The organism is Streptomyces sp. CB02923 (assembly GCF_001905005.1).
Taxonomy (GTDB): domain Bacteria; phylum Actinomycetota; class Actinomycetes; order Streptomycetales; family Streptomycetaceae; genus Streptomyces.
This window is the reverse complement of the sequence record NZ_LWKZ01000023.1, coordinates 1,032,373-1,146,555: the sequence shown is the minus strand read 5'-3', so window position 1 is coordinate 1,146,555 and position 114,183 is coordinate 1,032,373. Positions and strand designations below refer to the sequence as shown.

The following is a 114,183-nucleotide window of genomic DNA, read 5'->3' as shown; positions in this document are numbered from 1 at the left end:
CTTCGGCCCGTACGAGGCTGAGCGCATCGAGCAGGTGGGTGCCGTCGAAGGCGTTGTACCAGCGGGCCTCGGTCAGGTTCCGTGCGCGTGCCTGCCGGACCAGTTCCTGCGGGAGGTAGGGGTAGGCGGTCAGTGGCCGGTGCACGCCGGGCGCCCGGAACCCGCGCTCCACCTGTAGCGCGCCGGTCACCGCCCCGGCCCGCCACTCCGCCAGCGGCGTGCCGTACTCCCGTTCCAGGCTGAGCAGGTAGTCGGCGGCGCCGGTGCGGGTGAACGTTTCCAGGCCCGCGTACCCGCCGTGGAAGCGGTCGGCGACGGCCAGGCCGTGCGCCAGCAGTCCCGGCAGCATTCCGGACAGGCCCGGGGTGAGCCCGGCGGACAGCACGGCGGTGCGCCGCGCGTGCGTGCCGGTGTCCGCAGCGGCCGACATGACGTCCGCGTAGTCGGCGCCCGCGGCGAAGGCCGCCCGCCGTGCCCGGTCCAGCAGCAGGTAGGCGGGGCCCGCACAGTTCAGTACGAGGTCGCAGCCGTGACTGAACCGGGCGAGGCTGCCGTCGTCGGTCGCGTCCACGGCCATGGCCTCCGCCGCCACCGGCAACGCGGCCGCGAACTCTCTGCCCGCCGCTGCCCGGCGGCCGCCGATGCGCAGGCGGTACCCGCCCTCGGCGGCGAGGCACCGTACGGCGGCGGCTCCGACCGCTCCGTACCCTCCGAGGACGCCGACCAGAGGCGCGCCGGGTACCGTCACGACTGTCCCCGCGTACGGTCGGCACCGGCTGCCCAGGATGTGGCCAGCAGGTCCGCCATCGCGCGGACGTGCGGCGGCTGCACACAGCTGAAGTGGTCTCCGGGCACGTCGACGGTGGTCAGTTCCCCGGTGCACACCTGACGCCAGTAGGCGGCCATGTCGTGGTGCATCCCGGGGAAGACCTCCGCCTCGCCGACCTGCCGTACGAGGGTGGCCGGGCCCTCGTACGGTGCGGGCTGGTGGGCGGCCACCGCCGCCAGGCTGTGCTTGACGACCCGGTACTGGCGCAGCAGCCGGTCCGGGGAGTTCAGTTCGGTGTCCTGGTGGGGCAGGTGTCCGCCCATGGTGCGCAGCCGGTCCTCCTGCGACCGGCCGGCGAGCGCTTCGAAGGACCGGCGCGCCGCCTCCTCGGCCGGGCCGAGGTCCGCGGCGGGCCGGCCGGCGAGACCGCCCCGGGGCACCGTGTCGCCATGGCTGCGGGCGACCGCCGCCACCAGGTTGCGGAACGCCGTGGTGTCCTGCGGGTACCCCAGCGCGGCGGTGTCGGCCCGCATCAGCCGGGCGAAGACGTACTCCGCCAGCAGGTCGTCCTCGACCCGGTAGGGCACGCGGTAGCTGCTGATGACCGTCAGTCCGGTGACTTCGGTGCCGGTCCGGGCCAGCCGGCCGGCGAGTTCGGTGGCGACGAGGCCGCCCAGGCAGTAGCCGACCAGGTGCACCCGTTTGTGCCCGGCGGCGGTCAGGGCGTGGGCGTGCCGTTCGGCGAGGTCGCCGATCAGCCGCGGTGGGTCGGTCTCCAGGTACGTGCCGATACGGTCGAGGACCAGGGCGGCCAGCGGGAGCCGGCCGGAGAGTTCGGCGATCAGGGCGCGGTAGGGCACCACCGTGCCGGTGCCGTCGTGCACCAGGACCATGGTGGGGGCGTCCTGCTGACCGGCCGGGCGGTCGCCGACCGGCACCAGGGGCGACCGGGTGCCGTGCCCGGTGGCGGCGCCGGCAGACGCGGAGATGCCTGCCGCCAGGCCCGCGACGGTGGGCTGGTTGAGCACCAGGCGCAGCAGGTCGTCCCACTCCATGCTCCGCGCCTGCGGCAGTTGTTCGCGCATCCGCCCGACGAGCTGCGCCACCAGCAGCGAGTCACCGCCGAGGCCGTAGAAGTCCTCCTCCCTGCCGACGGCCGGGACGTTCAGCACCTGCGACCACATCGCGGCCAGCGTGTGCTCCAGTTCGCCGGCCGGAGGGGCGCCGCGGTCCGTCCTGGCGGCGGGTGCCGCGGCGTGCGTCCACGCGGTGAGCTGCGCGTGGTCCAGCTTGCCGTTGGCGGTCAGCGGGAGGTGGTCGACCACCTGGAGGTCTGCCGGGATCATGTACGCGGGGAGGCGGTCACGGAGGTGTTCGTGGAGCTCTGCCGGGGTGACGGCGTGCCGGTCGGCCTTGAAGCGGGCCGCGAAGACGTGCTGTCCGACGTGGGACAGCGCGCTGTCCTGCGCGGGCAGGCTCCACACGGTGTCCGCACCGGCCTCGTCGAGCAGGCCGGTCCACTGCCGGTGCGTGAGGAAGGTGGTTCCGGTCTCCTGCCGGACGTCGCGGAAGCCGCTCAGTCCGGCGTTGAACTCCATGGACACCATGCCGCGGTACGTGTCCCGGGTGGCGTCGACGAAGACCAGCCAGCCGCCCGGTGCGATCAGTTCCCGGAGCCGCTCCAGCATCTCCGGGACGTGGACGGCGTTGTGCAGCACGTTGGCGGCGACGACGACGTCGGCGGAGTTCGGCGCGAAGCCCTGGGACCGCGGGTCCCGGCCGAGGTCGAACAGGCCGTACCGGAGCCACGGGCGGTCCGCGAAGGTCTCCTGTGCCCGGTTGAGGAAGAAGTGCGACACGTCGGTGAAGTGGTAGTCGACGGGCAGGCCGTCCAGCGCCGGGACGAGCACGGTGGAGGTGCCGCCCACCCCGGCTCCGATCTCCAGTACGCGGACCGGCCCGGGTCCCCGGTGCTCGCGCACGAACCGGCGGACCGCGGCGGCGACCGCCGCGTTGTTGTGGCGGCTGATCAGGTTGTCGCGGTAGGCCGCCGCCGCGGTGTCCGTCCGGCCCTGGGGGAACAGCAGGGTCCGCAGTTCCGTCGTGCCGGACAGCAGGCCGGGCAGCGCCTCCTCGCAGTCGGCGTGGAAGCGGACGAGGTCCGCGCCCCAGGACACACGGGGTTCCAGCTCGGCGATGCGCTGCCGGACGGCGGCGCGCTCCCGCGGTGTGACGGGGCGCAGCCCGCGGTAGGCGTCCGGGCCGGGCGCGCGCTCGATCCGGCCCGCCTCCTCCAGGGCTCCGAGCCAGCGGCGTACGAGGTGGCGGTGGGCGGGGGCGGCGCCGGTGGCCCGGACGATCTCCTCGGTGGTGTGCGGGTGTCCGGGCGTCGCGAACAGGCCGTACCGGCCGAGCAGCAGGGTGACGGCCTGGAGGGCGGAGGTGTCGAGGGCCTGGCACATCTGCACGATCTCGGGGCCGTGGTCGCGGTCGGCGGAGCGGACCGCCTTCCGGGCCTCGTCGGCGGCGTCCGCGTACAGTCCGGACGGCGGCCGGGGTGCGGTGCGGCCCGGTTCGGCGAACGCCGTCAGCCGCCGGGCCGCCCCGTCCCCGTGCACGACGGCCGCGGCGCGGTGGACCGCCGGGTGTTCCTGGAGCGCCACCTCCACCTCGGCGAGTTCCACGCGGTGGCCGTTGAGTTTCACCTGCCGGTCCACCCGGCCGAGGAATTCGATGTCGCCGTCGGGCAGCCGTCTTCCCATGTCCCCCGTTCTGTAGAGGCGTTCGCCGGTGCGCGGGTGGATGGGGAAGCGTTCGGCGGTCCGCTCCTCGTCGCCGAGGTAGCCGATGGCGAGGCCCGCTCCGCCGATGTGCAGTTCGCCGGGTACGTGCTCGGGGCAGTCGCGCAGATCCGGGTCGAGGACGCGGAAGGTCTGGTTGGCCAGTGGCGTGCCGTAAGGGATGCTGCTGCGGGTGCGGTCGCTGTCCCGGACGCGGTGGTGGATGGACCAGATGGCCGCCTCGGTGGCGCCGCCCAGGCTGATCACGTCCAGGCCGGGCACGCTCCGGCGGATGTCGCCGGGGAGGGTGACGGGGATCCAGTCGCCCGACAGCAGGGCCAGCCGGAGCCGTCCGAGGTCCGCTTCGGGCGCGGTGCGCGCGTACTCCTCCAGCATCTGCATCTGTGCCGGGACGGAGTTCCACACCGTGACGCCGTGCCGCGCGACGAGGGTGCCCCAGTGGGCGGGGTCGCCGCGTCGTCCGGCGGACGGCAGGACCAGCGCGCCGCCGGCCGACAGCGGGCCGAAGATGTCGTACACGGAGAGGTCGAAGCCCAGTTGCGCCAGGCCCAGGACCCGGTCGCCGGGGCCGATGCCGAAACGCGTGGTGATGTCGTCGACGGTGTTGCGGGCGGCGCCGTGGCTGATGACGACGCCCTTCGGGGTGCCGGTGGAGCCGGAGGTGTAGATGACGTACGCGGGCGCGTCGGGGTCGGCCGCCGTCTCGTGGGGCAGGGGCCCGGCGGCCCGGCCCGCCTGGTCCACTTCGATTGTGCGCACGCCCGCGGGCAGGGTGAGGGACGGGCCGAGCCACGACTGGGTGAGCACCACGTCCGCCCCGGCATCGCGCAGGACGGCGGCGCGCCGCAGCGTCGGCTGGGTGGTGTCTACGGGGAGGTAGACCAGGCCCGCGAGCAGGGTGCCGAGCACGCCCGCCACCTGTTCCCAGCCCTTCTCCATGACGATGCCCACCCGCGCACCCGGTGGCGCGCCGGTATCCGCGAGGGCGGCGGCCACCGCGCGGGAGCGGTCGAGCAATTCGGCGTAGTCCAGTGAGCGGTGCGGTGTGATGACCGCGGTGCTGCCGGGCGTGCGCAGGGCCTGGGCCACGACTTTCTCGTGCAGCGCGCCCGCGGCGCGCGGGGCGGCGGTGGCGTTGGCGCGTTCGAGGCGTTCGAGCTGCCGCGCGGGGAGGGCCACGGGGTCGGCCGCGTCCCATACGGAGTCGTCGTCCGTCAGGCGGCCGACCAGTGTCTCGAAGGCGGAGAACATGTCCTCCACGACGCCGTCGGGGAAGACGCCGTCCCGGACGTCCCAGTGGACGGCTGTCGCCGGTCCGTCCGCCATGACCTGGCAGTCGATCCACACCTGCGGGGTCTGGGTGATGCCGTACCGCAGCCGCCCGCCGGTCTCCGGCGCGCCGGGATTTTCGTCCCCCGCGCCGCCGACCGTGCTGGTGAAGGTCACCGGGAGCAGGGCCTGTCCGGGGCCCCGGCGCCGGGCCAGTTCGCGCAGTACCTCCACTCCGGAGCACAGCCGGTGGTCCAGGTCCTCCCACAGGCGTGCCTGCACGGTGCGGGCGCGCTCCAGGAAAGTCGTTCCTTCGGCGAGGTCCACGGACAGCAGGGTGGTGGAGCTGAAGTCGCCGACGATCCGGTCCACGTCGGGGTGGAGCGGCAGGCGGTTGTTCATGGGGAGGCTGAGGGTGAACCGCCGGGTGCGGCTCCATCGGCCGAGCGTTTCGGCGAACGCCTGGAGCAGTACGCCCGCGGGCGTCAGCCCCGCTGCCACGGCCCGTGCCGTGAGCGTCCGCCACGCGCCGGGCGCCAGCCGCGTCCGGTGGCGGCGGAACACCGGCGGCGCCTGGCGGGAGCCGGTGGCCCGCGGGAGTTCGGGGGCGGGCGGCAGGGTGTCGAGGCGGGCCCACCAGTAGGCGTGGTCGTGCTGGTGGCGGGTGCCCTCCCGGGCGCGCCGGGCGGCGATCACGTAGTCGCGGAACGTCAGGTCCGGGGCGGCCTCGTCGGGCTCTTTGGCGCAGGTGCGGGCCAGTTGTGCCAGGAGGGTCTGCACACCACTGTAGTCGCAGATCAGCAGGTCCATGGCGAGGTGCAGCAGTACGGTGTCGCGGGTGCGGCTGACGCGCAGCTCGAAGAGCGGCCACCGGTCGGTCCGCCGTACCTGGTGCGACATCTCCCCGCGGATCTCCTCCAGGGCCCGCGCGATGCCGTCCGCGTCGGCGGCGGTGAGGTCGTGACGCCGGATGCGGTAGTGGGGCACCTGCGGGAGGATCCGCTGGTACCCGTCCGGGAGGATCACCGCCCGCAGCATGCCGTGGCGCCGCACCAGGTCGTTCCAGGCCGTCTCGACGGTGTCGGCGTCCTGGTGGGGAAGGTCCAGTTCGAGGTAGCCGTGGCAGGCGACACCCCCGTAGTCGAACGCCTCGCTGCGGCCGAGCAGGTAGGCGGACTGGACGTCGGTGAGCGGGAACGGCTCGTGGCGGGACGCGGGGTCGGGCTCGGCCCGCGGCCCGTACTCCCGCTCCCTGAGGTGGCCGAGGACTTCCTCCTTGTGCTCGCGCAGCAGCGCCAGCCGCTCCGGGGTGAGCACGCCTTTCGGAGCGCGGTAACGCAGTCGTCCGTCCTCCTCGAAGAGCACCACTCCGGCCGCGTCGAGCTCCGCCACGTACTGTCCGGCATCCATGCGATGTTGCATTCAGTCCGTCCTGAACCAGTTCGAGTAGAGGGTGGAGCGGTAGAACAGCAGCGGCGCCGTCTCCTCCGCCGAGGTGTGCGCCGCGCGGACGCGGCCCACGACGATGAGGTGGTCACCGCCCGGATGCACCGCTTCCAGCTCGGCGTCGACCCAGGCCAGGCAGCCCGCGATGCGCGGCGATCCGGTCGCCGGGGCCGGGCTCCAGCGCACACCGGCGAAGCGGTCCGCGGCGGTACCGGTCGCGAAACCGCGGCAGAGGTCGTGCTGTCCGGCGTCGAGGACGTTGACGCAGAACCCTCCGGACGCGGCGATGTGCGGCCAGGTCCGGGAGTTTTGCGAGACGGCCAGGGAGACCAGCGGCGGATCGAGGGAGAGGGAGGCGAAGGACTGGCAGGTGAAGCCCACCGGAGCGCCGTCCGCCGGTTTTTCTCCGTCCGGTTCCGCGGGCTGTGTTTCGCGCGACATCGCCGTGACGACGGTGACGCCGGTGCAGAACGTGCTCACCGCTTTCCGGAATACCGGGCTCTCGACCTCCGGGGCCCGCCAGGCCACCGGGGAGTTCCGCGACACTGCGCCTCATCTCACTTGCCGAAATAGGGGATGACCTGTTCACCGAAGGTGCGGATGGACTCCAGGACGACGTCGTTCGGCACGGTGCCCATCTGCATCACGAGGATGAGTTCGTCGACACCGGCCTCGCGGAACCGGGTGATCTGCTCACGGCACACCTTCGGGCTGCCGATGACCCCGGTCAGCGGCGCGTCCGGGGCCAGCCGCTCGTCCATGAGGCGGCGCAGTTCGTCCTCCGCCGGGGGGCCGGAGTCCGCGTGCAGCGGGCCGAGCGGGCGGTCCTCGCTGCCGTAGTACTTCAGCTGGGACTGCCAGAAGAAGCGCCCGCCGCGGAAGCCGTACTCGCACGCCCTGCGGTCGTCGTCGAGCACGATGCTCATCGGGGTGCAGGCGTACTGGTCGGTGACGGCGGCGCCGACGGGCCGGGCGCCGGCCACCGCGGCCCGGTAGTTCTGGACCCGCTGGGTCAGTTTCTTCTGGGTGCCCGCGGAGAAGTTCAGGGTGCCGAGCCCCAGCGCGCCAGCCTCCCGGGAGCCGGCCGGGGTGCTGCAGGCGGCGTACAGGGGCGGGTGGGGGTCCTGGACGGGCTTCGGGACGATCTGCGTCGGCGGGATGTCGTAGAACTTTCCGCGCCACTCGAAGACGTCGTCCTGCCACATGCGCGGAATCATCTGCTGGGCTTCCAGCCACTGCTCCGACAGTGCCGGGATGTCGGTCTCGAAGGCCAGTTGCTCGGTACGCGTACCGCTTTTCCCCGAGCCCCAGTTGACCCGGCCGCCGGAGAGGATGTCCAGCGTCGCGATGCGCTCGGCTATCCGGATCGGATGGTTGTAGCGGTGCGCCGTCAGGGTCACCCCGTGGCCGAGGCGGATTCTCTTCGTGCGGGCCGCGACATAGGCGAGGAAGATTTCCGGGGCGGAGCTGTGCGCGTATTCGCGCAAGCCGTGGTGTTCGACCGCCCACACCGCGTGGTAGCCCAGCTCGTCCGCGAGGACGGCCTGTTCGACGCAGTCGCGGAAGAGCCGCCGTTCGGACTGCGGGGTGGGGGACGACATCTGCATCTCGAAGAACAGTGAGAATTTCATGACGCGTGAACTCCTGGGAGGGCGGGAAGCGGTGGCGGTCAGCCGGTGACGAGGCCCCACTGTTCGGGTATCCGGGAGGCCAGCCGCGGTTTGCGGTCGGCCCACCAGCGGATCGACCGGGCGAGGGTCTCCTGGATCTCCTCCACCTGCCGGGTGTGTTCCAGGGGCCGCTTCAGGCTCGTGTAGCTCTCGAACATGCCGAGCAGCTGTACGGCCTGGAGCTGGACCGGCGAGAGGTGTTCCTTGGCCAGCGGCAGGAAGAAGCGGTGCCAGCGCCGGGTCGCGATGAACGGCGGCTGCTCGATCGGGGTGATCCCGCGCTCGGCCCGCCACTGGTTCAGCGTCCCGCAGACGGTGTCCAGCAGTTCGCCCAGCCGCAGGCACTTGGCGCCGCCGGCGATCACCTCGGTGCGGGGGGCCGACGGGGGCTCGCCGAGCGCCGCGGCCACCACCACGTCCGCGACCTGGTCCACCGGCGCCAGTTCGGCGTACCCCTGCGGGTCGCCGACCAGCGCGGCGGCCAGTCCGGACACCAGGGTCTGCACCAAGGTGTAGGGGCCGGTGAATTTGCCGATCGCGCCGTCCTCGCGGCGGCCGATGATGAGCGGCGGCCGGACGAGGGTGAGCGGGCCGTGGTGCCGGGTGCGGGCCAGTGTCTCGCACTCGGCCTTGGACCACTCGTAGCCGTTGCGGTGCCGGCCGTACGCCGAGGGCACCGCGTGTTCCGCGGGGTCGGCGCCGTCGGCGTACGCGGTGGACAGGTGCACGAGGTGGGTCCGCTCGTCGACGAGGTCGAGCACCGCCTCCATGGGCCGGACGTTCGCCTCCTGTGCCTCGTGCCGCCGCATGCTCCAGCGGGTCGAGGCGGCGGTGTGCACCACCACGTCCCAGGGGCCGCGGAGCCCGTCCGGCGGCGGCTGCTGTCCGATGTTCCAGACCACCTGGTCCGGCCGGGCCCGCCGGCGGGAGACGGCGGTCAGTTCGAGGCCGTCGCGCACCCCTGCCAGGGCCCGCAGCACCTCCTGCCCCACCACTCCGGCGGAGCCGGTGATCAAGACGCGCACTGTCGTGTCTCCTTCACGTCAGACGGGCCGTCCGTACGGCGCGAGCACCAGGGACACGTTGTGTCCGCCGAAGCCGAACGAGTTGCTCACGGCGGGCATGAACCCGATGTGGCGCGGAGCCGCCGTGACGACGTCGAGGGCCTCCGTACCCGGGCCGGGACGGTGGTGGTTGGCCACCGGCGGCACCTGTTCGCGGGCCGCCGACAGCAGGGTGACCGCCGCTTCCATCGCTCCGGCGGCGCCCAGCGAGTGGCCCAGGACCCCCTTGGACGCGGTGACGGGCGGGCCGTCGCCGCCGAAGCAGTCGGTGATCGCGCGGGCTTCCGCCAGGTCGTTGCGCCCGGTGGAGGTGCCGTGGGCGTTGATGTGGCCGATCTCGTCCGGGGCCAGACCGGCGTCGGCCAGCGCCAGCCGCATGCAGTCGGCCGCCACCCGGCCGTCCTCGCGCGGCGCGACGATGTGGTGGGCGTCGGAGTTCGACCCGTAGCCGAGCAGTTCGCCGAGGATGTCCGCTCCCCTGGCCACGGCGTGCTCCCAGCGCTCCAGTACCAGGAACGCCGCGCCCTCGCCCATGACGAAGCCGTCGCGGTCGGCGTCGAAGGGACGGCTCGCGGCGGCCGGGTCGTCGTTGCGGTGGGACATCGCCCGCATCCGGGCGAAGGACGCCATGACCACCGGGGAGACGGCGGCCTCCACCCCGCCGGCCACCACGACGTCCAGCTCACCGGACCGGATCTTGAGCGCCGCCTCGCCGATGGCCGTGGCGCCGCTGGCGCAGGCGGTGGCGTAGGTGAGGGCGGAGCCCTCGGCGCCCAGCCGGAGGCTGATCCGCGCCGCGGCGCCGCTGGCCATGACGCGCGGCACGGTGAACGCCGGGACCATCGCGGGGCGGTCGCCGTACTCGGACATGACGTACTCCGTCGGCGTCAGGCCACCCGCGCCGATGCCGACCGCCACACCGGTCCTGGCCGGTTCCGACGCGCCGTGCAGCCGCGCGGCGTCGACCGCGTCGGCCGCCGCCGTGACGGCGAGCACGGCGGCCCGCTCCATCTGCCGCAGCTCGCGCACGGAGCAGTACGGCTCGGTGTCGAACTCGGGTACGCGGCAGGCGAAGGTCACCGGCAGCCCCCGTTCGACGAACGCGTCGACGGTGGCGGCGGTGGGGTGGGCCTGGAGCAGGGTGTCCATCACCTGTTTGACGTGGGTGCCCGCGGGCGTCTTCATGCCGATCCCGCAGACCGCCACGCGGTGCCGGTTCACTGCCGCTCCTGCATCCGCTTGTACAGCACGTCGACGGCGTCGCCGACGTTCTGCATCCCCATCAGGTCCTCGACGTCGATGCGGTTGCCCAGCACGTTCTCCAGCCGGGTGCCGATCTCCATCAGCTCCAGGCTGTCGACCTCGTACTCCTCGCGCAGGTCGGTCGCCTCGGTGATCCCGTCCTCCTCGCACCCGACGACCTTGGCGATCTGGGCGGATACCACCAGGGCCAGTTCAGCTCGCTCCATTGCCGGTTCCTTTCTGTTCTGCGTCGGCCTGGCCGCGCAGTCCGGGAGCCGCCTCGTCCAGGTCGAGCGTGGCGGGCAGCCCCAGTGCGCGGCGCCCCAGGTACTGCCTGGTCGCGACGGGGGTCGGTGGGTGGAAACGGATGGCCTGCGCGTCGCGCCACAGCCTCTCCAGGGGCAGTGCCCTGGAGTACGAGGCGCCGCCGCACGCCTCGGCCAGGGCGCCGACGGCCTCCGGCACGACCCGTACGGCCTGCTGCTTGACGCCCAGCGCGGCAGCGACCAGGTGTTCCGGGGAGGCGCCCGCCTCCATGCGCCGCGCCACGTCGAAGCAGGCCGCCTCCAGCGTGAGCAGATCGGCCACGCGGTCCCCGATCGCCGCCTGGTAGCTGGGCAGTGCCGCCCGGACGCTGTCGAGGTGTCCCACCCGTATCCGGCCCATCAGTGCGGCGGCGTGCCGCAGCGCCGTCTGGGCCACGCCCAGGTAGCACGCGGTCGCGGTGAGCGCGAACCAGATGGTGCCGGCGGCGAACACGTCGTCGTCCTCGGAGCCGGCCGGGGCCTGGTAGAAGACCAGTTCCTTGGGGATGAAGCAGTCCTCCAGCACCAGGGTGTTGGAGGCCGAGCCGCGCATGCCGAGGGTGTCCCAGTCCTCGACCACCCGCAGGCCGGGCGCGTGCGTCGGCAGCAGCGCGACCAGCACCGCGGCCGGTGCGGACGGTTCCGGGACGGCCTGTACCTGGAGGCAGACCAGGTCCGCCTCGGCCGCCAGGGAGCACGGGCGCTTCGTGCCGGACACCTGCCAGCCGCCGGGTACGGGCTGCGCCGTCAGGGTCGAACGCGTCGTGGAGCCGCCGAGGTGGGGTTCGGCGAAGGCCGAGGCCAGCAGCCGGTTCTGGGTGGCGATGGCCTCCATGAGCAGCCACGAGGTGTCCGTACGGCGCTGCCAGTGCTCGACCATCAGCCCGACCGAGAACAGGTGCATGTTCACCGCGACCGCGAGCGCCGGGTCGGCGGCGCCCAGGGCCCGCTGCATCGCGCAGCATCGTACGAGTCCGGCGCCGCCGCCGCGGAACTTCTCCGGCACCGGGCGTCCCGGCCAGTCCGCTTCCCGCAGGAGCCGCAGGCTCCCGGTGGACGGCCTGCCCTCCCGGTCGGACTGCGCGGCGCGGTCCGCGATCTCGGTGAGCAGGTGGTCCGGCAGCTCCGCCGTCACCTCCGGCCACAGGCCGTCGAACGGGTTCACGAGGCCCATCACGCCACCTCGCCCGGACGCCGCCCGCCGATGGTGCGCCGTGCCGCTTCGACGGTGTCCGCCAGCAGCAGCACCGCCCGCCGGACGTCGGCCTCGGTCGCGATCAGGGGTGGCAGCAGGCGCAGTGTTCCGGGGCGGCTCAGGCACGGGGAGACGAGCAGTCCGCGCTGGGCCAGTCCGACCACGGTCTCTCCGGCGTATTCGGGGGTGGCGAAGTCGACGCCCCAGATGAGGCCGCGTCCGCGCACCGCCGTCAGCACGTCGGGGAAGCGTGCTCGCAGGTCCTTGAGCAGGGTTTCGAGCGCCTTGGAGACCCGGGCCCCGTTGTCGGCGTGCGCTTCGACGGCGCGCAGCGCGGCCGGTACCGCGGCCATGCACAGCGGCTGGCCGCCGAAGGTGGCGGTGTGGCGGAACGGGTCCTCGATCAGGGGCTGGTACAGCTCCTGGGTGCAGACCGCGGCGGAGACCGGGACGACGCCGCCGCCCAGCGGTTTGCCGAGCAGCACCGCGTCGACCGGCAGTCCGGCCGCCAGGGACAGCGAGCGTTCGCCGGCCCTGCGCAGTCCGACCTGGATCTCGTCGGCGATCACGAAGGCGCCGGCCCGCTTGGCGTCGTCGCTCCACCGGCGCAGGACCTCCGTGTCCAGGGGGACGACGCCGTTCTCGCCCTGGACCGGTTCGAAGACGACGGCCGCCAGGTCACCGGCCGCGGCGGCCCGGCGCACCGCGTCGCCGTCCGCGGGGTCGACGTGCTGCACGCCGCCGAGCAGCGGCTCCAGCCCGGTGCGGAACCGTTCGTGCGAGGTGAGGGCGAGCGCGCCCATGGTCTTGCCGTGGTAGGCGCCGCGTACCGCCACCACCGTGGACCGGCCGGTGACCAGGCGGGCCAGTTTCACGGCGACTTCGACGGCGTCCGCTCCGTTGGTGCCGAAGTACACCCGGCGCAGCGGAGAGTCCAGATAGGTCACCACTTCCTCGGCCGCGGCGGCGGCGAGCGGGCTGCTCAGGGTGCGGGTGGACACCGGCATGGCTTCCAGCTGGCCGCGTACCGCGTCGACGACCGCCGGGTAGCGGTGGCCGAGCAGTGTGACGGCGTACGAGCCGAAGTCCAGGGCGCGCCGCCCGTCGGACAGCACCACCTCGCATCCCTCACCGGACACCTCGACCTCGCCCTGTCCGGCGAACTTCCCGGACAGGGCGAGCGCGGGCGACATGTGGCGGCGCAGCCGTCCGAAGGTCTCCTTCGGGAGGGTGTCATCGTGCCGGGTCATCGCCGCTCCCCGGGCCGGAGTCCGAGTTCGGTGAACAACGCGTGCGTGGCCGTCCGCAGGTGCCGCATGTTCTGCCGCAGGCGGTAGCACGGCACTTCGCGTATCAGCCGGTCGATCAGCTCGGTGCGCCGTTCACGGTGGGTGGTGGGGAACCACTGGGCGAGGAACGGGTCGTACTTCAGGGCCCGGTCCTCGACGTTCTCCAGCAGGGCCGCGCGTGCTTCCCCGGCTTCCAGGCGCTGCGGCACCGGGTCGACGGCCGCGTCGTCGAAGGCCGGGAAGACCACCGCGGTCAGCTCGCCGGCGGGCCGCAGTGCGCAGCCGGTGACGGCGGCCAGCTCGGCGCAGCGCACCCATACCGAGCCGGGCAGCACCTCTCCCTGTTCGGTGGTGAGGGCCTCGGTGGTGAAGTGGCGGCCCCGGAAGCCGTTGGTCGGGTGCGAGGTGCCGGTGAGCAGGGACGTCAGGCCGGGGTGTGCGGCCGCCAGTGCCAGCAGCGCGTCGGTCCGCAGGTTGACCGACCGGGGGAAGCCGTGGCCGGTCAGTCCGGTGTCGTCGCCGGTGAACACCACGTCGTCGTTGGACACGAAGTCCGCGCGCCCGTTGAGCAGGGCGCTGAGGATGCTGGAGGTCTTGCCGGAGCGCTTGCCGCCGAGGAAGGCGATGCCCTTTCCGCCCACGCCGACCAGTCCGCCGTGGACGAAGAGGTCACCGCGCGCGTAGCTCTGCCAGCGCAGCAGGTTGCGTACCGAACGCAGTACCTGCTGGTCCCGCCAGGACGACGGCGGTCCCACCACGGCCACGCGGAGGCGCTCGCGGTCCATCCACAGCACCCGGTCGGGTTCGTACTCCGAGGAGTAGCTGACCCGCTGCCACGCCCCGCCCCGCGGCGGTGCCTCGCGCACCAGCACGCTCGGGAGGCCGCCGGGTGCCGCCTGCTCCGGCCACGGGGCGGGGGTGAGGAAGGGGGCCGAGAGCGTGCCCAGCTCGGCGAGCGTGGCCGCGTCGGCGCTGACGCCGACCTCGCCGTGCACGGCCCGCAGGACGGCACGGGTCCCGGACCGCTCGGCCGTGTGGCCCGGAGGGACGCTCACCGGCTCCACGCTCCTTCTGTCTCGGCTGCGGCACGGGCCTGCTGCGCGTGGGTGTCGAAGAGGTCCAGCAAGGGGGTGTTCGCGCCCCAGGGAGTGGCTTCCGTCAGCGGTACGGGGGCGAAGCGCTCGACGTAGGCGAGGATCACGTACGCGTGGTAGGCGGCGTAGAAGTGCAGCCGCCAGGCGGGCGCGCCGCTGCGCTCGGCCAGTACGCGGGTGCCCGCGCTGCCCGCCCAGTGGATCAGCGCCTGGCCGAAGGCGGCGGCGGGGTCGCCGGCCCACAGCACGGGGAGGTTGACGCACACCGGCCCGGTGTCGCTCACGACGAAGTTGCGGTTGTTGATGTCCGCGGCGACGAGGCCCGGCTCGGGGGTCTCCTCGTCGAGCCGCGTGGTGAGGCCGGTCAGCAGCTCCCGGAGGGCGTCGTGCCGCATCCGGGCCAGTGCGGGCGCCTTGCCGCGCTGTTCGTCGAGGTAGGTGTGGAGGAAGGCGGACCAGCTCGGCTGGTCCGCCGTCATGTCCGCGTCGAGCTTGCCGAATCCGGCGACCTTGACGGCGGCCAGTTCGTCGAGGAGGTCGGCGAGCCGGCCGGCCCACTCCCCCGCGCTGTGACCGGCCGTGGGCAGGACGCTGTCCAGCGTCGGGCCGGGCACGTAGTCGGCGAGGAGGTAGGCGGAGCCGTCCGGGTGGGTGAGCACGGACCGCAGTCCGCACAGGCGCGGGCTGCCGGCCAGTTCGGTCCGTACGGCGTGCTCGGCCGCGGGCATGCTGGACGCGTCGAGCAGGTGTTTGAGGGCGTACCGGCGGCCGTGCTCGTCCCGTACCCGCCAGACCCGACTGTTCGAGGTGGACAGCAGGGCCGGGTCGGCGATCGGGCCGAGGTGGCCGGTGGCCCACGCGATCAGGTGGGCGGGCGGATCCACGGCCGTGGCCGGGTGGCCGCCCGGGGCGGGGGCGTTCACCGGGCGGCTCCCGTGTCCGCCGACCGCGACCGGTGGCCCAGCTGCTCCAGCATGGCGCGTGCGTTGTCCTCCAGGGCGCGTGCGGCGACCGGGTTGAGCAGTTCGCTCATCATCGGGATGCCGATGTCGAAGTCCACGTGGAGTTCGGTGGTGGTGCCCTGCTCCCCGGCGGTGACCTGCCAGTAGCCGGTGAAGCGTGCCAGGTCGCCGTCGGTCTGCCGGAAGTCGATCCGGCGGCGTGCGTGGTCGATGAACTCCTCTTCCTCCCATTCGAGTTCGGAGCCCTTGAGCAGGACCGACCAGGTGCTGACCCGGCGGTCGCCCTCCCATTCGACGACGCTGATGTCCTGGACCTCGGTCATGTAGCTCGGGTACGCCTCGTTGTCCAGCAGCGTCGCCCACACCTCGGCGGGGTCGTCCTGGGTGGTGTGGCTGGTTGTCACGGTAGGCATGTGCCCATCCCCTTCTCGGTTCTCAGATTCCCCACTGGTCCCAGTCGACGGGCCCCAGGCCATGGGTGGCACGCAGTTCCTCCAGCGAGGCGGCGATGCGTACGGTCGGGAAGTAGCCCTTGGCGGTGCGGATGACGGGAATGGTCAGCGGTATGGCGTTGCGCAGCTGTTCGTCGTGCTCGTGCACCACGGCCATGGCGGCCTCGGCCGTCTCGCGGGTCGCGGTGGGCGGAGCGGGCAGGTCACGCAGCGCGCGGGCGGCCGGTGACTCCTCGACGGCCAGGTGCAGATGGTGTTCGAGGTGTCCGGGCGGGCGTACGTAGCCGTCGCCCACCTGTCGGCAGTAGACGATCGCGCGCAGCGCCACCGCGCACGACTCCACGCACGCCGGGTGGTTGCCGTCCTCGTAGGCCGCCTGCATGTCGGTGAGGGACGTCTGTACGGCCATCGCGTACTGCCAGGCCATGCCCGCTCCGTGGGTCAGCAGCCACGTCAGGTCGGTGCCGTCGGTACGGGTCTCAGGCATCGGTGGCCTCCGTCAGCGCGTCGTCGGACGTCTCCAGCACCAGTTCGGCGTTGCGCAGCGCGTCCAGCAGGCGCCGCGGCCCCACCGAGTCCGCTGCCCGGTGCACGCTGCCTTCGGCGGAGACGGCGTCGCCGATCAGCCGGCCGTGCCGGGTCAGGGCGAATTTCTCCCGCCCCAGCCGGACGGTCTGCCGGTCGGCGTCGGTGCGTACGGTGACGTAGCTCCACGGGTCCCGGTCGCCGAGCCCGGTGCCGTCCAGCAGTTCCGTGAGTCCGGCCTGGTCGCTCACCTCGTAGTGGCGGCGGACGGCTGTCGCGCCGAGGCCGAGTCTGGCGGCCCGGTCGGGGAGCCACTTCTCGCTGGTCAGTACGTCACCTGCGGCCCGGCAGCGCAGTTCCAGCAGTTCCCGGCCGGCCCGGCGGTACAGGTAGCGTGCGGCGTCCGCGTCCTCGGCCCGTTCGGCCAGCCGGGCCACGGCCCAGATGCCCATCAGCTGGTCCAGTCCGGCCCGCACGACGGTGGGCAGGACGGCGGCCGCCTCCGACGCGTCGAACACGGGCGGCTGGTCCGGGTGCAGGGGCAGGGAGTTGAGCCAGCGCGCGGCGGTACGGCGGGTGCGTCGGCCGGGGGCGGGGCCGGTGCTCACCGTTCCGAAGGGCAGCTCCAGCACCGGGAAGGCCCGTGCCGCGTCGACGAGCCGGCCCGGCATCGTATCGGGGTAGTGCTCGACGTCGACGGGTGTGTTCCCGGCGAAGAAGAGGTAGGCGGGGGTCGGCTTGGTGATGCCGGGCACCAGCATGTGCACGTCGATGTCGCTGCCGCGGTTGCCGAGCCCGCCCGCCAGCGATCCGACGAGGTGGGCGGAGCCCGTGGTCAGCACACTGCCGCCGAGTGAGAGCAGTTCCTCCCGGGTGAGCCCGACGACCTTGAGGGCTTGCTCCACGCTGACGTGTGGTCGTTCCATCACGCCCACGACACCTTCCTGTGGTCCGGTTTCAACATGAGTGCGGCCAGCAGTCCGAGGCCGGCCGCGAACAGCAGCAGTACGCCCAGTTCGGTCAGCACTCCCCCGGTTCCGGACCCGCCCGAGATGACGCTCTGCATGCCGCGCACCGCCCAGTACGAGGGCATCGCCGGCGCCAGCGGCTCGGCCCAGCCCGGCAACAGGGCCCGGGGCACCAGTGCGCCGCCGAGCCCGGCCATGACCAGCGCCAGCACGTTGGCGAGCGCCGTCATCTGCACCACGGTGCGGCACAGGGCGAAGCCGAGCACCCCCAGCGCCACCAGGCACAGGGCGAACGCGAGGACCAGCAGCGCCAGCGCGAACAGGGAGCCGTGCACCCGCAGGCCGAACAGCGACCAGCCGGCGACCAGCAGGACGGTCATCTGCGCCACCAGGACGCCGAGCGGCACCACGACCTTGCTCAGGACGAGCACCGGCATCCGTACGGCGGTGGCGCGGTAGCGGTTCCAGGTGTTCCAGCCGTGGTCCCGGAAGAAGGCCATGCCCACGTGGGACACCAGGAACATCGAGAACATCACCGACATCCCGGGGACCGCCTGTTCGGCCCCGTTCACCGGCTCCGCCCCGGGCAGGGTTCCGGCGGAGACCAACGCGCTGCGGTAGGTGGGGATCAGGAAGGCCATCAGCGCCAGCGGCATGACGGTCAGGATGATCTGCGGCACGAGATCGCGCCGCTGCAACCGCCACTCGTGGCCGACCAGCAGGCCCGCCGTACGCACGTCAAGAAGCATCGGCACGTGTCTTCCCGCCCTCCTCGACGATCCGGTCGAAGACTTCGTCGAGGCTGGGCCGCCGGACCTCCAGCCCGGCGAGCCGGTCCAGGTCCGGGCCGAGACCGCGCAGCACCTTCGGCAGGTCGCCGGGGCCGTCCGCGACCACCGAGACACTCCCGGCCGTCCCCGTGCCGTCGTCGTCCTCCTTGAAGTGCATCTCGATGACGGTCTGTCCGAAGCGGCCCAGCAGGTCGTCCACCCGGCCGCGTGCCGCGGTCCGGCCGTCCTTGAGCAGCACGACCTCGGCGTCCAGCGCCTCCACCTCGGGCAGGTAGTGGGTCGAGTAGCAGATGGCGGTCCCCTCGGCGGCCAGCTCCCGTACGTGCTGGAGCAGCGCACGGCGGGTGGCGGGGTCCACGCCGACCGTGGGCTCGTCCAGGAGCAGCAGCGGCGGGCGCGCCGCCGTAGCCATGGCGCAGTGCACGCGCCGCTGCTGCCCGCCGGAGAGGGTGCGCACCTGGCGGTCCGCCACGTCTTCGAGGAGCATCGCCGACAGCGCCACGTCCACGGCGCGGTCGCGGCCGGAGCGGCCGACGCCGGATATGCCCGCCCAGTTCCGCACGTTCTCCCGCGCCGTCAGGGTCGGGAAGACGGCCAGGTCCTGTGCCGCGTAGCCGATCCGCTCCCGGCAGGCCCGCGCCTGGCGCGCGACGTCCATCCCGCACACCGAGACCGAGCCGGAGGTCGGCCGGGTCTTGCCGACGACGACGTCCATGAGGGTGGTCTTGCCGGCGCCGTTGGGCCCCAGCAGCCCGACGATCCGGCCGGGTTCGATGGTCAGTGACACGTCCCGCAGCGCGGTGTGTTTCCCGTACGCGGCGCAGACCCCGCGGACTTCGAGTATCGCCATGGCCGTCAACCAGCCTCCGGGGCGGCGGCTTCCCGCACGGTCAGCCGGGGTGCGCCGCCCTCGGTGCCCACCTCGGCGTACGCCCCGATGGGCAGGGTCAGGACGGGGTCGGTGTGCCCGAACTCGGCCTCGGCGACCACCGGGCCCGCGGTCTGCCGGACGAGCGGTGCCAGTGCCCGGCGGACCTGCCGTGCGGACCACTGCTCCCGGTGCACCTGGCCGAACCGGCCGAAGACCAGGGCCGCAGCGCCGCGCACGACGTCGTGCGCGCGCAGCACCTCGACCGACTGCTCGAACTCCTCCCAGGTGGCGGTGTCCGACTCCTCCAGGAAGATCACCCGGCCGGGCCAGCGGTGCTCCGGCAGGGCCCGGCAGAGCACGTCCTCCGCCAGCGTCGCGATGTTGGCCGCCACCAGGGGGCCGCTGCCGGTGCCCTCCTGCCACACCTGACGTGGCGGAGCCGGCCGGCCGACGCGCCGCCGGTCGTCCGCGCTGTCCCAGAACAGCGTCTCGACGGTGACCGTGTCAGCCGTGGGCAGGTGCGCCGTCGGCCCGCCGGACAGCTGTGCCCAGACGCTGTCCCATGTGTAGTCGGCGCTCCCGCCGAACTCGCCGAACTGGGGCAGCGCGGCCGGACCGTAGTACGTGACCCAGCCGAGCGTCTGGTGCAGCCACAGGAGCAGCGAGGACATGTCGCTGTACCCGACGACCGCGGTGGGGGAAGCGGCCAGCACCCGCGGGTCGAGGTGCGGCAGCATGTCGCGGCAGCCGAGCCCGCCCACCGTCGAGAACACCGCGCGTACGCCCGGGTCGAGGACGGCCGCGGTGAACCGCTCGGCGCGGGTACGCCCGTCGCCGGCCCGCTCCTCCTCGTCGAGCCGGACGGTGACGTCGGCTTCGGGGCACAGCCCGCGCCGCCGCAGGTCCGCCACCGAACGGGCGAGCCGGCGCGGGCACCGGGCCGCCAGCGGCCCGGAGAGGGACAGCAGGGCGACCCGGTCCCCGCGCCGTACGGCGGGCGGCCGCACCGGGGCGCCGGCCGGCCCGTGTGCCGTGGTGGTGCCTACATCCACGTGGGCACGCCCTTCAGACGGGGCATCACGTGCAGGTCGCGTACGTCGTCGTGCTGGAGCACCCACGCCAGGAAGCGCTCCAGGCCGAGGCCGAATCCGGCCGTGCGCATCGGTGCGGCGTCCTTCATGTGCAGATACCAGTCGTACTTGTCCGGCGCGACGTGGTGCTCGTCCAGTGCCCGCAGGGTGGCTTCCTTGGTGGCGTGCCGCTCGCCGCAGCCCACCACCTCGCCCAGTCCGAAGAGCAGGTCGGCGCAGCGGGCGGTCCCGTCGTCGTCCCCCGCCTGGTAGAAGGGCACGGCGAGGGCCGGCATGTGGGTGACCCAGACCGCGCCGCCGAAGCGCTCGATGAGCTGGTGTTCGCCGCCGCGGGCCAGCGTGCGCACTCCGGGCTCGGGTTCGCTCACGTACTCCGGGTCCACCACCTCGCACGCCTCGGCGAAGGTGATCCGCGGGAAGCTGTCGCGCGCCGCCATGTCCCGCAGGTGGGAGAGGTCGCCGGTGAGGGCGGAGAGCCGGGCCGCGACGGATGCGGTGAGCAGCGCGCCGCACAGCGCCCTGATGTACGCCTCGACCAGCTCGATGACGTCGTCGAGTCCGCCGGGGATCTCCGCCTCGGAGTGGAAGAACTGGTTCAGGTGGGTGGCGTCGGGGTCCTCGCCGCGGAAGGTGGGCATGACGTAGTACGCCCCCGGGAGCCCGTGCCGCAGCATGAACTCCAGCTGGAACTGCATGGAGTCCGCCAGGTACGTGGGCTCTCCCATGAGGTCGACCTTGACCGGGAGGCTGTCGCTGCCCAGGCCCATCGGGCTGGAGACCGAGTTCACCGTGATCGGCATCAGCACCGGCGCTATGCCGCGTCCGCGGTAGAAGTCGTAGGTGGCGTGCAGTATCTCGGCGTTGAGGCGGGTGATCGTGTGGTACCACTGGCTCTCCAACGCCATGGTCAGGTGCTTGACCGGGTCGTCGAAGGTGCTGGTGACCTGCAAGCCGCTAGGCATAAAAGCTCTCCCTTAACTCGTCGCTGTCTTGTCCGGGTACACCGGCGCTCCCTCATGGGCGGTCCGCTGCTGCGAGGTATGTGCACGCGCGGTGGGCCGGGCCGCCGGGGCCCCGGTCACACCGCGCGCCGGATCGCGTCCGCGGTCGTCAGGTCCTCCACCACGGCCTCGAACACCGCGGTGACTCCGGTGCTGCGGCCCTCGTCGGTGAGTGCGATGGGGGTTCCGCCGTCCCCGCTGGCCGCGATGGCGGCGATCATGGGCAGTTCGTGGCGGGGCAGCTGGTCCCTGCCTTCCGGCCGCGGGAACAGCTGGTGCCGCGCGTCGCAGTCCGGGCAGCGGAAGTACGCCATGTTCTCCACGACGCCCTGCACCGGGACGCCGAGCTGGTCGAGCATCGACACGCAGCGCCTGGTGTCGGTGAGGGCGACGTCCTGCGGTGTGGTGACGACCACCGCGCTGCGGATGTCCACCAGCGAGGCCAGTGCCATGTGCACGTCGCCGGTGCCCGGCGGGGTGTCGATCACCAGTACGTCGGGGTCCTGCCAGTCGACGTCCCGCAGCATCTGCTTGAGGGCGCCGCGCAGCAGGGGCCCCTTCCACGCGAGCGCCTGTGCGGGCGGCGCGAGCAGTCCGGTGGACATCAGGGATATCCCGTGGCGGGTGGGCGGCTGGATGAGTCCGTTGCGTACCGCCGGGCGTTCGTCCAGCCCGAACATGACGGGCAGGCTGGGTCCGTGCAGGTCGGCGTCGAGGAGTCCGGTGCGTACGCCCCGGCCGGCGAGCACGGCCGCGACGTTCGCCGCGACGGTGGACTTGCCCACCCCGCCCTTCCCGCCGCACACGAGGACCATCGTGGTCTTGGGCAGGATCTCGCTCACCGCGCCGCCTCCTCGTCGGGCACCGCAGCCACCAGCCGGTCGAGCAGCCGGACGAGTGCGGGAAGGTGGTCCGGGCCGAAGTCGTCCCGGATGAAGCCGAGGCAGGTGAGTTCGACGAACACCGCGCCCAGCGCCCACGGGAGGCACTTCTTCTCGGTGCCGGTCAGCGGGGAGACCGCCTGGTAGGCGCTCAGGAACGCGCTGATCGCGGCGGCGTCGGGCGCGTCCGGCTGCGTCCGCGCGAAGTTGGTGGAGTCCTCCCGGTACGCCAGGACGCAGAAGGTCAGCACCGCTTCGGCGACATCGTGCAGCCGTGCGGCGACATCGCAGTTGTCGAAGTCCAGTACGGTCTGCACCTGGTCGTCGTCCGCGAACAGGAGGTTCCACGGGTTGTAGTCGCCGTGCACCGCGACGGCGGGCAGCCCGCCGAACCCGGCGGCCCCGGCACGGCCCTCGGCCCGCCGGAGGAACGCCCGGTAGGCCCCGGCCACCGGGGCGGCGTCCCGGTCCTGCTTGCCCCAGACGGTTTCGAGCAGCTGGATGTGGTCGTACGCGATGGAGAAGACATCCTCGCCCGGGGCGCCGGGCACCACCACTTCCGCCGCGTGCAGACGGGCGAGCGTTCCGGCCGCCGCCCGCGTCTGCTGCGGTCTGCCCTCGTAGCGACGTCCGTTGGAGAACTCGAAGAGGACGAAGCGCTCGTCGTGGATGGATGTCCACAGGCGGCCGTCGCCGGTCGCGACCAGCCGGGCGACGGGGACGCCGGCCCTGCCCAGTTCCTGCTGCAACGCGGTGGACATGGCCACCTGTTCGTCCGTGTCGCAGTACCAGGGGATCTGTTTGAAGAAGTAGCGGGCGTCGCCGCACTCGACGATCACTTTCTTGCTGGTCTCGGAGCGCACCTCCAGCAGGGTGCAGCGGTTTCCGTCGACCAGAATGGGAAGGAAACAATCCACGTCCGCCAGGCGATAACGATCAGAGATGATCCCCATCGCCCGTTCGTCGAGATTGAAGAAGTCCTTCCGTATCGGTTTTTCACGGACCGGCATAGTTCTCCTGTGCTTCCCGTAGCGCGCTTCCGATCAGCGCGGCGGCAGTTTAGTGGGCCAACCGATCGTGGACGTCTTCCGCCAGCGCGAGGTATTCCCGGGTCCATTTCGGTGCGCCGGAATCCTCCAGCTCCCGGCGGGACAGCCACACCACGGCGGCCACCTCCTGCGGGTTCTGCGGCACCGGTTCGCCACCGGGGAAGTCCGCGCAGAAGACGACGTTCACCACGTTGCCGCCGTCCGGAAGGGCGAAGTGGGCGCTGGTCACGTAGTGCAGGGGTCCGGTGAGGTGCAGGCCGATCTCCTCGGCCACCTCGCGCCGCACGGCCGATTCGAGTACCGGGCCGCCGTCCCCGTCGCGCACTTCGACCTTGCCGCCCACCAGCGCGAGGGTTCCGGCGGCGTGCGCCTCCCGCGCGCCCCGGCGGATCAGCAGCCAGCGGTCCCCTTTGCGGAGGGCGACCTCGGCGTTGCAGATGAAACGTGCCGCCTCCCCCACCGGCGTCAGCCCTTCTTCCCGACGATGAAGATATTGTTGCCGCGGGCGGCGACGTCGGGCATGGCCGTGATGGTCTTCTCCATGTCGAGGACGTCGGCGAAGACCTGCGGGTCCTCCAGGAGATCGACGATGTGCTTGCTGGAGCCCTCGATCTGGGTTTCCTGGAAGGAGGGGTAGAGGGTGGCCGGGAACCCGGTGACGACCTCGACCGAGCAGCCGGCCCGTTCGTACATGTCCGCCAATTCACGGGGGGTGAACAGGCGCAGCGGCGGCATGTCGTCGGTGAAAGTGGCGCTGCCCTTGTCCACCGCGTTGCGCGCCTCGGCGAGACGTCCGTTGGCCAGGTTGAAATAGGCGGAGTGGTAGCGGTTGGGCGCAAGCGTGACGATGCGTCCGCCGGGCTTGAGCCGGCCGCTCAGGGTGGCGATCACCTTGGCCGGATCGGTGAGGAATCCGATCACGTTGTGGAAGTTCCAGATGACGTCGAACGACCTGGTGGTCACTTCCTCCGGGAGCGCTTCCAGATTGCCCTGGACGATCTCCATACGGTGCGCCCGGTCCCCGCTGCGCTTGGCGGCGGCGACGGCGAGCATGTCCTCGGAGAGGTCCACGAGCAGTCCGCCGGACCGCGGGTAGGCGTCCAGCACCTTGGCCGTCCAGCGGCCCGTGCCGCCACCCGCGTCCAGGAACGCGAAGTCTTCCGGCAGGCCCTCCAGGACGTGCCGATTCAGGGCGTCCCACAGCAGTTCGTCCGACAGGCGCCAGTAGACCTGCTGGTCGACCTCGTCGTAGCGGTCGGCCTTGTCCCGGAAATAGGAAATGATGTCAGCGGTCATGGGAGCCCCGATCAATCGTCGTTGGCGAAAATACCGCGGAACACCCCGACGGGCGCGGCAGGTTTTTCGCAGATCCATGGCGACAGCCTCGGTCGGTCTTTCTCCGAACCCCGAAACCGGCAGGACAGTAACACGCCATCCCGGCCCTTCAACATGATCTGCATGAAACACACTTGGCTTCGCGATACACGTTGAAGCGGCAGAGCCCGGCGGCCGTCATTCACCGCCGACGGAACATCGAACGGTCCGTTCGATATCCATGTTGATCGGAAACGGAATACGAGGAACGGCCCACCGCGGCGCGCTCGCGAACCGCGTACCGCAGACACGTCGGCGGCCGTCGGCAACCACTGCCGGCGGCCGCGGCAACGCAGACACGGCTGATTCCGTGTATCACCGGATCCTGCCCGGTGGTCCACGGAATCAGCCGTGCGTCTCATCTCCGGTCAGTGCGTGCCGGATTCGATGTCCTCGGCGAACTTGAGCCAGTGGTCGGCGCATGCGCGGGCAGCCTGGGCCACCGCTTCCCTGCAGTGTTCCGGCACCCTTTCGGCGAGCCAGCGGCGCCGTTCCTCATTGCAGATGGCATGGGATCTCAGGAGTTGCAGCAGGGCCCGCCCGGCTTCCGTGCGCATGGACGGATCCTTGCCCAGCCGCGGCAGAGTCGTTTCGGCAAGAGCGGCGACCGCCCCGGCCGAAGAACCCGCCGGCGCGTTCCGGGGCGGTTCGGCAGCCCGGGGACGGTCGCGTCGCGGCAGCGTGGCACGGAGTTTGGGTGGCAGCGGATCCCGGCCCTGGCGCAATCGGTCGCGTACGTCCTTGGCCGTGGCGATGCTCACCCCGGCGTCGGTGGCGACCTGCCGGAGCGTACGGTCGGGCTCGGCCTTGAGCAGCTGGTACGCGCGCAGCCGCCCCTCGGCCGGGTTGAGCGGGCGGTACCGCCCGTCGCGCCCCACCCTGATTTTCAACTGTTCGACATGTTCAGTTGAACGCTCACGGATAGCCGCCACGGTACCGGCCACGAGACCGGTGACCGCCGCGATACGCCGGTCCGACCACTGCGGGTGCGACACGAGGATGCGGGCTGCCGCGCCGACCCGGTCGGCCTGGCTGAGCGGCCGCCCGTTGGCCGAGTTCAGCCGGACGGCCAGGACGAACGCGTCCTCCCCGCGCCCCGCCAGGAGATGGACCTCGATACGGTCCTCACCCCGGAGCTCGGCGGCGCGCACGCGGTGCATTCCGTCTATCACCCGCATGGTGTCGCGGTGCACGACGATGGGCGGGAGCGCGACATCCAGACCGGCGAGCCGGCGGACGTACTCCATGTCCTCACCGTCGAGCCGCGGGGAATCGGACGGGAGCAGCGAGGAAAGGGGCACCGTGAGAGTTTTCCGTCCGTCCCACGCCCCCACACCCGGCCCGCGCCATAAGCGCGCATCGGCCGAATGCACGGGCACGGCATCCAGAGCGGTGTCCGCGGGATCGTGCGCCACGACGTCAATCACCCCGGCACAGGACGAATTCTGCCAGGTCTACGCGCACCCCGGCCCTTTCCCGGTGCGGAAGGCCGGGACCGGAGGAATCCGCTCCCCCCGGGCCTCTCGGTAATACGGCGCCGCGGACATTGATCCTGTTCATGACACGTCCCCCCTGCGGAAGCCAATCGCGACGAGACCCCTCGGCGATCTCTCGCCCCACGAGTGCGGGCGCCTGGTCAACGGCTACCGCGCGGCTCTCCGCGTCACGGGAACAGGAGCATTCCCTTCCTTCAGCACGCCGGCACGGAAGGGAAGTCCTGTGTGGTGAGGTTTGCGATCTTCGTCGCGGATGACATTGAGCCAGACCATAGCTGGCGATTTGCGGCCGTACAACAGCCGCGAACAAGTTTTTTCAGCATCTGACCACCGGCGGGAGATCTGCGCGCCACTTGCCGGACACCCGGTTTTCACTCGGCGCCGCAGGCCCGCCTCCTTGCCGCCGCGGCCATCCGGCGAAGCGGCGACAGGTCCGGCGCATCACCGTCGGCAGCACACGGAGCGAGATTCTTGACGACCCGTCAGAAATGCGGAGGTGACCGGAAGTTGTATCGGCCACGTGGGAGTGGGGTACGGCGGTGTCACCGCGGCCGGACCGGCGGACGCAGCCGCGACCGGTCCCCGTGGACGAGGATTGCGTCGCGCCCGCCGCCGCCCCTGCCCCGGCGCGCATCAGGGGCGGCGGCCCCGCTCCGTACCCCACCTGACGGCAGCTGCACGACGGCCGGAAATGCAGGAACATTCCTTGCCGCCCCCTCCCCGCAGTTTCCGCGGAAAGCCCCGCGGAGGGGGCGAAAGGCAGCTGCCACGGCCAATTCCCCATTCGACGCTGCCTTCCGCACCGTTTTCCGGAGCATTCAGCCCTGGACCGAGGCACAGAACCTCCCCGGAACGCCGGCCTCTGACTCCCCCGCCCCGACGGCCGCAACACCGCCCCCGATGATCGGCTTCAGCGGCTACGCGGCCCCCACGGGCGCACCGACGGTTCGTGACCTGGCCCGGACGCGCCGGCACCGGGGCGGGGGCACGGTCCGCGTCCGGCTGCCCCTACCCCAGGGAAAACCAGGGTGACCGAGACGGCGCGCCACCCCGGAAATCGAGCCGGGCATCATTTCACGCAGCAGCCCACGACGTACCCGACGGCATAGGATGCACCACCGCACATTCACGGCTCACGAGGCGTCCCGCGCATGTTCCGGAGCCGTGGCCGACGGCTCGGCCGGGAGGAGGCCCTGTTCCCGGGCCATCTCCTTGGCCACTCGCGGAGCGGTCCAGAGAGTCGGGAGCATGATGAAGCCGACGGGCACCGCCGTGACGACGATGAAGGACTGCAGCGCGGTGATGCCGCCGTCACCGACGAGGATGAGCACGGCAGCCGCGGCGCCCATGAGCAGGGCCCAGAAGGCGCGTACCGCACGGGTGGGTTCGCCGGTCTTCGTCCCGGCGGCGGCGATGCTGTACGACATCGAGTCGGTGGTGGTCACCACGAACGTGATGGTCAGCAGGAGCAGCGCGACCGCGACCACGGCCCCCATCGGGAGCTGTTCGGCCATGGAGATGACGGCGGCGTCCATGCCGACGGCCTTCAGCGGGCCCGAGACGGCGCCGGGGTGCTGCTGTTCGAGGAAGATGCCGGTGCCCCCGAACACGGTGAACCAGAACATGGTGGCCAGCGGAGGAATGATCGCGGTGGAGACCACGAGGTCACGCACCGTACGGCCCTTGGAGATACGCGCCACGAAGATCGACATCAGCGGTCCGTAGCCGAGGAACCAGCCGAAGAAGAAGACCGTCCAGGAACCGAGCCACGCGTGATCGCCCCGGTTCAGGGCCAGCGGCACGAAGTCCTTCGCGTACTGTCCGAGTCCGCCGAGGAAGGAGTCGAGCACGAAACCGAGGGAGCCGAGCACGAGGAAGACGGCCATCAGGGCGACGGCGAGCCAAATGTTGGCCCTGCTGAAGAACTGGATGCCGCGGTCGATGCCACTGGCGACGGACAGGACGGCGACGACGGTCAGCAGCACGATGACGCCGAGCTGTACGGGGTATCCGCCGGAGATGCCGAACACCTTGGACAGGCCGTAGGAGACCTGGAGCCCGAGGAAGCCGATCGGCCCGACGGTGCCCGCCACCACGGCGATGACGCAGACGATGTCGACGGCGGCCCCCAGCCGGGAATGCCGGATGCGCTCACCGAGCAGCGGGTACAGCAGCGTCCGCGGGCGCAGCGGCATGCCGCGCTCCTGGCCCCGGATCATGACGATCGAGGCGAGGGTTCCGAGGACGGCCCAGGCGAGGAAGCCCCAGTGCGCGAAGCTCTGGGAGAGCGCCGCCTCGGTCGCCTGCCGGGTGCCGCTCTCTACGCCCTCGTAGTACGGCGGTGTCTCGACGTAGTGCTGTACGGGCTCGCCCGCCGCGAAGAAGACGCCGCCGCCCGCCAGCAGCGTCGACATGATCATCGCGACCCACTGGAACCTGCCGTACTCCGGGCGCGCCCCGGAGCCGCCCAGCCGCACCTTGCCGTACCGGGAGAAGCCCAGCCACAGCGCGACGCCGAACGTCGCGAGCAGCAGTACCTGCCACAGCGGACCGAACCAGCGCGCGACGAAGGTGAAAATGGTGTTCACGACGTCGCCGGTGGCCGTGGGCGCGATCAGCGCGGCCAGGACGAACGCGGTGAGCAGCCCGCCACTGACGGCGAGCACCGGTATGTCGGTGCGTCTACGGTCTCCGGATGGCGACGCGGCCACCGTATGGCACGCGTCATCACCGTCCGTGGTCGGCTCGGCCCCGGTGGGGACGTCCGCGTCGGGGACGGTTCGGGCAGGGGGAGTCGGCATGAGGTTCCTTGCTGACGGGGTCGTTCGCACACGAGGGCACGACGCACCGCAAGGACGCACGCGCTCACGAGACGCAGGACCGCTCGGTGCGCGGGTCGAAGGGAAAGGCTGCTATCCGAGAGGCGATATGGTCAAATTCAGGACAGTCGCCCGCACCCCGTCGACGCCGCTCTGACGTGCGGTTTCGTCGCCCGGTAGGGGTTCCGTGGTTGACGAGGGTCACGCCTGGGCCCCCATGTGTCCCCGGTCGGCGCCCTCGCCGAGCGCCGGCCCGGCCGCCCCCTCCGAAGGGCCGCCCGTCAGCTGACCGTCAGCCGGCCGCCCCGGAGGCGGTGACCACCTGGGTCCGCATCCACGGTCCGCCCCACCACATCCGCCAGCCCACCGAGCGCACAGCGATCCCGCTGACCGGCAGCGTCCCCAGGGTCTCCCCGTAGCGGGCCACGGAGCGGCCGATGTCGACGATCACCAGTCGCCCCCCGGGGCGCAGTACACGCGCCGCCTCGGCCACGGCCTTGCGTCGCCCTTCGGCCTCCTTGATGTTGTGGATGGCCAGGCTGGAGAGCACGACGTCGAATGCGCCGTCCTCGAACGGCAGGTCCCGCAGGTCACCGGTGCGGAGATCCACCCGGGCGTCGACCCCCTCGGCCTGCGCGTTGCGTGACGTGGCGCTCTCGGCGTTGCCCAGCTGGTCGGCGGCACGCCACAGATCCACGCCCACCGCGTGGCCCTCCGGCAGCCGCCGGGCACCGGCCAGCAGCACGGCACCACGCCCGCAGCCGAGATCCAGGATCCGCTCGTCGCCCCGCAGCTCCAGAGCGTCCAGCAGCTCCTCCCACACCGCGAACTTGCCGCGGCGCGTGGCATGCACGTACAGCACGAAGCCGACGGCCATCACGAGCGCACACAGAAACGGCAACCAGGCCACTCCCATCCCGGGCCCCGACAGCGTGGCGAACCCCGCCACCGTGGCCCCCACGGCTCCACAGCCGAGGCCGAACAACGCGTACGGGGCATCGATGCCATACGCCCCCCGCCGCCGCTCCCGCTTCCCACCGGCTTCGTTCAGCACCACGCGTCCCCCCTCAGGCCCACCGTCACATACGGGAACGATCTTACGAGCCACGTCCCCGCACGACCTGAGAGGGTCTTCCCCGAACCGGCCCACGGCGCCTGAGGGCTGCCCCCGCCGGGCGCCCCTCGTCCGCTACCCCGCGGACCTCGGAGCCCGGAGTTGGGCCCAGACCGTCTTGCCCTTGTGGTCCGGGTGGGTCCAGCCCCAGGATTCGCTGAGCCGGTCGACGATCCACAGGCCCCGGCCCTCCTCCGCGAGTGGCTCGGGGGTCACGAGGACGGGGACGGCCCGGCTGGGGTCGGAGACGGCGCACAGGACACCGGAGTCCTGGTACGCCAATGCCAGCCAGGCCGCGCACACCGCGTCCGGCCGGGGCTCTTCGGTGTCGGTGCCTCTGGGGGTGGCGTGGCGCAGGGCGTTACTGGTGAGTTCGGAGACCACCAGGACGGCGTCCGAGACGACCGAGGCGTGGATGCCCCACCCTTCGAGGGTGGCGGCGGTGAAGCGGCGGGCTTGCGCGACGGCGCTGTAGGCGCCGCTGAGGGCGCACACGGCGAAGTCGTTGAGGCCGACCGCCGGCCGGTCCTCACCCGCTTCCTCGTGGAGGACGTCGTGCACGGTCGGTGCCGGATGTGTAGTCATCGCGATCTCCGCCATGGGGTATTTCGAGGGCTGGGCCGTGCAGTTCGGGAGAGCTAATATCCTCGTCGGCTGCCTTCCGCTGCAAGTACATCTGCAATTGCAGCGGGAAGAACGGCCGCGCGGGGCACGTTTCAGGCCACCGTGCGCACGGTCCGTACCGGTCGGAGGCAGATCCTCCAGTAGGGAGAAACGTGATGGAGTCACTGCCCAACGGCATATGCGCAAGCACCATCGAAGACGCGGTATGGCGCAAGAGCGCCCGCAGCAACCCCAATGGAAACTGTGTTGAGCTGGCGGTTCTCACCGACGGCGGGGTGGCGGTGCGCAATTCGCGGCACACCGGAGGGCCGGCGCTGATCTACACCCGCGACGAGATCGCGGCCTTCGTACAGGGGGCCAAGGACGGGGACTTCGACGACCTGGCCGGGCTCGGCTGACGCATATGTCGACCGGATAGTCACCGCGGCTGTACGAAGAGTTCCCACGATGGGACACTGAGCGTTCATCCGACCAACAGGGGAGTAACCATGGTCGCCGCGCAGCCGGGTCGCGTGCCGCCCCCGCGCCGTCACATCGAACACCCCCGGGGCGGCCCGACGGTCCTGCGGATCGTTCTGGGCACGCAGTTGCGCCGGCTGCGCGAGGCGGCCGGCGTCACCCGTGAGGCGGCCGGGGACGCCATCCGCGGCTCGCACGCCAAGATAAGCCGGCTGGAACTGGGGCGCGTCGGCTGCAAGGAACGTGACGTGGCCGACCTGCTGTCGCTCTATCAGGTCACGGACGAGGCCCTGCGCGCGGAATTCCTGGCGATGGCCCGCGGGACCAGCACCCCCGGGTGGTGGCACCAGTACAACGACGTACTGCCCGGATGGTTCGAGACGCTCATCGGCCTGGAGGAGGCCGCCTCCGTCATCCGGACGTACGAAGTGCAGTTCGTCCCGGGGCTGTTGCAGACCGCGGAGTACGCACGCGGGGTGTGCCGGCTCGGGAACCCGCAAGCCTCCGGCAAGGAGATCGAACGCCGCGTCGAACTGCGTCTGCAGCGACAGGCGTTGCTCACCGCGCCCGGCGCGCCCCGGCTGTGGGCGGTGCTCGACGAGGCGTCCCTGCGGCGCCCGCTCGGCGGCCCCGCCGTCATGGCGGCCCAGCTGCGGCACCTGCTGGACATGGCACGGCTGCCCAACGTCACCGTACAGATCGCCCCGTTCCTCCTCGGCGGACACGCGGCGGCGGGCGGCCCGATCACGATCCTGCGCTTCCTGGAGCCGGACCTGCCCGACATCGTCTATCTGGAACAACTGACCAGCGCGCTCTACCTGGACAAGCGCGACGACGTGGACCGCTACCTCGCCGTGATGGACCGGCTCAGCGCGCAGGCCGAGTCGCCTCGCAACACCCAGGCCATCCTGGAGGAACTGGTCCGGGCCGCGGAAGAGGGCTGACCGCCGGACGCTCCCCGCCCGGACGGTCCGGACGCCCCTCCGGCCCGTACGGTCCTTCCGACCCGGCCCGCCCCTCCCCCGTCTACTGCTTGCGCGCGACCCCGCCGTACTCGATCCACTCCATGGTGCGCTGCTTGGGCCCGATGTCCGCGTCCGGCTTCCAGGTCGACACCTCCACCAGGCCCGGTTCGAGGATCTCCAGGCCGTCCAGAAAGGAACCGAGTTCGGCGGCCGTGCGCACCCGGCCCCACTGGCCCTGGGTGCTGACCCGCATGAACTCGGTGACGAAGTCACGGGTGTCCCGGTCCTCGCTGACGAGCTGGCACACGACCAGGAAGCTGCCGGGAGCCAGGCGTTCCGCGACCCGCCTGATCAGGGCGGCGGGGTCGTCGGCGTCCGGGATGCAGTGCAGAACGGACACGAACAGCGCGGCCACCGGCTGCCCGAAGTCGATCAGCCGTGTCACCTCGGGGTGCCCCAGGATGCCTTCGGTGTCGCGCATGTCGGCCTGGATGACCGCGGTGTTGCGGTTCTCCTCCAGGAGCGCGCGGCCGTGTGCCAGCACGATGGGGTCGTTGTCGACGTAGACCACCCGCGCGTCGGGGGCGACCCGCTGGGCGACCTGATGGACGTTGTCCTGGGTCGGCAGGCCGGATCCGTGGTCGATGAACTGCCGCACGCCCTGCTCCTGCGCCAGCCAGTGGACCACCCGGCGCAGGAACCGGCGGTTGTTGACCGCCAGGACCTGCGTGCTCGGCACGACCTTGCTCAGTTCCTCGCACGCCGCACGGTCCACGGCGTAGTTGTCCTTGCCGCCGAGGTAGTAGTCGTACATCCGCGCCACGCTCGGGATGCTGACATCAACGGTGCTGGACTGCGGCCGCACGTCCTGGCTCATTCCCTGCTCTCCCGTCGCTCGGGCACCTCGCAAAGGCACCACGGCCCGGCCGGCCCACGGGGAGTGACCGCGCCGGTACGGCGACCAACATACCCAGCTAAGGGCGGGTGTTGCAGGTCCACGACCGCAGTCCGTCGCATATCGGGGTGGAAATACCGGAGAGACGGCCGGGCCGGTGTCAAGGGCCGAGTGGTACCCACAACGCCTTCCGGGGAGTTCGCGGAGCGTATGGATCCGGCCGGTCGGGACCTCGACCGGCAGCGGGCCGTCACGGAGGGCCGTCCTCCGTGGCGGCCCGCTCGGACGGGTCCGTCGGTCAGTGGCCGGTGAGTTCGCCGGAGAGCTTGCCGTGGAGGTCGGCGCTCGGATCGTTCAGGCCGATGATCTCGACGGTCTTGCCGCGCTTCCGGTACCTGGTCTCGATGGCGTCGAGGGCGGCGACGGAGGAGGCGTCCCAGATGTGGGCGGCGGACAGGTCGATGACGACGCGGCCGGGGTCGGTGCCGTAGTGGAAGCGGCCGACGAGGTCGTTGGAGGAGGCGAAGAAGAGGGCGCCGGTGACGGAGTAGACGACCGTGCCGTCGTCGGGGCCGGTGACGGAGGTGACGTCGGCGAGGTGGGCGACGCGCTTGGCGAAGACGACCATGGCGGTGACGGAGCCGACGACCACGCCGATGGCGAGGTTGTGGGTCGTTACCACGACCGCGACAGTGATCACCATGACGGCGGTCTCCCCGACGGGCAGCCGCCTGAGGGTCCCGGGCGCGATGGAGTGCCAGTCGAACGTCGCGAACGACACCATCACCATGACGGCGACGAGGGCGGCCATCGGGATGTCGGAGACGATGGGGCCGAAGACGATGCACAGCACCATGAGGAACGATCCGGCCAGGAACGTGGACAGCCGGGTGCGGGCACCGGAGACCTTCACGTTGATCATCGTCTGGCCGATCATGGCGCAGCCGCCCATGCCGCCGAAGAGGCCGGTGACGATGTTGGCGATGCCCTGGCCGATCGATTCGCGGGTCTTGGAGGAGTGGGTGTCGGTGATCTCGTCGACGAGCTTCGCGGTCATCAGCGACTCCATCAGGCCGACCAGCGCCATGGCGAGCGCGTAGGGGGCGACGGTGGTCAGGGTGTCCAGGGTGAAGGGCACGTCCGGCAGGCCCGGCACCGGGAGGGAGGACGGCAGCTCGCCCTTGTCGCCCACGGTCGGGACGGCGATCCCGGCGGCCACGGTGACGGCGGTGAGGACGACGATGGAGACCAGCGGGGCCGGGACCACCTTGGTGACCTTGGGGAAGAGCACCATGAGCGCGAGCCCGCCGATGAGCAGCGGGTAGACGGCCCAGGGCACGTCGTGCATCTCGGGTACCTGGGCGATGAAGATGAGGACGGCGAGGGCGTTGACGAAGCCGACCATCACCGAGCGCGGTACGAACCGCATCAGCCTGGCCACTCCGAGTGCGCCCAGGACCACCTGGAAGACACCGGCCAGGATCACCGCCGCGACCAGGTAGCCCAGACCGTGTTCGCGGTTGAGCGGGGCGATGACGAGCGCGACGGCACCGGTGGCCGCCGAGATCATCGCGCGGCGGCCACCGACGACCGAGAGGGTCACGGCCATGGTGAAGGAGGCGAACAGGCCGATCGCGGGGTCGACCCCGGCGATGATCGAGAAGGAGATCGCCTCGGGGATCAGGGCCAGGGCCACGACGAGGCCGGCCAGGACCTCGGTGCGCCAGACCTTCGGGTCGGACAGCCAGTTCGGGCGCAGGCCGCGCAGGCGCGCGGCGGGGGACGGTGCGGACGAAGACAAGATCGGGTACCTGTCGTGTTCGGGCACGCCGGCGTCGTCCCGGGCGTGCGGGAAGGGGCGGGAGGGCCGGGGCGGCCCTCCGCGTGGCCCGCGTCTGGCGGGCTGAAGTCCGGAGGCGGCAGCGGGCGCGCTCGGAGAGACGCGCGGCTGCTCGGGGGAAGGCTCAGGGGCGGAGCGTCACGGCGGGCAGGCGGCGGCGCCGGGCATCATGGGCATGCGCACGCTCTCTCCTGCACAGACGTCGGTCGTCGGATCGTCGGGCAGTCGGCCTTCGCCGACGGCATGGAGCCGACCCGGTCCACCCCGACGACCCGCTACTCTACCCTAACGTTAGGGTAGAGATCGTCGTCGTCGGCCGCCGCCGTGGCCCCGGGCGACAGAGAGGACGGCCGCCCACATGAGCAGCGAACGCACGGGCAGCACACACATGCAGATCGGCGAGGTCGCCGCCCGCACCGGGCTGTCCCTGCGCACCATCCGGCACTACGAGGAGACCGGCCTGGTCACCCCCTCGGCCCGGTCCCAGGGCGGCTTCCGCCTGTACACCGGGACCGACGTCGCCCGCCTCATGGTCATCCGCCGGATGAAACCGCTCGGCTTCACCCTCGACCAGATGCGCGACCTGCTGGACGCCACCGACCGCCTCGACACCGGCGAGAAGCTGACGGCCGCCGAGCGGGAGGCCGTACTGGAGCGCGTACGCGGGTACGAGCAGGACGCGGCCGAGCAGGTGGAGAAGCTCCGTACCCAACTGGCGCGGGCCGAGGAGTTCGCTGCCACACTGCGCGAACGCCTCAAGCCCGGTCCTGCCTCGTAGCCCCTTCCCCGGCTCCTCGACCGCCGGTTCCGCGGACCGCGGCGGGCTGCGGGCGGCGGGCGGCGTCCAGCCTTCAGCTTCGCGGCAGGCACTCCGCGAAATACACGGCGTGCTGGCTGCGCATCTCCACCCGGGCCCAGGAGTCGTCCGTGAAGCCGATCTCGTAGGTGTCGGCGTCGATGTCCGTACGGTGCCGGATCCACGCCACCTGTTCCGCGGGCACGCTCCAGCCCGCCTCGACGGCGCCGAGTTCGCCCCGGCGGCGGCCGCGCTGGACGTAAGTGACGTGCAGGCGGCGGTCGGTGAGCTGGAGTACGGGAAGCGCGTCGGTCGTCGGCACGCGCGGCCACAGCGCGGTGGCCAGGTGGCCCGCCAGACTCCCCCAACCGCCCTTGAGGGGACTGCCCTTCTTGCGCCGGGCGCCGAAGAGGTCGGGGATCGGCTGGACGATGGCGTCGAACAGCCAGAAGACACGCTTGGCGCCTTCCCAGCGGTCACCCGGGAGGCGACGGCCCGCCAGGACGCGGGGCCGGTTCCACCGGCGCGGCTTGGGCAGCCGGTGCCCGGGGAAGGCGACTTCGTTCTGTACGAGCCGCTCGTCACGCGGCAATGCTTCGCCGGCGCGCTCCCTGGCTTCCTTGTACGGAATTCTGCCCAGCGCGACGCGCAGACTCATCCGAACACCTCGCGTACGGGTTTGGCCGCTCGCGGGGCCGCCTCGGCCAGCCGCTCGTCGAAGCTCCGGGGGTCGGGCCGGTCGGCGTACTGTTTCTGCTGCTCGGTGGGCGGGGGCTTGCTTGAGTCCTGGTGTTCCAGGTCCCACCGCTTGTCGCCGACGTAGACCTCCTTGAGGCCGGTGGCGTCGTGGATCGCGGCCTCCCCCTTGTCGGCCCACTGTCCGGCCTTCTCGCCGACGTCCACTCCGGTGTGGTGCTCAAGGACGCTGTTGGCGAGCGGCGCCGCGTCGATGACGGCTCCCGCGGCCTTGGCCCCCGCGGCCCGCTTGAGGACCTGCTTGACCCCCCTGTTGATCTGCTTGCGGGCGTTCTTGTTCCGCCACAGCGCCTTGGCCTTGATGCGCGCCCGCCGCAGCTTCCGGAGTGCGCGCATCCGGTCGGCGAGGTCCTTGAGCTTGTCCGCCAGCTTGGCGGTGATCCGTACGGCCTTCATGGCCCGGTGTGTGGCCCCCGCGGCGCCGATGAGCGGGCCGATGGCCGCGCCGACACCGGCCGTGAGGATCGCGACGATCGCCGCCGTCGCGGCGGCGACCAGCAGCGCCTCGACGATCTCGGTGATCAGTTCGATCATCGTCTCCTCGGCCTCGGCGCAGGACTCCGCCGCCGTCTCCAGGAGTTCGGCGACCGTGATCATGTCCTCGGCCTCGCCCTGCAGGGCCTTTTCGAACTCCGTCATGGTCGTGCCGAAGGCGGTGGACGCCTCCCCGGTCCAGGACGTCTGCAGGGTCCGGCGCTCGGCCTGGAGGTCGTCGACGACGCCCTGCATCTCGGTGGCGGCGGTCCGCCACTCCCGGGCGGTGGCCGCCAGCTTCTCGTTGTCGCCGCTGACCTTCTCCAGGTACTCGTCGAGCCCGAGGCTCTTGACGGCACCGCGGATGACCGAGTCGAGCGCGCCCGCCAGCGGGTTGCTCCAGTCGACGTCGAACCCGATGCGCTCCAGTGCCTGGCTCATGCCCGGCCACCGCCCATGAGCCGCACCTGGTCGTCCTCGTTGGTGTCGTAGCCGTCGGCCGCCAGCCGCATTCCGTCGGCGATGGCGCCCAGCGACTCCTTCACGTCGTGGAGATCGCTGACGGCCTCCTCGGACTGCTTGTCGTAGTCCGCCTTGAGGCTGTCGGACTCCGCGAGCATCCCGAACACCCCGCTGGACAGTTCCAGGCCGCGGGTCCGGTTGCGGATCCGCTCGACCCGGTCCGCCGCCTCGTCCACCGCGTTGGCGTACCGGCGCAGAGCGGTGCTCTCGACGTCGTAGCCGTTACCCATTGGCCCTCCCGTGACCCCGTTGTCCGTATAGGAGCGCACTGTGGTTGCTTGGTGCGCCATATACGATTTGCTGCCGGTATCCATTCCAAGTCTTTGCGGAAAAGGGATGGTTGACCGCACGAGTGCACTGTAGTCACAGTCGGGAGCAGGCGTCACAGGGGTGGTGGGTAGCGGCGGGCGTGGGGTGATCCCGGTTCAGGGCATGAGGGGGAGCTTGCCGACGATCTTGTCGACCGGGTTGCGGGGGCCGACGACACTGACCGCGCAGTAGTCGATGTCCTCGGTCCGGCTTTTGCCCACGGCCGCGATGAAGTCGCTGTAGACGCGGGTGCTCTGGGCGGCGGCGGGCACGTCGGCCACGAAGATGTCGGTACGGGAGGCCGCCTTGGCGCGGATGGTGCGCAGCGTGGCGGAGTCGGCGACGAGCACCGAGCAGCCCGTCCAGGGCAGGCCCGGGTGCATGGTGTCTTCCGCGTCGGCGGCGTCGGCGCCCAGCAGTCCGGGGACCGCGGTCACCGTGGGGGCGGCGGCGCAGATGGCGGCGTTGGCGGCCCGGCCGGGAGGCAGGTCGGCGTTGACGACCACGACCCACTTCAGCCGGGCCTGGCGGGTGGACAGACCGAAGTCCACCTCTTCCGGCGCGAAACCCACCGTCGCCGCGCTCGACGCGTTCATCACAGACATGGCAATCCTCTTCACTCGCGTGTACTCATGCGGACAGATCCGGGAATGCTATGCAGACATGCTGGATCGCGGCGCTGTCTCCGCATTTCGTTCGCCGCAGGAGAGACTCGCAGGGGCTGCGGCGAACGTGATGCGGCGATCGGACGGAAAGTCCGTCGCTCGTGTGGAGGAGCGGCCGCGAGGCATCGGGGGCAGGCACGTGCTGATCATTCCGGCGAGGATCAGTGCGCAGCCGCCGTACGCCGAGGGCGGGAGGTGCTCGTGGAGGCCGGAGGCCGGGCTGTTCTTTCGTGTACGCATGGCCGCGAGGCCAAGCAGGAATCCGGCGTGAGGCTCCGCTTGCCGAACTTTGTCTGGCATACGGTGGACCCCATGGAACTTGACGCACTGGACCGGGCTCTGCTGCGGGAACTGCAGAACGACGCACGGCAGACCAACCGCGACCTGGCGGCCAAGACCGGCGTCTCCCCCTCGACCTCGCTGGAACGCGTCAGGCTGCTCCGCGAGCGCGGCGTCATCACCGGCTATCACGCGGCCCTGGACCTCGACGCCGCCGGCCGGCCCGTCCAGGCGCTCATCTCGGTGCGCATCCGGCCTCCGGCCCGCCCGGTCATCGAAGGGTTCCGCGAGTGGGCCGCGCGACTGCCCGAGGTGATCGGCCTGTTCGTCACCTCCGGCGCTCACGACTTCCTCATCCACATCGCCGTCCCGGATGTCGACAGCGTGTACGCCTTCGTCATCGACCGCCTCACCGAACGCCGCGAAGTCGCCGACGTACAGACCACGATGGCCTACGAGCACGTCCAGTCCCGCTGCATCGAGCCGACCGGTCCCGACCGGCCCCGCTCCGCGCACAGAGCCCGCTGACCGTCGGCCTCGCCGCAGATCACACCCTTCACAGGCAACCCATCGACCCGACAGACGGTCCTACGAACGTCAGTTGGCGCCGTCGCGCACCCTTGTCGCCTTATCGGAAGAGGAACCTGATGACATCTCGCCGAACAGCAGCCACGGTCGTCGCCGTCGCCACGCTGGTGCCGGCCGCCCTGTTGGCGGCCCCCGCCGCGTACGCCGCCGAGGGCCCCGGGGAGAAGCTGCCGAGCTGTACCGACGTCTCCACCGGGTCCGGCGACTACGAGCAGAAGTCCATCGATCTCGCGCAGACCGACGCCGACGGTCCGCTCGTACGGGGCGGGGGCTGGCGGTCGTTCCGGGCGACGGTGACGAATATCGGCAAGAAGGACGTGTCGACGCTCAACGCCTCCGTCTCTGCCTGGCGGCAGGTGGACGACGAGGACCCGGTGGTCGGGAAGTTCGTGAAGTTCGAGTACAAGGACGTCCGGACCGGCAAGTGGACCCCGGTGGACCGGAGCGCGTCCGGCCGCTTCGTGACCAACGGCGTACTGAAGGCCGGGAAGTCGGTGGCCTACACCCTGCGTCTGCGGGCCACGGCCGACCTCCCGGCGCACATGACGTGGAGTGATATCAGCGTCAACGCCTCTTTCGTGGACCACTACCGCTTCCCCAGCGGCGAGGTCGTGCCGTGCACGGCCGGCCCCACGGGACAGAACATGATCCGCATCGTGGACCCGAAGGCCTAGGCCGAGCCCGCCCCGGCGCGACGCAGCCCGGGACGGCGCCGGGCGGGCACACGAAGCCCGCGCCCGCGGCACCGGAGCCCGCCCCGGCCACCTCCCGGCCCATCGGCTCCGAACGGGACCGGACGGCCTGAACAAGGGGTGCCTCGGCAGGCGCAGCCGCCCCGGATTCATCGTCGACCGGGTGCACGATGGAACCCGTACAGAAGAGCGGAGTGGAACGTGAATCGCACACTGGTCATCGGGGGCGGAATCGCCGGCACGGCGACCGCGCTGGCGCTGCACAAGGCAGGGTTCGACGTCACCGTGCACGAGGCGCACCCCGACACGGCCGAGGACATCGGAGCGTTCCTGACCCTGGCGAGCAACGGTATGCGCGCCTTGGCGCAGCTCGGTGCCTCGGAAGCGGTCACGTCGATCGGGTTCCCGCTGCGGTCGATGCGTCTTCTCGACGACCGGGGCGGCGAGGTGGCCCACGCGCCCATGGGAGAGGCCGACGACGCCCTCCTGCGCTACCGGTGCCTGCGCCGCGGCGAATTGAACGCCGCGCTGCAGGCCGAGGCGGTCCGCCGGGGCATCAGGATTGCGCACGGAGCGCGACTGGTCTCCTTCGAGGACGGCCCGGAGCAGGTGACCGCGCGTTTCACGGACGGCAGTGTCGCCGCCGGTGATCTGCTCGTCGGCGCGGACGGCTTGAGTTCGGCCATCCGGCGGTCGGTCGCCCCCGGCGCGGAGCCCGTCTACGCGGGGCAGCGTGTCTTCTACGGCTATACCCGCAGCGCCCCGGACGCGGAGGGCACCGGCCACATCACCATGGTGCGGGGCAGCAACGCCTCCTTCGGCTACGCGGTCTCGCCGGACAGGGAAACGTACTGGTTCGCCCGTGTCGCCGCGCAGGCCATTCCCGCCGAGGAACTCGCGGAACCCACGACCGCCCGTCGGCGTGAGCAGCTCGTCGCGCTGCTGCGCGAGGACGCGACACCCGCCGCGGACCTCGTCGCGGCCTCCACCGGCGGGATCATGGCCACCAACGCGACCGAGATTCCGCCCGGCACCCCCTGGCGCTCCGGGCGGACTCTGCTCGTCGGTGACGCCGCGCACGCGGCGTCACCTGCGACGGGCCAGGGAGCTTCGATGGCGTTGGAGGACGCCGTCATCCTCGCCAAATCCCTGCGGGACGCGCCCGACCGGGAGAGCGCGCTCTCTTTGTACGAGGCGTGCCGCCGCCCGCGCGTGGAGCACAACATCACCGTCAGCGGACAGATCTCGCGCGGCACCCGCACCCCGGCGCGCACTGGCCCGGCCCCCGCCCCTGGTCCGCAGCGTCCCGGCGACGACACCCTGGTCTCCCAGCTGGACTGGGACACCGACCTGCGCACCGTCTGAGGAAGCGCTTCGCCGCGCGTACGCCGGCGTCCATCGGCATTCACCGGCCCACCGGTCCACCGGCTCTGAAAGGTCTCCCTTCGGCTGACGGTCGCGGTGTCATCCGCGCTCGCGGAGGTACGCCTCCAACTCGGCTGCCCCGGCCAGCATCGCGCGTCCGCGGGTGGACAGCCGGCCGTGCCAGCCGCGCAGGGCGGCTTCCAGCGGTTCCAGTCCCCCGGCCGCGCGCACGTGGGCGATGAGCGGGGCGATCTGCTCCAGCAGGTAGCCGCCCCGCCGGAGCTGGTGGGCCAGCCGGGCATCGCGTACGTCGGCCTCGTCGTAGACGCGGTATCCCGTTTGCCGGTCGCGGCGGGGCCGGACCAGTCCGGCGCGCTCCCATTTGCGCAGCGTCGCAGGCCGGATCCCCAGCTTGTCCGCCAGCGGTCCGATGAACGAACCGCCTGATCCGGACACCACTCCGGGTCCGGACACCGGATCGGGTCCGGACGCCGGATCGGATTCGGGCCCTGGGGTGGACGCCAGGTCGCGGATGGCGGTCTCCACGGCGTGGAGGGTCCGCCGGTCTTCGAGGAGCTGGGCGTGGCTCTCGTCGATGAGCCGGAACGCCTCGTCGTCCGCGCCCTCGTTCACCGCCCGCATGACCGATGCCGCCGTCCGGTGGCCGTGGCCGGGCACCAGGGCGAGAAACGCGCGCAGGGCCCGCGCGTGCTGCGAGGTGTAGGTGCGGTAGCCGTGGGGCGTACGACCGGCGGCCGGGAGGATGCCGGCCTCCTCGTAGTTCCTGACGGCCTGGGTGGACAGACCGTTCCGGCGCGCCAGATCGATCGGCCTGAGACGATCGCCGCTTTGAAGGTTTTCCCCCATGTCCGTGCCCATCTCGCGTAAAAGTTTCAACCGAAGGTTCAACGATAGCGTTGAAGGCATGGCTACAGACATCAAGGACATCGCCCATGCCGTCGAAGCCGACGCCGTCATGGATCTGCTGTCGGCCCGACCGCGCCTGCTCGCCCTGGGCGAGCCCACCCACGGCGAGGACACCCTGCTCGAAGTGCGCAACGCTCTCTTCCGGCAGCTGGTCGAGCAGGAGGGCTACCGGACGATCGCGATCGAGAGCGACTGCATGACGGGCCTGGCCGTGGACGACTACGTCGTCTCCGGCACCGGCACACTCGACGAGGTCATGGCGCACGGGTTCAGCCACGGTTTCGGCGCGTCCGCGGCCAACCGCGAACTCGTGCGCTGGATACGGGCGTACAACGACGGCCGGCCCGCGTCCGAGCGGCTCCGCTTCGCCGGTTTCGACGGCCCGCTGGAGATCACCGGCGCCGCCAGCCCCCGGCAGGCCCTCATCGCGCTCCACGGCTACCTCGCGGCCCGGGTGGACGCGGGCCTGCTCCCCTGCACCGCGGAGACACTCGACCGTCTGCTCGGCAGCGACGACCGGTGGACCGAGCCCGCCGCGATGATGGACCCCACCCGCTCCGTGGGACGGTCGGCCGAGGCCAGGGAACTGCGGCTGCTCGCCGACGATCTGGTGACACTGCTGGGCATGCAGGCGCCGCACCTGGTCGCGTCGGCCTCGCGGGAGGACCGGGACCGGGCGCGCCTGTACGGGCGCACCGCGACCGGCCTGCTGCGCTACCACTTCTGGATGGCCGACACCTCACCGAGCCGGATGACACGGCTGGTGAGCCTGCGGGACCAGATGATGGCCGACAACCTCCTCGCGCTGGCCGAACGGGGCCCGACGCTGGTCCACGCCCACAACGGCCATCTCCAGCGGCACAAGAGCTCGATGCGGATGGGGAGCCTGCCGCTGGAGTGGTGGAGTGCCGGTGCGATCGTGAGCACCCGCCTGGGCGGGGAGTACGCCTTCCTGGCCACGGCCCTCGGCACGATCCGGCACCGGGGAGTGGGCACCCCGCCACCGGACACCGTCGAAGGGCTCCTGTACGCGCTCCCGGAGGGCCCCTTCGTCTTCGACGCCCCGCGGCTGGCCACCGCCCTCGGCGACACGCGGCCGGCCCCCCGCGTGTCGCCCTGGTTCGGGTACGCCCCGCTCGACCCGGCCCACTTGGCGGAGAGCGACGGGCTCGTGTTCGTCAAGGACCTCCCGCAGCAGGGTTAGGACGTCCCGCAGAGGCAGGAAGCGACCGGTCTCCCGTCGTCAGCCGTCAGTGCTCGGCGGGCGCCTGCGGATTGCGCCGGACACCGGCTGCCGCGAGCACCGCGCCGATCACGCACAGCACGCCCGTGACGAGGGCCGCGGTGTGCACACCGTTGATGAACGCATGGCCGCTGCCCTCGGCGACCGCGGACTTCAGCTGTTCCGGCATGCCGCCGCCGACCGGTGACACTCCCATCGCGACCGCGTCCTTGGCCTCGTGCAGGTGCGCGGCCATCGGGGCGGGCACTCCGGCCGAGGTCAGTTCGTTCGTCAGGGTGGCACCGACCCTGCCGCTGATCAGGGACATCAGGACGGAGGTACCCAGAGCGCCGCCGATCTGCAGCGCGGTGGCCTGCAGGCCACCGGCCACCCCCGCGTCGCTGACGGGCGCGTTGCCGACGATCGCGTCGGAGGAGGCGGCCATCACCATGCCCACGCCGAGGCCGAGCGCGATGAACGGCGGCCACATCGCCGCGTACGAGGAGTGCACGCCCCAGCCGAGTATGCCGAAGGAGGCACCCGCTTGCAGCACCATGCCCAGCGGCATGGTCAGCCGGGCCCCGAACCGCTCGGTGAGCTTCGCCCCCAGCGGCGAGGCGACCACGGACGCCAGGCTCAGCGGCAAGGTGCGTACGCCCGCCTCGACGGGCGTGAAGCCGCGCACGTTCTGCAGGTAGAGCATGACGAAGAAGATCACGCCGAGCAGGACGAAGAAGTTGACGGCGGTGATGACCGTACCGATGGAGAGTGCGGGGCTGCGGAACAGCCGCATCGGCAGGATGGGCTGCCCCCGGTCCGCGCCGGTCCGCGAGCCCGGCGAAGGGCGGCCGAGGCGCGTCTCGTACCAGGCGAAGCCCAGCAGGACGACGATGCCCGACACCAGCACTCCGAGGGTCGAACCCGCGCTCCACCCCCACGACTCGCCCTTGACCACGCCGAAGACGACGAGGAGCAGGCCGAGCGCGAGGAGGACCACACCGGGGATGTCGAAGCGGTGCCGGGCGGCCGTGCTCTTGCTCTGCGGCAGGACGAACGCGCTGAACACCAGGGCCACGACGCCGATGGGCGCGTTGATGTAGAAGACGGACTCCCAGTTGACGTGCTCGACGAGCAGCCCGCCGACGATCGGGCCGAGCGCCGTGGACACGGACGACACCATGGCCCAGATCCCCACCGCCATACCGAACTTCTTCGGCGGGAAGGCCGCACGCAGCAGACCGAGGGTGTTGGGCATGAGCATCGCGCCGAAGAAGCCCTGGACCGCGCGGAAGGCGATGACGCCCTCGATCGAGCCGGACAGGCCGATGGCGACGGAGGCCAGGGCGAAGCCCGCGACACCGATCAGGTAGTAGGTGCGCCGCCCGAACCGGTCGCCCAGCTTCCCGCCGAGGATCAGCGTGGCGGCCAGGGCCAGCAGATAGGAGTTGGTGACCCACTGCAGATCGGCGGTGGAGGCGTTCAGGTCCCGGCCGATCTCCGGGTTGGCGATCGAGACGACCGAGCCGTCGAGGCCGACCATGAACAGGCCGAAGGCGACGGCGATGAGCGTCAGCCAGGGGTGGCCACGCCGGCCGCGGTCCGCTTCCGGCGCGGGCGGGGCGTGTGTGGGCATGGGTGAGCTGCCCATGACGGAGGAGGACATGGAGGTGCCTTGCTTCTTCGAGGGTGGTGTACGAGATGGGTATATGGAGAGGGGAGAGACGGGGTGCCAGGCGGGGGCGCTGATGAAATGCGGTGCCGCATGCAACGCAGTGCCGCATGCAACGCAGTGCCGCTGCCGTCCTCTGGCGGGTCGTCAGTCCGTGGCGGGGTGAATCCGCTGTGCCAACCCCTGGAGGGCACCGAGGGCGGACCCGATGGCGTCGAGGTCGCCGTCCGTGAGGGCGTGCAGTGCCTCGACGAAGTAACCGTCGATGAGATTGCCGACCTCGGCGACCTGGCGCCGGGCCTTCGCCGTCAGATGCAGGTGCGCCACGCGCTTGTCGGCGGTGTCCTGCCTGCGCTCCAACAGCCCCTGGGCAACCATCTGGGTGACCAGGGCGCTCACATTGTTGGGCTTGACGAGCAGCGCGTCGGCCGCCGCGCGCACGGTGGCGCCGTCGTGTTCGTCGACGAACCGCAGCAGCGCGATCTGACCGTCGGGGAGCCTCGGGAACGGGATGTCCTGGACGATCCGCCGGTCGAGAGCCCGGTGCAGTGCGGGCAGGACAGCCGCGAGCCCGGAGGCGATACGGCGGGTGTCCTGGTCGGACGCACGGGAGGCGGGCATACGGGCACTTTAGGTATGTGGTCATACCTAAGTCAAGCCGGGTCCCGCCGGGGTATCGGGGTCCGGGGTCGAGTCACCGGCAGGACGGCGCCTGGGCGGCGGGAGGCCACCGCCCAGGTGTACGGGAAGGCCGCCGCCCAGGCGTAGAAGTCGTAGTACGGCCCGGACTCCGGAAGTCGAATCAGCTATCCGCGCAGGCCGCGCGAGACCAGCACCCCGCACATGACAGGATCGGCTTGGCAGCCTGCCGTACCCGCGGCGAACACACCGCTGGTGCCGGGGACGCCGCCGATGCCCAGCACGGTGGACATCTCACTGTGCGCGGTGACACCCGTGGGCAGTTGCTCGGTCGCCCAGCCCGTACCGGTCCAGCGCGACAGCACGGAGTGGCGGCCGCCGGACCAGCCGGCGATCCACAGCCGTCCGGCGCCGTCCGTGTTCGCGGCGTTCACCTCGTCGACGGGCAGTGCGGGCAGCGACTGCCAGCCGCTGCCGTTCCAGCGGGCGGCCATCGTGGCCTCGGGCGCCTGCGCGTCGTTGGTCTTGCCGAGGACGTAGACCGCATTCCGTCCGGTGGCGACGGCGTGGTTGGCGACCCAGCCGGTCGGGTGACCACTGGGTACGGGCACCTCACGGACCGTCCAGCCGTTGCCGTTCCAGTGGTACAGCAGCGGTACGGACACCTCGCCGGTCATGGCCTGGGCCGTGACCCAGACGTCGTCCGGGCCGGTGCCGGTGATGCCCCAGGGCTGCACCTGCCCGCCGTCCGGGGCGGCGGGCAGGGTCACCCTGTCCCACGCGGAGCCGGTCCAGCGCTCCAGGCGGAACGTGTATGCGTCGCTCGCCTGGTTCCAGTCGAAGCTGGTCAGCCAGGCGGAGTTCGCCCCGAAGGCGGCGAGGTCGCCGACGAAGCTCATCGATCCCTTCGGAGGAGCCGCGTGGTCGGCCTTGGCCCATTTCCTGCCGTTCCAGTGCTGCAGTACGAGCGGTCCGGAGGCGCCGTCGGAGCGGGTGCCGGCCGCCCAGACGTCGTCGGGTGCCGCGGCGGCGGCCTTCTCGAACTGCGCGGGGGCGTTCTCCGTGGCGGCAGCGACATCCGTCCACCTCGTACCGTTCCAGTGCTTCACCGCCGGGACCGGCCCGCCGGTGCCGTCCGTCCTGCGGCCCACCGCCCACACGTCGTGGGCACCGGTCGAGGCGACGTCCCAGAACTCGGTCGAGGCGGTCTCGCTCAGGGGCAGGCGCAGCTTCCACGGGGTGGCGGCGCGGGCTGACGGGGTGGCGGTGCGGTGGGACAGGGCGGTTGCGCGGTGGGACGGGGTGAGGGTGCGGTCCAACGAGGTGGTTGCGCGGGCCTCCGGGCCGGATTCGGCGCCAGTCGTGGCGTTCGCCTGGGCGCTGAACGAGCCGAGTGCGAGCGCGCACACCGTGACCGCCGTGCTCAGCCACATCGTGCGTGCCCTGGGGCGTCTTGCGTCCGTGGTCATGCCGCTCCTTCTGCCGGGATGGTGATCTCAGCCGGGATGGTGATCTCAGAAGGAAATGGCCGCCGCTCGCTGCTTCTTACAGGCCGACCGGGTCGTTGTGACCGGTTCACCGGGGCGTCTTCAGCTGCCGGTCCGTCCACCGGGACCGGACGGTGGCGGTGTAGTGGACCGGCGTGCCCGCCGTGAGGCCCGCCTCGGCGGCCTTCGCGGACGGTCTCGTGAGCACCTCCTGGTCGGCGAGCAGGGCGCCGGTCGCCGCGTCCACGATCAGCTCCGGCCGTACGGCCCCGTAGCCGGGCCTGACCGTCGGGGGCAGGGCGAAGCCGGCCCCCTTGCGGCCCAGCGGGTCGGTCACCTCGCCGAGCGACCGGATGCCCGGCAGGCCGGCGATGACGCGGTACGCGGCGGCCCGGACGTCCGCCGCGACCGGCAGGTTGATCAGGTTGGAGGCCTGCCGCCACATCCACTCCGTACGGCCGGAGATCTCACTCCCCTTGTCCTCCTCGTACAGCCGCGCCAGCACCTCCCTGAGCTTGGCGGTGTCGCCGGGGAGTTTTCGCAGGTCGGCGTAGGTGACGTTGCGCGCGCCGATGGCCGCGATCCGGTCTCCGAGGTCGGTCCGGTCGACCGTCGGCCGCCTCTCGGACGCCGTCTCCATGCGCAGCCCCAGGGTGCCGCCCGCACCGGAGTCGGCGAGGGTCAGCTCCTTCGGCGAACCGGCGGCCTTCCAGCGTGCCGTGTCGCGTCTGGTACGCGGCGCGGTGGTGGCGTCCAGTCCCGTGATCACCAGGCTCTGGGTGCCGGGCCGTACGCCGATGGACTGCCGCTGCGTGGAGGAGGAGACGACCGCGAAGCCCGGCCCGGACACGGCGGCCATACCGATCCAGGCCGACCGTGTGGTCACCTGCCAGTACGTGCCCGCTCCCGCCGCGCTGTCCAGCCGGGCCGCTACGTTCAGCAGCGCCAGGCGGCCGTTCTCCGGGGTGTGCCGGGGACTGTCCGGGCCGGGTCCGGCGGTGGCCGGAGCCGCTTCGGGGACCGAGGTGCCCTGCGACAGGACGCCGACGAGAACTCCGGCCGTGACTGCCGTCGCGGCGACCGGCAGCGCCCAACGCCACATGAGCCTCCGGACGGGCCCGGCCCCGGAGGGCACCGGCCCTTCCGGCGCGTCGGCCAGAAGGGAGACGAGATCGTCGCGGGCGCGAACGGAACCGGCGAGGTGCTCCGGATCGAGTTCCGGGGGCCTCGCGTCCGCCAGGCTCTTCATGACGTCGGGCCGTCTGTCGGCCATGTCAGTGCTCCTTCGCTGTCGCGCTCGGCTGCGGGTCGTGAGAGGGCCTGACCGCATCGACGGCCTGCTCCAGCCGCCGCCTGGCCCGGTGCAGCCGCACCGAGAACGTCGCGGTGGAGCAGCCGAGGACGCGTGCGGCCTGCCCCGGGCCGAGTCCGTGCCAGGCGACCAGCGTCAGCAGTTCCTGGTCGGCGGCGGACAGCCGGGCCAGCGCCTGCAGCGCCGCCGCGCGCTCGGTCACCCCGGCGGCCACGTCGTCGACCTGGGCGCCCGAGGTGATGATGCGCTGCGCCTCCTCGGCGGCCAGGGCGTACTGCCTGCTGTTGCGGCGCCGCAGTTCCCGGGTCAGGTTGCGGGCCACCGCGAGCAGCCACGGCAGCGGCGGCGTGGGCGTCCCGCATCCGCCGCCAGGCGACGGTGAAGGCCTCGCTGGTGATGTCCTCACCGACCTGACGGCCCACCAGGCTGGTGGCATAGGCCAGTACGCGCGGATGGCACTCCTCGTACAGGTCCCGGAAGCGTTGGGCGTCGCTCACGCACCGTCTCCTCATCTTGGCTCTCTCACCGGGCAGTGGTCGCGAACCGCGATTTCTTACACCGGAGGAGAAAGGATTCTGTGCGTATGCGGGGACCCTCCGGGACCGCGGAGCAGGAGCCCGGCAGCGCCTCAGCGAGTCAGCGGTACCGTGATCTCCTTCAGCCAGGCCCGGCGGGCGAAGTCACGGGCCTTGATGACGACCGCGTCGCGGCCCACCTCGACCTGGAGTCCCTGGTTGAAGGTTCCGCCGACGGCGACTTCGCCGCCCTTGCCGTCGTCCCGGTAACCGGTCTGGACGGCCCCGGTGTTGACCACCGTGAACCCGCTCAGGTTCGCGGTACCGGGCACGACGCGGCGCACCACCCAGTCGGAGAGGCCCAGGTCCCAGTGGGTGTGGCCGCTGAAGAGGAAGACGTCGGGGTGGCGGCCGAGCAGGCCCAGGAGACGGTCGGCCTGGAGGTAGTCGCTCGCGTAGAGCTTGTTGCGGGTGCCGGAGACCGTGTTGGGCAGGGGGTGGTGGGTGATCACCATGACCGGCCTGCGGCGGCGCGACCAGTGCCACAGGCGGTCCTCCAGCCACGTGAACTGTGCGTCGCTGAGCCAGACCTCGTCCCAGAGCTTGGGGTCGTGGTAGTGCGCGTACCTCTCGGTGCCGAGGGTCAGGACGGGGATGCCGCCGAAGGAGGTCTCCGCGTGGACCGTGCCGCGCCGGGCGAAGCGGTGGAAGCTGCGGAAGAGGGAGTCCTCGGTGGTGTGGTTGGGCCAGGTGTCCTGCGACAGGGTGCCGGGGTCGCGCCACTTCGGTACGTAGAACTCGTGGTTGCCGATCGCCCAGGCCACGTCGCGGGGGTGGGAGTGGCGTGCCATTTCAGCGCTGACCTGTGCGTACTCGGCGTCGTAGCCGCGTGGGGTGATGTCGCCCGCGACGGCGAGGCCCGCGCTGCGCGGATTGACGGCCGCCATGTCGTCCAGGGCCTGCCCGAAGTCGCGCAGGTCCCCTTGGATGTCGCTGATGACGTTGAACCGTACGGTGCCTCGGCCGTGTCCCCCACCGAGGGTCGTGTGCGGGGCGGCGTGGGCTTGCGAGGCGCCGGCGGCGGCTGCCAGGGCGCCTCCGCCCGCGGCGAGGAGGGATCTGCGGTCCATGTGCGGCTCCGTGTGTGGGATGTCCGGGGTGTCGCCTTACCGTTGGTGAAGATCACTGCGCGGGGTGCACTCCGTGCTACGTACAGCGGGCCGGTACGTGTGCGGCGCATGAACATGCGCGTGCCGCCCGCCGGAGCGAGCCGGTAGCGGAGCAGCGGGGACCGGGTAGCGGATCAGCGGCTGGGCGCACCTGAACGGAAGCGGCTCGGGCCCGCTCAGACAGGGAGAACGAGTTCCCAGGTGTCGACGGCGAAGTCGAGGGTCATGCCGTGCCGTTCGTAGAGGGCGAGCGCGCCGCTGCTGTTGTCGGTGTCGACGCCGAGGCCGATGAGGTCCCGGCCCAGCGCCGCGTAGTGCCCGAAGGCGTGGCGCAGCAGGTAACTGCCGAGGCCCCGGCCGCGGGCCCTGTCCAGGACGCCGAGGTGCCCGATCCAGGCCATCGCGTCACGGGCGTTGTGGGTACGCAGCACGGCGGCGTCGCCGAGGCCGTCGACGCGCGCGATCCATATCAGCGACCAGTCCGCGCGCTCGGCGTCGATGTCGTCCAGCCACTGCTCGTACGACCGGTGCTGGAAGTCGAAGTGACCGGCGAATGTTTCCTGGAGCAGTGTGTGTGCGCGTCGGCGGTCGGTCTCGGTACGGCAGGGGCGCAGGGCCACACCGGGCGGCGGGACCGGCAGCCGGTCGGCGGTGGACAGGGTCCGGTTCAGCACGTTGTAGCGGCGTACCGTACGCCAGCCCCGCCTCCGGAGCGCGGTCAGGTCCATGGTGGGCGCGATGTTGAGGTGCATGTGTATCACCGCTCGTGCCACGCCGTTGGCGGTTGCCCGTTCCTTGGCCCGCGTCTCCATCAGGTCGTACAGGTGCAGGGCGCCTTGCAGCCTGCCGGGCAGGACGTAGTGGTCCATGTCGATGCGCTCGTCACCGGACTCGTCCCACAGCAGGCCGTACGCGATCAGCCGCTCGGCATCGAACATCAGCCAGGAGTCGCGCTCCAGGTCCGCCTCGGGGTGCTTGAGATCCGCCTGCATCTCGCTCAGGTCCGTGTCGGCACGACCGACCTCCAGCACATCGATCTCGTTGAGCAGCGCACACACCGCCGCCGCGTCGTCGAGCGTGGCCGGTCGTACGGTCAGACCGGGCGGCGGGGTACGAGGCGAGGCCATCCGCCAATTCTCCGGCGGATGGGGGACGATCGCCATGGATTAATACGGCGAAGCCGGGGAGGTTCGGGGCCGGCCGAGTTGGACCGGCACCGGAATGCGCGGTGGCCGCCCTCGGCCGGCTAGGAGCGGAAGTGGGTGGTCTCGTGCAGTTCGGCGCGTGGGACGGTGATGCTGTTGATGGGTGCGGAAGTGTCCGCGTAGCCGAAGGATATGCCGAACAGGATCTTGTTGTTGCTGGTGCCGCTGATGCCCAGCGAGTCGCGGATGGTGTCGGCGTAGAAGCTCAGGAGGCCTTGCGGGCAGCTGGCGATGCCGTACGCCGTCATGGCCAGCAGGAGCGTCTGTCCGTACATGCCGAGGTCGGCGGCCATGCGCTCTTCGGCGTTGGGCGGAAGGAACAGCAACGCGACATGCGGAGCACCGTAGAAATTCAGGCTTTCGGCGTTGAACGCCTCGCGCTCTTCGTGGTCGTCCCGGCCGATGCCCAGCGCTCCGTACATCGCCGCACCCGCCTCGTGGCGCCGCTGCGCGTACGCGCCGGTGTACAGGTCGTCCCGGTAAGGGAAATCCAGTGACATGCGCTTTCCGGCGTGCGCGGCGACCAGGTCGGCACTCAGCCGGTCCCTGGCCGCTCCACTGACCACTTCGACGTGCCAGGGCTGCGTGTTGGAATGGGAAGGAGCCGCGCCGGCCAGGGAGAACACGGCGCGCAGGGTGTCTTCCGGAACCGGGTCCGGGCCGAAGGCACGGGTCGCGCGCCGGGCGCGGATGAGCTTTTCGGCATGGTCGGGCGCATATGCGGTGGCAGTCATGGCTTCTCGTTTCGCGGGTGTGCGTGGCGCGTTCGGCGTGCGAGGGGGCGGGCCGACGGCTGGTGTCTACTGATCGAGGAAGGAGTCGATGAGGCGGTCGGCCGCTTCTGTCAGCGCGGCGGCGGACTTTTCGGCCTCGTAGATCTGGGTGGTGACGCTGGCGCCTTCCACCAGCATCTGGAGCATGTAGCCCAGGGTCCGGTGATCGCGTACGGGCAGCTGTGCGACGAGGTCCGTCAGCAGTTCCAGGTATGCGGCCTTCAGGTCGTCGACGGCCACGCGTACCGGATGGGCACGGTCGGGGAACTCGACGGACGCGTTCACCAGAGGACAACCCCGGTAGCCGGGCTCGCCGATCTGGTCCGCGATGCCGGCGATGACATGGCGGAGCTGCGCCAGAGGATCGTCGGGGCAGGCGGCGCGCGCCGTCTCCAGCCAGACGCGAGGAGGGACCGCCTTCGCTTTCACATAGGCCAGCGCGAGGCCGTCCTTGGACGCGAAGTTGCGGTAGATGCTCGGCTTTCCGACGCCCGAGCGCTCGGCGATCTCGGCCACGCCCGCCGAGCGGATGCCTTCCCGGTAGAAGAGGTCGCACGCGGTCTCCCATACGCGCTGCCCCGCCGGCGAGTGTTTCTGCTGATCTTCTGCCATCTCTCCTGCCATCGGGCTCCGGTTCACCCTTCACGGTCGACGACGCAAAGCGTACCGATCGGTACGCGGCAGACAGTACCGATCGGTACGCCAAGCGTCAACCGACGGAGGAACCGGCGGTGAGCTGCGTGAGATCCACCGCGTCGGCACCCGGATTCGGCGCGGGAACGAGCAGGCAGGTACCGGCCACGACTGCGAGCGCGGCCGCCAGGCAGGCCGTACCCGTACGGCCACGGGCCCAGCGGGCCTTGAACCGTACGGGGTCCTCCACCAGCACCTTGGAGAGGCACCCGGCGGCGAGGGACACGGCGATGAGGACCGACGTGCGGGCCCAGCCCCCGAACCCGAGGACTTCCTCGGTGAGGAGCAGATAGAGCGGCCAGTGCCACAGGTAGAGGCTGTACGAGACGGCGCCCAGCGACCGCAGGGGCCTGCACCCCAGGAGACGGCCGACGGGACCGGCCGGGGCGTGTGCGAGGAGGGCGATGAGCAGGGCCGCAGCCAGGGAGTGGAGGAAGAGGCCGCCGCGGAAGAGGAAGGGGGAGTTCGGTCCGTCGGTGAGGAACCAGTACGCGCCGAGACCGCAGATCAGGACGGCGCAGAGCCGGTCGGCCAGGCGGCCGGGCGTCCTGCACAGCAGGCGGCGGACCGGATCGGTCGCCATCAGGGCACCCAGCAGCAGCGAGAAGGCCCGGGTGTCGGTGCCCTCGTACACGCGCGTGGCGTCCGGGCCGTGGGCGAGGGCGATCATGGCCGCGAGGGACACGACGGCACCGACGGCGGCGACCACCGGCACGAGGCGGCGCGTGGCACGCCCCCGGGCGAGGACGGCGACCACCACCGGCCAGACGACATAGAACTGCCACTCGATCCCGATGCTCCACAGGTGGCTGAAGACGCGGGTGTCGGCGTCGTTCCAGTAGCCGACCTGCTCGCTGATGAAGTGCCAGTTCGTCGCCTGGAGCGCGGCCCACGGTCCGTCCTCCAGGGCGAACCCCAGCAGGTACGGCGGACCGGCCGCCCAGACGAGGAGCAGTGCCGCGGCGATCAGTACGGTCAGCGCGGGCAGCAGGCGGCGGGCCCGGCGTTCCCAGAAGGCGGCGAGGTCGACAGCTCCTTTCCGGGCCGTGGCTTCCTTGAGCAGCAGGCCGGTGATCAGGAAGCCGGACAGGACGAAGAACAGGTCCACGCCGAGGAAGCCGCCGCCGAAGTGCCCGGCGTGGAAGAACAGCACCCCCATGACCGCGAGGCCGCGCAGCCCGTCCAGGGGTGTGATGTGCCGACCGGACGCGCGCGGTCGTGGGGAACCGTGACGCCGGGCGGGCAGCGAGGAGGGCGGGGCGGTCGCAGACGTCGGCATGTTCGGGTCCTTTTGGGGGCGGTGGGGTCGGGAGTGGTGGGGTCGGGAGTGGGGAGATTGGGAGTGGGGAGGCCGGGGGTGACGGTCTCGGCGGTCTGGCGACTGAGGCGGTGCGTGGCGCACCGCCTCAGTCGTCACGCAGGTGGGTGCATCAGATGTGGGTGAACCGGATGTGGATGACCCGGGTGGGTGAACGCGTGTCGCCTCAGCCGCACTTGAGCTGGCCGTAGACCTTGGACCCGGTCCAGGAGCCCTTCGCCCACTGGTCGGCGGGGGCGGGCGTGAAGGAGTAGTGCGTGGCCAGCTGTGCCCCGAACCAGTTGGCGAACGCTGCCGAGCCCTGCTGGCAGGAGTGGATGCCGTCCTGGCTGCGCTGGGCCTTGGCCGCGGCGCTGTCGGTGCCCCACAGTGCGGAGGCGTCGAGGAAGCGGGTCCGGCCCGCGCTCTTTCCGGCTGCCGCCTCGGCCGCCTTCGGCGCGGACTTGATGGCGGCCTCGTGGTCCTTGTAGAACTCGTCGATCTTGAACGGTGGGGCGGAGACGATGACGAGTTCGGCGCCCGCGTCCTTCGCGACCTTCGCGAGGCGCTCGTAGGAACTGCTCTGCTGGGCGGGCGATCCCCAGTCGTAGGTGGTGACCTGATAGGCGATGATGTCCGGGTGGAAGGATCCGACCGCCTTGGACAGGTCCTTGAACGTGTCGTCGGCGAACTTGCCCGTAGGGCCGTCGCCCTTGACGACCGTGCCGCCGCCCGCCGAAGCGATGGATTTCACCTCCACACCGCCGGCCTTCATGGCGGCGCCCAGCGCGGGGGCTTCCGCGTCGGCGATCGAGTCGCCCATCCAGAGCAGCTTCGACAGCTGCTTTCCGTCCTTGTTTCCCGCGGGCGGCGCGGCGGCGGACGCGCCGCCGGTACGGCCGGCGTCCCCATCGCCACCGGCAGTCGAGCTGCCGCAGCCGGTGAGAGCAAGCAGGGACGCGCCCACGACGAGAAGGGCCCCGGCAGCCGTCACCGGCTTCCCGAGCCCTCCGGAGCGGCGTACCGGAGCGGTGGGCGTGGCGGGCCGCTGCGAGGGGGACGGGGTCTGATCCATGTGCTTGATGTGCATGGTTCGAGGCAAGCACGCCGTACGGGTGGTGACAGCGGCTGTCATCTCCCGCTCACACAGCGCGGGAATCCTCGTCATACGACCCTCACACACTCACCGAAATCCGGGCCGGGGCGCGTACTTCGGCCGACCGGGGGCGCGTGCCTCGGCCGACCGGGGGCGCATGCCTCGTCCGGCCCGCGGCACGTGCCTCGTCCGGTCCGGAGCTGAGCGCACGCCTCGTCCGGGCCGGGGTGTGTGCAGCGGTCAGGGCCTCAGAGGGCGCCGAGCGCGGTCATCATGCCGAGGCCGTCCGAGACGACCCAGTACTCGGTGAAGCGTCCGTCGGCGACGCGGAAGATGTCCTGTCCGGCGAAGGCGATCCGGGTGCCGGACGACGCGGTGACGCCGGGGATGCCGCCGCGGTAGGAGCCGTGGAAGGTCCAGTGTGCCGCCACCAGACCGTCGCCGACGATCGGGCCGACATCCAGAGTGATCTTGATGTCGCCGAAGTAGTCGTGCGACTGGCGGACCTGGTCGGCCACTCCCTGCGGTCCGTGTACGTCAAAGGCGGGCCAGTGGCCGACGATCCCGGGGGCGAAGATCTCATCGGCCACGGAGAAGTCGCCGTGCCACAGGTCGAAGAGCCAGCGGCGGTAGAGGGTAGCGGTGGCGTCCATGCCTCCATTTTGCGTACGCGTACGCACAAGGTCAACCACCGTTGAACGGCAGCGGACCCGACGTGCCCACCGCAGGCGCCGTCAGGGAGGTCACGAGCGTGGCGAGGTCGCCGGAGAAGTGGTCGCGGCGGTCCGCGGACAGCCAGTACGAGCGCAGCGCGGCCACCGTGGGGTACTGGCCGGGGTCGGCTTCGGCGGGCACGCTCACCTGGTACGGGGAACGGTTCGCGGGGCGGTCGGCGTGCTGGGCGAGGTCGCCGAGGAGGAAGTTCCAGACGATCCGGTTGGCGGTGGCCGCCTCTTCCAGTGACAGGCCGCAGGCTTGCCAGGAGGCGTAGATCTCCTCCACCAGCCACAGGACCGAGGGCGCCATCAGGTCGCCCCGTCCCAGCACCTCCACGATCCAGGGCCGGGCCGCCAGTTCGTCGCGCTGCCAGGTCAGCAGGGCGAGCAGGCGGGCCCGGGGCTCGTCGGGCAGCGCGGGCCGGGGCAGGCCGGTCACGATACGGTCCAGGAGGAGGACCAGGAGTTCGTCCTTGTCCCGGACGTGCCGGTAGATGCTCATCGGGGCGCTGCCCAACGCCTCGGCGACCCGGCGCATGGTCAGCGCCCGGCTGCCCTCCCGGGTGACGATGTCCAGGGCCGCCTCGACGACGCGGTCACGGGAGAGCCGGGGCGGCCGTCCGCGGCGCGGCGCCCCCTTCCCGGTGGACGCCTCCCGCTCCGCGGCCGCGCCCGGCCCCGTACCCGTACCCGTAGCTGCTGTGCTGTGCTCGCTCACGGGAGCAGTCTGGCATCGCGGCGGGCAGGCCCCAGGTGCGCCCGAACCATGCTCCAGTCGTCCCGACCCAGCCGGGGCGAGGCGGAGGTCCATGCTGCCGATGGCGGCTTCGGTGGAGTCGTACGGCGATCTCTTTCGGCACCCGCCCCGCTCCCCCGGCACCCGCTCTCAGGCCCCGACGGACTCGGCGGCATCGCGTTCGGCGGCGTGCTGGGCCAGTTCCGACCAGTTGTCCGCGTAGGTGCGGGCCAGTTGGGCGACGGTCCGCCGGTGGTTCTGCGGAATGCCCGCGGTGATCTTCTCCCACTCCTCCGCGCTGACCGTGTGGATGCCGAGCAGCCGCAGCAGGGTGCGGCCGGTGTCGCTGTAGCGCAGGGCCGGATCGCCCTTGAGGCGGTTCACGACCCGGCGCCGGTCCGCCGCGGGCATCCGGGGGCGGGCCGCGGTGCTGCCGGTTTCCCGGCGGGGCGCGGGGCACCTGCCGGGGCCTCGTCCCTGGTGCCCGCCGCGCTTGCCCCGCGCGCCACGCTCCGCGAGCAGGGGGTCCTCGCCGCGCAGGAGGCGGTTGCGCACGTCGCGCGCGGTCTCCGGGGATATCCCGGTCTGCCGTGCGATCTGCCGCAGCGAGAGTCCGGGGTTCTCGGTGATGAGTTCGCCGGCCAGCTTGCGGCCTTCGGTGCCGTCGAGCGGGCGGAAGCGGCCGTCCTGGCCGACGCGTCCGCGTTCGGCCGTCGCGCCGCCCGGCATCCGTCGGCGGACCTTGGCCACCGTCGCCGGAGCCACGCCGGTGATCGAGGCGATCATCCGGTTCGACCAGATGGGATGTGAGGCGATGATGCGTTCGGCGGCGCTCTTGCGGTCCGCCTTGGTCAGGGGCAGCCCGTGGGTGGTGTTGGATTCGACGGCGAGGACGAAGGCGTCCGCGTCGTCACCGTCGAAGAACCGCACGGGGATCGTGTCCTGGCCGCGCCGCTCGGCCGCGCGCAAGCGGTGTGCGCCGTCGATGACCCGCAGCGTGCCGCGGTGGACGATGATGGGCGGCAGCGGCGCGTCGGCCGCCGCCAGCAGTTCGATGTGCTCCTGGTTCTCCCCCGCGATCCTCGGCGAATCGCTCACCGACAGGGCACTGATCTCGACGTCGACGACCGTGTGCAGGTCGACCTGCGACTGTCCGGGTTCCAATTGCCCTCCTCGGTCCGCGTTTCCCCGCGCGCTCTCCGGTTTTCGGAGCGCTCGACGGTTCACGGGTGGGCCGGTCCTGCCCCTGTTTTCCCTCCGGGGCCTTCCACTTGTTTTCCTTCCGTGGCCTCCCCCGGGGCTTTCCCCAAGGAAGGCCCCGGCGCGGCGTGACCTTTCTGCACCACTCGGCGCGGCGGGCCGGAAACCGGTGGCCCGTCCCCAAGCCGATGGCCCGCCGCCGCGCCGCCACAGCCGGGTTGTTCCGGGTGGGCCGTGGTCGTACGGCATTCCCGGCCGGAGCGCGCCCGGTTTCCCGTACCGGGCGTTCATGGCGCGAAGATGCCGTTGTGCTGCTGATGCTGAGCCGGTGCGCCGGGCCGGGGAAGGGGGCTTTTGTCCAGGACTTGTCCAGCACTTGTCCGGCCTGCTCAGCACGGGGGACGGGCCTGTTTCCGGACAATCACGGGAGGCTTGTCCGAACGGAATTACCTTGAATTCCTCCGGGATCGTCCGTGCCGGGTGGGGTGAAGCGGAGTCACCGTACGCATGGCGAATACGTCATCGGAGGAGCAAGGAACGGGGAGCGAGGAACGGGACGGCCGTGCGGGCGAGGAACGACAGGTACGCCCTCGCCCGCAGATCCGTCGCACGATCCGTCACATGATTCGTCGCCTGATTCGTCGCACGATCCGTCCGTCGCTACAGTCGCGCGCCGAACACCTGCGTCCACGTCGGCCCGCCGGACGTGTCGTGGGTGCCTATGCCTATTTCCTTGAAGTCGCAGTTGAGTATGTTCGCGCGGTGGCCGGGGCTGTTCATCCAGCTCTTCATCACCTCGGCGGCGGACCGCTGTCCTCGGGCGATGTTTTCGCCGTAGGTGCTCCATTGGTATCCGGCGGCTTTGATCCGGTCGCCCGGGTCCGTACCGTCCGGGCTGGTGTGGTCGAAGTAGTTCCGCGCGTCCATGTCCTGGGAATGGCGCCGGGCCGCGGTGACGAGCTGGTCGTTGCCGCGGACCGGTGAGCAGCCCTGTTTGGCGCGTTCGGAGTTGACCAGCGCGGTGACCTGCTGGGCGAAGGCCGACCCGCCGCCTCCGGAGCCGGCGGCCGGGGCGGGATCGGGGGCCGCGGGGGAAGAGCGCGGTGCGGGGGTGGCCGGTTCAGTGGGAATCCGCTTCTTCCTGGGGATGTGCGGTTCTTTGGAGGGGGACGCGGACGTCGGAGTGGGGCTCGGGCTCCGGCTGGCCTTGGAAGCCGAGGGGGAAGGGGCGAGCGTCGTCGCCGGGGGTGTGGCCAGTGGGGCCGACTCGGGCTCCGTGGCGGCCCGCGAGGTGCCGGGCTCCTCGTCCGGTCCGGCGGTGATGAGGGGAAGCGCGCCACCCACTGTCGCGAGGGCGGCGGCGGCCACGGCGGCCGCGGTGACGGCACGGCGGCGGCGGACGCGGCGGCTCTCGCGCAGCGCGTCGCGAAGCTGGGCTCGTCCGCCTCCCGCAGCCGGGCCGCCGGCCGGGGGCGAAGCTGTTCCGCCCGGCGCCGCGGGCATGGCGGGCTGCCGGTCGGCGGCGGCCGCGAGGGCCGGGTTCTCCATGGTGTCCGGTGCGAGTGCGGCGGCCAGCGGCACCAGGGCGAGGCCGACGAGCAGCCGGTCGGCGGGCACCAGCCCGGACGAGAAGGAGGAGCAGACGGTGCATTCGCGGGCGTGCCGCGCGATGCGCTTGCGCCACAGCGCGGAGGGCGCCCCGTCCCACTGTTCGGTCACCGTGTCCAGCAGGACGCACCGCGGCTTGGCGGACAGCGCGCGCACGACCACGCGGGAGGCTTCGAGCTGGGTCTTCATCCGCTGGACCCGTACGGCCGTGTGCTGGGGCGTCAGCTCCATCGCGGTGGCGACCTCCGCGCGGGTCAGCTCGCCGGCCGCTTCCAGCCACCACAGGGACAGCAGCGCGTGATCGGCGTCGTCGAGCCAGCGGGTGGCTTCGGCGACCTCCCGGCGCTGTCCAGACAGGCCGAGGCGGACGATGGTCAGTCCGACGAAGTCGGCGCGGGGGTCGGGGACGTCGTAGGCGTCGTCGAGGCCGCCGTTGACGGGTGCCGCCTGTCCCTGCCGCCAGTGCGCTCGTATCTGGTTCATCGTGATGGCCACCAGCCAGGACCGGAAACTGCCCGGGTCGCGCAGGTCGCCGAGGCTGCCGAGGGCCCGGAGCATCGTCTCCTGCGCCACGTCGTCCACGTCCGCGTGTCCGTGCAGCGCGCGTCCCACGATGTTGTACACCAGGGGCATGGACGCGGTGACGAGCTGGTCCCTGGCCTGCCCGTCCCCCGCCTGCGCGGCCGCAATCACCGCAGGGTCGAGTTCGCTGCTCACGCTCTGTCCACTCTCTTTCGGCTCGGGCTTCTTCCGTCCCACACACAGGAGATGCTGCGGGGGCGGGGCCGATAACAGAAATCGAGCAGTCGTCCGTCACATTCGTACGGCGGGGCGAAGCGGTACGGGTGACGGAGGATGCCGTACGGGCCGCACGGAGGGCCGTACGGGCTGCGCGGGGTGGCAGGCGGTGCTGGTGGGGGTTGTCGACCAGAGCTGCGGGGCACCGGCCTCGGCAGGTTCCCGTCCGTCCGCCTTCCGGATGTCTGCGAGAATTCCCCGCCACGCGCATCCTTCGGCGTGTCTCGTGCGTCTCACGAGGAAGCCACGCTCTCATGTGGCCGTACTTCAGCGGCATTTGGAGAATACACGTTGAAAACTGGCATCAAGGGCGTACGTCGCCTTTCCGCGACGGCCGTCACCGCCGCGGGGGCCGTTCTGCTGACCGGGGCGTTCGCCGCTCCGGCGCAGGCCGCGGCACCCAAGGCCGCCACGGTCAAGGCCGCGGCGCCCAAGGTCCCCGCGATCACCGCGGCGGGCGGTTTCGCGATGAACAACGCCACCGGCAAGACCGCCTACGCCAAGGCGGCGGACACCCGCCGTTCCATGGGCTCCACCACCAAGATCATGACTGCTCAGGTGGTGCTGTCCCAGAAGAAGCTCAACCTGGACACCAAGGTCGTGGTCGACAAGGCGTACAGCGACTACATCGTCGCGAAGACCGCTTCGTCGGCCCGGCTCATCGTCGGGGACAAACTCACCGTGCGCCAGCTCCTGTACGGGCTCATGCTCCCGTCCGGCTGCGACGCGGCGTACGCGCTGGCCGACAAGTTCGGCAGCGGGTCCACGCGGGCGGCGCGGGTGAAGTCGTTCATCGGCCAGATGAACACCGCGGCCAAGAACCTCGGTCTGAAGAACACGCACTTCGACTCGTTCGACGGCATCGGCAGCGGTGCGAACTACTCGACGCCGCGTGATCTGACGAAGCTGGCCTCCAGCGCGATGAAGAACGCCACCTTCCGCGGCGTGGTGGGCACGAAGGCGACCAAGCAGAAGGTCACGACGAAGAGCGGCGGCTACCGCTACATGTCGTGGACCAACACCAACACCCTGCTCGGCACCTACGCCGGCACCATCGGTGTCAAGACGGGCTCGGGCCCGGAGGCCAAGTACTGCCTGGTCTTCGCCGCCACCCGGAACGGCAAGACGGTCATCGGCACCGTCCTCACCTCTTCCTCGGTGGCCAACCGCACCGCCGACGCGAAGAAGCTGCTGGACTTCGGCTTCAAGGTGTGACGGACGGAGAGGGCCTGCCCGCGGCATTCCGGCCGGGGGCAGGCCCTTTCCCTTGCCGTCCGCGGGCAGGCGCTTCCCCGTTGCCGTCCACGGACAGGCGGCCCTCCCCCTTGCCGTCCGCGGGTGGCCCTTCCTCTTGCCGTCCGCCGCACGGTACGAGCCCGGCGCCGCTTCCTGGTGGGGGTGTCCCCAGGGTGCACTCGGGGGACGGCCGCATTCTCCGCGCCGCGGCCCACTTCTAACGTCCTTGCCATGACCAACTCAATACGGACGCTTCCGCCGGCGTCCTCGGGAACGCGCCGCCGCGGGCCGCTGCTCTTCCTCACCGTGGCCTACCTGGGTATGTGGGCGGCCATGACGCCCCTTCTGGTCACGGGCTTCCAGCGGGAGGACGCCCGGTCGGGGACCGGTGCGCTGGAGGAGGTGTGCATTTCGGCCGCGATGTTCGCCCCGGCAGTCGCCGCGCTCCTCGTCGTCCGTTACGTGGAACGTACCGACCGGATACGGGACGTCCTCGCCCTGCGGTGGCCGCGGCCCCCGAGCCGTACCGCGCGCTCCTGCCTGTCGGCCCTCGCGGTCCCGGCGGCGCTGACCGCCGTCGCGCTCGGCCTCGGCGCGGTGACGGGCCACTACCCCCTCGATGTGCGGTGGGACGGGCTCGGCGCCTGGGCGACCGCCGTGCTGCTCCAGATGCTGGTCTCCCTGCCGCTGTTCTTCGGCGAGGAACTGGGCTGGCAGGGCTACCTCTTCCCCCGCCTGGCGCGGGACGGCGGAGGCGCGCGCCTGGTGTGGGCGTACGTGGGCACCGGTGCCGCCTTCGCGCTGTGGCACCTGCCCACGCTCCTGATGGGCGGGCAGTATCCCGGCCGGCCCTGGTACCTGTCCGTACCCGCCATGGTGATCAGCTGCACGCTCATCCTGCCGGTCTTCACCTGGCTGCGGCTGCGCTCCGGGTCGGTGGTGCCCGCGGTCCTCGGTCACGCCTTCGTCAGTACGGCGGGCGTCGGCATGGTCAAGGCGTTCGCCGCGCCGGACGCTCCCCTGGACCCCCTGCACATGGGGCTGACCGGCTGGCCCGGCTGGATCGTCACGGCCGCGTTCGTCGCCTTCCTCGCGCTGACCGGGCGACTCCGGCCGTCCACGTACGACCGGGGCACCACCGGATACCCGGGGAGCGGGGCAGGCCCGGGGAGCGGGGCGGACCCGGGTGCCGAGGACTCGGGTGCCGGGGCGAGCCCAGGTGCCGAGGCGAGCCCGGGTGCCGAGGCGGGTCCAGGTGCCGAGGCACGCCCGGGTGCCGGAACGGCCGTGCCCCGGCGAGTAGGCTCCGTGCGATGGAGATCTTCCACCTGCGCTACTTCGTGGCGGTCGCCGAGCACCTGAGTTTTTCCCGGGCCGCCCGCGATCTGCACATGGCGACCTCACCCCTGAGCCAGCGGGTGCGCGATCTCGAACGCGAACTCGGCCAGAAGCTCTTCGACCGGGACTCCCATCATGTGGCCCTCTCCCCCGCCGGCCGGGCGCTGCTGCCGGTCGCGAAGGACGTACTGGGCCGGTTCGACGACATTCCCTGGCGGTTGCGCCGGGAGACCGGGCCGCAGCGGCGCGCCGTCTACGTGGGCGTGCCGCCCGCCCTGCATCCGCGGATGCGGGAGCGCCTGACGCGGCTGGAGGAGCGCTGCGCCGGGGAGTTCGACGTCAAACGCTGGCCCGGCAAGAGCGGCAATCTGCTGAACGCGGTGCAACGCGGCGACCTGGCCATGGCTCTGGTGCACCTGCCCGTGCACGCCGAGGGCATCGAGGTGGTGGAGCTGCTGCACGAGCCGCTGGGCGCGGTGCTGCCGGCCGCCGACTTCCCCGGGCGTACCTCGGTGTCCCTGAGCGAACTCACCGATTACACCTATGTGTGTTCCGCGCCCGGCACCCTGCCGACTTATTTCGAACAGATCAAGGTGCGTCTGAAAGCCGCCGGAATCAACAAGGAAATCACCTTGAATATCGGCGACTATGCCAGCGTGGCGGAAATGATGGCGAACGGTTCGACTTTCGGCATCACCTTGCTGGAGCGGGAGAACAACGCGAATACTTACGGCAACGACGCGAATGCGGTACTGCCGTTCAAGGATTTCTCACCGTCACTGGCGACCGGGCTGATCTGGCGGCGCGACCGGGGCGAGCCGGACGGCGACCTGCATGTTCTGGTGCGGGAAGCGCAGTGCACGCTGCCGGACGAATCCGGCAGTGACTGACCGGGCGACTGACCGGGCAGCCGAGCGGGAATCCATCGTGGGTATCGGCGTCACAATCGCCGGGAGAATGCGCGAAGAACGGCGTGACCACTGCGGTCACGCCGTTCTTCGCGTATTGGTGTCACCTGCGGATTGAGTGTTCCCTCCGCACAGGTCTAGCGTCTCCAGTAGACGAAGGAACGCGGCACGAACCGCATTCTCTTTTCCGTCCCGGAGCTTTTTCGACCTGGAGTGGTGATGGCACCCGTAACGTCCACGGAAGAAACCACGGCGCGACCCGCACCCGGCGAAGGCGGCAGCGGCGGCCGGTCCGCCGGCCCGCTCGCGGGGGTCCGCGTCATCGACATGGCCACGGTCGTGATGGGCCCGTACGCCGCCCAGATCCTCGGCGACCTCGGCGCCGACGTCATCAAGATCGAGTCCCCGAACGACACCGTGCGCGTCGGCGCCCTGCACCGTACGCCCGGTATGACGCCGCTGAACCTCAACGTCAACCGCAACAAGCGCAGCGTCACCCTCAACCTCAAGGACGAAGCCGACCGGGACCGCGCCCTGGAGCTGATCGGTACGGCCGACATCCTCATCACCAACATGCGCATCGGCGCGCTCCGCCGCCTGGGCATGGACTACGACAGTCTCGCCACCACCCACCCCCACCTGGTCTACGCCCACGCCCAGGGCTTCCGGCCGGACTCCGACCGGGCGCAGCTGGCCGCGTACGACGAGACGGTCCAGGCGGCCTCGGGGCTGCTGGACCTGGCGCAGCGCGCGGGTGACGTGGGCGCGCCGGTGGTGCTGCCGAGCATCTTCGCCGACAAGGTCGCCGCGCTGTCGATCGTCTACGCGACGCTGGCGGCCCTCGTCCACCAGCGGGCGACCGGCCAGGGGCAGCACGTCGAGGTGCCGATGGTCGACACGCTGCTGGCGTTCAACCTGGTCGAGCACCTCCAGGGGCGTATCTACGAACCGCCGATGGGGCCGACCGGGTTCCCGCTGTCCATGAACAAGGGGCACCGGGCACGGCCCACCAAGGACGGCCTGGCGATGATCATTCCGTACGGCCCGCAGAACTTCCGCGACCTGTTCGCGGCCGCCGGCCGGGCCGACCTGGCCGAGGACCCGCGCGTCAACGGCGAGTTCATCGATGCCGTACGCGACGGGGAGGCGCTGGCCGAACTGCTGGAGACGGTGACGCCGCAGCTGACCACGGCCGAGTGGATGGAGGTGTGCACCAAGCACAGCATCCCGGTCGGGCCGGTGCTGCGGCTCGACGAGGCGCCCGACGATCCGTACGTCCGCGAGGGCCACCTGATGGATGTGGCCGAGCACCCCAGCGAGGGCGCCTACCGCGTGGTCGGCGTGCCCCTGGCCTTCTCCGCCACGCCCGCCTCGGTGCGGCGGCACGCGCCGCTGCCCGGCCAGCACACGGAGGAGGTCCTCGGCGAACTGGCCGGCGCCGCGGACACCACGGCGGCGACGGCGCCCCTGGCCGCGCGGTCCGACGACGCAGTGAAGGAGGAGCAGCGATGAGCACCCCCGCTTCCCAAGACCCCGCAGCGGGCGACGGGCCGGTCCAGGGCTCCCAGGACCTCGTCCAGGGTTCCCAGGGCCTCTCGGCGGGCGACGGATCGGTCCAGATCCGGTACGAGCCGCTGGGCGCGAGCGAGGAGGACGCGGGCAGCGCTCTCGTGATCACCATCGACCGGCCCCGGGCGCGCAACGCCGTGGACGCGGCGGTCGCCGAGGGCATCGCCGCCGCCGTGGACACGCTGGAGTCCGATCCCGCCCTGCGGGTGGGCGTGCTCACCGGCGCGGGCGGCAGCTTCAGCGCCGGTATGGACCTCAAGGCGGCGGCCCGTGGCGAACGCATGAACATCCCGGGCAAGGGGTTCGCCGGACTCGCCGAGGCCCGTACCACCAAGCCGCTGATCGCGGCGGTCGAAGGCTTCGCCATGGGCGGCGGTTTCGAACTGGCCCTCGCCTGTGACCTGGTGGTCGCGGCGGACGGCGCGCGTTTCGCGCTCCCCGAGGTCAAGCGCGGCCTGATCGCCGGAGGCGGCGGCGTACTGCGGCTGCCGCGGCGCGTCCCGTACCACCTGGCGATGGAGCTGCTGCTGACCGGCCGGACCGTCACCGCCGAACGCGCCCACGCGCTCGGCGTCGTCAACCAGGTCACCGGCGACGGGCAGGCGCTGGCCACCGCTCTGGAACTCGCCACGGACGTCGCGCGGAACGCTCCGCTGGCGCTGGCCGCCGTGAAGGAGGTCGTCCGGCAGGCGGACGGCGTACCGGAGCCGGACGCCTTCGCCGCGCAGGCCGACGCGATCGGCAGGCTGGTCCGTTCGGAGGACTTCGCCGAAGGGGTACGCGCCTTCGGCGAGAAGCGGGCACCCCGCTGGAGCGCACGATGAACCGCGAACAGATCCTCGGCAGCCTGAACACGCCGCTCACCGCCCCGGCCTACGCGCCCACCGCGGCCCGGTTCACCGACCGCGAGTACCTGAGCATCGTCTACCGCACCGACGCCGAGGCGCTGCGCGCAATGGTGCCGGAGCCCCTGCGCATCGACGAGCCGCTGGTGCGGTTCGAGGTCATGAAGATGGGCGACGTGACCGCCTACGGCCCGTACGTCGAGGCCGGCCAGGCCATACCGGTCCGCCTCGGCGACGAGCGCGGCGCATATCTCCACGCGATGTACCTCGACAGTTTCCCCGCCACCGCGGCGGGCCGCGAAGTGAGCGCCTATCCGAAGGTGATGGGCTCACCCGCGCTCTACGCCGATCACGCGGCGCTGGTGGGGACGCTGGACTACGGGAGCGTGCGGGTGGCCACCGCGACGATGGGCTACAAGCACCACCCGCTGGACCTCGCTGCGGCCCGCGAGCGGATCGCCGTCCCCACGTACATGCTCAAGATCGTGCCGGGCTACGACGGCGCGCCGCGCGTCTGCGAACTGGTCCGGACGGAGGTCACCGACCTGGTGGTCAAGGAGGCGTACACCGGGCCCGCCCGGCTCCAGCTGTTCGAGCACGTCCTGGCACCGCTCGCCGACCTGCCGGTACGGGAGATCGTCTCGGCCTGCCACATCGTCACCGACCTCACGCTTGCCGTGGCCGTACCCGTCCACGACTACCTGGACCGGATCTGAGGAGGACCGGCATGTCACCCACCACGAATCCCCCCACGCACCCCTCCACGAATCTCACCAAGCACCACCACAGCCCCGCTGTTCCCTTCACCACCGTGGCCGTCGTCGGAGCGGGCACCATCGGTCTGTCCTGGGCCGCCCTGTTCGCCGCTCGCGGCCTGCGCGTGACCGTCACCGATCCGCGCGAGGACCTGGACACGACCGTCACCGAGGCACTGCCGATGCTCGCCGACGGGCTGCCCGGCAGCGATACCGGGGAGCTGCGCGGCCGTATCCGTACGACGCACGACCTGGCCGGGGCCGTCGCGGACGCGGACCTCGTACAGGAGAACGGCCCGGAGAACCTGGAGTTCAAGCAGCGGCTATTCGCCGACATCGCGCGGTACGCCCCCGCCGGGGCCGTGCTGGCCACGTCCAGCTCCGGCATCGTGGCCACCGCCATCGCCGCGCAGCTGCCAGCCGACAGCGCCGCACGGCTGCTGGTCGCGCATCCCTTCAATCCGCCGCACCTCGTCCCGCTGGTGGAGATCGTGCCCGGCGAACGCACCTCCGAAGAGACTGTCGAGGCCGTCACCGCCTTCTACCAAGCGCTGGGCAAGACTCCGGTACGGCTGCACAAGGAGCTGCCCGGATTCGCGGCCAACCGGCTGCAGAGCGCCGTCCTCCAGGAGGCGATGCACCTCGTACTCAGCGGCGTACTCGACGCCGGCGAGGTGGACACCGTGATGAAGGCGTCACTCGGCGGCCGGTACGCCGCCGTCGGCCCGTTCGAGAGTTTCCACCTCGGCGGCGGCCCCGGCGGCATCCGGCACATGATGGAACACCTCGGGCCGGGCCTCGTCGAGAGCTGGCAGCGCCTCGGCCACCCGGAGCTGGACGACGCCGCCACCGCCACGGTCGTCTCCCAGACCGAAGCCGCGTACGGGTACGGCCCCGGCGCCTACCGCGAGCGTGCCGCGCTGCGCGACCGCAAGCAGCTCGCCCTCAACGACGTACTGCGCCGGACCGACCGGAACTGACCCCGGAGCCACTGCCCCTGCCGCCTCCCCAAAGGACCGTGCGCCCCGGAGCCGTGCCCCTGAAGCCTCCCCCAAAGGGCCGCGCGCCTGGAGCCGTGCCCCCCTGAAGCCCTCAAGGGACCGCGCGCCCCGGAACCGTCCTCACGCACCACAGCGACAACCCGCACCACCAGGAGCACCCCATGCCCAAGCCCGCCAACCCCACCCCCGACTTCTTCGGTTTCGCCGACCTCCTCGACGACGGCGAGCGCGCCGAACTCGCCGCCATACGCGACTACCTGGAGGCGGAGATCAAGCCGCTGGCCAACGACGCCTGGGACCGGGCGGAGTTCCCCTTCGAGGCGGTCGGCAAGATCGCCAAGCTGGGCCTGGCCGGCTACCACTATCCCGAGTACGGTGACGGCCGCCCGCGCAGTGAGCTGTTCTCCGGCTTCCTCAACCTGGAACTCAACCGTGTCGACCCGTCCCTGGCGGTATTCGCCGGCGTACACAACGGCCTGGCGATGGGCAGCATCCACGGCGGCGGTGACCAGGAGCAGCGTGACCGCTGGCTGCCGGACATGGCCGCGATGCGGACCATCGGCGCCTTCGCCCTGACCGAGCCGGAAGGCGGCTCGGACGTCGCCGGCGGGATGCGCACCACGGCCCGGCGCGACGGCGACACCTGGGTCCTCAACGGCGCCAAGCGGTGGATCGGCAACGGCACCTTCGCCGACGTGGTCGTGGTCTGGGCCCGCGACACCGCCGACGGCAACGTCAAGGGATTCGTGGTCGGGAAGGGCACCCCCGGCTTCACCGCCACCAAGATCGAGGGCAAGATCGCACTGCGGACCGTGCAGAACGCCGACATCACGCTCGACCAGGTCCGGGTGCCCGAGGCCGACCGCCTCCAGCGGATCAACAGCTTCCGCGACACCGCCGCCGTCCTGGCGCGTACCCGTGGCGGAGTGGCCTGGCAGGCGCTGGGCGTGGCCGTACGCGCCTACGAACTCGCCCGCGAGTACGCCGTCGGGCGCGTGCAGTTCGGAAAGCCCATCGGCGCCTTCCAGATGATCCAGGACCTGCTGGTCAAGATACTCGGCAACGTCACCGCCATGTTCGGCATGGTCGTACGCCTCAACCAGCTCACCGCCGCGGGCCGGGCCGGCGCGGAACAGGCCGCGCTGGCCAAGGCATTCACCACGACCCGGATGCGCGAGTGCGTCGCCTGGGCGCGTGAACTCTTCGGCGGCAACGGCATCGTCCTCGACTACGAGATCGCGAGGTTCTTCGCCGACGCGGAGGCGGTCTACTCCTTCGAGGGCTCCCGCGAGATGAACACTCTCATCGTCGGCAAGTCCATCACCGGCCACAGCGCCTTCGCATAGGCGCCGGGCCGCGCACCACTCCCGCACGGCGGGAGCGACCGCGGCCGGCAGCCACCTGCTCCGGCGGTCCGTACGGGTACGGGCCGCCGGAACGGTGCTGTCGCGCGCGGTGCTGTCGTGTGCGGTGCTGTCGTGAGCGGTGACGTGGCGCGCGGTGGCGTCTCCCGGCCGCCGTCATTGGTCGGCGGCCGAGCCGGAGGCGGCGGGGGCACCGGAGGCGGCGGAAGGAACAGGGGCCGGGGAGCGGGCCGGGACCGGGGGCGGAAGGGGCGGCGCGGGGCGAGAGGCGGCGAGCCGTCCGGAGGCGACGGAGGCCGCGGATTTCATGCGTTCCTCGTCGTACTGCTTCCAGTCCGCGGGCGGCCAGGTCGCCTCGGGCGCCGCGAGCGACCGGTCGATGTGCTCCCGCAGCCCCTCCCCGAAGAACTCCGACACCTGCCGTACGAGCTTCAGCGCCTCGATGGTGCCGGAGCTGAGCGGCCTGGCCATGCGGTCGGTGCCGCCCGGAACACTGCGCGGGGCGGCATGCGCGTGGTTCCACGCCCGTAGCGCGTGGCTGTGCAGACCGGCACAGGCGTAACCGATCGCCAGGGCGATCCGCCGCACCGCGTCGTCGGCCCCGCGGGTCAGCTCACCGGCGCCGAGGAGTGTCTGATGAGGGCTGCCGGCCCCTTCGTTCCCGTCCGCCGTCCGCGGCGACAGCTTTTTCTCCTCGGCGTCGAGCAGCCGGTGCGCCCGTTCCATGACGGCCGCGACATAGGCCAGTTCCTCCAGGTCGATGGTCTGGGTCATGGAGATCCTCCCCTGCCGTGTGCGTACAACGGCACCGTAGGATCGGCCGACCTCATACATGACCCGATCCGCCAAAAGCAGACCCATTGGAGTTACGGACGGGCCCGCCCCGGTATGTCGATCGGTTCGTCAGTGCGCGATGGAATCGATGAGGTCGCGCGCGCCCTGGCGCAGCAGTGCGACGGCGACGGACGTGCCCAGGGTGGCCGGGTCGAGCGGTCCGGCCCACTCGTGGGCGTTCAGCACGGTCTTGCCGTCCGGGGTGAAGACGCAGGCACGCAGGGACAGTTCGCCGTTGCGCTCGGTCTTCGCGTAGCCGGCGATCGGCGAGTTGCAGTGCCCCTGGAGGACGTGCAGGAACATCCGTTCGGCGGTGGCCTCCCGGAGGGCGTCGCGGTCGCCCAGCGCACTGACCGCGTCAATGGTGGCGGCGTCGTCCTCGCGGCACTGGAGGGCCAGGATCCCGGCACCGATGGGCGGGCACATCGTCTCGGCCGACAGGATTTCGGTGATGACGTCGCCACGGCCGATGCGCTCCAGCCCGGACACGGCCAGCAGGAGGGCATCGGCGTCGCCCGCGTGGAGCTTCTCCAGGCGGCGGTTGGCGTTGCCGCGCATCGGTACGCAGGCGAGGTGCGGATGCGAGGCGGCGAGCTGCGCGACACGGCGTACGGAGGACGTGCCGATGCGCGTACCGTCGGGCAGTCGGTCGAGGGTGAGCCCGCCGGGGTGGATGAGGGCGTCGCGGATGTCGTCGCGTTCGAGGAAGGCCGCGAACGTCGTACCGGCGGGCAGTGGGCGGTCGGCGGGGATGTCCTTGACGCAGTGCACGGCGAGGTCCGCCTCCCCGGCCAGCAGCGCGGCGTCCACCTCCTTGGTGAAGGCGCCCTTTCCGCCGAGTCGGGACAGATCGCCCATCCAGCGGTCACCGGACGTCGTGACGGGCACGACCTCGGTACGGGTTCCGGGGTGCAGGGCGGCCAGTTCGGCCCGTACGCGGTCCACTTGGGCGAGCGCCATGGGCGAGGAACGCGACACGATACGGATCAGTTCAGGGGCGGGCATGGCGTACACCATAGGGCGTCGGAGCCGCGCCCCGGCCCGTCGGGCACTTGGACACGAGGGGGCGGCGGGCGCGGTCCTTGTGGCTCGATGATCGCTGGCCGCGGGTCGCAGGGCGCGGGGCGCAGGCCGGGGGGCACGGGGCGCAGATCGCTGGCCACTGGTCGCAGGCCGCGGGTCGCAGATCGCTGGTCGCTGGTCGCTGGTCGCTGGCCACTGGTCGCAGATCGCTGGTCGCTGGTCGCTGGTCGCTGGTCGCTGGTCGCTGGTCGCAGGCTGGGACGCCACCGTTCGCACTGATGAGCGGATTCTGTGCGCGCGCCCGCCTTGGAAGGCACCACGATGCTGGTGCTCCGTCAGGAGCGGGAGCAGGCCGCGGGGTGCCGTCACCCCGTTCGCCCCTTCCGGCGTGCGGACCGGCGAAGGCTGGGTCAAGGTCATCTCGTCAGGTCCACCCACCTCATCTTCAGGAGAGTCACATGCTTCGTAACGTCGCGATCACCCTCGCCGGTGTCACGGCGGCCGGTTTCCTGGCCGCCGGGCCCGCTGCCGCCGACTCGGGCGGCGGCGCCGCGGGCGGCGCGTACGGCTCCGGCGCCTACTCGTCCCAGAACACGCTCGGCGGCTACCGCCACTTCAGCGTCGGCGGCCCCTCGGGTGTCACCGCGACCGGCGCGGCCTACGCGCACAGCCAGGCGGGCGGCCAGTTCGACTACGGCCGCTACTTCAAGGCCGTCTGGCACTGACCCCACCCCCTCCGCACGTCGGCACCCCTACGGCTGCGCCCCGCGTCCGTTCCTCGGCGTGGGGGCGCGCAGGCACCGCCCGGGCTGTCGCCGACGGACCCGTGGCACCGACCGTCACCCTCCCCTTCGCGCACGTGTTCGAAAGCCCGTCACCGGGCATTTCGACGACGGCCGCTGCCACGCACCAGGTGTGCCCCCACGATCCCAGCACTCCGTGGCGGACGACGGAACGCAGACAGGTCGGCCCCCTGCCGGAACCCTCCGGCAGGGGGCCGCTCCGCGCCTGCCGTCGTCAGCTGTGGCTCTTGTCCGGGGTCTCCAGGACGAAGACCGGGATCTGGCGGTCGGTCTTCTGCTGGTAGTCGGCGTAGTCGGGATACGCCTCGACAGCGCGCCCCCACCACAGACCCTTCTCCTCGCCCGTCACCTCACGGGCCACCAGATCCGCGCGTACGGGGCCGTCCTGCAGCTCCACACGGGGGTCCGCCACGACGTTGTGATACCAGACGGGGTGCTTGGGAGCGCCGCCCACGGAGGCGACCACGGCGTAGGTGCCCTCGTGCTCCACCCGCATCAGCGGGGACTTGCGGATCTTGCCCGACTTGGCACCCCGGGTCGTCAGGACGACGACGGGCAGGCCCCGCATCGTCGTCCCCTTGGTCCCGCCGCTGCTCTCGTAAAGCTCGACCTGATCACGTACCCACTTCTCCGGGCTCGGCTCGTACTCGCCCTCAAGTGGCATGGCATCCATCCCATCGTCGCATCGTCGCTCGCCCGTACGGGCGTCGTGTCGTACGGTCCCGTCCGTGGCCCACCGGCCTGCCGACCTATCTGGACCGACCTGACCCTCCCTCAACACCGGGGACGTACGCAATCATCCCGCCGGGTGTCGTGGCTGGTAACAGGCATACGGACCGGGCTGCGGGCTGCGGGCTGCGGGCTGCGGGCTGCGGGCTGCGGGCTGCGGGCTGCGGACGGTCGCTTCGGCGGCTCGCTGGCCGGTACCGGCCAGCCGGCGAGGCCGTTCGGGTGTTTCCGCGCTACCGCGCCGGTACCTCCGCGCCGCCCATGGCCGCCTTGCGCTGGCGGCCCGCCAGCCGGGAGCCGGACTCCCGGCGGGTCGTCCTGCGCAGCAGCGGTACGGCGAGAAGGAAGCCGACGACGGCCCAGGCGGTGAGCACCAGGGCGACCGTGGGCAGTTGCCACGACCCCGACGTCTCCGCGGCGAGCGCGCTGTCCGGCAGCAACGCCGACCGCAGACCCTGCGCCATCCATTTGAGCGGGAAGACCGCGGCTATGTGCTGGACGATCTGAGGCATCCGGGCGAGCGGGATCATTGTCCCGGAGATCACGAGCAGCGCCATGGAGGGCAGCATGATCAGGGCGAGCGCCTCACGCGGGTTGGGCAGTACGGCGCCTATGGCCGCGCCGAGCGGTACGACCGCGAGCAGTCCGAGGCCGGTGACCCAGACCAGGGTGAGCCACTGCGCGGGACCGGCCGGCAACGGGCCGTCGGCCAGCACCGCACAGGCCGCGAGCAGGAGGACGAGGGTGCCGACGGCTATGCCGAGGATCAGCAGCGCCTTGGCCACAAGGTACGCCGGTATGCCGCCCGGTGTGGCCCGCAGCCGCAGCAGTGCGCCCTCTTCGCGTTCCGTGACGAGCATCTGCGGGACGTTCAGCACGCCGAGCTGGAAGAGCAGGTAGGCGGAGAACCCGGCGATCATCATGTGCCCCATCGGCAGTTCCGTACCGCGTACGGGGCTGCTGATGGTCACGGCCAGCACGACGGCCACCACGATGTTCATCAGATGGCCACTCAGCTCCTTCTTCGTACGCAGGAGCTGGCGCAGCTCGATGCTCCCGCGCCGGACCCCCGCCCGCAGGATTCGCTGCGGCCCCGTCCCCCTCATGCGGCACTGTCCTCTCGCTCCCCGGCATCCGCCGGGTGTCGGTTCTCGGCGTCGGCCGGGTGTCGGCCCTCGGCGTCCGCCGAATGTCGGTTCTTGGCATCCGCCGGGTGTCGGTTTTCGGCGTTCACCATGTGCAGGTAGGTGTCCTCCAGCGTCGGGCGGCGCACCTCCAGGTCGGCTATCGGTCCCCCGATGTCGCAGTGCAGCTCCCACACCAGCCGGGAGGGGTCGTCGGTACGCTCCCGGCGCGGGGTCCCGTCCTCGGCCGTCCAGCGCACCTCGGCCCGGGCCGCGGCCTGTCGGGCGAGCTCGGACGGAGTGCCGCTGACGCGTATCCGTCCGTCGACCAGCACGGCGATGCGGTCGGCGAGGCGCTCGGCCTCGGTGAGGTCATGGGTGGTGAGCAGGACCGTGACGCCCTCGTCGCGGGCGAGCTTCTCGACCAGGGCGTGGAAGACGTGCCGTGCCTCCGGATCGAAGCCTGTCGTGGGCTCGTCGAGGAAGAGCAGCTCGGGGCGGCCGACGATGCCGAGGGCGACGTCGAGGCGGCGACGCTGGCCGCCGGAGAGCCTGCTCACCTGCTGGTCCGCCTGCGCGGCCAGACCGACGAGTTCGAGCAGCGCGACCGGGTCGCGCGGGTCCGGGTAGTACTCGGCGAAGTGGCCCAGCAGTTCGCCCACCCGCCATCGGGGGTGATCGCGCCAGGACTGCAGGACGAGGCCGAGCCGTCCGCGCCAGGCGTCGTCGCCGCGCACCGGGTCCGTACCGAGGACGTGCACGTCACCGGACGTACGCCGGCGGAAGCCTTCGAGTATCTCGACGGTGGTGGTCTTCCCGGCGCCGTTCGGGCCGAGCAGGGCGAGGATTTCGCCGCGGTGGATGTCCAGGTCGACGCCTTGCAGCACTTCGCTGGAGCCGTAGGACATGCGCAGGTCGCGGACCCGCACCACGGGCTCGGGCGGGGTCATCGGCGGGCCTCCGTACGCATCGGCTGTGACCTCGCCGGATCGGCGCCCGCGGAGCCGGTGCGGGCCGGCGCCGCATCGGACGGGGGCGCCGCGGTGCCCCCGGGAGCCGGGCCGGTGGCCGCTCCCTCGACGATCGCCCGCAACGCCGCCACATGCCCCTCGAACGCGGTCCGCCCTCGGTCGGTGAGCCGTACCTTGGTACGGCGTTTGCGCCCGCCACCCTCTTTCTGGATCTCCAGGTACTCAGCCTCCTCCAGTGTGTGCAGCTGTTTGGAGAGCGCCGAGTCGCTGAGCGAGAGGCTGTCCCGGATGAACGGGAAGTCGGCCCATTCGGTGGCGGCCAGCAGCGCGACCACCGACAGCCGGGTGGACGGGTGGATCAGTTCGTCGAACCCGGTGGGGGTGCTCATCGACGGCTCCCGTCGTAGCTGCGCATCGGAGCGAAGGCCCATCGGTTGGCGGGTGCGGTGACCAGCAGGAAGAAGCCCGCGCACAGGGTGGCCTGCACCAGGCTGCCGAACGGCAGCCGGGCCCACTCCACGAGCCGGGCGGTGACCGCGACGCTCGCCCCGCCCAGGGCGGCGGCCGCTATGATCACGGCGGTCACGCGCCAGGTATAGCGCGAACGGTGCAGCCGCACCCGCGACTTGCGGGAGGAGCGCACCCCCATGATGCCCAGCACCCCCACATACGCCGCCAGCTCCACCCAGAGGCACCACCGGGGCAGGTCGAGCCCGCTGACGGCCAGATAGACCCACATGGCGGCCGCGATCGGCAGGTACGCCCGCCGTCCCGTCGCGGTGCAGCGCTCCAGTTCGTCGTAGACCCGCTCCTGCGGGACGCGGATCCTCTGCAGGTCCGCCCATGCGCGCTCGGCGTCCACCGGTGTGCTCATGCACATCGCCTCCCCAAGACTCTGACGTGCCGAATCTCCGGCGGATCACTTCCCCGACCGCCAGCTTTCCCACTAGGAAAGTTAGCGCAGACTTTCCCGCTGGGCAAGTCAAAAATGGCGTCGCCGGTGGATGACGGCGTGAGCGTGGGGCGCTCGCCGGGAGGCGCGCGCCGGGGCACGCACGCTCAGCCGACACCGGGGCACGCACGCTCGGCCGGTACCGGGCATGCGCGCTTAACCGGCATCGGTCTGCCCGCGGGGACCGGTCCCGTCAGTCGATCACCGCTACGGCTTCGACCTCGACGAGGTGATCGGGTACGTCCAGTGCCGCGACGCCCAGCAGCGTGGCCGGCGCCAGCGGGGTGGTTCCCAGCTTCGCGGCCGCCCGCGTGATCCCCTCCAGGAGCAGGGGCATCTTGTCGGGGGTCCAGTCGACGACGTGGACGGTCAGTTTCGCCACGTCGTCGAAGGAACCTCCCGCTCCGGCCAGGACGGTGCCGATGTTCACGTAACACTGCTCGACCTGGGCGGCCAGGTCGCCTTCGCCGACCGTGGTGCCTTCGGCGTCCCAGGCGACCTGCCCGGCGACGAAGACCAGTTTCGCCCCGGTGGCGATCGACACCTGCCGGTAGACGTCGACCTTCGGCAGTCCGTCGGGGTTCATCAGGGTGATGGCCATGCTGTCCGCCTCCTCGACCGGCGGGCCCGCGGGCCCGCCGCCACCGGACCAGGACGCTCCCGGTCTCCCGTGGTTACTCGGGAACCGTAGGAGAGTGACCGCTGACGTGGAAGGACGCACTTTTCGGTGACGGGGGAACCTGATGGTTACCCAGCAGCTCAAGGGCGCACGGCACCTCGTCGTCCTGCTCGCGGAGCCGGGAGGGGACGGGCTCAGGCGACCCAGTGCGGGCGGCGGGTGGTGGACGAGGGCGTGAGCCCGTCCGCGAGCGCCGCGGCCATGCGGTGTACGGCCTCGCGGAGGGTTTCGGGAGAGGTCGTGTAGGGGATGCGGAGGCGTTGTTCGAAGATGCCCGGGTCGGTGGCGAAGTAGGCACCGCCCTCGATCCGTACCCCGAAGTCCAGCGCCCGGTCGGCCAGCGCCGCGGCGAGCGGCTCACCCAGATCGACCCACAGGGACAGGCCGCCGGGCGGCAGTTGCCAGGTCCAGTGCGGGAGGTGCTCGCTCAACGCGGCGGTGAGAGCGGCGCGCTGAGCGCGCATCTGGTCCAGGCGTGACGGCAGCAGTTCCGCGGAGCGGTCCAGCAGGTCCAGGGCCAGGAGCTGGTCCAGGACCGAGCCGCCCATGTCGGTGGCGACCCGCTGGCCGGCGAGTTCGGTGACGAGCCGGGCGGGCGCGCGCAGCCAGCCGATGCGCAGGCCCGCCCAGTGGGTCTTGCTCATCGAACCGGTGGTGATGACCTGGCCGGTGCCGCCGGGGGCGGCGAGGGAGGCGAAGGGCGGCGGGGCGGGGACGTCGAGGGCGAGGTCGGTCAGGGTCTCGTCGACGACCAGCCAGGTCCCGGTGCGCTGTGCGGCGCGCAGGATGCGGGCACGCTGGTCCGGGGGCATGAGGCAGCCGGTCGGATTGTGGAAGTCGGGGATGAGGTAGGCCAGTTGCGGTACGGACTGGCGCAGGGACGACGCGACGATCTCGGTGTCCCAGCCTGCGTCGGTCACGGGCACCGGCACGGTCCGCAGCCGGGCGCGCCGCAAAGCCTCCAGGGCGTTCGGGTAGGACGGGTTCTCGACCATGGCCCGGTCGCCGGGGCGGCACAGCAGTCCCAGGACGAGCGTGAGCGCGTGCTGGGCTCCGGAGGTCACCAGGATCTGTTCGGGCACGGTGGCCAGGCCTCGCCGGGTGAAGCGTTCGGCGATGGCGGCGCGCAGTTCCGGCAGGCCGTACGGGTGGTATCCGGGGGTGTCGACATGCTCGGCCAGCTGCGGGGAGACCCGGGCGAGGGCGTCGGTGAGCATCCGGTGCGGCAGTGCGGGGGCGGCTCTGGCCAGGTCGATCGCGGTGTCCCGGGGGCCGAGGAGCCGTGTGACGCCCCGGGGGGTGCGGCCTTCGGGCAGGGCCGTCCAGGTGCCGGAGCCCTGGCGGCTGTGCGCGTAACCGCTCTCGCGCAGCAGGTCGTAGACGGCGGTGACGGTGGCGCGGCTGGTGTTGAGGGCCGTGGCGAGTTCACGTTCGGCGGGGAGCCGGACGTGCAGCGCGATGCGCCCGTCCAGGATCAGCGCGCTGATCGCCTGTGCCAGGTGGCGGTAGGCGGGTCTGGCTCCCGACGGGTCGGGCAGCAGCGCGGCCAGTTGCCTGCTTCCCAGCGTACGGTCCATGCTCCCTGCCCTGTTGACGGTCCGGGGCGGTTTCGTGTCCGCCATGCCGCTCCCTTCGCACCGCCGCGCCGCTCGGACCTGTGAGTGCCCTGCCGCGCCCTGCTGACTGGCCATACCACTCCCCCGATATTGGCCATGTTCTGCCAGCCAATCACTGTACAGAGTCACCTCAATGGCCTCGCGGGCACGCGGGCGCAGCACACGAGGAACGGTGGAGGCGGCCGGGACATGCAGCACGAACACACGGAAACGGATGGCGACGAGCGCGCGGGACGGCGTCTGCACGAAGGGCAGCGTCCGCACGGAGGACGCCCTCCACACGAGGAGCGGCGTCCGGCGCGCTCGTCCCCCGGGTCCCGAACGCGCTCGTTCCCCGGGTCCCGGACGGGCTCGCCCCCGCCCTCCCTCACCTACGTGCCCCTCGGCGAGCGTCCGCTGAGGCGCCTGCCCCAGTTGTTCACCGGCCTGGCCCTGTACGGATTCAGTCTGTCGGTCATGGTCAGGGCTTCGCTGGGCGTCAATCCGTGGAGCGTCCTGTACGAGGGGCTGGCGCGCCACACGTCGCTGAGCTTCGGCACGATCAGCGCCGTCGTCGGTGTGCTCGTGCTGCTGCTGTGGATCCCGCTCCGACAGCGGCCCGCGTTCGGCACCGCGGCCAACATCGTCGTCCTGGCGTGCGCGTCCGACCTCGGCCTCCTGCTCCTCCCCCAGCACCTGGGCCTGCCCGCGCGGATCGGGCTGCTCGTCGGCGGCGTCCTCCTGAACGGTCTGTCCGTCGCCGTCTATGTGGGCGCGCGTTACGGACCCGGCCCCCGGGACGGCCTGATGACCGGCATGTCGGCCGCGACCGGACGTTCGCTCCGTTCCGTCCGCACGCTGATCGAGGTCGCCGTGCTGGCCGTGGGCTGGCTGCTGGGCGGGAGTGTGGGGGCCGGCACCGTGCTGTACGCCCTCGCGGTCGGGCCGGTCACCCAGTTCTTCCTGCCCCGGTGCGCCTACAGGAGCGCGGCCGAAGCCCTGGGGTGAAGGCCGCGGGGTGACGGAGGTGTCTGAACGCCCGTTCACTCCCATTCCGGTACTTTCCGTACGGCGATGATCCACCGATCCAGCCGTGCCCGTACGGCCCGGCACCTCCAGGAGATACGGCATGAGCAGCGAACCGACCATGCGCACGATCACCCAGGACTCCCTCGGCGGCCCCGAGGTGCTGTACCTGACCCGGGTGCCCCGGCCGGTGCCGCTGCCCACCGAGGTGCTCGTACGGGTGCACTCCGCCGGAGTGAACCCGGTCGACTGGAAGACCCGTCAGGGCGGCGGTATGGCGGGGGTCCTCGGAGAGCCGCCGTTCACCGTGGGCTGGGACGTCAGCGGTGTCGTGGAGGAGGTCGGTTTCGGTGTGCACACGGTCGAGGCGGGCGACGAGGTCTACGGGATGCCGTGGTTCCCGCGGCAGGCCGGTGCGTACGGCGAGTACGTGACCGCGCCGTCCCGGCAGTTCGCCCGCAAGCCCGCCACGCTCGATCACGACCACGCGGCCGCCGTGCCGCTGGCCGCGCTCACGGCCTGGCAGGCCCTGGTGGACGCGACGCGGGTCGAGGCGGGCCGGCGGGTGCTGATCCACGCGGCGGCGGGCGGCGTCGGTCACTTCGCGGTGCAGTTCGCCAAGTACTTGGGCGCGCACGTCATCGGTACGGCACGGGCCGCCAAGCACAACTGGCTGCGCTCACTCGGGGCCGATGAACTGGTCGACTACACGAAGGACCGTTTCGAGGAGAAGGTGCGCGACGTCGATGTCGTCATCGACCTGGTGGGGGACGAACACGACGCGACGAGCACCCGTTCGCTGCGTACGCTGCGGTCCGGCGGCATCCTCATCGCCGTCCCCTCCGGGGCCTCGCCCGATCTGATGGAGACCGCTCGCGCCCAGGGGCTGCGGGCGAGCGGGTTTCTGGTGGAGCCGGACGGCGCGGCGCTCACCCGTATCGGCGGTCTCATCGACGAGGGGACGGTGTCGGTGGAGGTCGAGGACGTACTGCCGCTGGCCGAGGCCGCCGAGGCGCACGACCGGGGCCAGGAGGGCCGCACGCGGGGGAAGCTGGTGCTGCGCGTGGCGCCCTGAGATCACTCGTCGCCGAGGGGCCGAACGGGTGACCGGCATTCCCGGTGCGGATTTCGGCGGGAAATCTTCCGTCAGTCGGCGGTGCGGGAATTGCGGAGGCCGGTGGAGGAGCGCGTCACCTTGCTGGTGGACGTGCCTGGGCGCACGGGAAAACCGTTGGGTCGGCGGCGGCGTCGGCATTCGAATCGGCCGGTGCCGTCGCTGCCGACGTCAGTCCGTCGATCGGTCCGGCCACCCGGCCATCCGTCAGGGTGATCGCCGACTGCCGCCCGTACGGCTCACGGGGAAAGCCGCCGACGGCGATGTGCACCTCACCGGTTCTCCGCTGCCTGTCGTGCAGGCAGCGTTACGGAGAGCGTGGAGCCGGTGGTCCGCGGCAGGTGAAGTCCGACGGTCCTGGCCTTGGGCCGGAAACGTCTTACGCGTCGACCCATTCGTGGGACTGGGCCTGCTTCAGAAGACGCTGGCGGGCCTGCAGGATCTGCTCGCCGGTCATGCTCGGCACGCCGGTGACCAGCAGTTCGGTCACCTCGTCGAGGAATTCCTGGGCGGAGAGGGTGTCGCACAGGACACCGTCCTCGAAATTCCCGTCGTGCGCCCCGCTCTGGGCGCGGTGCACGCCGCCGGAGCGGCCGGGGGCGCCTTCGAGGAAACGCACTTCGGACGCCTTGGGGCCCCGGTCGCCCTCGTCCACCAGGAATTCGACCTTGACGCCGGGGGCCATCAGGCCCTTGTCGAATTCCAGGTCGTTCACATGCACGAAGACGTCTTCTCCGCCGTCGTCCGGGACGACGAATCCGTAGCCGCGTACCTCGTCGAACCGAATGACCTTGCCCGAAACCATCACTGTGCCCCAAACCCCAATTCCACAACTGCCCACACATTCCGCACCCCGTCGCCGTCGTCCCGGCGGCGCGCCGTTCCCGCCGGCCGCACCGGCAGAGGCTGTCGCCGAAGGCGAAGACGATTCGCTGGATGTCCCGCCCATACTATTGCCGAGCGGCGGCGGAACGTCCAGCCCGACGCCCGCCCCCGCGTGGCACCGGCGTACGCGGGTGGCCCGCGGGGCGGCGTCGACCGTCGGTACGGTTCCGACCCGTCGATACGACTCCGACCCGTCGGTACGACTCCGACCCGTCGATACGGTTCCAGCCCGTCGCAACGTCAGCGACCCATCGGTACGGCGCCGCCTCGACGGACCCGCGCCGTACCGACGGTCCCACGCCGTACCGACGGAGGACGCGGCGGATCAGTCGGCCAGGGCGGCCCGTACCTCCTCGGTGAGCAGGGCCACGTAGTCGCCGGTCCAGCGCTCGATCGTGGTGTGGTCCCACAGGTCGGCCGAGTACTCGACGTATCCGGTCAGCGTGTCGCCCGCCGGGACGAGACCGAAGTTGAACTCCGTGCGGGAGGCCGGAACGGCCAGGTCCTCGACCGCGGTGTCCAGGCCGGGCAGTTCGATGTCCGTCTCCAGCGAGTTCTGGTACTGGAATCCGAACGGCACGTGGTCCGGTACCTCGACCCCCGTCTCCTCGCGCAGCGGTGCGGCGAGCCTGCGCAGCGGCATGATGTGGTCGATGCCCCCGATCGAGGTGTGCGCGACCTGGCGGACGAGATCGGAGAAGGTCGCGGCCCCGTCGAGCCGGATGCGCAGCGGGAAGCCCACGGCTGTGCAGGCGACCAGCGACTCGAAGGCGCGGCGTTCACGGTTGGCGTAGGACACGTTGACGACGAGTTCGGACCGCCCGGAGAGCTTGCCGGCCAGCCGGCCCAGGGCCGCGGCGGTGACGGCGTACGGCGTCGTGCCGCATTTCCTGGCCAGCCGTTCCACGTCGGCGCGTACATCGGCGCCCACGGAGAAGAGCGCGACGCGTCCCTGCCCGCTCAGGGTGTCCGGGCGCGGCCGGTCCAGGGGCAGTGCGTGCTGGAAGGGCGCCCCTTCCAGTTCCCCGGCCCAGTACTTCAGGATGCGCCGGTCGGTCTTCTCCGTGGTGGTTTCCTGCTGCCAGCGCGCGTACTCGGTCGGCTGCGGCACCGTACTGCTCAGAGTGTGGGGCACTCCGGTCACCGCGGCTCCGTAGAGGGCGGCGAAGTCGCTCAGCAGGATGCTGACGGCCCAGCCGTCGCAGGTGGAGTGGTGCAGCAGGAAGAACAGCACCCAGGTCGCCGGGCCGGTGCGCACCAGCCGGAGTTTTGGTGCCACGCCTTCGGCGAGGTCGAACCGGGTGTCCGCGACCTGTGCGCTGATCCGCCCGATCTCGTCGTCCGTGTCCCGGGCGGCGTCCGCCGCTCCGGCGGGCCCGGTCGTGGCGCTCTCCCGGATGGTCAGGTCTTCGACCTGGAGGCCGACCGGTCGCGGCCGGAGGATTTCCTGCCACCACTGCTCGCCCTCCTTCACGTACCGGGTACGCAGGGATGCGTGGCGGGCGGTGAGCTGGGTGAGTGCGGTACGCAGCGCCGTCAGGTCCAGTTCGCCGTTGAGTGTGATGCGCAGGGCGACGTTGTAGACCTGTGGCAGGGCGTGGCGGTGGTGCCAGTCGATGAAGCCCCGCTGCTGGAGGGTGGCCGGGGCCCGGTCGGCCACGACGGCCACGTCGGTGGCGTCAGTGGCGTCAGTGGCGTCAGTGGCGTCAGTGGCGTCGGCGCCGGTGTCCTCGGAGGAGTTGGCTGGTTCCGTGTCACCGGCGAGGTATGCCGCCATGGCCCGTACCGTCGGCTCCTGGTAGAAGCGCACCATCGGGTACTCCTGGCCGAACACCTCCCGGGCGCGGTTGACCAGCCGGATCGCGGCGATCGAGTGACCGCCGAGGTCGAAGAAGGAAGTGTCGGGGCCGATCGCGTCGGCCGTGAGGTCGAAGGCGTCCGCCCACAGGGCCCGCAGGCGGTGTTCGAGCTGGACGCGGAGACCGGCACCCGGCCCGTCGGCCGAAGGGGCGACGGGCGCTGCCAGCCGGGTCCCCCGCTCGTTCTTTCCGGGAGCCGACGCGGAGTGCGCTGCGTGCGCAGAGTGTGCGGCATGTGCGGAGTGTGCGGCATGCGCAGAGTGTGCGGCCGTGACGATCGCGGGGTCCGGCAGTGCGGCGCGCTCCAGTTTGCCGTTGCCCGCGAGCGGCAGTGCGGTGAGGATGGCCCAGGACCGCGGTACGAGGTACTCCGGCAGCCGGGACGCGAGTTCGCGGGCCAGCCCGTCGGCGTACGACTGGCGGCCGGTCGCGGTGGTCGTGCGGCTCGCGTCCTGGTCCGACGGTACGGCGTAGGCGGCGAGGTAGGAATCGCCGCGGCTGTCGCGGCGGGCCAGTACGGCGGCCTCGCGCACGCCGTCCAGACCGTTCAGCGCACGGGCCGTCTCTTCCGGTTCGACCCGGTATCCACGGACCTTCACCTGGTCGTCGACGCGCCCCCGGAATTCCAGCGCCCCGTCCTCGGTCCACCGCACCAGGTCACCGGTGCGGTAGTAGGCGGGCCCGGGCGCCGGCACGTCCTTCCCGGATGCCTCGTACGCGCCGACCGCGTACCCGCCGACCACGCCCGCACCGGATACGGCCCCTCCCGCACCAGGTACGAACCCTCCCGTACCCGGTCCGTCCCTTCCCACGCCAGGTGCCGTACCGAGCGGATCCGGGCCGAAACGTTCCTCCCCCGACGCGGGCACGCCGAGGTAGCCACGGGCCACGCCCGGCCCGCCGACGTACAGCTCCCCCACCGCGCCGATCGGCACCGGCGCACCCGACGCGTCGAGGACCCGCAGCCGCGCGTTGTCGACGGGACGGCCGATCGGGATCGGCGCCGACCCGGTCGCGGGCGTGCGCGGACCGACGGTCTCGGTGGTGCACAGCACGGTGGTCTCGGTCGGCCCGTACACGTTGACCGTCTCGTACGCCACGTCCGGGTGCGGCCGGGTGCGCATCACATCGCCGCCCAGCAGCAGGTGGCGCAGCGGCGGCTGTTCGGCGGGCGGCAGGGTGAGCAGCGCTTCGCCCAGGGCGGTGGGCAGGATCGAGAAGGTCACGTGCTGCTGCGCGTACCAGCGGGCCAGTGCTGCCGTGTCCGTTCGGACGGTGTCGTCGGCGATGACGACGGACGCTCCCGCGGTCAGCGCGGGCCAGATTTCCAGGACCGAGGCGTCGAAGCTCTGGCTGCACACCAGCGCGCTGCGGTCGGCCGAGGTGAAGGCGAAGCGCTTGTGGTGCCACTGGCAGAGATCGACCACGCTGCGGTGGGGCACCGCGACGCCCTTGGGCGTGCCTGTGCTGCCGGAGGTGTAGATGACGTAGCACAGGGAGTCGGGGCCGGCGGCGTCCGGCAGCGGCTTCTTCGCGTCTCTCGTGTGCTGCGTACGCCCGGTGGTGCGGCTGCCGTCGGCGGTGACGTCGACGACGGCCAGGCCGTCGGGCAGGTCCGGCAGGTCGGCCTGGGAGCCGGTGCTCAGCAGGAGGCGAGCGCCGCATTCCGCGATCACCGTGCCGGCCCGGACCCGTCCCAGCGACGGGTCCAGGGGCACATAGGCCCGGCCGGACTTGAGCACCGCGAGCATGGCCACGACAAGGTCGGTCGAGCGGGGCAGCCACAGGGCCACCACGTCGTCCGCACCGTCGGCGGTCGCTGCCGCCGTGGTCCCGGACCGCTCGCGGATGACGGCGGCCAGTTGTTCGGCCCGCGCGTCCAGGTCGCGGTAGCTGAGGTGTTCCTCGCCGTGGTGGACGGCGGTGCGGTACGGGGCTTCCGCCGCGCGCCGGGCGACGAGTTCGTGGACGGTGGCCCGCACCACCGGACGGGCCGGGCCCTGCTGCCATGCGGCGGGCACCGGGCGCGCGGGCCCGGCCGTCACGGCGTGGTCCGCCGGCGGCCGTGTCTTCGTGGTGCCGAGGCGGGACAGCGGTGTCCCCGGTTCCCGTACGGCCGCTTCGAGCAGGTCCCGGAAGGTGCGGAAGAAGCCGTCCACGGTGCCCGCGTCGAACAGGTCGGTGTTGTACTCCAGGTGGCAGCGGATGCCTTCGGGCTGGTCGGTGAAGTACACGGCGAGGTCCGTGAGGGCCTTGTCGGGGCCCGCGTCGATCACGGTGGCCCGGACGCCGGGCAGGTCGAAGCGGAACGGATCGCTGCTCTCGAACTCGGCGAGCACCTGGAAGACCGGCGTGCGGTCGGTGGTACGCGCCGGGGCCAGCTCCCGCACCACCGCCTCGAAGGGCACGTTCGCGTGGTCGTACGCGTCCAGGGCGACACCCCGCACCCGGTCGAGGAACGCGCCGAACTCCGGGTCGCCCGACAGGTCGAAGCGGAGCGCGAGCGTGTTGACGAAGAAGCCGAGCAGGTTCTCGGTGCCCTGGGGGCGGTCCGACATCGGGGTGCCGACGACGATGTCCGGCCGGCCGGTGACCCGGTGGAGCATCGCGGTGAAACCGGCGAGCAGCGTCATGAAGAGGGTGCCGCGCCGCTGCCTGCTCAGGTCCCGCAGCCGTGCGGACAGCTCCGGGTCGAGCCGGTGGAAGACGGCCCGCCCGTTGGACGACATGGCCGCGGGGCGCGGGCGGTCGCAGGGCAGATCCAGTACGGGGAGTTCGCCGCCGAGCGTGTCGAGCCAGTACGCCAGGTCCGCGGAGTGCGCGGGGTCGTCCAGCGTACGGAGCTGGGCGCGGGCGTGGTCGGCATAGGTGCCGGTCAGCGCGGGGAGTTCCGGGCCGCAACCGTCGTGTGCGGCCCGGTAGAGGGCGGACAGGTCGCGGGCCAGGACGGTGGCGGAGGCGGCGTCCACGACGATGTGGTGCAGGGAGAAGACCAGGACGTGCCGCTCCTTCCCCAGCTTGACCAGCCGGGTGACGAACAGCGGCCCGTTGACGAGGTCGAAGCGCCGCGCGCTCTCCTCCGCCAGGACCGCGCGGATCGTGGCGTCCTCGCCCGCGGTGCCCGCGCCCGTACGGTCGAGCACCGCGAAGTCCGGTGCGGACGGCGGCCGGACGAGCTGGCAGGGCTCGTCGTCGATCTCGCGGAAGACGGTCCGCAGCCCCTCGTGCCGCGCCACCAGCTCGCGCAGCGCCGTACGCAGCGCGGGGACGTCGAGCGGGCCGTCGAGTCGGATGGCCTTGGTCTCGTTGTAGGCGGTACGGCCGGGCAGCATCCGTTCGAGGAACCAGATGCGCTGCTGCCCCGGTGAGAGGGGGGCGGCGCTCTCGCGTGCGGGCTCCCGGGCCGCTGCCGGGGCGGACGGCGCGGACACGCGGGCGCTCGCGCCCGGCGCGTGGTAGCGGCGGCGCAGCGCGTCGACGTGGGTGAGGCCGGTACGCAGCGCGTCGGGCCGCACGCCGAAGTCGACGAGCGAGACGATCTCGTCGGCGCCTGCCGCGCTCACCGCGTCCACCACGGGGGCGACGGTGGCGGGTGTGCCGATGAGCGCCCGCTGGTCGCAGTAGCGGTCGTAGGCGCGGCGGAAGAGGACGTCGAGGTCGTCCTCGCTGAGCGCGGACAGGTCGACGTTGTGGCCGAGGCTGTTGGCGACGTTGCCGAACAGGGAGAGCGAGGCGCGCATGTAACGCGACAGGGGCTCGTACGCCTCGGCGCGCGCCGTGCGGTGATCGTCCGCGAGGTAGGTGTGCAGGAGGACGGCGACCCGTCCGGCGTCCGGGTCGAGGCCGTTCTCGGCGCGGGTGCGGCGGTACAGCGCGATGTTCTCGGCGAGTTGCTCGACGCTCTGGGTCATCAGGTTGGTGACCACGCCGACGTCGTGCCGGGCGGCGGCCTCGTACGACGCGGGGTTGCCGACCACCGCCGTGTACATGGGCGGTGCGGCCTGGACCGGGCGCGGGAACAGGCGCACCTCGGTCTCGCCGTCGCCGCCGGTGCGCCGTACGGGCTCGCCGCGCCAGAGGCGGCGGACCTGCTCCACCTGCTCGTACATCAGCTCCTTGTGGCGGCCGAAGCGGTCGGGGAAGAAGACGAAGTCGTTGGCGTGCCAGCCGCTCGCGCAGCCGATGCCGACCCGGCCGCCGGAGAGGTTGTCGGCCATCGACCACTCCTCCGCGACCCGGACCGGGTCGTGCAGGGGCAGGACGACGGAGCCCGCGTTGAGGCGGATGTGCCGGGTCTCGCGGGCGAGGGCCGCGGCGAGCACGACGGGGTTGGGGAACAGCCCGCCGAAGGAGTGGAAGTGCCGCTCCGGCATCCAGAGGGCGTGGAATCCGTGCTGGTCGGCGAAGCGGGCGGTTTCCAGGATGTGGTCGTACTTGCCGTGCGCGGCGGCCGGGGAGCCTGCTGCGGCTCCTGCTCCGGATGCGGCTTCGGAAGCGGTTTCGGAAGCGGTTTCGTCCTGGGGGTAGTCGCCGAAGAAGTAGATGCTGAAGTCGGGGGCGCGGCGGTCGGCCGAAGCGGTCACGGCGGGCGCCGGGCGCGGCTCGGCGGCGGGCGCCGGCACGGTGTCCACGGGCGCCGGTGGGGTGGTGGCACGGGCGGCGGCCGCGTTCCAGGCCACCCCCTGGGGCGTGGCCGCCACGCGGGTCCGCGGTCCGGCCTGTGGCGCCGAGGGCTGCGCGACTGCCCGCACCGCCGTCGGCAGCGGATTCGGCCCCGCCGTCGGCACCGCCGTCGGCAGCGATTTCGGCAGCCGCTTCGGCCCGCCGGGGAAGAATCCCGCCGTACGCAGTTCGCGCAGCGACCCGCGGACGGCGTCGGCGATGAACTCGATGTCCCCGTCGGAGTGAGCGGTCGACAGGAAGAAGTTGCGCCATTCCCAGACGTGCACCCCGCGCAGCATGAGGTGGTGGTACAGCAGTTCCATGTCCGCGCGGTGCTCGAAGCGGAACTGGGAGCCGAAGTGGCTCATCCGCAGCGGAAACTCCTCGTCCTCGAAGAAGCGGTTCAGCGAGTCCGCCAGTTCGCCGGTACGGGCGTTCAGCCGGTCCTGGAGCCGCGGGCTGTGCTCCTTCAGATGCGTCAGCACGGCGCGGGCGGCGACCATCGACACCGGGTGCTGGATGTACGTACCGCCGAAGAAGGTGGTGTCGGCGGGCGGGTAGCTGGCGTCCCCGTACTGCCAGAAACCGCCGTCCACACCGTTCATGATGTCCGCCCGGCCCGCGATGGCGCCGATCGGGAATCCGCCGCCGAGCAGCTTCCCGTACGTCGCGAGGTCCGGGCTGACGCCGTACAGCTCCTGGGCGCCGCGCGGCGCCGGACGGAAGCCCGTCAGCATCTCGTCGAACATCAGCACGATGCCGTGGCGGCGGGTCAGTTCGCGCAGCTGCCGCACGAAGGCGGCCGGGCGCAGCGACGGGTGGCGGCTCTGTACGGGTTCGACGATGACCGCGGCGATGTCGTCCGCGTGCTCCGCGACGACCTCCAGGCTCGCGTCGCTGCCGTAGTCCAGGACCAGCAGGTCGGCGACGCTGCTGGACGGGATGCCGGAGGAGACGGGGACGGTGACCCGGTCGGCGCCGGTGCCGGTGGAGCGGCCCAGGACGTTGTCGGCGTGGCCGTGGTAGGCGCCGTGGAAGGTGACGATGCGGCGGCGGCCGGTGGCGGCGCGGGCGAGCCGGATCGCGGCGGAGTTCGCCTCCGTACCGGAGTTGGCGAACGCCACCCGCTCCATGCCGGTCAGTTCCGCCAGCAGTTCGGCGGCCTCGCCGGTCTCGGCATTGCGGGGGCCGAGCTGGATGCCGCGGGAGAGGTGTTCGCGGACGGCCTCGCTCACGAACTCCGGTTCGTGGCCGAAGAGGAGCACACCGAAGCCCATGGTGATGTCGACATAGCGGTTTCCGTCGACGTCTTCCAGCCAGGAGCCGCTCGCCCGGCGTCCGGCGATCGGGTACAGCATCTCCTTCGTCCTGCTGCGGAACCCGACGACGGCCCGGCTGTCGGCGAGCACACGGCGGTACCGCTGGGCGAGCTCCTTCGACGTGGCGGTCTTGGCCGTGTAGCGGCGCACCAGGTCGTCGAGGTGTGCCTGCTGGGAGGCCGGGGCGGACCCGCCGACCATGCCGGAGGCGCGGGAGACGGTCACCCGGGGGCCGTGCACGCGCTGCCGCCGTTCGGCCGCCGGCTCGCGGCCGGACTCGGCGTCCTCCGGCCGTGCGGGGGCCGGTCCCCCGTCGGCCGCCGGCTGCTCCGCGGTACCGGCCGCGGCCTCGATCCGCTGCGCGATGCGCCGGGAGAGGTCGGCCATGGCGGCCAGGTCCTGGTCCACCGCGGCGGCCGCGCTCAACGCGGTCATGCCCGGTGTCGTCCCCGGCGTCATGTCCGGTGTCATGTCCCGTGTCACTTCCCGCCCGCCTTCCCGTTGGCCACCGCGCCGCCCGTCGGGGCGCTCGCGGCCTGCGTGGTCAGCAGCTGGGACAGCTGGTGTATCTGGGACATCATCTGGAGCTGGATCTGCGACAGCTGCTGCACCTGGCGGACGAGGTCGGCCAGTTCCGCACGCGTCACGGGCTGCGACGGACCGGACGGTTCAGTGGGCGCGGGAGCCGGCTCCGGCGTACGGACAGGCTCGGGCGCCCGCGCGGGCTCCGGCGTGCGGACCGGCTCGGGCGTGCGGACCGGCTCGGCGGATGCCGCGGCACCCCCCGCCATCCGCCCCACGATCAGCTCCGCGAGCTGCCGCGAGGTGCTCGCCTCCTCGAACAGCTCCCGCATCGCGACCTTGACCTGGTGGTCCTGCTCCAGCTCGCGCAGCACGCTGATCATTTGCAGGGAGTCCGCACCGAGGTCGAAGAAGGATGTGTCGCCGGTGATCGCGTCCGCGTCGTGCCCGAGGTGCTTGGCGACCAACTCGATGACGTGTCCGAGCACCCTCTCGAACACTGCCTCGTCCTGTGCCACGTCTTCCTCTTCTCTCGCTGGTTCGCCGGTCCGGACGGCCCGGACGGCTGTCGGCTCCGGCCCCGTCCAGTACGTCCTGTGCTGGAAGCGATAGCCGGGCAGCCCGGTCCTGCGGCCTCCGCTGCCGGCCGTCAGCACCGGCCAGTCGAGGTCCGCGCCCGCGCAGTGGAGCTGTGCCACCGCGCCCCAGAAGGGGGCGGGCCCGGCGCCGCGGCGCAGCGTCGGGACCGCCGGTACGCCGGGGAGGGCCGCGCGGGCGAGTCCGCTGAGTGTGGTGTGCGGGCCGATCTCGACCAGCGTGGCGGTGTGCGTCCGGCCGAGCGTGCGCAGCACGGCGTCGTAGCGGACCGGCTCGCGTGTCTGGCGTACGAGGTGGTCGGCGTCCGGTGCCCAGCCCGGCTCGTGCAGGCGCCCGTCGAGGCAGCTGACGAAACCGGTCGTGACCGGTCGGAAGGTGACGCCGTCGAGCAGTTCCCGGAACTTGTCCAGGACCGGGTCCATGAGCGCGGTGTGGAAGGCCCGCGTCACCGGGAGCCGTTCTCCGGTGATGCCGCGCTCCTCCAGCAGGGTCAGCAGCCGGTCCACGGCGCCGACGGGACCGGCGAGCACATGCCGCCGCGCTCCGTTGGCGACGGCGAGTTCGAGGCCGGTGACCTCGTCGGTCAGGTTCCGGGCGGTGTCCAGGTCCGCCGAGACGGCCGCCATGGCACCGCGGGCGCAGTGGTCCTGCATCAGCCGGCCGCGCTCCGCGGTGATGCGCAGGCCGTCCTCGACGGACAGTGCGCCCGCCGCGCACAGGGCGGCGTATTCGCCGACGCTGTGCCCGGCGACGAAGTCCGGTGTGACACCGGCGTGGCGCCAGAGTCCGGTGAGCGCGTATTGGAGGGCGAAGAGGGCCGGTTGGGCGGTCCGGGTGTGCTCCGTCGTGGCGCGGTCCGCGCCGGGGTCGAGCAGCGCGTCGAGCAGGGAGCTGCCGTAGAGCTTCCGGTGGTGGCGTTCGCAGGTGTCGAGCAGGTCGCGTACGACGGCGAAGCGCTCGTACAGGGGCTGTGCCATGCCGGGGTACGGGCTGCCTTGTCCCGTGAACTGGAAGGCGACGCCCGCGCGTCCTTCCCGGGATGCCTCGCCGGTCGTCACGGCGGCGGCCGCGGCGGGGCCGCCGGTGCCCGCCAGCCAGCCGTCCAGGGCCGTGGCGAGATCCGCCGGGCGCGTACCGCGGGCCGCCAGGCGGTGCCGGTGGTGGGCCCGGCCCGCCGCGGTGGTCACCACGTCGGCGAGGTCCGCTTCGGGGTGCCGTGTCAGGTGGTCGCGCAGCGCACGGGCGTTGGCGGTGAGGGCCGCTTCGGACCGGCCGGAGAGGACGAGGACGTCCGGCGGGGTCACGGTGGCGTTGCGGGGAGGGGGTTCGGGGGCCTGTTCGACGATGATGTGGACGTTGGTGCCGCCGACGCCCAGTGACGTGACGCCTGCCCGGCGCGGTGTGTCCCCCTGCGGCCACGGGCGGGCCGCCTCGGGAATGTAGAAGGGGCTGCGGTCGAGGTCGAGTGCGGGGTTCGGCTCGCGGAAGTTGGCCATCGGCGGGATGATTCCGTGCCGGAGTACGAGCAGGGTCTTGATGAAGCCGGCCAGGCCGGAGCACACGTCGAGGTGGCCGATGTTGGCCTTGGTCGAGCCGAGCGCGCAGTAGCCGGTCCGGTCGGTGTCGGCGCGGTACGCGGAGGCGGCGCCGTCGAACTCGATCGGGTCGCCCTTCAGCGTGCCCGTGCCGTGGGTCTCCAGGTAGCCGATGGTGTCCGCGCTGATGCCCGCGTGGTCGAGCGCGCGGCGGATGGCGCCGCGCTGGCCCGCGGCGCTCGGCGCGGTGTACGCCTGCTTGGACGCGCCGTCGTTGGTGACGCCCCAGCCGCGCAGGACGCCGTGGACGGTGTCGCCGTCGGCGAGCGCCCGGTCCAGGCGTTTGAGGACGACGGCGGCGACGCCGGTACCGCCCACGGTGCCGTCCGCGCCCGCGTCGAAGGCGCGCAGGCAGCCGCTCTTGGAGAGGATGGAGCCCTTCACGTACCGGTAGCCCAGTACCTGCGGTACGTGGACGGCCGTGGCGCCGGCCAGCGCGATGTCGCTGTCACCGGCGAGCACCGACTGCGCGGCGAGCTGGAGGGCGGCCAGGGAGCTGGAGCAGCCGGTCTGGACGCTGACGGCGGGGCCCGTCAGGTTGAGGCGGAAGGACACGCGGGTGGCGGTGAAGTCGGTGTAGTTGCCGACCATGATCTGCATCCGGGAGAGCCAGTCGTCGCCGACGGGACCCTTCAGGACGTTGTTCAGCAGGTAGTTCTCCATGGTGTAGAGGTGGTAGCCGGTGGTGGCGAAGACGCCGGTGCGCAGTCCGTCCCGTTCCCGCGGGTGTCCGGCGTCCTCCAGGGCGTGGTAGGCGCATTCCAGGAACATCCGGTGCTGTGGGTCGGTGAGCTGCGACTCCCGACCGCTCATACCGAAGAATTCGGCGTCGAACCCGGCGATGCCGGGCAGGATGCCGCTGGCTCCGACGAAGCCGTCCGCGCGGTACTTCTCGGCGGGGACCCCGGCCGCGGCCAGTTCCTCGTCGGTGAAGCGCCGTACGCAGTTCCTGCCGTCGCGGATGACGCGCCAGAACTCCTCGGGGGTGTCCGCCCCGGGGAAGCGGAAGGCCATGCCGATGACCGCGACGCGCGAGTCGGCCGGTACGTTCATGGGGTGCCGCCCTCCGCGGCGGAGACCTCCCGGCCGGGCGCCGGGCCGCCGCTCTCCCGGGCCGGTGGTTCGTGCGGGAACAGCGTGCGTCCCCTGGCCAGCACGACGAGCAGGGCGACGCACAGGACGATGGCCAGGCCCTGGAACGCGCCGACCACCTGGAGGGGCGAGTAGCGCTCCAGCAGCGCCGCGCTGACGATCATTCCCAGGCCGAAGCCGCTGTTCTCGGCCGAGGCGGACAGGCCGAAGAGCCGTCCGCGCCGGTCGTCGGGGGCGGCTTGCAGCCGGGAGACGTACGCGATCTCCGTGAACCCGTCGGCCATGCCGGCGACGAGCGCGGCGACGGCGGCGGGGACGGCCGGCAGGCCGCTGAAGACCACGATGAACGCCGCCGACATCACGCAGGACCCGATCGCGAAGGCGCGTTCCCCCGGTGACCGTCCGGTCCGGTCGGTGCGGCGCGAGCACACCTGCTGCGCCACGATGTTGCCGATCGCCCAGGTCGCCCAGAACTGGCTGACGAAGGTGGCCGGGTGGGACGGGTCCAGGGCGCTGGAGTAGATGGGCAGGGCGACGTTGTGCGAGGAGGAGCCGAGGCCGTCGGCCGCGCGGACCGCGACCATGACCGCCAGCAGCGGCGCCGCCTTCAGGAGCGCGAGGGAGGCCCAGCGACCGGTGTCCCCGGTGTCCGTGGCCGTGTCGTCGGCGGCGCCCTTCCCGGCGGCGGCCCGGGTGCGGATGGGCAGCAGGAAGAGGATCGTCGCGGAGGCCGCGAAGGTGGCGGCGTCGAGTGCGAAGGCGGTGGTGTAGCCGAACTGTGCGATGACCACGCCCGCCGAGGCGAAGCCCGCGATCATGGCCAGCGAACGGCCGGTGACCAGCAGGCCGTTGGCCCGGGTGCGCAGATCGGCGCCGACGATCTCCGGGACGCTGCTGCGCAGCGCCACCTGGGAGAGCGTCGAGCAGGCGCCGGTGCCCACGGCCAGCGCGAAGAGCAGGGCCACCCGTGCGCCGTCGGGCGCGAGGAGCAGCACCACCAGGGCGGTCGCCTGGGTCAGGTCCGCGCACACCATCAGCCGTTTGCGGTCGTGGCGTGAGACCAGCCGGCCGCTGACGAAGCCCGACAGTACGCTGGTGATCAGGCGTACGGCCATGAACAGGCCCGCGGTCAGTGCGCTGCCCGTCACCTGGTAGACGAAGACGTTCAGCGCCACCATGTTCAGATAACTGCCGTACGCGGAAATGGCGTTGCCGACGACGAGCAGCCGGAAGTGCCCCACCCTCTTGATCCTCCTTAGCGCCCCGTGCCGGACTGGTCCACCATGTGGACGGCGGGGGACGCCCTTACCGTCACCCGGTTCGCGGGGCGCCTGGAGACGCATCATCCGGTGACTTGACCCACGCTTTACCGCGCGTGTAGAGGCGGGCGGGCCCGGCTGCGGCTCCTTGCGTTTTGCCGTGTGCGTGGTTAGATCAATCCGCATGTCACGGGGGACGTGCTGCCCCCGCGACACCGTCGGCAGTTCCGCTCGGCACCCGCGGGAGGGCGCACCATGGCCGGTCCCGCACGGGCCGTTTCCCCGGCGCCGAGCCGATGAGTCCGCGGGCATTTCACAGCGCGGCGGCCGTACAACGGCCCCGCCCCGCTCCGCCCGCGCCGCGGGACCGACCGTCCTGACGCCGCGGGCCGCCGGATCCTCCCTGCTCCTCCGTCACCCCCTTGGAGAAGAGATGTCGGACCACAGCGCGTCCACCATGCCGCCGATGCTGTCCCCCCGGGAGCGAGAGGTACTGTCGCACATCGCCGACGGCCTGACGTACGACCAGACGGCCAGGCGGCTGGGCATCAGCGTCCATACGGTCAGTACCTATCTGCGCCGTATACGGGCCAAGCACCCGGCTCCGACGCTCGCGCATCTCGTGCGGCTCCAGCTGGCGCAGAACAGCGGCTGACGGTCCGCGCGCCGGGGCGCGTCCGCCGTGACGCGCCCACGTTGGCCGGATTCCGACCCGTCAATGGCCGGTATCCGGACAACATCCCGTGGGCCGGCCCGCTGTCCCGTCACAGCGCCTGCCGTACGAGCCGGTGTGCGAACGAATGACGCCACCTGGTTTCCCACCGGCTTTTCCACGGCGGCCGTGGGTACCCGCTGCCGGACGCCGGACCCGACCGAAGGAGCGTCCGTCGGCCCCCGAAGGGACCAGGCCCGGACGTGGCGTCCCGGTGGCGCGCTGGTCCCGTGGTGAACTGCGGACACGGACGCCGGCCGCGCGGAACACGCGCCCGGTCCGTCCGGCGGCGCGTCCGTGGGGTGGCCACGGTCCGCGTGAGTCAGCGCCCACCGGCCGGTTCGACGGAAGGACGTGTCATGCGACGTATCCGGGCGGTGGACCATCAGGCCGAGGCCGGGGCGCGCACGGTGGACGCGGATGTCGCGGGCGCCATCGGGCAGGTGCTGGACGAGGTGCTCGGTGCGCTGCTCGCCGAGGCCGCGGCGGCCGACGGCCTGTTCACGCGCGACATCGCCGAACGCGTCGCGCGTTTCACGCTGGGCGGCGGCAAGCGGCTGCGCGGGCGGTTCGTCTGGTGGGGGCTGCGGGTCTGCGGGGGCGGCGGTGACGTGACGGAGGCCGCGCTGCGGCTGGCCGCCGCGCTCGAACTCGTACAGACCTGTGCGCTGGTGCACGACGACGTGATGGACGGCGCCGAGCTGCGCCGGGGCAGGCCCGCCCTGCACGTCGAGGTGCGGGGGCAGTACGGCCACCACGCCGGAACCGGCCCCTCCCCCCGTTCGGCGGAGGCGTTCGGCCGGTCCGCGGCGATCCTGGCCGGTGACCTCGCGCTCGCCTGGGCCGACGACACCGTCATGGCCACCCGCTTTCCCGCCCGCGCACGGTCCGCGGTGCACGCGCTGTGGCGGACCCTGCGGACCGAGATGGTGGCGGGCCAGTACCTGGACCTGCACGGGCAGGTCACCGCGTGCCGCTCCCCCGCCCTCGCGGTCCGCACCGCCCGGCTCAAGAGCGCCCGCTACTCGGTCGAACGGCCGCTGCTGCTGGGCGCCGCGCTGGCCGGCGCGGACGACCGGGCCACCGGCGCGCTGCGCTCGGCGGGCCGCTGCGCCGGGCTCGCCTTCCAGCTCCACGACGACCTGCTGGGGGTGTTCGGCGATCCGGGGAAGACCGGCAAACCGTCCGGTGACGACATCCGCGAGGGCAAGCCGACCTACCTCACCGCGGTCGCCCGCGCCCGCGCGCGGGCCGCCGGAGACGACAGGGCGCTCGGCGTCCTCGACGCGGCCCTGGGCGATCCGGACCTCTCCGCCGCCGCGGTGGACCGCGTACGGGACGTGTTCGTCGCGACCGGGGCCCGCGCCGCGCTGGAGGACAAGGTCGAGATCCTCGCCGACCGGAGCGCGGCACACCTGGCCGACGTGCGCACCGCCGACCCGGCGGCCCTCCGCCATCTGCACGACCTGCTGCGTGCCACGGCCGGTGCCCGTCCGTGCTCCCCGCCGGGCGGCCCTCCCCGGGCGGTGGCCGTGGCGTCCCGCGGAGGTGAGCGGTGAAGACCGTACCCGGGCCCACCGACCACGTCGTCGTCATCGGCGCCGGCCTGTCCGGGCTGTCCGCCGCGCTGCATCTGCTCGGCGCCGGGCGGCGGGTGACCGTCGTCGAGCGGGAGCTGCGGCCCGGTGGCCGCTGCGGGCGCCTCGAACGCAACGGCTATCTGATCGACACCGGGCCGACCGTGCTGACCATGCCGGACCTCGTCGAGGAGGCGTTCGCCGCGGTCGGCGCCCCGATGGCCGGGCGGCTGGACCTCGTACCCCTGCACCCCGCCTACCGCGCCCGGTTCGCCGACGGCAGCACGCTCGACGTGCACACCGGCGCGGAGGCCATGGAGGCCGAGATCGAACGGTTCGCCGGTCCGCGGGAGGCCGCGGGCTACCGGCGGCTGCGCGCCTGGCTCGGCCGTCTGTACGCGGTCCAGATGCGGCGCTTCATCGACGCCAACTTCGATTCGCCGCTGCAACTGCTGCACCCCGACCTCGCCCGCCTCGCGGCGCTGGGCGGCTTCGGCCGCCTGGACGCCCGGATCGGCCGGTTCCTCACCGACGAGCGGGTGCGCCGCGTCTTCTCGTTCCAGTCCCTGTACGCGGGCGTGCCGCCGGCCCGCGCCCTCGCCGCGTACGCCGTGATCGCCTACATGGACACGGTGGCCGGTGTGTACTTCCCGCGCGGCGGGATGCACGCGCTGCCCCGCGCCATGGCGGACGCCGCGGCCGAGGCGGGCGGGGAGTTCCGGTACGGGAGCGACGTACGCATGCTGGAACGTTCCGGTGACCGGGTCACCGCCGTCGTCACCGACACCGGGCGCATCCCGTGCGACGCGGTGGTGCTCACCGCCGACCTGCCCGCGGCGTACCGCCTGCTCGGCCACCGCCCGCGCCGGCCGCTGCCGCTGCGGCGCTCGCCGTCGGCCGTCGTCCTGCACGCGGGCACGCCCACGACCTGGCCGGAACCGGGCCACCACACCCTCTCGTTCGGCTCCGCCTGGCACCGTACGTTCCACGAACTCACCCGCAGCGGCACCCTGATGAGCGACCCCTCGCTGCTGCTGACCCGGCCGACCGCCACCGACCCGTCCCTGGCCCCGCCGGGCCGCCACCTGCACTACGTCCTGGCGCCCTGCCCCAACACCGACGTCGGGCCCGGCGTGCACGCCTGGCGCGACCTCGGCCCCCGCTACCGCACCGCGCTCCTCGCCGAGCTGGAACGGCGCGGCTTCACCGGCCTGGACGCGGCGGCCGAGGAGGAGTGCCTGGTCACCCCGGCCGACTGGAGCCGACAGGGGCACGGCGCCGGCACCCCGTTCTCCGCCGCCCACACCTTCGCGCAGACCGGACCGTTCCGGCCCCGCAACCTCGTGCGGGGCACTGAGAACGCCGTACTGGCCGGGTGCGGCACCACCCCGGGCGTCGGGGTGCCCACCGTGCTGGTCTCGGGGAAGCTGGCCGCCGCGCGGGTGACGGGCGGCGGGTCCGCGCGGGCCGCCAGGGTGCTCGACCTCGGCGCACGCCGCCCGGCCCCTACACCGGAGGGAACACCGTGACCGCCCGGGAACTCGACGCCGCGGGCATCACCGAGCCCGCGCTGCGCGCCGCCTACGCCCACTGCCGCCGGCTCAACGCCCGGCACGGCAAGACGTACTTCCTCGCCACCCGGCTGCTGCCCGTCGCCCGGCGGCCCGCGGTCCACGCCTTGTACGGGTTCGCCCGCTGGGCCGACGACATCGTCGACAGCCTGGACGACGACGCCACTCCCCAGGAGCGCGCCACCGCTCTGCGCGCCCTGGAGACGCAGCTGCACGCGGGGCTCGCCCGGGGCGGCGGCGACGAGCCGGTGGTGCGGGCGCTGGCGCACACCAGCGCCGCCTACGGCATCGACCCGGAGTACTTCACCGCCTTCATGGCCTCCATGCGCGCCGATCTGGAGGTGACCGACTACCCGACCTATGACGACCTGCGCCGGTACATGTACGGCTCGGCCGAGGTGATCGGCCTCCAGATGCTGCCGGTCCTCGGCACGGTCACGCCCCGCGAGGAGGCCGCGCCGCACGCCGCCGCGCTCGGAGCGGCCTTCCAGCTCACCAACTTCCTGCGGGATGTGGGCGAGGACCTGGACCGGGGCCGGGTCTACCTGCCCGCCGACCTGCTGGCCGCGCACGGCGTGGACCGGGAGCTGCTCCGGTGGAGCCGGCTGACCGGCGCCGAGGACCCCCGGATCACCGCGGCGCTGCGGGCCGCCGCCGACCTCACCCGCGGCGTCTACCGGCGGGCCGCGCCTGGCGTCGCCATGCTCGCCCCGGCGTCCCGGCCGTGCATCCGTACCGCGTTCATCCTCTACCGCGGCATCCTGGACGCCGTGGAGGCCGACGGTTACGCGGTCCTGCACCGCCGCGCCGTCGTGTCGCGCCCGGTCCGCGCGACCGTGGCCCTGGACGGGCTGGTACGGGTCACCGCGGCCCGCACCCGGGCCCGGCCAGGCGTTCCGGTCACCGCCTTCGCGCGTACCCCGGAGGCGCCCGGACCCGCGTACCACGCCACAGCCGTCCGCACCGCCGTAGGCCCCGGAGGAAGCACCGTGGACGCTCCCCGCCGCCCCGCCGTACGCGGCCGGTACCCGCTGAGGCTGCGCCGCCGTCCCGTTGCCTGGGACCGCCAGCGGCCCACCTGGCAGGACGCCGCACCCAGCGTGATCGCGGGCGCGCTGGAACGTGCCAAGGCCCGGCCGTCCGGCAACTGGTACGCAGTCGGCGCCTCCCGCGACGTCGGCCGGGACCGCCCCCTGGGCCGGACCGTCGCCGGAACGGAGGTGGTGCTGTGGCGCGCCGCCGACGGACGGCTGCGCGGCGGCCCCGGGGCCTGCCCGCACCTGGGGGCGCCGCTGAAGGACAGTCCCGTGCTGTGCGGCACCCTCGTCTGCCACTGGCACGGACTCGCCCTGGACGGCGGCCCCTTCGCCGGGTGGGAGCCGTATCCGGTGTACGACGACGGGGTGCTGGTCTGGGTACGCCTGGACCGGGCGGGCGGGGAGGAGCCGCTGGCCCGGCCCCGCGTCCCGGAACGCCCGGGGGCGGCCGCCGCCGTCGCGGCCGTGTACACCGGCGTCGGGCGCTGCGAGCCGGACGACGTGGTCGCCAACCGGCTCGACCCGTGGCACGGCGCGTGGTTCCATCCGTACTCCTTCGTCGACCTGACCGTGACGGGCGGACCGGCGGGCCCGGCGGACGCGTTCACGGTCGACGTGTCCTTCAAGGTCGCCGGGCGTCTGGTCGTCCCCGTCCGCGCGGAGTTCACCGCGCCCGGACCGCGCACCGTGGTCATGCGCATCACCGAGGGCGAAGGGGTGGGGTCCGTCGTGGAGACGCACGCCACGCCGCTCGGCACCGACGCCCGCGGCCGCCCGCGTACGGCCGTGGTGGAAGCGGTCGTCGCCGCCTCCGCCCGTCCGGGTTTCGCGGTGGCCCGCGCGGCCGCTCCCCTCCTGCGCCCGCTGATGCGGGCGATGGCGGGGCGGCTGTGGCGCGACGATCTGGCGTATGCGGAGCGGCGGTGGGAGTTGCGCGATGCGGGGCGCTTTCCCGGCTGAGAGCCGGCCGGGAGCAGTGGCGGGCCACGGCCCGCGCGTCAGCGCAGGGTCTGCGTCAGCTCGCTCCGCGGCGGGGTGTGGACGATGCGGCCGAACGCTCCGTTGACGATCGGCATGTGGGGCGGAATGTGGCCGCACTCGACGTCGGCGATGATCGGCACGCCGAGGGGGCCGAGCGCGTCGAGCACGGCCTCGTGCTGGCTCAGGGTCGCGGCGTCCGGTGCCTCGGTCCGGCCGACGAGCACCGCGTTCGCGTGGTCGAAGAAGCCTGCGAGGCGCATGCCGTGCAGGCTCCGGCAGATGGTGAAGGCGTCGTCCTCGGTTGCTTCCACGTAGACGAGCAGGCCGTCGGGTGCCTCGTCACGGGCGAAGGCCGCCGTGTCGAGGTAGCGCGTTCCCGCGAGGTGGCACAGGGTCTCGATGCAGCCGCCGATCAGCCGTCCCTCGGCCTCCACGGCGCCGTCCGCGTCGAGCCGGGTCCAGGCGCCCGCGGCGTCCAGCGTGTACTCGCGTACGGCGGGGAAGGCGGCGAAGTCGTCGAAGCCCGTGGTCCGGTGGCGGCCGGGCGGGACCTGGGTGAACCGGTGGCCCGCGGGCGCGGCGACGATGTCGAACCACGACAGCAGCCCTTCCGGGACGTGGTAGGGCGTGTCCATGAGGTTGTTGCCGTGGACGGTCGCCGTCCCGGTGAGCAGGGTCAGCGGCGTGATCAGGGTCGAGATGTCGGAGAAGCCGACGAGCCAGGTCGGCTCCGCCTCCCGCAGCCGGGTCCAGTCGAGCCGTGGTATCAGGTCGATCGCGGTCTCGCCGCCCCACGGAGGCACGACGGCCCTGATGGCGGGGTCGGTCAGCATCGACATCAGCTCGTCGGCGCGCTCGGCCGCGGAAGCGCTGACGTGTCCGGAGCCGTCCATGCACCGCCCGACGACGACCTCGTATCCGCGGTCGCGCACGTCCCGGACGGCGACGTCGAGACGTTCCCACAGGCCGTCCGCGACTCCGCTCGACGGGGAGGTGACACCGACGCGGTCGCCGGGGCGGAGGGGGCGGGGGTACCGGAGGGGCATGCGCGGGATTCTGGCACGGCGTCAGGCGTCGGCGGCACCGGATTTCGCGCGCCTGCGGCCTCAGGTGCCCGCCAGGCGTGCCAGTCCGCGCAGCACCGCGGACCGGCCGCGGTCCGGGACCGTCCACAGGGTCTGGCCGCGCACGCCCCACCGTTCCAGCAGGGTGTTCGCGGCGAGGAAGCCCGTGGTGGCCGCGCGTTCCATCAGGGCCACCGGCAGGTCGGTGCGTACGAGGTCACCGGCGACCAGCACGGCCGGGTCGGGGGTGCGTACGGTGGGGCGGTCGCGGTGGCCGCCCACCGGGAACAGGGGGCAGTCCGCGCGCCACTCGTGCCGGACGTCGACGGCCTTCGCCTCGCGTGTTTCGGGGTAGACCCGGGAAAGCCGGCCGATCAGCCGGTCCTGCTGCACCTGCCGGGCGGTGTCCGTGCCGAGTGCGTACGCGTGGAGTTCGACCACCGAGCCGCCGGTACGGGAAGCCCAGCGGGCCGCTTCCCCCTCCCAGCGCTCCAGCACGCTGACGTTGTCGAGCGGGCCGAAGCCGCTGGTGCCGAGGAAGCCCGGCCGGTCCGGCGCCACCGGCCGGTCGAGCCACAGCCGGGAGACGAGGAACGGCGGTGCGGTGCGCAGCCGCAGCATCCGCCGGCGCCAGTCCGGACTGCCCAGTCCCGGTGAAGCCGCGACCAGGTGGCGCAGCCCGTCCACGTCGAGGGCGAGCACCACCGCGTCGTGGCGTGCCGCGCCGTGGCCGCCCCGTACCGTCACGCCCGCGCCGCCCGGGACGGACTCCACGGCCTCGACCGCGCAGCCGGTCAGCAGGGTGACGCCGTGACCGGTCAGGTAGCGGCCCAGCGGCTCCCACAGTGCCTGCGGGAACGGCTCGCCGGGGACGTCGAAGAGCAGCCCTTCGCTGGAGCCGAGGAAGTAGATGTGGAACATCAACGCCATCTCGGCGGCGGACAGTTCCTCCGGGTCGGCGAAGAAGCTGCGCGAGAACACCTCGAACGCCAGGTGGTGCGCGGCCTCGGGGAAGCGGATGCGGTCCAGCAGCCGCCGTGCGCTGACGCCGTCCAGGCGCTCGTACACGTCCGGCGTCCGTACGTCGAGCAGTGGCAGGGCGGCACGCGGGTTCATCCGGGCCATCTCGCGCAGGGTGAAGGTCGGGCTCAGCGCGGCGAAACCGAGGGCGCTCCACGGCGGTGTGCGCGGGACGTGGGCGAAGCTGTCCCGGAGGCCGCTGCTGTGGCGCAGCGGGTAGTCGGGCAGCCCGGTGAGCACGGCGAGCGCCGGGTCGGCCCGGCGCAGCAGTCCCCGCAGGTTGTAGTACTGGCGGAAGAAGGCGTGGAAGCCCCGGGTCATGGTCGCCCGGGAGCCGTCGGCGAGCCGGATCCGCCGCCCGGCGAGCCGCCCGCCGAGCCCCGGCTCACGCTCGTACAGCGTGACCCGTACTCCCCGTTCGGCGAGTCCGGTGGCCGCGGCCAGTCCGGCGATGCCGCCGCCGACCACCGCCACGTGCGGTGCCTCGCCGGTGATCCTCGCCCGGCCGCGCGGCGGCGGCACGGTGCGGGCGCGCCGGTCCCGGCCCCGGCGCGGCGCGGTGGGGCGGGCGGTGCGCCCTGCGGCGGCCGGAGGTTCGGCATCAGACGGGAGGGGCGTCATCGGACGGTCTCTTCCTGTTCGGGGCCGGGGCGGCGGTCGGGCGGGCCGTCGGTACGGCGTTCTTTACACGGGACGGACGGCGGCGCAGCCTCGGCAGCTCGGCCACGGTGCGCAGCATGGGCAGTACAGGGGTGTGCAGGCCGATCGACAGGTCTTCGCGCATCCGGGTGCCGCCGTCCAGGAAGCGCAGCAGGCGTTCCATCGGTACGCCGCGGAACAGCCCGGTGAAGAAGTCGGCGCCGTCGATGCGCCCGCTGTCCAGGGCGCGCAGCAGGACGGCGTCCATCAGCCGCGAGCGCGCGGAGTGCGGGGGCGGCGGGACCGGGGTGCGGCCCTGGTGGAAGGCCGCGGCGATGGCCCGGGTCTGGCGCTGGACGGCGGCGAAGGTGTAGCCGGTCGACGGCCGGGTGGCGCCGCCCGCCGCGCCGATCCGGAAGACGCCGGGCCCGGCGCTGCGGGGGAAGCGCGCGTCGGTCATCGGGATGACGCCCTGTTCGGAGGCGGTGACCCGGTACGGGCCCAGGGGGCGCACCTCCGCCAGGTAGTGGCGCAGGGCGCGGTGGTAGGCGGCCTCGCAGAGCGGCGCGGCGGAGAACTCGGTGTACTCGACCAGCGCTTCGTGCGGGGTGAGCGGGAGGACGTAGCCGAAGGAGAGCCCGTGGGACGGCTGCGGGGTGCGGAAGTCCATCAGGTCGGCGGTGGCGGGGTCGAACTCGGGCCGCTCCGTCCGGACGAACCAGCCGTGGAAGTGCTGGAGCAGGGTGGTGCGCGCGGGCGGCAGGGCGGGCAGCGGCCGGGAGTCGAAGACCCAGCGGGCCCGCAGCCGCACCGGGGCGCCGGCGGCCGTCACCCCGTGGACCTCGGCGCCGTCCGGCAGCGCGCGCACGTCCTCGACGACGGCTGTCATCCGGTGGGCGGAGGGCGCGGCCGCCAGCCGTTCGCCGACGAGTTCCTCGAACGCGCCGGAGCGCATCATCTTGTAGCGCAGCGGCTCCGGGCGTCCGGTCAGCGCAATCCCGTCGGCTCCGTGGACGCGCAGCCGCTCCCAGGAGGCCGCCAGTACACGGTCGTACTCACCGTCCGGCCTCTCCCAGTAGCACCAGGTGCGTTCGGGGGGCCGCAGGGGTCCCGGCGGCGCGTCCACGACGGTCACCTCGGGGCGGCGGACTCCGGCGGGAGCGTCGCAGAGCCGGTGGGCGAGGGAGAGTCCCGCGGCGCCGCCGCCCACGACGGCCACCTCCGTGTCGTACACGCCGATTCCCTCCCGTCCCGCCGGGCACCGCGACCGCACCGTGCGACAGGCCGGCACGTCTGCGTGTGCCCGCCCGGCCGGGTTCCAGCCCTGAGGCTCGTCTCCGCCCGGGGACCGTCGGCACGATCATTACCACGCCGGTCACGCGACGAAGGCACCCGATCGCTTTTCGACACGCGGTGGGAGGGCGGGAACCGGCGTGTCGGTGCCGGAACGGAGAATGCCCCGGCCAGACGGGGGGAGCTGGCCGGGGCGGTCCGGAAACGGGCGGGACATCGGTCATCTCGCGATGAAAGGTCCACACGCCCGTGATCAATTGAACGATAAACCACCGAGTGTCGATCCACCAAACCGGACCGATGTGACGCATATCGCTCCCCCGCGAACCGCCGACCACCGACCACCGACCGCGGATGACCCCCGTCGCCCGACCGCGGCCCGGCCGTCCGCACTCACCGCAGACGCGCGACTGCCGCGCAGAGGGGCACCGGCCCCGCTGCGCGGCAGTCGTCAGAGGATCAGCCGGAAGATCAGGAGACCGGGGCGATCTGCGCCACCAGGCCGTTGCGCCACAGTGCGTCCACCCGGGCGCGCTCCTGCGCGTTCGGGTTGGTGTTCTGACAGGAGGTGCCGGGGCCGCCACCCGACATCAGCTCGCTGCACGGGCCCGAGTAGTGGTCGGGCAGACCGAGGACGTGACCCGTCTCGTGGGCCACCACGCGGGTGGAGTTGTACTGCTGGTTCTGCCGGTAGTCGAGGAAGATGTAGCCCCGGCCGTGGCCGTCGGTGCTCGCGTAGGAGCCGCGGGAGTCGTTGCCCTCGCGGTACGTGAAGTCGCCCCTGGAGCCTTCCTGGAGCTTCACGTTGTTCACCGAGCTGTTCCAGATCTGCGTGCTGCGCGCTATCTGGCTGCGGAAGGTGGGGGCGCTGCTCGCGTTGTACGTGACGGTGACCGCCTGGACGCCGGGCGTCGCCGCGCGCTTGGCGGCGGCGGCCTTCATGACGGCCTGGAAGAACGCCTTGTTGGCCGCGGCCTCCTCGGCCGAGCCGGCGTACTTGGCCACGGAGGCCTGGGTGGAGACGTTCGCGGGGGCGGCCGGGGCGGAGGCGGCGGTCGCGGGGACGGTACCGAGGGAGGCGGCCAGACCGAGGCCGAGCACGGCGGTGAGAACCGTACGGGTGGGTCTCATGGGGGAACCTCTTCATCCGTGGGAGGGATTTGGTACCGGGATTGTGAAGGAATCAAGGTCTCCAGCGGATGACAGCTTTTGGCGATAGCGCCGTGACATCGCCCCGGGAGTCCGGGCGTACGGGCAGCCGCAACCCCCTTGTCACCAAAGGTTCATGGCGCGTGGAAGGTGCCGTTCACACCGTTGGCATGGGAACGTGGCACCTGACCGCGTCATCACCGGCTACGTCGAATGACGTATTCCGTACGCGTTCGACGCAGGTGCGGCCCCGGACGTCAGCCGGGCAGCGGGCGGGCCCGGTTGAGGTTGAGCAGGGGCGCGAGCAGGTCGCCGTGGCGCTCCCGGCGCCCGGCGACGTCGCCGAAGAGGAACGTGAGCTGCGCCGGTTCCGTACAGCCCTCGATCTCGTCCCAGGTCACGGGGGCGGACACGGTCGGCAGCTCGCGGGCGCGCACCGTGTAGGGGGCGGCGGTGGTCTTCGAGGCCGCGTTCTGCGAGAAGTCGATGAAGACCTTCCCGGGCCGCAGGGCCTTGGTCATCCGGTGCACGACGTGGCCGGGCAGCGTCCGCTCGGCCTCGACGGCGATGCCCTTGGCGTACGCCGTGACGTCGTCCGAGGGGGCCGGTTCGATCGGTACGAGGATGTGCAGGCCCTTGGAGCCGCTGGTCTTCGCGTAGACGTTGAGGCCGTCGGCCATCAGGCGCTCGCGCAGCCACCGAGCCACCCTGCAGCACTCCACGACGGTGGCCGGCTCCCCCGGGTCCAGGTCGAACACGAGGCGGTCCGCGACGCGCGGCGCGGCGGCGGTCCACTGGGGTGTGTGCAGCTCCACGACGAGGTTGGCGGCCCACATCAGGGTCGGTACGTCCCGGATCAGGACCTGCTGCCGGGACTTCGCCGTACTGCCGGGGACCTCGGTGGTCTTCACCCATGCGGGCGTGCCGGGCGGGACATTCTTGGTGAAGAACTGCTGGCCGTCGGGCCCGTCGGGATACCGCAGGAAGGAGACGGGCCGGTCGTGGACGTGGGCGAGGAGCGCGCCCGCGGTGGTGGCGTAGTAGTGCAGCAGCTCGCCCTTGGTGGTGCCGGTCCGCGGATACAGGACCTTGTCCAGGTTGGTGAGCGACAGCCGCCGCCCCTCCACGACGGTGATTGGCGACATACGATGAGAATCCCATACAAATTCCACACGAGGGATGAGACATGCGCTCTGTTTGGAACGGGTCCATCTCCTTCGGGCTGGTCAGCATCCCCGTGAAGACCTACAGCGCGACCGAGCGCACCGCGTCGGTCTCGTTCGTCCGCATCCACGAGAAGGACGGCGGCCGGATCCACTACCGCAAGGTCTGCGAGCTGGACGGCGAGGAGGTCCCCAACGAGGAGGTCGGCAAGGGCTTCCAGGCCGCGGACGACACCATCGTGCCGATCACCGACGAGGACCTGGCCAGACTGCCGCTGCCGACGACCAAGACCCTGACCATCCTGGCCTTCGTCGGCGCGGACGAGATCGACCCGCTCCAGCTGGACAAGTCCTACTTCCTGGGACCCAACGGCGCCGCCGCCACGAAGCCGTACGCCTTGCTGCGGGACGCGCTGGAGCACCAGGAGAAGGTCGCGATCGGCAAGGTGGCCATGCACGGGCGGGAGACCCTGGCCATGCTCCGGTCGCACGACGGGGCGATTGCCATGCACACCCTGCTGTGGCCGGACCAGATCCGCTCGGCGCGCACCGTCGCCCCGAGCGACAAGGTCGAGATCCGGGAGAACGAGCTGACCCTCGCCGAGACCCTGATGGACTCGCTCGGCGAGCTGGACGAGTCCGAACTGCACGACGACTACCGGGAGGCCGTCGAGGAGCTGGTCGCGGCGAAGCTGGAGGGCGGCGAACCGGCCGCGCCCCGCGCCGCGCCGGGCACCGGCGGCAAGGTCATCGACCTCATGGCCGCGCTGGAGAACAGCGTCCGCGCGGCGCGCGAGTCGCGCGGGGAGGACGGCGGGAGCGACGGGGCGGAGCAGGACGAGGAGTCGGCGTCGGTCACGCCGATCCGGGGCCGGGGCGCGGCGAAGAAGACGGCGGCGAAGGCCGCGTCCGGCCGTGGCGCCAAGAAGACGGCGGCGGCCCGTAAGACGTCCGGGTCCGCCGCCAAGAAGACCTCCTCCGGCAGGTCGTCGGGCGGGTCCGGCGCGAAGAAGACGGCGGCCGGCGGGGGCGGCAGGAAGGCCGCGGCGAAGAAGTCCACGTCCAAGTCCGCCGCGAAGAAGAGCACCGCGAAGCGGACCGGCAAGAAGGCGTCGGCCTGAGGCGGTCCGCCGCACACGGCCCCGGCAGGTGCGGGCCGGGCCTGCGGGGCCGCCCGGGGCCTTAGAGTCGGTGCATGGCTTCAGACGAGGGAACGGTGCGCGTCGACAGCTGGATCTGGTCCGTCCGGCTGACCAAGACGCGTTCGATGGCCGCGACGGCGTGTCGCGGCGGGCATGTACGGGTCAACGGCGAGCGGGTGAAGGCCGCTTACGCGGTGCGCACGGGCGACGAGGTCCGGCTGCGGCACGCCGGGCGCGAGCGGGTCGTCGTGGTCTCACGCCTGGTGAGCAAGCGGGTCGGCGCCGCGGTCGCCGCGGAGTGCTTCGTCGACAACAGTCCCCCGCCGCCGCCCCGCGAGGAGATCGCCGCGGTCGGGCACCGGGACCGCGGCGCCGGACGCCCCACCAAGCGCGACCGGCGCGAGCTGGAGCAGCTGCGCGGCGGCCGCTGAGCCGGAAGGGCCGACGGGCGGCGGTACGGGCCACGGAGTTACGGGACCGGGCGGCCGTACGGGGCCGGACGGCTTCCCGTACGGCCGTCCGGCGCGCTCACAGCTCGCTCAGGTACACCCAGGCGCCCTCGTCCCGCACGAAGCGGCTGTTCTCCTCCTGGACGCCGGACTCGCCGTTCAGCGTGTAGTGCGCCCGGAATTGGACGGTGCCCTCGCTGTGGAAGGCGCTGCCGCCCGTCGTGGCGACGATCTCCAGACGTGTCCACCGCTGCCCCGGCTCGAACTCCAGGTCCGCCGGGCGGGTCGCGGGGTGCCAGGTGCGCAGCAGGTACGGTGCGTCACCGGCCGCGAAGGCGCTGTAGCGCGAGCGCATCAGCCGCTCGGCCGTGGGGGCTGCCGCCTGGCCCTGGTGGAAGCGGGCGCAGCACTCTCCGTAGGACGCCTGAAGTCCGCAGGGGCAGGGTGCGGAAGGGTCGGTCGCCGTTCGACGGCGCGCGTGGTTTTTGGACACCCCTAGATTGTGACCGCTGTGGGAGTCCTTCCTGCCGGTGGCCCCCTTGAGCCGTCGGCGCCGGCCGGTCCCCCGGCGTTCCGGTGAGCCTCTGTCAGCCGGAGGCGCCCCGCAGCCAGCCGTCGACCGCTGCCGTCACGGCGCGGGCGAAGCGGCCGATGCCCGGCGACCGTACGGGGCAGGGGCGAGGTGTGGTGGTCGGCGGGGCCAGGCAGAAGTGCAGGGCGTCGTCGGTGCGGTGCAGGTCGGTGATGCCGCCGCCGGGGGCCGGGTGGGTGCAGTACGCGGGGTGTGCGCGTTCGTAGGCGTCGCAGGGCAGTTGGCGGGTCCACCGGTGGCGGTCGTCGGCGGGGCCGAGCGTACGGCCCGCGTCCGCGTACAGGTCACCGGACGCGGCGGCCCGCTCCGCGTAGACGGCGTTCACCCTGCGGATCCGGTCCGGGTGGAAGGCGTCGGGCGCCTGGGAGACCCATACGATCTTCGGCCGGGCGAGACCGGCGGCCCGTGCCGCCACGGCGATCTCCTCGGTCAGCGCCCGCGCGTCCGCGGCGTACCGGTCGTAGTAGCCCGCCGTACCGTACGTGGCGCCCGCCATGCACGGCGTGTAGCCCCAGGCGTTGCCCCAGAACTGGAGGATCACGACGCGCGGGCGCACCGTCCGTACCAGCGCGGCCGCCTTGTCCCGCGCGGGGACCAGCGTTTTCCCCCGCCAGGCCGTCAGGTAGTCGCACAGCGCCGTGCCGGAGTGCGGAGCGCTGTGCAGCGTGGCCCGCCCGGTCGCGCCGAGGTGTCCGGCGAGTGCGTCCTGGCTCTCCATGGCCAGCGAGTCGCCGAGGTACAGAGCGGGTACGGCACGGGCGGACGGTTCCGGTACGGCACGGGCGGACGGTTCCGGGACGGCACGGGCGGGCGGCTCGGGGACTGCGTGGGTGGAGGGTTCGGGGACTGCATGGGCGGACCGTTCGGGCTTCGTGCCGCCGGATGTCGGGGTGCTCGCGGTCGGCCGCGGGGCGGACGGTGTGTCCGTGGGGTCGGAGGCGAAGACGACGCTCCAGCCGAAGACCCCGGCCAGGGCCAGGGCCACCGCGCCGAGCAGCGGTACCGGTCGGCGCTGGGTCATCGGGCCCCCTGGTCGCGCGTACGGCCGGTGGCTCATGTCAGGTGCACTTCACACCGGCACAGGGCAGACCAGACAAGCACACCGCGGGCCACGGCGACAGACCGCTACGCCGTCACGGCGTACGGAAACAGCCTCCGGAGGCGGCAGGCACCCCGGCGGGCGTGTCCGATGGCGTTCGGCCGCTGTCCCGGACACGTCCGGGACAGCCCACCGGTGGACGGCGCGGGCACGCGGGCGGCAGGGTCGTCACGGAACCCGGGCACGGGGAGCGGAGCGGGGCGCCCGCCAACGGGGGTGCGGACAGTGCGGGGCGACGGCCGGCCGGCGAGCGTGGGCACGGCGGGTGCGGCGGCAGGCACTGCCCGCCCGGCGCCCCCTCCGCGGCCACCGGCCACCGGCACCCGCACGCCGTGCGGCGGTGCCGGACCGGCCCCATGATGGAAGCAGCGGAGGCACTGCCTGCCCGGCGGGACTCTCCGGACCCGAGCGATCTTTCGGGAGGCGCCATGGGCAAGGACAACACTCCGGGATCCGACGGGACCCGCGCCGCGAAGCTGCGGGAGCTCTACACGGGCGGCGAGCGCCCGTTCGATCCGGAGGACCTGGTCATGGCCAGGGGACTGGATGTGACGCCGGAGCGGGTCGAGGAGGCCCGCAGACTCATCGAGGAGAAGGGGCCGGCGGCGCTCGAACGGTATCTGCCGTAGCGGCGCCGCGCGCGAGGGTGCGCCGCTCAGTCCGTGGACACCAGGGCGGCGACGCGCTCGCGGTAGGCGGCGCTGTCCTGTCGGCTCAGCGGCAGCCGGCCGTCGCCCGCGAGGTGCGACGGAAGGTAGGCCGCCTGCTTGACCGCCTGGAACAGCGGACCGGGCAGGTTCAGGAGGAGCTGGCCCTGTTCGGCGGTCTCGATGACCATCCACGAGTCGGATCCGCGGTCGTCGGGGGCGGTCGGCTCGATGGTGCTCACGGCCGTCACGGTCAGCGTGGGCGGTACGTCGGTCGTCGTCGGTACGTCGGTTCCCGTCGTGTTCTCGTTCTCCGTACTCATGTCTCCTCCCTAACAACCGGGTACGGGTCCGGGCCACCCGTCGTACCGAGTCGTGTCTCACAGTGGGCCGGGGGAATGCGGGACGGGGACCGTGGAAGGGAAGGTGACCGACGGACATGGGCCGCAGAAGAGACTTGGCCAAAGTGACCCGTCCGACACGCGCCGAAGGGACCCGATCACCGATCATGTCCGGCATGAACGAGGACAGCCACAGCACCGGACCGGCCCCGGACGCGGCACGGCGGACGCACGACCGGGAGCGCCGCCAGGCACGCCTGGTGCTCGCGGGGCGCGCCGAGAGCGCGGACGACCTGGCGATGCTGATCGACGCCCTGGGACTCGACCCGCGGGAAGACCACGGCCAGGCGGCGCAACGGGACTGAGGCGCTCCGCGAACGGCCGGGCGAGGCGAGGCCAGTCCTGCGCCTGCCACGCATCAGCCTTGCGCCCCGCCGCGCATCAGCCTTGCGCCCCGCCGCGCATCAGTCCTGTGCCCCGCCACGGAACCGTCCGTCCGGCCAGTCGTCGGCGGCAAGTCGCCTCAGCCGCGCCATGACCGTCTGCGTCGCCGGGGTGGGCCAGCGGCTGCGGTGCCGCAGCATCTGGACGGGGACGCCGGGGAAGCTCTCGACGGTGCGGAGACGGCCGGACGCCAGGTCGGCTGCCACGCTGACCACCGGCAGCAGGGCGAGACCGAGTCCGGCCTCCACGCAGGCGCGGACCGCTTCGATACTGCCGAAGCGCGTCATGCGCGGGGGCTTTCCCGGCATGGCGAGCAGGTGCCGGGCGAAGGCGTCGCTGTAGGAGCAGCCTTCTTCGAGCAGGAAGAAGTCCTGTCCGCTCAGCTGTTCCTGCGATGCCAGTTGTTCCTGTGATGTCAGCCGTTCCCGTGATGTCAGCCGTTCCTGTGCTGCCCCGGCGGGGGCGAGCGGGTGTCCGGACGCGGCCACGAGCGCCAGCGGCTCGTGGCCGATGACCTCCGCCTCCAGGTGCGGTACGTCGATGTCGGATTCGAGCAGCAGGGCGAAATCGATGCGCCCCGCCCTGAGTTGCTCCGCCGCCTCCGCGGGCGTCACCACCGCGCGCATGTGGATGCCGACGGTGGGCAGGCCCCGGCTCAGCGCGGCCACCGCGAGCGGCAGGCGATAGGCGCACAGGGACTCACTGGCTCCGATGGTGACGCTGCCCGCGACCGGGGCCGCGCTGTGCGCCTCGTACCGCAGGCGGTCTTCGGCGTCGAGCACGTGGTGCGCCCGCTCCAGGAGGCGGGCCCCCGTCTCGGTGAGGACAGCCCCGGTGGGCAGGCGGTCGAAGAGCCGGACCCGCAGGTCCTTCTCCAGGGCGCGGATCTGCACGGTGACCGTCGACTGGGCGAGGTGCAGTTCCGCGGCGGCCGCGGTGAAGCTGCCGGTGCGGGCCAAGGCCGTGAAAGTCCGTAGTACGCGGGTGTCCATGACGAGGCTCCTCCCCCACCCATAGAAGCTATCGATGGCTCCCTTCGAAAGCAATCATTGGACGTCATAGCGGCCGGTGAGGATCCTGAAGCCATGGAAATCCTGCGCTACAGCGCTTTCACCGACCGGCCCGACGGCGGCAACCCCGCGGGGGTGGTCCTCGACGCCCAGGGGCTCGGCGACGCGGACATGCTCCGTATCGCCGCGGAAGTGGGCTTCTCCGAGACGGCCTTCGCCCTCCCCGCGGAGAGCCCGGACAGCACGCACCGCGTCCGGTACTTCAGCCCCCGCGCGGAAGTCGACTTCTGCGGTCACGCCACCGTCGCGACCGCCGTCGCCCTCGCCGAACGCACCGCACCCGGCGCGCTGGTCTTCCGGACCAACGCGGGGCAGGTCGGCGTGGCGACGGAGGCGGACGGACACGCTGTCCGGGCGACACTGACCAGTGTTCCCACGTCCTCGGAGCCGGTCGCGGAGCGGCATCTCGACTCCGCGCTCGAGGCGCTGAACTGGTCCAGGGCCGACCTGGATCCCGGCTTCCCCGCGCACGTGGCCTTCGCCGGCAACCACCACCTGATGCTGGCGGCCGCCACCCGGCAGCGCCTGGCCGAACTCGACTACGACTTCGAGGCGCTGGAAGCGCTCTCACGTGACCGCGGCTGGACCACCGTCCATCTCTTCCACCGGCAGACCGACACCCTCTTCCACGCACGCGACCCCTTCCCGCTCGGCGGAGTCGTCGAGGACCCGGCGACCGGCGCCGCGGCCGCGGCCTTCGGCGGCTATCTGCGCGCACTCGGACGGGCCCCCGGCGACGCCCCCGTCACCGTGCTGCAGGGTGACGACATGGGGCGGCCGAGCCGGCTCACCGTCACGACCGGCCTGTCGGACCTCCGCGTCAGGGTGAGCGGGCAGGCCGTCCCGCTCAGTCCGGCTTCGGCAGGGACCGCAGGTGCTGCATCTGGGTGTGGCTGAGGTCGTACGCCCGCCGCATGTGCCGGGTGATCACCTCCAGCTCGTCGTCGGTGTGGTCGTCGAGCAGCGCCTGCCAGTTCCGGCCGAGGTCGTCCCACACGGCGGTGACGCGGGCGACGCGGTCGGCCACGGGGGTGACCAGCACCCGTCGGCGGTCCTGCCGGTCGGGCGTGCGGGCCACGTACCCCCCGCGCTCCAGCCGGTCCACCAGCCGGGTGGCCGAGCCCGTGGTCAGGCCCGTCATGTCGGCGATCTGCCGCACCGTGCGCGGTCCGGGTTCGGCCGTCAGCAGGCTCAGGAACTGCACATCGGTCGGGTGCAGTCCGAGGTGGTCGGCGACGGCCTGGTTGAACAGCACGTACGACGCCAGGTAGCGGCGTGACTCCTTCGACAGTTCCTCGGACAGCCGGGCCCGGCGTGGGTCCGTCACCTGGATCACACTCCATATTCGCTGCGCGACGCAGCAATCTTCTCGTAGAATCCACTGCGTGACGCAGTTAATGCGCCACGCATCGATTTTAGCCGCCGAGGAGAACCATGCTCACCGTCGCCGTCACCGGAGCCACCGGAGCCCAGGGCGGAGCCACCGCACGCGCCCTGCTGACCGCGGGCCACCACGTACGCGCCCTCACCCGCCGCCCCGGCTCGCCCGCCGCCGAGGCGCTGCGCGGCCTGGGGGCCGACGTGCGCCACGCCGACTTCGACGACCGCGCCTCACTCGGCGCCGCCCTCTCCGGCGCGGACGCCCTCTTCGCGGTCACCACCCCGTTCGGCACCGACACCGCCGCCGAGACCCGGCAGGGCAGAGCCCTCGTCGACGCTGCGGCGGCCGCCCGCCTCGGGCACGTCGTCCTCACCTCCGCCGCCCACGCGGACCGCGGCACCCGCATCCCGCACTACGAGAGCAAGTACCTGGTCGAGCAGCACCTCCGCACCGCCGGTGTGCCCTGGACCGTGATCGCCCCGGCGGCCTTCATGGACAACTACGCGAGCGGCTGGACCCTCGACGGGCTGCGCGAGGACACGTTCGCCTGGCCCATGCCCGCCGGCCGGCCGCTCACGCTCATTCCCGCCGCCGACATCGGCGCCTTCGCGGCGCTGGTCCTCCGGCGTCGCGACGCGTTCGCCGGCCGCCGCATCGACATCGCCTCCGACACGTGCACCCCGGACCACATCGCCGGGGTGCTCGCGGCGGCCACCGGGCGGCCGGTCGTCCACCAAGAGGTTCCGCTGGACCATGTCCGTACCCGGTCCGCCGACCTGGCGGCCATGTTCGCGTACTTCACCGACGTCGGCCTCGATGTCGACGTCGCCGGACTGCGGCGCGACCACCCCGAAGTCGGCTGGCACAGCTTCGCCGACTGGGCCGCCGGACAGGAGTGGTCCGCGCTCCTGTCCGCCGCCCCGGCGCCTCACTGAGGCGGCAGCCCGCGGTCCGGGGCGGCCGTCTCCATCGCGTCGGCGAGGGACTTCGGGCGCATGTCCGTCCAGTGCGCCGTCACGTGGTCCAGGCAGCCCTGCCGCGTGTCCTCACCGTGCACGACGGTCCAGCCGCCGGGCAGCCGGGCCGCGGCGGGCCACAGGGAGTGCTGGTTCTCATCGTTGACGAGGACGAGGTAGGCGGCGTCGGGGATCTCGAAGGGGTTGGTCACGGCGTTCGGCTCCTTGCGGGGTCGGTCGGGGTACGGGGTTCGCCGGGCACCGGTGTGCCGGGCCGGTCCGGGGCGTACGGCTGCGCAGATCGGGCCAGAGCGGCGGCGATCACCGGGCCGATCCGGTCTAGGGCGTGCGGCTGCATCATGTGCCCGTGT

101 protein-coding genes and 1 pseudogene (2 of these 102 cut by a window edge) are annotated in these 114,183 nt (G+C 72.0%); 29 read left to right on the top strand and 73 right to left on the bottom strand.

Translation table 11 applies throughout. The features are described from left to right. From A6A06_RS23120 to A6A06_RS22995, 26 genes are all read right to left on the bottom strand, one after another. A protein-coding gene (locus tag A6A06_RS23120) for a saccharopine dehydrogenase NADP-binding domain-containing protein (protein WP_073763150.1) crosses the window boundary here: on the bottom strand, positions 1-748 show its 5' portion. The gene continues 398 nt to the left of window position 1, outside the view; the window shows 748 of its 1,146 coding nt (coding positions 1-748); the start codon lies at positions 746-748; its stop codon lies off the left edge, out of view. Beyond that, the gene (locus A6A06_RS23115; RefSeq protein WP_073763149.1) at positions 745-6,249 is read right to left on the bottom strand and encodes a non-ribosomal peptide synthetase; all 5,505 of its coding nucleotides are present in this window, start codon (positions 6,247-6,249) and stop codon (positions 745-747) included. The genes A6A06_RS23120 and A6A06_RS23115 overlap by 4 nt, the downstream gene beginning before the upstream one ends. A gap of 12 nt (positions 6,250-6,261) precedes the next feature. Next, positions 6,262-6,765, bottom strand: a complete 504-nt coding sequence (locus A6A06_RS23110; RefSeq protein ID WP_242440878.1) for a flavin reductase family protein — start codon at positions 6,763-6,765, stop codon at positions 6,262-6,264. Positions 6,766-6,842: 77 nt separating this feature from the next. Next, positions 6,843-7,916: an LLM class flavin-dependent oxidoreductase gene (locus A6A06_RS23105; protein ID WP_073763147.1), complete on the bottom strand. Its 1,074-nt coding sequence runs from the start codon at positions 7,914-7,916 to the stop codon at positions 6,843-6,845. 38 nt (positions 7,917-7,954) lie between these two features. Next, positions 7,955-8,980 carry an SDR family oxidoreductase gene (locus A6A06_RS23100; RefSeq protein ID WP_073763146.1) on the bottom strand — a complete coding sequence of 342 codons (1,026 nt, stop codon included), beginning with the start codon at positions 8,978-8,980 and terminating at the stop codon, positions 7,955-7,957. Between the two features lie 18 nt (positions 8,981-8,998). Next, the gene (locus A6A06_RS23095; protein ID WP_073763145.1) at positions 8,999-10,240 is read right to left on the bottom strand and encodes a beta-ketoacyl-[acyl-carrier-protein] synthase family protein; all 1,242 of its coding nucleotides are present in this window, start codon (positions 10,238-10,240) and stop codon (positions 8,999-9,001) included. Further along, positions 10,237-10,488 carry an acyl carrier protein gene (locus A6A06_RS23090; protein WP_079194244.1) on the bottom strand — a complete coding sequence of 84 codons (252 nt, stop codon included), beginning with the start codon at positions 10,486-10,488 and terminating at the stop codon, positions 10,237-10,239. The genes A6A06_RS23095 and A6A06_RS23090 overlap by 4 nt, the downstream gene beginning before the upstream one ends. Beyond that, positions 10,475-11,740: an acyl-CoA dehydrogenase family protein gene (locus A6A06_RS23085; RefSeq protein ID WP_073763144.1), complete on the bottom strand. Its 1,266-nt coding sequence runs from the start codon at positions 11,738-11,740 to the stop codon at positions 10,475-10,477. Before A6A06_RS23085 ends, A6A06_RS23090 begins: the two co-directional genes overlap by 14 nt. Next, the gene (locus A6A06_RS23080) at positions 11,740-13,011 is read right to left on the bottom strand and encodes an aspartate aminotransferase family protein (protein ID WP_073763143.1); all 1,272 of its coding nucleotides are present in this window, start codon (positions 13,009-13,011) and stop codon (positions 11,740-11,742) included. Before A6A06_RS23080 ends, A6A06_RS23085 begins: the two co-directional genes overlap by 1 nt. Continuing rightward, positions 13,008-14,105, bottom strand: coding sequence for a hypothetical protein (locus A6A06_RS23075; protein ID WP_199931075.1), 1,098 nt, complete (start codon positions 14,103-14,105; stop codon positions 13,008-13,010). The genes A6A06_RS23080 and A6A06_RS23075 overlap by 4 nt, the downstream gene beginning before the upstream one ends. Continuing rightward, positions 14,102-15,067, bottom strand: coding sequence for a hypothetical protein (locus A6A06_RS23070; RefSeq protein WP_073763141.1), 966 nt, complete (start codon positions 15,065-15,067; stop codon positions 14,102-14,104). Before A6A06_RS23070 ends, A6A06_RS23075 begins: the two co-directional genes overlap by 4 nt. Continuing rightward, positions 15,064-15,519, bottom strand: a complete 456-nt coding sequence (locus A6A06_RS23065) for a type II toxin-antitoxin system RatA family toxin (protein WP_073763140.1) — start codon at positions 15,517-15,519, stop codon at positions 15,064-15,066. The genes A6A06_RS23070 and A6A06_RS23065 overlap by 4 nt, the downstream gene beginning before the upstream one ends. A gap of 22 nt (positions 15,520-15,541) precedes the next feature. Further along, positions 15,542-16,045, bottom strand: coding sequence for a hypothetical protein (locus tag A6A06_RS23060; RefSeq protein ID WP_073763139.1), 504 nt, complete (start codon positions 16,043-16,045; stop codon positions 15,542-15,544). Then, positions 16,038-17,009 (bottom strand): hypothetical protein, encoded by a 972-nt coding sequence (locus A6A06_RS23055; protein WP_199931074.1) that lies wholly within the window; start codon positions 17,007-17,009, stop codon positions 16,038-16,040. Before A6A06_RS23055 ends, A6A06_RS23060 begins: the two co-directional genes overlap by 8 nt. Further along, positions 17,009-17,800: an ABC transporter permease gene (locus A6A06_RS23050; RefSeq protein ID WP_073763328.1), complete on the bottom strand. Its 792-nt coding sequence runs from the start codon at positions 17,798-17,800 to the stop codon at positions 17,009-17,011. Before A6A06_RS23050 ends, A6A06_RS23055 begins: the two co-directional genes overlap by 1 nt. Further along, positions 17,790-18,692: an ABC transporter ATP-binding protein gene (locus A6A06_RS23045; protein ID WP_079194242.1), complete on the bottom strand. Its 903-nt coding sequence runs from the start codon at positions 18,690-18,692 to the stop codon at positions 17,790-17,792. Before A6A06_RS23045 ends, A6A06_RS23050 begins: the two co-directional genes overlap by 11 nt. 5 nt (positions 18,693-18,697) lie before the next feature. Next, a complete protein-coding gene (locus tag A6A06_RS23040; RefSeq protein ID WP_073763137.1) occupies positions 18,698-19,765 on the bottom strand; it encodes a S66 peptidase family protein in 1,068 nt (355 codons plus the stop codon). Continuing rightward, entirely contained in the window at positions 19,756-20,766 is a 1,011-nt protein-coding gene (locus A6A06_RS23035) for an asparagine synthetase A (RefSeq protein WP_073763136.1), read from the bottom strand. The genes A6A06_RS23040 and A6A06_RS23035 overlap by 10 nt, the downstream gene beginning before the upstream one ends. Positions 20,767-20,882: 116 nt before the next feature. After that, positions 20,883-21,647 carry a P-loop NTPase gene (locus A6A06_RS23030; RefSeq protein ID WP_073763135.1) on the bottom strand — a complete coding sequence of 255 codons (765 nt, stop codon included), beginning with the start codon at positions 21,645-21,647 and terminating at the stop codon, positions 20,883-20,885. Continuing rightward, complete coding sequence (locus A6A06_RS23025) at positions 21,644-22,696, bottom strand: phosphotransferase (RefSeq protein ID WP_073763134.1); 1,053 nt, start codon at positions 22,694-22,696, stop codon at positions 21,644-21,646. Before A6A06_RS23025 ends, A6A06_RS23030 begins: the two co-directional genes overlap by 4 nt. 49 nt (positions 22,697-22,745) lie before the next feature. Next, complete coding sequence (locus A6A06_RS41975; RefSeq protein WP_073763133.1) at positions 22,746-23,195, bottom strand: NUDIX hydrolase; 450 nt, start codon at positions 23,193-23,195, stop codon at positions 22,746-22,748. Positions 23,196-23,200: 5 nt separating this feature from the next. Next, positions 23,201-24,031 carry a class I SAM-dependent DNA methyltransferase gene (locus A6A06_RS23015; RefSeq protein ID WP_073763132.1) on the bottom strand — a complete coding sequence of 277 codons (831 nt, stop codon included), beginning with the start codon at positions 24,029-24,031 and terminating at the stop codon, positions 23,201-23,203. A gap of 446 nt (positions 24,032-24,477) precedes the next feature. Further along, on the bottom strand, positions 24,478-25,524 hold the full coding sequence (locus tag A6A06_RS23010; protein WP_206780369.1) for a ParB/RepB/Spo0J family partition protein: 1,047 nt from the start codon (positions 25,522-25,524) through the stop codon (positions 24,478-24,480). Positions 25,525-26,738: 1,214 nt separating this feature from the next. After that, a complete protein-coding gene (locus tag A6A06_RS23005) occupies positions 26,739-28,406 on the bottom strand; it encodes a BCCT family transporter (RefSeq protein WP_242440877.1) in 1,668 nt (555 codons plus the stop codon). Between the two features lie 310 nt (positions 28,407-28,716). Continuing rightward, positions 28,717-29,334, bottom strand: a complete 618-nt coding sequence (locus A6A06_RS23000; protein WP_242440901.1) for a class I SAM-dependent methyltransferase — start codon at positions 29,332-29,334, stop codon at positions 28,717-28,719. Positions 29,335-29,613: 279 nt separating this feature from the next. Further along, the gene (locus A6A06_RS22995; protein ID WP_073763325.1) at positions 29,614-30,123 is read right to left on the bottom strand and encodes an ATP-binding protein; all 510 of its coding nucleotides are present in this window, start codon (positions 30,121-30,123) and stop codon (positions 29,614-29,616) included. 194 nt (positions 30,124-30,317) lie between these two features. On the opposite strand from A6A06_RS22995, the gene A6A06_RS22990 reads away from it, so the two are divergent. Both A6A06_RS22990 and A6A06_RS22985 read left to right on the top strand, forming a co-directional pair. After that, a complete protein-coding gene (locus A6A06_RS22990; RefSeq protein WP_073763129.1) occupies positions 30,318-30,560 on the top strand; it encodes a DUF397 domain-containing protein in 243 nt (80 codons plus the stop codon). A gap of 90 nt (positions 30,561-30,650) precedes the next feature. Then, the gene (locus tag A6A06_RS22985; protein WP_073763128.1) at positions 30,651-31,565 is read left to right on the top strand and encodes a helix-turn-helix domain-containing protein; all 915 of its coding nucleotides are present in this window, start codon (positions 30,651-30,653) and stop codon (positions 31,563-31,565) included. An 82-nt stretch (positions 31,566-31,647) separates the two neighbouring features. On the opposite strand, the gene A6A06_RS22980 is transcribed toward A6A06_RS22985, so the two are convergent. Both A6A06_RS22980 and A6A06_RS22975 read right to left on the bottom strand, forming a co-directional pair. Beyond that, a complete protein-coding gene (locus tag A6A06_RS22980; protein WP_073763127.1) occupies positions 31,648-32,463 on the bottom strand; it encodes an SAM-dependent methyltransferase in 816 nt (271 codons plus the stop codon). Positions 32,464-32,779: 316 nt separating this feature from the next. Next, a complete protein-coding gene (locus A6A06_RS22975; protein ID WP_073763324.1) occupies positions 32,780-34,282 on the bottom strand; it encodes a SulP family inorganic anion transporter in 1,503 nt (500 codons plus the stop codon). 397 nt (positions 34,283-34,679) lie between these two features. Here A6A06_RS22975 and A6A06_RS22970 point away from each other — a divergent pair, with 397 nt between their 5' ends. Beyond that, positions 34,680-35,099 (top strand): MerR family transcriptional regulator, encoded by a 420-nt coding sequence (locus A6A06_RS22970; RefSeq protein WP_073763126.1) that lies wholly within the window; start codon positions 34,680-34,682, stop codon positions 35,097-35,099. A gap of 73 nt (positions 35,100-35,172) precedes the next feature. On the opposite strand, the gene A6A06_RS22965 is transcribed toward A6A06_RS22970, so the two are convergent. The 4 genes from A6A06_RS22965 to A6A06_RS22950 all read right to left on the bottom strand — a co-directional run bounded on the left by A6A06_RS22965 (position 35,173) and on the right by A6A06_RS22950 (position 37,774). Beyond that, positions 35,173-35,775, bottom strand: a complete 603-nt coding sequence (locus tag A6A06_RS22965) for a hypothetical protein (RefSeq protein ID WP_073763125.1) — start codon at positions 35,773-35,775, stop codon at positions 35,173-35,175. Continuing rightward, positions 35,772-36,788 (bottom strand): WXG100 family type VII secretion target, encoded by a 1,017-nt coding sequence (locus tag A6A06_RS22960; protein ID WP_073763124.1) that lies wholly within the window; start codon positions 36,786-36,788, stop codon positions 35,772-35,774. The genes A6A06_RS22965 and A6A06_RS22960 overlap by 4 nt, the downstream gene beginning before the upstream one ends. Further along, positions 36,785-37,099, bottom strand: a complete 315-nt coding sequence (locus A6A06_RS22955) for a DUF2563 family protein (RefSeq protein ID WP_073763123.1) — start codon at positions 37,097-37,099, stop codon at positions 36,785-36,787. The genes A6A06_RS22960 and A6A06_RS22955 overlap by 4 nt, the downstream gene beginning before the upstream one ends. Before the next feature lie 195 nt (positions 37,100-37,294). Then, entirely contained in the window at positions 37,295-37,774 is a 480-nt protein-coding gene (locus A6A06_RS22950; protein WP_073763122.1) for a DUF2000 domain-containing protein, read from the bottom strand. A 381-nt stretch (positions 37,775-38,155) separates the two neighbouring features. Here A6A06_RS22950 and A6A06_RS22945 point away from each other — a divergent pair, with 381 nt between their 5' ends. The 3 genes from A6A06_RS22945 (at position 38,156) to A6A06_RS22935 (ending at position 40,767) form a co-directional block, all read left to right on the top strand. Further along, positions 38,156-38,650 carry an Lrp/AsnC family transcriptional regulator gene (locus A6A06_RS22945; protein WP_073763121.1) on the top strand — a complete coding sequence of 165 codons (495 nt, stop codon included), beginning with the start codon at positions 38,156-38,158 and terminating at the stop codon, positions 38,648-38,650. Between the two features lie 119 nt (positions 38,651-38,769). Next, positions 38,770-39,384: a hypothetical protein gene (locus A6A06_RS22940; RefSeq protein WP_073763120.1), complete on the top strand. Its 615-nt coding sequence runs from the start codon at positions 38,770-38,772 to the stop codon at positions 39,382-39,384. Positions 39,385-39,603: 219 nt separating this feature from the next. Further along, a complete protein-coding gene (locus A6A06_RS22935; RefSeq protein ID WP_073763119.1) occupies positions 39,604-40,767 on the top strand; it encodes an FAD-dependent oxidoreductase in 1,164 nt (387 codons plus the stop codon). A 99-nt stretch (positions 40,768-40,866) separates the two neighbouring features. On the opposite strand, the gene A6A06_RS22930 is transcribed toward A6A06_RS22935, so the two are convergent. Continuing rightward, on the bottom strand, positions 40,867-41,634 hold the full coding sequence (locus A6A06_RS22930; protein WP_073763323.1) for a TioE family transcriptional regulator: 768 nt from the start codon (positions 41,632-41,634) through the stop codon (positions 40,867-40,869). 58 nt (positions 41,635-41,692) lie between these two features. Between A6A06_RS22930 and A6A06_RS22925 the strand changes: the two genes are divergently transcribed. Then, positions 41,693-42,898: an erythromycin esterase family protein gene (locus A6A06_RS22925; RefSeq protein ID WP_073763118.1), complete on the top strand. Its 1,206-nt coding sequence runs from the start codon at positions 41,693-41,695 to the stop codon at positions 42,896-42,898. Between the two features lie 46 nt (positions 42,899-42,944). Here A6A06_RS22925 and A6A06_RS22920 read toward each other — a convergent pair whose 3' ends face one another. The 15 genes from A6A06_RS22920 to A6A06_RS22850 form a co-directional block, all read right to left on the bottom strand. Continuing rightward, on the bottom strand, positions 42,945-44,579 hold the full coding sequence (locus A6A06_RS22920; RefSeq protein ID WP_075806932.1) for an MFS transporter: 1,635 nt from the start codon (positions 44,577-44,579) through the stop codon (positions 42,945-42,947). A 153-nt stretch (positions 44,580-44,732) separates the two neighbouring features. Further along, positions 44,733-45,206 carry a MarR family winged helix-turn-helix transcriptional regulator gene (locus A6A06_RS22915; protein ID WP_073763117.1) on the bottom strand — a complete coding sequence of 158 codons (474 nt, stop codon included), beginning with the start codon at positions 45,204-45,206 and terminating at the stop codon, positions 44,733-44,735. Positions 45,207-45,391: 185 nt separating this feature from the next. Continuing rightward, a complete protein-coding gene (locus A6A06_RS22910; protein WP_073763116.1) occupies positions 45,392-46,693 on the bottom strand; it encodes a hypothetical protein in 1,302 nt (433 codons plus the stop codon). Positions 46,694-46,799: 106 nt separating this feature from the next. Next, positions 46,800-47,984 carry a CU044_5270 family protein gene (locus A6A06_RS22905; RefSeq protein ID WP_073763115.1) on the bottom strand — a complete coding sequence of 395 codons (1,185 nt, stop codon included), beginning with the start codon at positions 47,982-47,984 and terminating at the stop codon, positions 46,800-46,802. A 1-nt stretch (position 47,985) separates the two neighbouring features. After that, positions 47,986-48,345 (bottom strand): RNA polymerase sigma factor, encoded by a 360-nt coding sequence (locus A6A06_RS22900; RefSeq protein WP_242440876.1) that lies wholly within the window; start codon positions 48,343-48,345, stop codon positions 47,986-47,988. A gap of 306 nt (positions 48,346-48,651) precedes the next feature. Beyond that, positions 48,652-49,668, bottom strand: a complete 1,017-nt coding sequence (locus A6A06_RS22895; protein WP_073763114.1) for a metallophosphoesterase family protein — start codon at positions 49,666-49,668, stop codon at positions 48,652-48,654. Between the two features lie 215 nt (positions 49,669-49,883). Beyond that, positions 49,884-50,834 (bottom strand): GNAT family N-acetyltransferase, encoded by a 951-nt coding sequence (locus A6A06_RS22890; RefSeq protein WP_073763113.1) that lies wholly within the window; start codon positions 50,832-50,834, stop codon positions 49,884-49,886. Between the two features lie 119 nt (positions 50,835-50,953). Then, a complete protein-coding gene (locus tag A6A06_RS22885) occupies positions 50,954-51,646 on the bottom strand; it encodes a nitroreductase (protein WP_073763112.1) in 693 nt (230 codons plus the stop codon). Positions 51,647-51,712: 66 nt separating this feature from the next. Further along, the gene (locus A6A06_RS22880) at positions 51,713-52,297 is read right to left on the bottom strand and encodes a TetR/AcrR family transcriptional regulator (RefSeq protein WP_073763111.1); all 585 of its coding nucleotides are present in this window, start codon (positions 52,295-52,297) and stop codon (positions 51,713-51,715) included. Positions 52,298-52,394: 97 nt separating this feature from the next. After that, a complete protein-coding gene (locus A6A06_RS22875; protein WP_073763110.1) occupies positions 52,395-53,657 on the bottom strand; it encodes an acyltransferase family protein in 1,263 nt (420 codons plus the stop codon). Between the two features lie 205 nt (positions 53,658-53,862). Further along, positions 53,863-54,765, bottom strand: coding sequence for an SGNH/GDSL hydrolase family protein (locus A6A06_RS22870; protein ID WP_242440875.1), 903 nt, complete (start codon positions 54,763-54,765; stop codon positions 53,863-53,865). Between the two features lie 254 nt (positions 54,766-55,019). Continuing rightward, the gene (locus A6A06_RS22865; RefSeq protein ID WP_073763109.1) at positions 55,020-55,424 is read right to left on the bottom strand and encodes an ester cyclase; all 405 of its coding nucleotides are present in this window, start codon (positions 55,422-55,424) and stop codon (positions 55,020-55,022) included. A gap of 31 nt (positions 55,425-55,455) precedes the next feature. Beyond that, entirely contained in the window at positions 55,456-56,205 is a 750-nt protein-coding gene (locus A6A06_RS22860) for a TetR/AcrR family transcriptional regulator (protein WP_073763108.1), read from the bottom strand. 168 nt (positions 56,206-56,373) lie between these two features. Further along, positions 56,374-57,387, bottom strand: a complete 1,014-nt coding sequence (locus A6A06_RS22855; protein WP_073763107.1) for a ParB/RepB/Spo0J family partition protein — start codon at positions 57,385-57,387, stop codon at positions 56,374-56,376. A 696-nt stretch (positions 57,388-58,083) separates the two neighbouring features. Next, positions 58,084-59,748 carry a sigma-70 family RNA polymerase sigma factor gene (locus A6A06_RS22850; RefSeq protein WP_073763106.1) on the bottom strand — a complete coding sequence of 555 codons (1,665 nt, stop codon included), beginning with the start codon at positions 59,746-59,748 and terminating at the stop codon, positions 58,084-58,086. A 372-nt stretch (positions 59,749-60,120) separates the two neighbouring features. Between A6A06_RS22850 and A6A06_RS22845 the strand changes: the two genes are divergently transcribed. The 8 genes from A6A06_RS22845 to A6A06_RS22810 all read left to right on the top strand — a co-directional run bounded on the left by A6A06_RS22845 (position 60,121) and on the right by A6A06_RS22810 (position 68,827). After that, a complete protein-coding gene (locus A6A06_RS22845; RefSeq protein ID WP_073763105.1) occupies positions 60,121-61,044 on the top strand; it encodes a D-alanyl-D-alanine carboxypeptidase family protein in 924 nt (307 codons plus the stop codon). A gap of 252 nt (positions 61,045-61,296) precedes the next feature. Then, complete coding sequence (locus A6A06_RS22840) at positions 61,297-62,427, top strand: CPBP family intramembrane glutamic endopeptidase (protein ID WP_242440874.1); 1,131 nt, start codon at positions 61,297-61,299, stop codon at positions 62,425-62,427. Further along, positions 62,379-63,293, top strand: coding sequence for a LysR family transcriptional regulator (locus A6A06_RS22835; protein WP_073763104.1), 915 nt, complete (start codon positions 62,379-62,381; stop codon positions 63,291-63,293). Before A6A06_RS22840 ends, A6A06_RS22835 begins: the two co-directional genes overlap by 49 nt. Positions 63,294-63,530: 237 nt before the next feature. Then, entirely contained in the window at positions 63,531-64,823 is a 1,293-nt protein-coding gene (locus tag A6A06_RS22830; RefSeq protein ID WP_079194236.1) for a CaiB/BaiF CoA transferase family protein, read from the top strand. After that, on the top strand, positions 64,820-65,704 hold the full coding sequence (locus A6A06_RS22825; RefSeq protein WP_079194235.1) for a crotonase/enoyl-CoA hydratase family protein: 885 nt from the start codon (positions 64,820-64,822) through the stop codon (positions 65,702-65,704). Before A6A06_RS22830 ends, A6A06_RS22825 begins: the two co-directional genes overlap by 4 nt. Then, positions 65,701-66,441, top strand: a complete 741-nt coding sequence (locus A6A06_RS22820) for an acetoacetate decarboxylase (RefSeq protein ID WP_073763103.1) — start codon at positions 65,701-65,703, stop codon at positions 66,439-66,441. Before A6A06_RS22825 ends, A6A06_RS22820 begins: the two co-directional genes overlap by 4 nt. A gap of 11 nt (positions 66,442-66,452) precedes the next feature. Continuing rightward, the gene (locus A6A06_RS22815) at positions 66,453-67,460 is read left to right on the top strand and encodes a 3-hydroxyacyl-CoA dehydrogenase family protein (protein WP_079194234.1); all 1,008 of its coding nucleotides are present in this window, start codon (positions 66,453-66,455) and stop codon (positions 67,458-67,460) included. Between the two features lie 182 nt (positions 67,461-67,642). Continuing rightward, the gene (locus A6A06_RS22810; protein WP_073763102.1) at positions 67,643-68,827 is read left to right on the top strand and encodes an acyl-CoA dehydrogenase family protein; all 1,185 of its coding nucleotides are present in this window, start codon (positions 67,643-67,645) and stop codon (positions 68,825-68,827) included. Positions 68,828-69,001: 174 nt separating this feature from the next. Here A6A06_RS22810 and A6A06_RS41970 read toward each other — a convergent pair whose 3' ends face one another. Together A6A06_RS41970 and hemC are read right to left on the bottom strand one after the other, a co-directional pair. After that, positions 69,002-69,619 carry a hypothetical protein gene (locus A6A06_RS41970; RefSeq protein ID WP_073763101.1) on the bottom strand — a complete coding sequence of 206 codons (618 nt, stop codon included), beginning with the start codon at positions 69,617-69,619 and terminating at the stop codon, positions 69,002-69,004. A 129-nt stretch (positions 69,620-69,748) separates the two neighbouring features. Next, the gene (gene hemC / locus A6A06_RS22800) at positions 69,749-70,684 is read right to left on the bottom strand and encodes a hydroxymethylbilane synthase (protein WP_073763317.1); all 936 of its coding nucleotides are present in this window, start codon (positions 70,682-70,684) and stop codon (positions 69,749-69,751) included. Positions 70,685-71,160: 476 nt separating this feature from the next. Here hemC and A6A06_RS22795 point away from each other — a divergent pair, with 476 nt between their 5' ends. Beyond that, complete coding sequence (locus A6A06_RS22795) at positions 71,161-71,427, top strand: hypothetical protein (RefSeq protein WP_073763100.1); 267 nt, start codon at positions 71,161-71,163, stop codon at positions 71,425-71,427. Between the two features lie 292 nt (positions 71,428-71,719). Here the strand turns inward: A6A06_RS22795 and A6A06_RS22790 are convergent, their stop codons facing one another. The 7 genes from A6A06_RS22790 to yczR form a co-directional block, all read right to left on the bottom strand. After that, positions 71,720-72,169 carry a nitroreductase family deazaflavin-dependent oxidoreductase gene (locus A6A06_RS22790; protein ID WP_073763099.1) on the bottom strand — a complete coding sequence of 150 codons (450 nt, stop codon included), beginning with the start codon at positions 72,167-72,169 and terminating at the stop codon, positions 71,720-71,722. 298 nt (positions 72,170-72,467) lie between these two features. Then, the gene (locus A6A06_RS22785) at positions 72,468-73,340 is read right to left on the bottom strand and encodes an ABC transporter permease (RefSeq protein WP_073763098.1); all 873 of its coding nucleotides are present in this window, start codon (positions 73,338-73,340) and stop codon (positions 72,468-72,470) included. Further along, complete coding sequence (locus A6A06_RS22780; protein ID WP_073763097.1) at positions 73,337-74,308, bottom strand: ABC transporter ATP-binding protein; 972 nt, start codon at positions 74,306-74,308, stop codon at positions 73,337-73,339. The genes A6A06_RS22785 and A6A06_RS22780 overlap by 4 nt, the downstream gene beginning before the upstream one ends. Next, positions 74,305-74,718, bottom strand: a complete 414-nt coding sequence (locus A6A06_RS22775) for a transcriptional regulator (protein WP_073763096.1) — start codon at positions 74,716-74,718, stop codon at positions 74,305-74,307. Before A6A06_RS22775 ends, A6A06_RS22780 begins: the two co-directional genes overlap by 4 nt. Then, positions 74,715-75,203, bottom strand: a complete 489-nt coding sequence (locus A6A06_RS22770; protein WP_073763316.1) for a hypothetical protein — start codon at positions 75,201-75,203, stop codon at positions 74,715-74,717. Before A6A06_RS22770 ends, A6A06_RS22775 begins: the two co-directional genes overlap by 4 nt. A gap of 271 nt (positions 75,204-75,474) precedes the next feature. Further along, positions 75,475-75,882, bottom strand: coding sequence for a RidA family protein (locus A6A06_RS22765; RefSeq protein WP_073763095.1), 408 nt, complete (start codon positions 75,880-75,882; stop codon positions 75,475-75,477). A 212-nt stretch (positions 75,883-76,094) separates the two neighbouring features. Next, on the bottom strand, positions 76,095-77,582 hold the full coding sequence (gene yczR, locus A6A06_RS22760) for a MocR-like transcription factor YczR (RefSeq protein ID WP_073763094.1): 1,488 nt from the start codon (positions 77,580-77,582) through the stop codon (positions 76,095-76,097). Between the two features lie 369 nt (positions 77,583-77,951). On the opposite strand from yczR, the gene yczE reads away from it, so the two are divergent. Next, on the top strand, positions 77,952-78,563 hold the full coding sequence (gene yczE / locus A6A06_RS22755) for a membrane protein YczE (RefSeq protein WP_073763093.1): 612 nt from the start codon (positions 77,952-77,954) through the stop codon (positions 78,561-78,563). Between the two features lie 121 nt (positions 78,564-78,684). Further along, positions 78,685-79,656, top strand: a complete 972-nt coding sequence (locus tag A6A06_RS22750) for an NADP-dependent oxidoreductase (protein WP_073763092.1) — start codon at positions 78,685-78,687, stop codon at positions 79,654-79,656. Positions 79,657-80,074: 418 nt separating this feature from the next. Here the strand turns inward: A6A06_RS22750 and A6A06_RS22745 are convergent, their stop codons facing one another. The 4 genes from A6A06_RS22745 to A6A06_RS22715 all read right to left on the bottom strand — a co-directional run bounded on the left by A6A06_RS22745 (position 80,075) and on the right by A6A06_RS22715 (position 93,467). After that, the gene (locus A6A06_RS22745) at positions 80,075-80,500 is read right to left on the bottom strand and encodes a cold-shock protein (RefSeq protein ID WP_073763091.1); all 426 of its coding nucleotides are present in this window, start codon (positions 80,498-80,500) and stop codon (positions 80,075-80,077) included. A gap of 405 nt (positions 80,501-80,905) precedes the next feature. Further along, positions 80,906-88,855 carry a non-ribosomal peptide synthetase gene (locus A6A06_RS22725; RefSeq protein ID WP_199931072.1) on the bottom strand — a complete coding sequence of 2,650 codons (7,950 nt, stop codon included), beginning with the start codon at positions 88,853-88,855 and terminating at the stop codon, positions 80,906-80,908. Between the two features lie 44 nt (positions 88,856-88,899). Further along, positions 88,900-92,187 (bottom strand): type I polyketide synthase, encoded by a 3,288-nt coding sequence (locus A6A06_RS22720; RefSeq protein ID WP_073763090.1) that lies wholly within the window; start codon positions 92,185-92,187, stop codon positions 88,900-88,902. Beyond that, a complete protein-coding gene (locus A6A06_RS22715; RefSeq protein WP_073763089.1) occupies positions 92,184-93,467 on the bottom strand; it encodes an MFS transporter in 1,284 nt (427 codons plus the stop codon). The genes A6A06_RS22720 and A6A06_RS22715 overlap by 4 nt, the downstream gene beginning before the upstream one ends. Positions 93,468-93,918: 451 nt before the next feature. On the opposite strand from A6A06_RS22715, the gene A6A06_RS22710 reads away from it, so the two are divergent. The 5 genes and pseudogenes from A6A06_RS22710 to A6A06_RS41960 all read left to right on the top strand — a co-directional run bounded on the left by A6A06_RS22710 (position 93,919) and on the right by A6A06_RS41960 (position 99,342). After that, complete coding sequence (locus A6A06_RS22710; protein WP_073763088.1) at positions 93,919-94,140, top strand: helix-turn-helix domain-containing protein; 222 nt, start codon at positions 93,919-93,921, stop codon at positions 94,138-94,140. Between the two features lie 416 nt (positions 94,141-94,556). Beyond that, positions 94,557-95,756, top strand: a complete 1,200-nt coding sequence (locus A6A06_RS22705) for a polyprenyl synthetase family protein (protein ID WP_073763087.1) — start codon at positions 94,557-94,559, stop codon at positions 95,754-95,756. Beyond that, entirely contained in the window at positions 95,753-97,303 is a 1,551-nt protein-coding gene (gene crtI / locus A6A06_RS22700) for a phytoene desaturase family protein (RefSeq protein WP_073763086.1), read from the top strand. The genes A6A06_RS22705 and crtI overlap by 4 nt, the downstream gene beginning before the upstream one ends. Then, positions 97,300-98,238: pseudogene (locus A6A06_RS41965) on the top strand (phytoene/squalene synthase family protein); the annotation flags it as partial. The gene crtI and the pseudogene A6A06_RS41965, both read left to right, overlap by 4 nt. A 96-nt stretch (positions 98,239-98,334) precedes the next feature. Continuing rightward, a complete protein-coding gene (locus tag A6A06_RS41960; RefSeq protein WP_073763315.1) occupies positions 98,335-99,342 on the top strand; it encodes a DUF5914 domain-containing protein in 1,008 nt (335 codons plus the stop codon). Positions 99,343-99,380: 38 nt separating this feature from the next. Here the strand turns inward: A6A06_RS41960 and A6A06_RS22685 are convergent, their stop codons facing one another. The 5 genes from A6A06_RS22685 to ligD form a co-directional block, all read right to left on the bottom strand. Continuing rightward, a complete protein-coding gene (locus A6A06_RS22685) occupies positions 99,381-100,409 on the bottom strand; it encodes a S66 family peptidase (RefSeq protein WP_073763085.1) in 1,029 nt (342 codons plus the stop codon). A gap of 60 nt (positions 100,410-100,469) precedes the next feature. Then, positions 100,470-102,068, bottom strand: a complete 1,599-nt coding sequence (locus A6A06_RS22680) for an NAD(P)/FAD-dependent oxidoreductase (RefSeq protein ID WP_073763084.1) — start codon at positions 102,066-102,068, stop codon at positions 100,470-100,472. Then, positions 102,049-103,320: a lycopene cyclase family protein gene (locus tag A6A06_RS22675; RefSeq protein WP_079194229.1), complete on the bottom strand. Its 1,272-nt coding sequence runs from the start codon at positions 103,318-103,320 to the stop codon at positions 102,049-102,051. Before A6A06_RS22675 ends, A6A06_RS22680 begins: the two co-directional genes overlap by 20 nt. A 530-nt stretch (positions 103,321-103,850) precedes the next feature. After that, on the bottom strand, positions 103,851-104,510 hold the full coding sequence (gene snpA, locus A6A06_RS22670; protein ID WP_073763083.1) for a snapalysin: 660 nt from the start codon (positions 104,508-104,510) through the stop codon (positions 103,851-103,853). Between the two features lie 275 nt (positions 104,511-104,785). Further along, on the bottom strand, positions 104,786-105,673 hold the full coding sequence (gene ligD, locus A6A06_RS22665) for a non-homologous end-joining DNA ligase (RefSeq protein ID WP_073763082.1): 888 nt from the start codon (positions 105,671-105,673) through the stop codon (positions 104,786-104,788). A 41-nt stretch (positions 105,674-105,714) separates the two neighbouring features. Between ligD and ku the strand changes: the two genes are divergently transcribed. Next, on the top strand, positions 105,715-106,812 hold the full coding sequence (ku, locus tag A6A06_RS22660) for a non-homologous end joining protein Ku (protein ID WP_073763081.1): 1,098 nt from the start codon (positions 105,715-105,717) through the stop codon (positions 106,810-106,812). Positions 106,813-106,886: 74 nt separating this feature from the next. Beyond that, positions 106,887-107,264, top strand: a complete 378-nt coding sequence (locus A6A06_RS22655; protein WP_073763080.1) for an RNA-binding S4 domain-containing protein — start codon at positions 106,887-106,889, stop codon at positions 107,262-107,264. A 97-nt stretch (positions 107,265-107,361) separates the two neighbouring features. On the opposite strand, the gene A6A06_RS22650 is transcribed toward A6A06_RS22655, so the two are convergent. Further along, on the bottom strand, positions 107,362-107,775 hold the full coding sequence (locus A6A06_RS22650; RefSeq protein WP_073763079.1) for a YchJ family protein: 414 nt from the start codon (positions 107,773-107,775) through the stop codon (positions 107,362-107,364). A 94-nt stretch (positions 107,776-107,869) separates the two neighbouring features. Then, positions 107,870-108,895 (bottom strand): hypothetical protein, encoded by a 1,026-nt coding sequence (locus A6A06_RS22645; protein ID WP_073763078.1) that lies wholly within the window; start codon positions 108,893-108,895, stop codon positions 107,870-107,872. Positions 108,896-109,401: 506 nt separating this feature from the next. On the opposite strand from A6A06_RS22645, the gene A6A06_RS22640 reads away from it, so the two are divergent. After that, positions 109,402-109,602, top strand: coding sequence for a hypothetical protein (locus A6A06_RS22640; protein ID WP_073763077.1), 201 nt, complete (start codon positions 109,402-109,404; stop codon positions 109,600-109,602). Positions 109,603-109,628: 26 nt separating this feature from the next. On the opposite strand, the gene A6A06_RS22635 is transcribed toward A6A06_RS22640, so the two are convergent. After that, positions 109,629-109,943 (bottom strand): hypothetical protein, encoded by a 315-nt coding sequence (locus tag A6A06_RS22635; protein WP_073763076.1) that lies wholly within the window; start codon positions 109,941-109,943, stop codon positions 109,629-109,631. Between the two features lie 194 nt (positions 109,944-110,137). Here A6A06_RS22635 and A6A06_RS22630 point away from each other — a divergent pair, with 194 nt between their 5' ends. Beyond that, a complete protein-coding gene (locus tag A6A06_RS22630; RefSeq protein ID WP_199931071.1) occupies positions 110,138-110,326 on the top strand; it encodes a hypothetical protein in 189 nt (62 codons plus the stop codon). A 99-nt stretch (positions 110,327-110,425) separates the two neighbouring features. Here A6A06_RS22630 and A6A06_RS22625 read toward each other — a convergent pair whose 3' ends face one another. After that, on the bottom strand, positions 110,426-111,397 hold the full coding sequence (locus tag A6A06_RS22625) for a LysR family transcriptional regulator (RefSeq protein ID WP_073763074.1): 972 nt from the start codon (positions 111,395-111,397) through the stop codon (positions 110,426-110,428). Between the two features lie 93 nt (positions 111,398-111,490). Between A6A06_RS22625 and A6A06_RS22620 the strand changes: the two genes are divergently transcribed. Then, positions 111,491-112,372 (top strand): PhzF family phenazine biosynthesis protein, encoded by an 882-nt coding sequence (locus tag A6A06_RS22620; RefSeq protein ID WP_073763073.1) that lies wholly within the window; start codon positions 111,491-111,493, stop codon positions 112,370-112,372. Here A6A06_RS22620 and A6A06_RS22615 read toward each other — a convergent pair. Beyond that, complete coding sequence (locus A6A06_RS22615) at positions 112,323-112,811, bottom strand: MarR family winged helix-turn-helix transcriptional regulator (protein WP_199931070.1); 489 nt, start codon at positions 112,809-112,811, stop codon at positions 112,323-112,325. The genes A6A06_RS22620 and A6A06_RS22615 overlap by 50 nt on opposite strands. Positions 112,812-112,909: 98 nt before the next feature. On the opposite strand from A6A06_RS22615, the gene A6A06_RS22610 reads away from it, so the two are divergent. After that, a complete protein-coding gene (locus A6A06_RS22610; protein ID WP_073763072.1) occupies positions 112,910-113,791 on the top strand; it encodes an NmrA/HSCARG family protein in 882 nt (293 codons plus the stop codon). Here A6A06_RS22610 and A6A06_RS22605 read toward each other — a convergent pair. Next, on the bottom strand, positions 113,785-114,024 hold the full coding sequence (locus A6A06_RS22605; RefSeq protein ID WP_073763071.1) for an MbtH family protein: 240 nt from the start codon (positions 114,022-114,024) through the stop codon (positions 113,785-113,787). The genes A6A06_RS22610 and A6A06_RS22605 overlap by 7 nt on opposite strands. Beyond that, positions 114,021-114,183 carry the 3' portion of a non-ribosomal peptide synthase/polyketide synthase gene (locus A6A06_RS22600; RefSeq protein WP_073763070.1) on the bottom strand. Its footprint extends 21,698 nt past the window's final position, so only the last 163 of its 21,861 coding nucleotides appear in the window; the start codon falls outside the window, past its right edge — the gene reads right to left on this strand; the stop codon is at positions 114,021-114,023. Before A6A06_RS22600 ends, A6A06_RS22605 begins: the two co-directional genes overlap by 4 nt.

Excerpts from the sequence above, each read along its gene's own strand:
- A6A06_RS22945 (WP_073763121.1), top strand. The coding sequence starts at position 38,156 with ATGGAACTTGACGCACTGGACCGGGCTCTGCTGCGGGAACTGCAGAAC.
- A6A06_RS22905 (WP_073763115.1), bottom strand. The coding sequence starts at position 47,984 with ATGGCCGACAGACGGCCCGACGTCATGAAGAGCCTGGCGGACGCGAGG.
- A6A06_RS22610 (WP_073763072.1), top strand. The coding sequence starts at position 112,910 with ATGCTCACCGTCGCCGTCACCGGAGCCACCGGAGCCCAGGGCGGAGCC.
- A6A06_RS22710 (WP_073763088.1), top strand. The coding sequence starts at position 93,919 with ATGTCGGACCACAGCGCGTCCACCATGCCGCCGATGCTGTCCCCCCGG.
- A6A06_RS22750 (WP_073763092.1), top strand. The coding sequence starts at position 78,685 with ATGAGCAGCGAACCGACCATGCGCACGATCACCCAGGACTCCCTCGGC.
- A6A06_RS22910 (WP_073763116.1), bottom strand. The coding sequence starts at position 46,693 with ATGACCACGGACGCAAGACGCCCCAGGGCACGCACGATGTGGCTGAGC.
- A6A06_RS22635 (WP_073763076.1), bottom strand. The coding sequence starts at position 109,943 with ATGAGTACGGAGAACGAGAACACGACGGGAACCGACGTACCGACGACG.
- A6A06_RS22640 (WP_073763077.1), top strand. The coding sequence starts at position 109,402 with ATGGGCAAGGACAACACTCCGGGATCCGACGGGACCCGCGCCGCGAAG.
- A6A06_RS23045 (WP_079194242.1), bottom strand. The coding sequence starts at position 18,692 with ATGGCGATACTCGAAGTCCGCGGGGTCTGCGCCGCGTACGGGAAACAC.
- snpA (WP_073763083.1), bottom strand. The coding sequence starts at position 104,510 with ATGAGACCCACCCGTACGGTTCTCACCGCCGTGCTCGGCCTCGGTCTG.
- A6A06_RS22630 (WP_199931071.1), top strand. The coding sequence starts at position 110,138 with ATGAACGAGGACAGCCACAGCACCGGACCGGCCCCGGACGCGGCACGG.
- A6A06_RS22770 (WP_073763316.1), bottom strand. The coding sequence starts at position 75,203 with ATGAGCACACCGGTGGACGCCGAGCGCGCATGGGCGGACCTGCAGAGG.
- A6A06_RS22745 (WP_073763091.1), bottom strand. The coding sequence starts at position 80,500 with ATGGTTTCGGGCAAGGTCATTCGGTTCGACGAGGTACGCGGCTACGGA.
- hemC (WP_073763317.1), bottom strand. The coding sequence starts at position 70,684 with ATGCCCGCCCCTGAACTGATCCGTATCGTGTCGCGTTCCTCGCCCATG.
- A6A06_RS22645 (WP_073763078.1), bottom strand. The coding sequence starts at position 108,895 with ATGACCCAGCGCCGACCGGTACCGCTGCTCGGCGCGGTGGCCCTGGCC.
- A6A06_RS22950 (WP_073763122.1), bottom strand. The coding sequence starts at position 37,774 with ATGAACGCGTCGAGCGCGGCGACGGTGGGTTTCGCGCCGGAAGAGGTG.
- A6A06_RS22775 (WP_073763096.1), bottom strand. The coding sequence starts at position 74,718 with ATGAGCACCCCCACCGGGTTCGACGAACTGATCCACCCGTCCACCCGG.
- A6A06_RS22920 (WP_075806932.1), bottom strand. The coding sequence starts at position 44,579 with ATGTCCTCCTCCGTCATGGGCAGCTCACCCATGCCCACACACGCCCCG.
- A6A06_RS22895 (WP_073763114.1), bottom strand. The coding sequence starts at position 49,668 with ATGGACCGCAGATCCCTCCTCGCCGCGGGCGGAGGCGCCCTGGCAGCC.
- A6A06_RS22785 (WP_073763098.1), bottom strand. The coding sequence starts at position 73,340 with ATGAGGGGGACGGGGCCGCAGCGAATCCTGCGGGCGGGGGTCCGGCGC.
- A6A06_RS22780 (WP_073763097.1), bottom strand. The coding sequence starts at position 74,308 with ATGACCCCGCCCGAGCCCGTGGTGCGGGTCCGCGACCTGCGCATGTCC.
- A6A06_RS22880 (WP_073763111.1), bottom strand. The coding sequence starts at position 52,297 with ATGGCAGAAGATCAGCAGAAACACTCGCCGGCGGGGCAGCGCGTATGG.
- A6A06_RS22620 (WP_073763073.1), top strand. The coding sequence starts at position 111,491 with ATGGAAATCCTGCGCTACAGCGCTTTCACCGACCGGCCCGACGGCGGC.
- A6A06_RS22705 (WP_073763087.1), top strand. The coding sequence starts at position 94,557 with ATGCGACGTATCCGGGCGGTGGACCATCAGGCCGAGGCCGGGGCGCGC.
- A6A06_RS22955 (WP_073763123.1), bottom strand. The coding sequence starts at position 37,099 with ATGGGTAACGGCTACGACGTCGAGAGCACCGCTCTGCGCCGGTACGCC.
- A6A06_RS22830 (WP_079194236.1), top strand. The coding sequence starts at position 63,531 with ATGGCACCCGTAACGTCCACGGAAGAAACCACGGCGCGACCCGCACCC.
- A6A06_RS22825 (WP_079194235.1), top strand. The coding sequence starts at position 64,820 with ATGAGCACCCCCGCTTCCCAAGACCCCGCAGCGGGCGACGGGCCGGTC.
- A6A06_RS23015 (WP_073763132.1), bottom strand. The coding sequence starts at position 24,031 with ATGACCGCTGACATCATTTCCTATTTCCGGGACAAGGCCGACCGCTAC.
- A6A06_RS22915 (WP_073763117.1), bottom strand. The coding sequence starts at position 45,206 with ATGCCCGCCTCCCGTGCGTCCGACCAGGACACCCGCCGTATCGCCTCC.
- A6A06_RS22940 (WP_073763120.1), top strand. The coding sequence starts at position 38,770 with ATGACATCTCGCCGAACAGCAGCCACGGTCGTCGCCGTCGCCACGCTG.
- A6A06_RS23090 (WP_079194244.1), bottom strand. The coding sequence starts at position 10,488 with ATGGAGCGAGCTGAACTGGCCCTGGTGGTATCCGCCCAGATCGCCAAG.
- A6A06_RS23060 (WP_073763139.1), bottom strand. The coding sequence starts at position 16,045 with ATGCCTGAGACCCGTACCGACGGCACCGACCTGACGTGGCTGCTGACC.
- A6A06_RS22795 (WP_073763100.1), top strand. The coding sequence starts at position 71,161 with ATGCTTCGTAACGTCGCGATCACCCTCGCCGGTGTCACGGCGGCCGGT.
- A6A06_RS22790 (WP_073763099.1), bottom strand. The coding sequence starts at position 72,169 with ATGCCACTTGAGGGCGAGTACGAGCCGAGCCCGGAGAAGTGGGTACGT.
- A6A06_RS22685 (WP_073763085.1), bottom strand. The coding sequence starts at position 100,409 with ATGCCCCTCCGGTACCCCCGCCCCCTCCGCCCCGGCGACCGCGTCGGT.
- A6A06_RS22625 (WP_073763074.1), bottom strand. The coding sequence starts at position 111,397 with ATGGACACCCGCGTACTACGGACTTTCACGGCCTTGGCCCGCACCGGC.
- A6A06_RS41970 (WP_073763101.1), bottom strand. The coding sequence starts at position 69,619 with ATGACCCAGACCATCGACCTGGAGGAACTGGCCTATGTCGCGGCCGTC.
- A6A06_RS23080 (WP_073763143.1), bottom strand. The coding sequence starts at position 13,011 with ATGACCCGGCACGATGACACCCTCCCGAAGGAGACCTTCGGACGGCTG.
- A6A06_RS22995 (WP_073763325.1), bottom strand. The coding sequence starts at position 30,123 with ATGACTACACATCCGGCACCGACCGTGCACGACGTCCTCCACGAGGAA.
- A6A06_RS22835 (WP_073763104.1), top strand. The coding sequence starts at position 62,379 with ATGGAGATCTTCCACCTGCGCTACTTCGTGGCGGTCGCCGAGCACCTG.
- A6A06_RS23065 (WP_073763140.1), bottom strand. The coding sequence starts at position 15,519 with ATGCCTACCGTGACAACCAGCCACACCACCCAGGACGACCCCGCCGAG.
- A6A06_RS22875 (WP_073763110.1), bottom strand. The coding sequence starts at position 53,657 with ATGCCGACGTCTGCGACCGCCCCGCCCTCCTCGCTGCCCGCCCGGCGT.
- A6A06_RS22765 (WP_073763095.1), bottom strand. The coding sequence starts at position 75,882 with ATGGCCATCACCCTGATGAACCCCGACGGACTGCCGAAGGTCGACGTC.
- A6A06_RS22960 (WP_073763124.1), bottom strand. The coding sequence starts at position 36,788 with ATGAGCCAGGCACTGGAGCGCATCGGGTTCGACGTCGACTGGAGCAAC.
- A6A06_RS23025 (WP_073763134.1), bottom strand. The coding sequence starts at position 22,696 with ATGCCGGTCCGTGAAAAACCGATACGGAAGGACTTCTTCAATCTCGAC.
- A6A06_RS23115 (WP_073763149.1), bottom strand. The coding sequence starts at position 6,249 with ATGGATGCCGGACAGTACGTGGCGGAGCTCGACGCGGCCGGAGTGGTG.
- A6A06_RS23035 (WP_073763136.1), bottom strand. The coding sequence starts at position 20,766 with ATGCCTAGCGGCTTGCAGGTCACCAGCACCTTCGACGACCCGGTCAAG.
- A6A06_RS22990 (WP_073763129.1), top strand. The coding sequence starts at position 30,318 with ATGGAGTCACTGCCCAACGGCATATGCGCAAGCACCATCGAAGACGCG.
- A6A06_RS22815 (WP_079194234.1), top strand. The coding sequence starts at position 66,453 with ATGTCACCCACCACGAATCCCCCCACGCACCCCTCCACGAATCTCACC.
- ku (WP_073763081.1), top strand. The coding sequence starts at position 105,715 with ATGCGCTCTGTTTGGAACGGGTCCATCTCCTTCGGGCTGGTCAGCATC.
- ligD (WP_073763082.1), bottom strand. The coding sequence starts at position 105,673 with ATGTCGCCAATCACCGTCGTGGAGGGGCGGCGGCTGTCGCTCACCAAC.
- A6A06_RS22925 (WP_073763118.1), top strand. The coding sequence starts at position 41,693 with ATGGCTACAGACATCAAGGACATCGCCCATGCCGTCGAAGCCGACGCC.
- A6A06_RS22725 (WP_199931072.1), bottom strand. The coding sequence starts at position 88,855 with ATGACCGCGTTGAGCGCGGCCGCCGCGGTGGACCAGGACCTGGCCGCC.
- A6A06_RS22870 (WP_242440875.1), bottom strand. The coding sequence starts at position 54,765 with ATGCACATCAAGCACATGGATCAGACCCCGTCCCCCTCGCAGCGGCCC.
- A6A06_RS22930 (WP_073763323.1), bottom strand. The coding sequence starts at position 41,634 with ATGGGGGAAAACCTTCAAAGCGGCGATCGTCTCAGGCCGATCGATCTG.
- A6A06_RS22720 (WP_073763090.1), bottom strand. The coding sequence starts at position 92,187 with ATGAACGTACCGGCCGACTCGCGCGTCGCGGTCATCGGCATGGCCTTC.
- A6A06_RS22680 (WP_073763084.1), bottom strand. The coding sequence starts at position 102,068 with ATGACGCCCCTCCCGTCTGATGCCGAACCTCCGGCCGCCGCAGGGCGC.
- A6A06_RS22980 (WP_073763127.1), bottom strand. The coding sequence starts at position 32,463 with ATGAGCCAGGACGTGCGGCCGCAGTCCAGCACCGTTGATGTCAGCATC.
- A6A06_RS22970 (WP_073763126.1), top strand. The coding sequence starts at position 34,680 with ATGAGCAGCGAACGCACGGGCAGCACACACATGCAGATCGGCGAGGTC.
- A6A06_RS22840 (WP_242440874.1), top strand. The coding sequence starts at position 61,297 with ATGACCAACTCAATACGGACGCTTCCGCCGGCGTCCTCGGGAACGCGC.
- A6A06_RS22655 (WP_073763080.1), top strand. The coding sequence starts at position 106,887 with ATGGCTTCAGACGAGGGAACGGTGCGCGTCGACAGCTGGATCTGGTCC.
- A6A06_RS22890 (WP_073763113.1), bottom strand. The coding sequence starts at position 50,834 with ATGGCCTCGCCTCGTACCCCGCCGCCCGGTCTGACCGTACGACCGGCC.
- A6A06_RS22865 (WP_073763109.1), bottom strand. The coding sequence starts at position 55,424 with ATGGACGCCACCGCTACCCTCTACCGCCGCTGGCTCTTCGACCTGTGG.
- A6A06_RS22810 (WP_073763102.1), top strand. The coding sequence starts at position 67,643 with ATGCCCAAGCCCGCCAACCCCACCCCCGACTTCTTCGGTTTCGCCGAC.
- yczR (WP_073763094.1), bottom strand. The coding sequence starts at position 77,582 with ATGGCGGACACGAAACCGCCCCGGACCGTCAACAGGGCAGGGAGCATG.
- A6A06_RS22985 (WP_073763128.1), top strand. The coding sequence starts at position 30,651 with ATGGTCGCCGCGCAGCCGGGTCGCGTGCCGCCCCCGCGCCGTCACATC.
- A6A06_RS23050 (WP_073763328.1), bottom strand. The coding sequence starts at position 17,800 with ATGCTTCTTGACGTGCGTACGGCGGGCCTGCTGGTCGGCCACGAGTGG.
- A6A06_RS22820 (WP_073763103.1), top strand. The coding sequence starts at position 65,701 with ATGAACCGCGAACAGATCCTCGGCAGCCTGAACACGCCGCTCACCGCC.
- A6A06_RS22965 (WP_073763125.1), bottom strand. The coding sequence starts at position 35,775 with ATGAGTCTGCGCGTCGCGCTGGGCAGAATTCCGTACAAGGAAGCCAGG.
- A6A06_RS22885 (WP_073763112.1), bottom strand. The coding sequence starts at position 51,646 with ATGACTGCCACCGCATATGCGCCCGACCATGCCGAAAAGCTCATCCGC.
- A6A06_RS23085 (WP_073763144.1), bottom strand. The coding sequence starts at position 11,740 with ATGGGCCTCGTGAACCCGTTCGACGGCCTGTGGCCGGAGGTGACGGCG.
- A6A06_RS23055 (WP_199931074.1), bottom strand. The coding sequence starts at position 17,009 with ATGGAACGACCACACGTCAGCGTGGAGCAAGCCCTCAAGGTCGTCGGG.
- A6A06_RS23105 (WP_073763147.1), bottom strand. The coding sequence starts at position 7,916 with ATGAAATTCTCACTGTTCTTCGAGATGCAGATGTCGTCCCCCACCCCG.
- A6A06_RS23005 (WP_242440877.1), bottom strand. The coding sequence starts at position 28,406 with ATGCCGACTCCCCCTGCCCGAACCGTCCCCGACGCGGACGTCCCCACC.